Raw genomic sequence first — 113131 nt, 5'->3', positions numbered from 1 at the left:
CGGTCAGGTCAGGCTCGATCTGGCGGTGGGCATCTCCGAGGAGGACAAGCCGCTGCGGCTGCACTTCGCACTGGGGCCGGAACTATGACCCGGCAACCAGGCGCATATCCTCTTCTTTCTCTTTTCTGGCCGCTGCGGCTGCTTTCCTTGCAGGGGTCTGCATCGTGATCTGGGTAAAACGCATTTTCTTGTGGCTCATGGGCCTCTTCTTCCTGCTGCTCATCGGCGTCAGCCTGCTGGGCTTCACCCATCAGGGCAACAAGTGGCTGTGGCAACAGGCCAGAGCCGCGCTGCCCTCCCTCAAGGGGGAGCTGGTGGCGGGGCAACTCGGGTATGGCTGGACCTTCGAAGGGGTTGGCTGGCAGGACGAGCTGGTGGATGTCACCGTGGAGCGGGCCGTGCTGGACTGGGATCTGGGCAAGCTCCTGCAGGGCAAGCTCTGGATAAAGTCCCTGGCGGTGACTCGCCCCGTGGTCCGGGTGGCGGAGTCCGAGCCGGTGCCGGAAGAGCCGTCGGAGCCCTTCGTCTGGCATCCGTTGCCGCTCAAAATCCAGGTCGACAGCCTCAAGGTTGCCGATCTCGATGTGGCGGTGCCCGGCGTGACGATCACCCTCAAGGATCTGGACATTGGCGCCGCCCTGGATCGCGCCGGGCTCATCGTGCGCGGCCCCGTGCTCGATGGCCTGAACGTGGTGGTGGCACCGTCCCCGGCGGAGGCTGCCAGTGACAAGGGTGCCAAACCGGCGGATGAGAAAAGCGCCACCCTGGCGGCCGGCGAGCGCAAGGCTGTCCCCGGTGACAAGACGCAGGCCGCAAGCAAGCCCGAGCCCATGGTGCTGCCGGCGGTGCGACTGCCTTTCCCCATCCAGCTGGAGGGGCTGAAAGCCACGGCGTTCCGTTATCAGCAAGGTGAGCTGGTGGAGGGGCTTGACAACCTGTTGCTGTCGGCCACCGCCGAGGAGGAGCGCATCGACATCCGGGAGCTCTCCTTGCGCCATGCCATGGCGGATCTGGCCTTGAGTGGTCAGGTGCGCCTGCACGAGGATTACCCCCTCACCCTGACTCTGGATGCCAAGGCGCGTCAAGGGCTGCTGGACGGGGAGCTCAAGGGGGAGCAGGTCAATCTCGTCCTGGACGGTTCTGTGGGCAAGCTTGGGCTGGCACTCAAGGCCAAGGGGCCGGTGGGCGCCAATCTCAAAGGATCCCTCGCGGCCCTCGACCCGGATCTGCCCTTCGATCTGGCGCTGGACTGGAAGAGCCTCTCCTGGCCCCTGCACAAGCCTGCCAAGGATGAGCCCAGCTATCGGCTGGACAAGGGCACCCTGAGCGCCAAGGGCAAGCTCTCCGGTTACCAGTTTGCGCTCAACACCGCCGGCAAGGGGACCGATGTGCCCCCCTTCAAGGTGGCGCTCTCGGGCAAGGGGGATCTCAACCAGCTGAGCCGTATCGAGCTGCTGCTGGGGGCCCTCAAGGGGGAGCTCAAGCTCGATGGCAAGCTGGCCTGGAGCAAGGGGGTCCAGTGGCAGGGGACGACCGAATTCAAGGGGATCAACCCGGCGGAGCTGGTGCCCGAGATCAAGGGGGCACTGGCGGGCAAGATCACCAGTCGCTTCGATCTGGATGAGGCGGGCCACTGGCAGCTGGCCCTGCCCGAGCTCAAGGTGGATGGCAAGCTCAACCAGTATCCCCTGGCCTTGCAGGGCAGGCTCAGCGGCAACGACAAGATGGAGTGGACCATCCCGGCCCTGGCGCTGCAAAGCGGCCCAAACCGGCTGCAGGCCAAAGGCTCGCTCACGACCCAGGCCTGGAAGCTGGATGCGGATCTGGATGCGCCCAAGCTTGGGGGTATCTACCCGGGTCTGGGAGGGGACATCAAGGGCCAGGTGCGCGTCACCGGCAACCAGCAGGCGCCGCGCGTGAATGCCGATCTGGTGTCGGGCCGACTCGCCTACGCGGGCACCGTCCTCAAGGAGACCGTCATCAAGGCCAACGCCCTGGTCGGGGAGAAGCCCGCCGGTGAGGTGGCGGTGACGGTGGCGAGCCTGGCGCAGGGGGAGACCAAGCTCTCGCAAATCGCCCTGAACCTGAGCGGCGATCTCGAGCGCCACGGGCTCACCTTGACCATGAAGGGGGATCCCCTGGCGGCAGACCTCAGCCTGAATGGCAGCCTGCGCGGTGACCGCTGGCGTGGCGCCCTTGCCGAGCTGAAGCTCAAGACCCCCCTCAAGCGCTGGGCGCTGGCCGCCCCCTGGTCTCTGGACCTGGATCTGCCGAAACAGCAGCTGACCATGGGGGATCTCTGCCTCGCGTCCCAGAAGGCCAGTCTCTGCGTCAAGGGGAGCCGGATAGCCCAGTCCCAGGGCAATCTGGAATTTGCCCTGAACGAATTTGATCTCAAGCGGCTGCGCCCCTGGTTGCCGGACAATTTCCGCTGGCAGGCGGTGCTGTCGGCCGACGGGCGCGCCAGCTGGCGCGGCAACCAGCCGACCCTGCACGCCACCGTGCGCACCACGCCTGGGACCTTCGTCGCCGACGAACTCAAGACCGATTACCAGCGTCTCGAGCTCGGGATCGACTTCGAGCGCCAGCAGGCCGCCATCCGGGTCGATTTCGCCTCCGAGCAGATAGGCAACATCGACACCGATCTGCTGATCCGGGATCCCGCCGGCCGCGGCAACCTCGGCGGTCAACTCAGGTTTGACGATCTGAAGCTGGCGACCTTTGCGCCCCTCATTCCCGAAGTGCGCTCCCTGCAAGGGGTCATCTCGGCGGATGCCCGCTTCGACGGTACCCTGGCTGCCCCCCTGCTGTATGGCGAGCTGAACCTGAAGGAGGGGGAGGTTCAGACCCACTCCGACATGGTGACCCTCTCCAAGCTGGTAACCCGCCTCAAGATAGAAGGCAACCGGGCCGAACTCGACGGCTCCATGATGGTGGGCAAGGGCCCCCTGGTGCTGGGGGGCTGGCTGAGCTGGGCCCAGCAGCCGGTGACCGGCAGCCTCACCATTCAGGGCAAGGAGCTGGAAGCCCAGTACCCGGGCATGGGCCGGGTCAGGGTGACCCCTGACATCGCCATCTCTCTCGGGGAGGAGACCAGGGTGACCGGGCAGGTGGACATCCCCTGGTCGCGCATCCTGGTCAAGAGCCTGCCAGACAGCGCGGTAGCGGTCTCCGATGACGTCACCGTCATCTACGACGATCTGCCGCCGGTCCCCAAGGCGGCACCGCTGCCCATGGAGATCAGGCTCGCCATCCGGCTCGGGGACGACGTCCGCCTTGAAGCCATGGGACTCAAGACCAAGGTGGGAGGGGCCCTCAACATTCGCCAGGATCCCTCCAAGCCGCTCTCGGGCAACGGGCAACTGGAGCTCAGGGACGGGCGCTTCAAGGCCTATGGCCAGAACCTCATCCTCAAGGAGGGGCGGATCCTCTTCTCCGGCCCCATCGATCAGCCCTATCTCAACATCGAGACCTATCGGGATCCGGACACCATCGAGGACAACGTGACCGTCGGGGTGCGGGTGACGGGGCCGGCTGCCAAGCCGAAGATCACCGTCTATTCCGAGCCGCAGATGGCGCAGTCCGAACAGCTCTCCTATCTGTTGCGGGGCAAGGGATTGCAGACCAGCGGCGAGGATGGCGGCTTCAACGGCCTGCTGGTGGCGGGGGCCGTGAGCCAGGCGAGCGGCGTGGTCTCCAGCATCGGGGAGTCCCTCGGCATGAGCGACGTGGCCCTCGATACTGCTGGCAGTGGCGATGACACCCAGGTGACCCTGTCGGCCTACCTGCTGCCCGGCTTGCAGTTCCAGTACGGGGTCGGGGTGTTCAGCCCCATCGCCGAATTCAAGCTGCGCTACGAGCTGATGCCAAGGCTCTATCTGCAGGCCATGAGCGGGGTGGCCCAGGCGGTGGATATCTTCTATCGCTTCACCCTGTAAGGGGCGCGGATGACAAGACAGATGCCTGGGGAGACGTTTATCCCCCTCTGCCCGACCTGCTGATGACAGCTGTCTCCAGCAGGTTCGGGGTGAGAGCGTGCATATATTGACGGGAGGCCTGGCCTCCCGTTTTTTTGTAGAGAAGAAGGGGATTTGTGGAAGGCAGAAAAGCGAAAACCCGGCACAAGGCCGGGCTTTCTGAAAGATGGTGGAGGGAGAAGGATTCGAACCTTCGAAGGCAGAGCCGTCAGATTTACAGTCTGATCCCTTTGGCCGCTCGGGAACCCCTCCACGGGGCATGACCTGATTGTGCGCACTTGAATGGTGGAGGGAGAAGGATTCGAACCTTCGAAGGCAGAGCCGTCAGATTTACAGTCTGATCCCTTTGGCCGCTCGGGAACCCCTCCCCAAGTGCGAGGCGCATACTAACAGATCTGTCGCGCTTGTGAACCCCTCTGCCGGGATTTTTAATGCTTAAAGGATCGGGTTGATGGCCGATAAGCAATGAAACCTTCATTTCCAAGATTTATCTCATGCTGCCCAGTGCGATTCGTGACCGCTTGCTCGTGGATGAGGCCCAGTTGGGCCAACGGCTCAACCAGGATCTCCGTGCGGGGGACCGTGCCGACTTCAGGCTGCACCTGGCGCTGCTGACCGATGCGGTAGAAGAGCAGCCCTGGTTTGATGCCCCGCCCAAGCCTGCGTCGGATGAGCTGGATTGGCGCTCCCGTTTCGGTCTGATGCCCCGGGCGTCCCTGCAAGGCGGGGTGGAAGAGAGCGATGCCACCAGCCTCAACGAGCGTCTGCAACAGGGCGGGTGCATGACGGATGTGAGACTCTGGCTGGCGCTGCGCTCTCCGCCACTGGTGAGCCGAACGCCCGCGCTGGATCCCGCGGTGTACGACAACCTCTCGGCACTGGGTCGCGAGCGCTGGCAGGCCCGACCTATGGGCGCTGACCCCAGGGAGGAGGCTCCGCTGATGATGCTGCCGCTGCTCGATGAGCTTGCGCAAGGGGTGGATGCCAGGCTGCGCTGGCTGGGGTGACGGCACGGTAGAATGCAAAAAGGCGGGATGACCCGCCTTTTGCTTTATGAGTGGTGAACCTTGTCAGGCGTCTGCTTCGTCCGGTTGGGGCACTTCCTTGCCGGCGGCACGACGGGCGATGGGTTTTTCCGTGTGACGGTTGAGCTGGCGTTCCAGCTTCTGGCCCAGGTCCGTGATGGCAGCATAGAGATCCTCGTGCTCTGCCTGCGCAAACAGTTTGCCGTTGGGAATGCCGATAGTGGCTTCGACGATATACATCAAACGCTCTTTGGAGATGATCACATGGGGTGTGATAAGAGGCACCTGAAGACGCTCGAGCTTTTCAAAACGGGATTCAATGCGCTCGCGGATGGCTGGGGTGATGTCGATGATTTTACTGGTCATTTCGATTTTCATAATGGCCCCCTTCGGGTCGTCTTGCTTGTGTCTTCACCTCCAGATTACCCATGTCGCCAAATCAAAATGTGATCTGTGTCACGAAAAATCCCCTTGGGAATCCCGCTGTCCATAAATTGTGAGCTTTTCCCGTTTCATGCCAAAAACCGCTTGAGCTCAGTGAAACAGGCAGGCAGTATCAGCAAATAGGATCGTTTCTGTCCCCCCTCGGCAGCGCCTTGTGTCGACCCGATGTTTGGTTTTTGCCGCATAGTCTCGAATTTTCTCCACCCACATCGCCTCATCGCATCGCAAAATCATTGCCATGCGCCGGTGGAGATATGCGCGCAAACGGATATGCTTTTCTGCAGGAGTCGGGGTGGATAACGTGGTTGTAGTGGTTGGAGTCGTAGATGAAGCAGCAAGCCACCCAGATGATGTGGTTTTATGATCGGCAGCATGGGCAATGGAGCCTGTCTGATCATGTCTCTTGTGAACCCTGGGCAGGGGAGGGAACCCACCCCTGGGCCACCCAACTTGAGCGGGAAGATGAAGCGGGTTTCGCCGATTTTCTTGCAAGACTCCACGATTCCGGCCAGCCTGGCCAGTTCATCGGTCACCTGCGCGATGAGGACGGCAAGGTACACCATGCGCTCTGGTACGGTCAGTATGTGCCTGCACAGGGGCTCTGTTGTGGCTGGCTTGCCCCCCTCGAAATGATGCATCGCGAGATGGATCGCGCCGATTCCCCCGCAGGCGTGACACCGCCGCTTCCCATGTTGCAGGCCCCCTTGCTGGCCAAGCTGGCGCAGGCGCTCTCCGCCAAGACGGGGCTCGATTTTTGCCAGACCCTGGTCAACGAGCTGGCCCATATCCTGGGAGCCACTGCCGTCTGGCTGACGGAGCGGGTCGGTCTCGACAGGCTCAGGGTGCTGGCGAGCCACGGCATCGACGTCAAGGAGTATGCTCTCTGTGACATGCCCTGCCAGCAGCTCTATCGCCAGGGGCCCTCCAGCGCGGTCCCCGTGAGTGAACCCCTGACCGGGTATCCTGACCTGCCCCCGGGCCAGCACTATTACGCCCAGCCGCTGCTCGATCGCAACGGTCAGATCCTGGGTCATCTCGCCCTGCTGTTCCCGAGCCAGACCCGGACCACGGATCTGGACTCCGTCCTGACCATCTTCTCGGTGCGCATGGTGGCCGAGCTGGAGCGCCTGCAGAGCGATGCCCTGATGCGGCTGTCTGCTGTGGCCTTTGAAACTCACGAAGGGATCATCATCACGGATCCCGAGTTCAAGATCCTGCGGGTCAATTACGCCTTCATCCAGATCACCGGCTTTGACAACCAGGGGGTGATTGGTCTGCATCTTGGTAACGATCTCTGGTCGGGGTTGGGAGGGCTGGGTTACGAGCTCAACGCCCTGGATCGCTGGCAGGGGGAAACCCTGCGCCTGCACGCCGACGGTCACGCCTATCCCCAGTGGGAGATCGTCACGCCGGTGCAGGATGAGAAGGGGGGGATCAGCCACTATGTCATCTTCTTCGAGGATATTTCCGAGCGCAAGGCGGCGGAGCGCCGCATTCAGGATCTCGCCTTCTATGACGAGCTGACCGGCCTGCCCAATCGCCGTCAGCTGCACGAAACCCTGACCCAGGCGTTCACCGATGCAAATCGCAGTCACCTCATCGGGGCCCTGCTGTTCATCGATCTCGACCACTTCAAGACCATCAATGATTCCCTGGGTCACGCCACCGGCGACTGGCTGCTCAAGGAGGTGGCCAGCCGTCTCAAGCGGCTGGTGCGCCAGGGGGATTGTCTGGCCCGTCTCGGCGGCGACGAGTTCGTGTTGTTGCTGCCAGCGCTCTCCATCAGCCCGCCCCAGGCGGAGATGCAGGCCGATCTCATCGCGGAGCGGCTGATCGGGGAGATCGCCGCCCCCTATGATTTCAGAGGCCAGGTGCTGCACATCGGCGCCAGTGTCGGCATCACCCTCTTCCCCGGTCGGGAGCAGGAGGCGGGGGATCTGCTCAAGCAGGCTGACACCGCCATGTATCAGGCGAAATCGGCGGGCCGCAAGACCCGGCGCTTCTTTGATGCCTCCATGCAGTTGCAGGCCGACCGGCGTCTGCACATTCACAACGAGCTGCGCAGTGCCCTCGACAATGGGGAGCTGACTCTCCACTACCAGCCCCAGCACATGGTGGCGGAGGGAGAGATCATCGGTGTCGAGGCGCTGATCCGCTGGCAACCCCCCGGGCGTGCCCTGGTGTCGCCTGCCGAGTTCATCCCCATTGCCGAGGAGACGGATCTCATTGTCGACATCGGCAACTGGGTATTGCACGAAGCCTGTACCCAGTACGTCTCCTGGGAGGAGAACGGGATCCACGTCCCCCAGCTCTCGGTCAACGTGAGCGCCAAACAGTTCCATGCTCCCGACTTTGTCGATCGCATTCACGATGTGCTGGCGGCCACCGGCATGGATCCCGCCTGCCTCAACCTGGAGATCACCGAGTCGGTGGTGCTGGGTCATGCGGAAGACACCATCAGCAAGATGGCGGAACTCAAGACCCTGGGCATCAGCTTTGCCATCGACGACTTCGGGGCGGGGTACTCTTCCCTGAGCTACCTCAAGCGGCTGCCGGCTGACGAACTCAAGATCGACCGCTCTTTCATCCAGGACATTCCCAAGGATGGTGACAACATGGCTATCGTCGAGGCCGTGATCGCCATGGCCCGCCACATGGGGTTCAACGTGACGGCGGAGGGGGTGGAGTCCCGCCAGCAACTGGAGTTTCTGCAGGCGCAGGGCTGCCATTTCTTCCAGGGATACCTCGCCTCCAAGCCGCTCCCTGTTCCCTACCTTGAACGCTATGTCAGCCGCCAGGTACGCGGTGATCGCCCCGTCTGCACCGATAAAAATAGTGTGGCGTAGCCCCCGTGCTTAGCGGGTAGAATGAAGGTATGTCACCACCGCCCTTTGGCGGTGGTTATGCCTTCAAGGGGAGAATGCCATTCGTGAAAGTCGTGCAGGGAATCATCTTGTCTGCGCTCTGGATGCCGGGGCTGTTGGCTCCTACCTTCGCGCAGACCATGGAGCAGTCTCTCTATCGCCAGGCCCATGAGGCCGTGCGTGCCAATGATCAGGTCAAATTCAGCCAGCTTCGGGCACGCCTGATCCACTATCCACTGCTGCCCTATCTGGATTACTACCAGCTTGCGTTCCGTCCCGGAGCGGCAGACTACAACGATGTGACCCGCTTCATCCGCCAGCACGGGGACACCCCCCAGTCCAACCGGCTCGAGCGCAGCTATCTCACCTATCTTGCCCAGAGCCAGCAGTGGTCCCAGTTCCTGCGCTTCTATCCGGCCAAGCCAAGCTCCACCGATCTGCTCTGTCAGCACTATCAGGCCCGCTACTACACGGGGCACCAGAGTGAAGCCCTGCAGGAGGCAGGCAAGCTCTGGTTAAGCGGTCAATCCAGGCCTGATGCCTGCGATCCCCTGTTCCAGCTCTGGCAGCAGGCGGGTCTGCGCACTCAGGAGAAGATCTGGGAGCGCATGAACCTGGCTTTCGAGGCCCAGAACCCCAACCTCATTCGCCACCTCGGGGCCCAGCTCGGCAGCGGCATGAAGGGGTATGGCGATCAGATGATCGCCCTGTATGACCAACCCGTGCGGGCGATGAATCCGGCCAACTTCACGGCGGCGCCCCCGTCGCGGCATCTGCTCTCCCTGGGGCTGGCCCGCTACGCCAACCAGGAGCCCGACGCGGTTCTGCGCCAGCTGGGGGAGATGACCCGTCGCTTCGGCCTGAACCATGCCGAGGTGAGTCGGGTGGAGAAGGCGGCCGCCCGCCGCCTGTTACTGGACCGCTCTTCTGACCAGCGCGCCTGGCTGGATACGGCCCTGGTGCGGCTCAAGGATCCGGAGCTGGTGGAGCTGCGGGCCCGTCTTGCCATCTGGGAGCAGGATTGGCACGGTCTCGAAGGCTGGGTCAAGCGGATGCCCATGGGGCTGCAAAAAGAGGATCGCTGGCGTTACTGGATGGCGCGCTCGCTGGAGAAACAGGGGCGGCAGAAACCGGCGCGGGACCTCTATCTCGAGACTGCGAACCTGCGCGGCTTCTACGGCTTCATGGCGGCCCAGCGCACCGGTGTGCCCTATCGCATGAAGAACCAGAGCGTGGCGCACAAGGTGCCGGACTGGCAAAGTGCCAGCCGCCGCTGGCCCTTCCTGCTGCGGGTGCGTGAACTGCTGGCGATGAACGAGATCACGGCGGCCCGCTCTGAGTGGATCCACAACATGGATCGCAACAGCGTGGCCCAGCGCCTGGAGTTTGGCCACATCGCCCTCAACCAGGGCTGGCACGAGCTGGCGATCCTCTCCAGCATCCGTGCCGAGGCCTGGGATGCGCTGGACCTGCGCTTCCCACTGCCCCTCAAGCGCACCTTCTCCCAGATGGCACAAGAGCGCACCATGAACACCAGTCTGCTCTACGCCATCTCCCGTCAGGAGAGCGCACTCTATCCCCTGGCCCAGTCACCGGTCGGGGCGAGGGGGTTGATGCAGCTGATGCCTGCCACCGCGAAAGAGACGGCCGGCAAGCTTGGGGTGCCCTATCGCAACGAGCAGCAACTGTTCGACCCGGCCATGAACATTCGTCTTGGCAGCGCCTACCTCAAGCGCCTGCTGGATGTGTATGACGGCAACCGGATCCTTGCGGCGGCGGCTTACAATGCGGGTCCTGGCCGGGTCAAGCGCTGGCGCGAGCAGAGCGACAACAAGCCGATGGATGTCTGGGTGGAGAGCATCCCCTATCGGGAGACGCGCAACTATGTCCAGAACGTGCTCTCTTTCGATCTCATCTATCAACACAAGCTGCAGCAGCCTTTGCGTTTTATGTCGGAACGCGAGCTGAATCACGCCTATTGAGTTCGGGGGGCAGTCGTTGTGGCGGCGGCCTCCCATTCTTGCCCCAAAATGGTTATCATCCCTTAAGCTTTGTTACAAAAGGAAACCTGCCAGGTGATCGGGCGCCGCGTCTTGGTCTGTCAGGTTCGATACAATGCCCGATAATCACTGACAGGCTTTTCCAACAAAGGAATCGAGAGTGGCAACGATCAAAGATGTGTCTCAGCTGGCGAATGTCTCCATTTCGACAGTGTCTCGAGTGATCAACAACACGGCGCAGGTGGCGCCCGAGAAGCGCGAGGCTGTCCTCGCGGCCATGAAGGAGCTCAGCTTTCGTCCAAACAGCTTCGCCCAGGCCCTGGTGAGCAAGCGCTCCAACTGTATCGGTGTGCTGGTGGGGGATCTGTGTGGCGGCCCCTTCTTCGCCCAGATGATGCGCGGCATCGAAAGCATGGTCGACAAGGCGAACAAGTTCACCATCGTGGTGTCCGGCAACCACGACGCGACCCGTGAGCGGCACGCCATCCAGGCGCTGCTGCAGCGCCAGTGTGATGCCCTTATCCTTCACAGCAAGGCGCTGCCTGACGAAGAGCTCAGCGAGCTGGCGTCGGGCACGACCCCCATCGTCTTCATCAACCGTCAGGTGCCAGGCTGCGAGGATCGCTGCGTCTGGCTGGACAACCAGGCCGGCATCACCACGGCTTGCCAGCATCTGCTGGACGCGGGACATCGCAAGATTGCCTTCGTCACCTCCGATGACGAGGAGTTTGTGGATGGTCAGCAGCGGATGGCCGGCTATCGCTTCGCCCTGCAACGGGCAGGTATCGAGCTGGATCCTGCCCTCATCGGCCGTGCCTATGCCGACGAAAAAGGTGGCTATGTGGCCATGAGCGAGCTGCTGGCGCGCGGCGTCGAGTTCAGCGCTGTGCTGGGTTTCAACGATGCCATGGTGGCGGGGGCCATCTCCTGTCTGCTGGAGCGGGGTTACAAAATACCCCAGCAGGTCTCTGTGGTCGGTTTTGATGACATCCCCTATGCCCGATACATCTATCCCAAGCTCACCACGGTACGTTACCCCATCGAGGAGATGGGAGAGCGGGCCGCTGAGCTGGCCCTGAGGCTGCTGGATCACAAGCCGGTAGAGGGGCTGGCGCTCAAATTCGAAGCCGAACTGGTACGGCGGGAATCTGTGGCCTGAGTCATGAAGTTGGCCCCGTGCGGGTCGACTTTTTTGCAAAACAGTGAAAGCGCTTTCAGAAATCCTTTTCAACTGTGATCCGCTTCAAAGCTTTTTGACCGCGCTGCCACTAGGATAGGCCCACGAATTAGGAGCGTGCGCTCCCGATTTTCCCGCTGTGGGAGGTAACCGGTTAGTCCGGCTATTTCCTTCGTTACTTTCGACGGTCATCATTGGATGGCCGTTTTTTTTTTGTCAGGATCCGGGTATGACGAACGAATTTGAGTATCAGACGGGTATCGTGGGCGCCGGCTGGCTGGGGTTGCCCCTGGTCAGGGCATTGCAAGAGCAGGGGCAATCTATCGCGGTGACGGTCAGTACGGCCGAAAAGGCTGAACGGCTGCGGGGGGAGGGTATTGCCGCCTGGCCGCTGTTGCTCACCCCTGACATGGGGCCACTGCCTTTTCGTTGTCATGACCTAGTGATCTGCGTGCCCCCCAGCAAGACCGGTGATTACCCGGCGTCCGTGGCCAGCCTGTGTCGACAGGCGAGGGAGGCGGGTGTTCAGAGGGTTCTGTTTATCAGCGCGACTTCGGTCTGGGGGGCCGGACAGGGGGAGGATGATACGCCCGCTCCAGCCCATGACAGAGGCTTGCGGATGCGGGCGGCCGAGCTTGCCGTGCTGGAAGGGCATGTTGACTGCGCCATGATCTTGCGCCCGGCCGGACTCTATGGTCCTGACCGTCACCCCGGCCGTTTTCTGGCGGGCAAGACGCTGGCCGGGGGAGGCCAGGCTGTGAACCTGGTGCATCTGGACGACGTGGTGGCCGCCTGTGAGCTGATGCTGGCCCGGGGGCAGGATGGGGATGCCTACAATCTGAGTGCCCCCGTTCACCCACGCCGGGAGCAGCTCTACCCCTTCGCGAGCCGCCTGCTCGGGCTGGTGCCGCCGCAGTTCGTCGAGCCGGCGGGGGAGTTTGCTCCCATCGAAGGTCAGCGCATCTGCCAGCAGCTTGGTTTCGTCTATCGCTGGCCGGATCCGGCCCACTGGTTTGCGGACGGTGCGGCCTTGAAGGGCTGAACGGGTCGTCGCCATCCGGGCCCCGGAGTCGGTCATCTGGCGTGCAAACCAGATACGGCGCGCGCTCCGGGACAATTGAGGTTTGCCAAGGGGGGGATCGCCCCCTATCATGCCGCCATCCATGATAAAGAGAGCGGTAATGATGGAAGAGACCAAGCGCCACCCCGATGGGGAGCTGTTGCTGAGAACCCTGGCAATGCCAGCCGATACCAACCCCAATGGCGATATCTTCGGCGGGTGGATCATGTCCCAGATGGATATAGGTGGGGGCATCATGGCCAAGGAGCTGGCAAAAGGGCGCATCTGTACCGTCTCGGTGGAGGGGATGACCTTCCACAGCCCGGTCAAGGTGGGTGACGTGGTGTGCTGTTACGGTCGCTGCCTCAAGATTGGTCGCAGCTCCATGCGACTCAAACTGGAGGTCTGGGTCAAGCCGGTATTGCGGGAGAACGAAGCCCAGCGGTACTGCGTGACCGAGGGCGTCTTCACCTATGTGGCCATCGACGATCAGGGCAAATCTCGCCCCGTGCCGGTCTGAGTCTGCTCAGATGAGCCGGGCATTGATGATGGATATTTCCTGCTCAAGCCCGGTTTTTTGCCGTATCATGCGCTCCAGCATCTCTTCCGACCCCACGCACTGCCGGGTGTCGAACAGACAGAGATCACATTGGGGATCCCGCCTGATTTGATAGACGGTGGAAAGCTCCACTTGATGACAGGTTCCCTGTTGATCGTAAAATGTCACGCGGTACTGGTGCTGTCTCGCCATCGTTGAACTCCTTCTGGATGAGTCGGGCCGGACACGAATAATGAGACTAGTCGGCGACCGTGGCCTGTGTGAGGGCCATGTCGTCTTGCAGAGGCAGGTGATTGTTAGCCAATGAAAAATAGTTATCGGATTCTGGGAACGTCCCTGCTGACGTTGGGGCTGGTCGGTTGCTTCGAGGTACCGGATCAAGATCATCTGGTGACTGCGGCAGGTATCATACCTGGCGCAAGCTGTGACAGACCGCCTCTGGTGGCGCTCGCCTCCACGGCCTTGCCGAGGGAGTTTGGCATCACCGTCTGGAACCTCTACAAGGGACAACGCAAGAACTGGCGGGAAGGGCTGGATGAGTATGCCAAGTCCCAGGATCTGGTGCTGCTGCAAGAGTCGGCGACCCGGCCCGAGATGCTGGACTGGCTGAAGAGAGGCGATTTCCAGTGGCAGCAGTTGCAGGCCTTCACCCAGGGAGGTGTCTCCTTTGGCGTGATGACGGTGGCGAAAACGCCGCAGGCGTTTGTCTGTGGCATCCGTTCCCCCGAACCCTTGCTGCGCATCCCCAAGTCAGGTCTGGTCAGTCTCTATCCCTTGCAAGGGGATCCTGACGGCGTGCTGGTGGTGAATCTCCATGCGGTCAATTTCGAGCTGGGCATGGCGACCTTTCGCGAGCAGCTCAACGATCTGACTGCGTTGATCCATCGCCACCAGGGGCCGGTCATCCTGGGTGGCGATTTCAACACCTGGAGCGACAAGCGCGCGTTCTGGTTGAACAAGCTGGTGGGCGAGCTTGGCCTGCAGGAGGCCATACCTGTGCCTGATCTGCGTCGCACCGCTTTTGGCCGCCCGCTGGATCACCTCTACTATCGCAATCTGGATCTGGTGGAGGTGAGTTCACCGGCTACCGATGCCTCTGACCACAACCCCATTCTGGCGCGCTTTGCGGCCCAGGCTATCACTCCCTGAGTCATCCCTCAGGGGAGAGCGGAGTCGCCGCTGGTTCATGCAGACAAAAAAATACCCCGCATCAAGCGGGGTATTTTTTGGATTGCGACGAGCGATCAGCTGTTGTTCTTCACGAACAGGGTCAACTCCTGACCCGGCTTGAGATAGTCACTCTTGCCGAGCTGGTTCCAGCGCATCACATCGTTGACGGCGACCTGGAAGCGGGCTGCGATGGAGGAGAGGGAATCACCGCGGCGCACCTGATAGACCATGGACTTGTTGCTGCTCTTGCCCTGCTTGGGCCAGACCACCAGCTTCATGCCAGGCTTGAGGGCCGACTTGGCGTTCAGGCCGTTCCACTTGGCCAGGTCGGCGTGGGTGACCCCGTGTGCCTGGCTGATGCTCCACAGGTTGTCACCGGAGCGCACCTGATAGTTCACCTTGCCACCACTGCGGCTGGCGAGCTGCTGCGGCTTGCTCTGGGCAACCTGGGTTGCGCGCCCGCCATTGGGGATGATCAGGCTCTGGCCACGGCGCAGGTTGTTGCCGCGCATGTTGTTGGCCAGCTTGAGCTGTTGCACGGTCACCCCGTGATTCTGGGCGATCCGTGACAGCGTATCACCACTGGTGACCTGATAGGAGCGCACACCACGGGTACGTTCACGCTGGGGCAGATCGGCCAGGGCCAGCTCCAGGGTATCGGCGTACTCGACGGGGACCAGCAGGTTGTAAGGGCCCTGTGGCGAGGTCATGCCACGCTTGAGCGCAGGATTGAGCGCCTTGAGCTGGGAGGCGGAAACGCCAGCCAGCTGGGCGGCCACGTTCAAATCAATCTGACCACCGGTATTAATGGTTCTCAATTGCGGCTTGTTGGCCAGCACCGGCAGGGTGACATTGTATTTGTCCGCATTGCGGATCATGTCGGCCATGGCCAGGATCTTGGGCACATACATCCGGGTTTCGCGGGGCAGGTCCAGCGACCAGTAGTCGGTCGGACGACCAGCCCGTTCGTTGCGGGTGATGGCGTTGCGCACCCGACCTTCACCGGCATTGTAAGCGGCCAGGGTCTGCAGCCAGTCACCGTCGAAGAACCGGTTCAGGTACTCCAGGTAATCCAGTGCGGCATTGGTGGATGCCAGGACATCGCGTCGACCGTCGTACCAGTTGTCGTGGCGCAGGCCGAAATTCTTGCCGGTTGCAGGAACGAACTGCCAAAGACCGACCGCATTGCTGCGAGAGCGGGCATTGGGATCGAACATGCTCTCGATCATGGGGATGGTAATAAGCTCCATTGGCAGCTCACGCCGTTCGATTTCCTCTACCATCAGATACAGGTAGGGCTCAGCCCGGCTGGCAATGGTCGCCATATGCTTATCATTGCGCAACAACCAATCACGCTGTTGGCGAACCCGGGCATTATCGTGCGAGTCCAGCTGCATATCATCGCTGATACGCACCCACAGGTTATCAGTGTCATCCAGCTCTTCTATCTGTTCGTCGCCGAACAGCATCCGCGAAGAGTGTTTTTTGTACGTTTTCTTGCTGACTTGGGGGGATTTGATCGGCTCGATTGCCGTTACCGCCCGGTCATCCTGATGGCTCAGGTTTTGACAGCCGCTGAGAAACAGCGCTGCCAATAAGGCCGTTCGTAGCTTCATCTCGCTCAGGTCATCTGTGGAAAAACAGCTCGCATCATAAGGGGCAATGCCCCCCTGATCAAGGTTTGTTCAAAAAACGTCCTTCCAGGCCCGCAGAACAGCGAAGGTATCCTCTGGATTTTCCAAGCATTTAAGGGCGTATTTCTCAGCAGAAAATTTTACCGAGTCCTGCTCGCAGCGCAGAAAAACATTGAAATTCCGCTCATCTCCCAGCCGGGAGGGGAGACTCGGGAGGCCCTGCTGACGCAGTTTGCTGATCACGCCGATCTGCCGCTGGATCGCCAGGTTGTCGGGCTCGACCGCATGGGCGAAACGCAGGTTGGAGAGGGTGTATTCATGGGCACAATAAAGGAGGGTCTCATCGGGCAGTGCCGCGAGCCGTTGCAGGGAAGTGTGCATCTGTGCCGGGGTCCCTTCGAACAGACGGCCGCAACCGGCGCTGAAGAGGGTATCGCCACAAAACAGCATGCCCTGGCCGTAATAGGCGATATGCCCCAGGGTATGACCGGGCACATGGAGGACATCCAGACTCAGGCCATGCCAGTTGATCTGATCCCCGTCGTCGAGCCACTGGCCATGATGGTCCGGCATGGGGTCATGCTTGGGACCATAGAGGCGAGCGTGGGGGAAGTGTTGCAGCAGCTCGGATACGCCCCCGACGTGATCGCGGTGGTGATGGGTCAGGAGGATGGCATCCAGCACCAGATCCAGCGCAGCCAGCCGTTCCAGCACGGGATCGGCCTCGCCTGGATCGACGACCAGGCAGTGATTTTCGTGACGGATCAACCAGATGTAGTTGTCGCTGAAGGCGGGAACTGTGATGACGGTATACATGGGTCGAGGTCTCTTGTGTTCTCTTTAGGGAAGGGATCTTATATAACTGGATGGCATTCGCCCCCGAGTTGGTCCCATTATGCAACTGGCACGTACCGAACAACAGATCGCGCTTCCGACCAGTTGGTCCGCACTGCCCATGGGGGACTGGGTGGCCGCCGAGCTTCAGGAGCGCCTCGACAACTGGTGCCCCCACCTCTTTGGCTATCACTTGCTCAAGATAGGTGCCCTGAGCGCCGAACTCTCCTGCGGCTGTTCCACCATTCGTCATCAAATCGGTGTCGCCCCCGGCGGACGGCTGCTGGACATCCAGGGGGATCCGCTCGCCTTGCCGGTGCGATCGGGGAGCGTGGATGCCTGCCTGCTGGCTCACTGCCTCGATTTCTCGCCGGATCCTCATCAGGTGCTGCGGGAGGCAGAACGGGTGCTGACCGACGATGGCTGGCTCATTGTCAGCGGTTACAACCCACTCAGCCTGGTGGGGCTGGGCCACTATCTGCCCTTCATGCGGCGGCATCTGCCTTGGTCTGCCCGCATGTTCACGCCCGCACGGGTGACCGACTGGCTGCAACTGCTCGGCTGCGAGGTGATGTTCGACGAGCGGTTCGGTTTCTCCTTCATGGGCAGACAGAGCAAGATCGGCTGGTGGCGGGAGAGTCTGGGGCGGGACTATTGCCGCTCCCTGGCGTCTGTTTACGTGATTGCCGCCCGCAAGCGGCGTTTCCCCGTGACACCGGTACGTCGCCGCTGGCGGCTGCCGGAGTCGATGGCTGCGCCAGGAATGGCGCGCCAGGGCGGCTAGCGGGCATCAGGGCTGGTAGCCGCTGTCTTCGGCAAGCTGCTTGCCGCTGGCGGCCTCACGGGCAAGCTCGTCACAGCGTTCGTTTTCCGGGTGGCCCGAGTGTCCTTTCACCCAGAGCCATTCGATCTGGTGACGGGCCACTTCCGCATCAAGGGCCTGCCAGAGATCGACGTTCTTGACCGGCTGACGGTTGGCGGTCATCCAGCCCTTCTTCTTCCAGCCGATGATCCATTGGGTGATCCCCTGGCGCACATACTGGCTGTCGGTGGTGAGCCGCACCTGGCAGGGTTCGTTCAGGGTCCGCAGCCCCATGATGGCAGCCATCAGCTCCATCCGGTTATTGGTGGTCAATCGAAAACCGGCGGAGATCTCCTTGCGATGCTTGCCATAGACCATGACGGCACCATAGCCGCCGGGGCCCGGGTTGCCTAAGCAGGAGCCATCCGTGAATAAATCAATCTGTTTCAACATGAGCAATCAATCTGTTTTAGCGAGAGGCTTGGGGTAAACTAGCGAGTAAAACCGAAGTTTGACATGGATTTGATCATGAGCACACCCCAACTGAATCGCCAGATCATTCTGGATACCGAAACCACCGGCATGAACACCGCGGGCGGCCCTGTCTATCTTGGGCACCGCATCATCGAGATCGGCTGTGTGGAGGTGATCAACCGCAAACTCACCGGCAACCATTTCCACGTCTACATCAAGCCGGATCGGCTGGTGGACCCCGAGGCCATCGCCGTGCACGGCATTACGGATGCCTTCCTGGCGGACAAGCCCTCTTTTAGCCAGATAGCGGACGATTTCATCGAGTTCATTCGCGGCGCCGAGCTCATCGCCCACAACGCCCCCTTTGACGTGAGCTTCATGGACTATGAGTTCAGCAAGCTCGGTCTGAACTTCAAGACGGCGGATATCTGCGGCATCACGGATACCCTGGCGATGGCGCGGGATCTCTTCCCGGGCAAGCGCAACAACCTGGACGTGTTGTGCGATCGCTACGGCATCGACAACTCTCACCGTACCCTGCACGGCGCCTTGCTCGATGCGGAGATCCTGGCGGACGTCTACCTCCTGATGACGGGTGGCCAGACCAAACTCAATCTGGCGAGCGAAACCAGCGAGAGCGAGACCAGCCAGGATACCGGCATTCGTCGTCTGGAGAGCAATCGCCCGCCGCTCAGGGTGGTTCGCGCGAGCGACGAGGTGGCGGCTGTCCATGAAGCGAGGCTGGATCTGGTACAGAAAAAAGGAGGTGCCTGCCTGTGGCGGCAATGAGATCGCTTTGGGGGCTGCTGCTGCTGGCCTCCCTCCCGGCCGCGGCCAACGAGGTGTTTGCGCCTTCCGACATTCCTCTGCTCGACAACCGCTTTCGCATCGATTACGGCGTGAAGGAGATCACCTTCATCATCAAGCGCAAGCCGGGGACGCCCTCGGTGATCCTGGTGCGACCCGATGGCAGCAAGCTCTATGTGGGCAAGGTCAAGCCGCCCGACGTGGGCTGGTTGCCCCTCAAGGATCAGGATCTCATCACCATCCGCGACCCCATGCCCGGCCCCTGGCAGGCGATCGGAGAGGTGGACCCCGACAATCGGGTGCGCCTGCTCACCGACATCCAGGTCGAGAGCGAGCCGCTGCCGGCCCGCCTCTATCAGGGTGAGCGGGTCAAACTGCAATCCCGTCTGCTGATCGATGGCGCGGCGCCTGGGGCGGGTTACTACCTCACCGATCTGGGCATGACCGTCAAGCTGCAGCAGTTCAACGGTGCCAGCCAGAGCGGCGATCCCGTGTTCGAGGAGACCCTGGGACGCTACATGGATGATGGCAAGGGGGTGGACGAAGTGCCGGGGGACGGTATCTTGACCGCCGAGGCGGTACTGGACGTCCCTGCGGGAAAATACCGAGCCCTCTTCAGCACCGGCAATGAGGTCTTCTCACGAGCCCAGTCACAGCAGGTGCTGCTCTACCCCTGGCCGGTCAGCTATTCCCTGAATCCCCCCTCCGGGGAGGGGGGAGCCAAGCTCTCTCTGGTCATCGATGTGGATGAACTGGATCCCGCCTCCGTGGTCATCCAGGGCAAGGCCATCGACGGCGGCGGCAGTAGCATGACGTTCAACGAGGTGGCGACAGCGCCGCGTTTTGGCGTGGATCTCTCCGCCCTCAAGGCGGCAGGGCAGTACAAGGTGGAGGCCACCCTCTTTGGAACAACCCGGCTCGGTCGCGAGGTGCAACTGCAATTGCCGGCCAAGTCGTTCACCATAGCACCGCCTCCCCCCCCCTCTGCGGCCATGCCCGTATCCGCCGCCACCCCCGACCGGTTCGAGGAGCGGGAGAGTCCGGTCTGGCTGCCCTGGGCGCTGGGGGGAAGTGGCGTGTTGCTGCTCTTGCTGGGGGCTGGTGGTTTCATTCTGCTGCAAAAGCGCCGCACTCTGCACAAGGCGATGGCGGCGCAGAAGGCGCAACTTGAAGAGACGCCAGCAACCCCCAGACTGGATCTCAATCTGCCGGAGCAATAATTCTGCGCACATTGCAAAGAAGCCGCCCAATGGGCGGCTTCTTCATGGTGGCAAGTGGATGGGGTGAACCCGATATCAGTGGGCGCCGATATAGATGTCTTTGTACTGTTCGCGAATATCGAGGAACTTCTCCAGATTGGCCAGCATCAGGTCCACCAGGAGGGGGTCGAAGTGCTCTCCTTTCTCCTCCTTGATCAGCGCCAGCACCTGATCCAGCGGCCAGGCCTGCTTGTAGCAACGATCCGAGCCCAGAGCATCGAACACATCCGCCAGGGCGACGATGCGTCCTTCCAGCGGAATGTCCTCTCCCTTCAACCCGCGGGGATAGCCGCTGCCATTCCACTTCTCGTGATGGTTGCCCGCGATGGTGGCGCCTATCTGGAACAGGGCCAGGTCACTGCCGGAGAGCATGTCCTGCCCAAGCTGGGCGTGGGTTTTCATGATCTCCCACTCCTCGGGAGTGAGTTTGCCCGGTTTGTGCAAGATGGCGTCCGGGATCCCCACCTTGCCGATGTCGTGCAGGGGAGAGGCCCGCTTGATGAGCTCGCACCTGTCCTCATTCATGCCGAGCAGCTTGCAGAACAGTTCGGTGTAGAGGGCCACCCGCTTGACGTGCAAGCCGGACTCCTTCGAGCGGCTCTCCACCAGTTCGCCGATGCGATAGATGATCTCTCGCTGGTTGTCACCGATCACCTCGTTGAGCCGGATATTCTCCAGCGCCACTATGATGTTTTCGGTGAACAGGCTCAGCAGCCCGGTATCCATCTGGCTGAGCGGGCGAGTGGTCTCGATGTGGAACAGCAGGTGATGACGGGCATTCTGGCAATAGAGCACCATCTGGTTGCCATCGTAGACATTGGCTCCCTTGGCCATGGCACAGCGCAGTATTTCCGGCGCATCGACGAGGCGCAGCATGGGACCATCGCTGAGCAGAGGCTCGAGCACCTGATCCCGCACCTCATACGCCAGGTGCTTCACATCGTAAATCTGGGACTCTTCCAGATTGAGCAGGGCGCTGAGCTGGGTCTGGGCTCCTTCGACGAACTGGCGCAGGGCACGCTGCTCGAAGATCCCCTTGGACGCCTCGATGACCTTCTCCAGCCCCTGTCGATTGCTCTCAAGGGTTCGGATGTCCCGGTAAGAACGCAGGCTGGCGCGCAACAGGGTGCGCAGTTTCTGGGAGGTAAGTTCGGTCTTGTCCTTGTAGTCGTTGATGTCGTAGTTGGTCACCACGTCATCTTCCGGGGCCTGGCCGGGCTGACCGGTTCGCAGCACGATGCGTACCATCTTGTTTTGCAGCTCGTCACGCACGAACTTGACCACCTCGAGACCGGCATGATCGACCTCCATGACGACGTCGAGCAGCAGCAGGGCGACATCCGGGGTGAGGGCGAGCAAGGCTTTGGCTTCAGCCGCAGAGTAGGCGTGCAGAAAATCGATCGGCTTGCCGTCGAATTCAAACTTGTTCAGGGTGATTTTGGTGATGCGATGCACTTCGGGTTCATCGTCCACTATCATCACCTTCCAGCCGGCGGGACGCGGTGCTGATTGGGGAAGATCTTCATCATCAATAATCAGGATTTGATCATCCATTATGCAATCCTGTGTGTGATCCTGTGCTTACCTTAACCGCTTCATTCAATATAGGAAACGGATTGATATCCAAAATATGATCCAGTCGGTTTCTCTTTCTTCGTATCGGATGCCATCCACCAGCCCTTTCATGAAAAACGCCTCCACAAGGGAGGCGTTCTGGCATCAGAGGCATCAAGCTGCCCTGTGATATGCGGAGGCTTCAAACAGTGCCTTGTTGGCCACCAGGTCGACGGGATCGAAGTCATCGACGTTGATGGTGCGAAGGCGACTCTCCTCGGCGCGCCGCAGCAGGTCCGCTTCGGCCTGATTGATGACACCGAGGCTCAGGCCCGCCTCTGCCACCTTGTCGAGCTGGGTGAAGGGGCGTTTGCTCCCTTCGGCTTTGCACACCTTGTCAAACAGTGGCTCTGCGGTCAGCACATCGTCCAGCGCCTGTTCCAGCAGCCCGAAGGGGTTGCCCTCCTCGCGCGTCAGATATTGGCCCTCGGCCAGACGGCTGCGAGTGGCACTTGGCACCTGGAGCAGGCGGGCCACCTGGCTGTCGAGCTTGTCGGAGGGACGCTTCAGGTCGCGACCAAGGGGCAGCACGATGGCGCGCAGGGCCAGACCAATCCAGCGGTTCGGGAAGTTGCGCAGCAACTCGTCGATCGCTTCCTGAGCCTTGAACAGGGCGTCTTGCAGTGCCCAGTGCAGCAGCGGCAGGTCGGCCTGCTGGCGTCCTTCATCCTGATAGCGCTTGAGGGCGCTGGAGGCCAGATAGAGCTGGCTCAGCACATCGCCAAGGCGGGCAGAGACCCGCTCTTTGCGCTTGAGCTCGCCACCCAGGGTGCCCATCGCCATGTCTGACAGGAAGGCCAGGTTGGCGGAGAGGCGAGAGAGCTGCTGATAGTAGCCCTTGGTCTGATCCTTGTAGGGCGCGGCGGCGAAGCGGGCACCGGTCAGCCCCAGCCAGAAGCTGCGCACCAGGTTGCTGATGGCAAAGCCCACGTGGCTGAACATCGCCTTGTCGAAATCTTTCAGCGCCTGCTCTTTGTCGGGGTGGCTGGCGGCCAGCATCTCCGGCAACACGTAGGGGTGGCAACGGATGGCTCCCTGACCGTAAATGATCATGCTGCGGGTCAGGATATTGGCTCCTTCGACGGTCACGGCGATGGGCGCACCCTGATAACCACGGGCCAGATAGTTGTTCGGCCCCATGCAGATGGCCTTGCCGCCATGGATGTCCATGGCATCGATGATGCACTTCTGGGCGCGGTCGGTGAGGTGGTACTTGACGATGGCGGAGATGACCGAGGGTTTTTCACCGAGATCGATGCCGGTGACCGTCAGTTTGGCGGCGGCGCCCATGATGTAGGCGTTGCCACCCAGGCGTGCCAGCGGCTCTTCAATCCCTTCCATCTTGCCAATCGGCAGCTTGAACTGGCGACGGATGCGGCTGTAGGCACCGGTGGCCAGGGCCAGCATCTTGACGCCGCCCGTGCTGTTGGAAGGCAGGGTGATGCCGCGACCGACGGAGAGACACTCCACCAGCATACGCCAGCCCTGACCGGCCATGGCCGGACCGCCGATGATGAAGTCGAGCGGGACGAACACGTCCTTGCCGCGGGTCGGGCCGTTCTGGAACGGCACGTTGAGCGGGAAGTGGCGACGGCCGATGTCGACCCCCTTGATGTGGGTCGGAATGAGGGCGCAGGTGATGCCGAGCTCTTCTTCCTCACCCAGCAGGTGGTCAGGGTCACGCAGCTTGAAGGCGAGGCCGAGTACGGTGGCGATGGGAGCCAGGGTAATGTAGCGCTTGTTCCAGGTCAGGCGCATGCCGAGCACTTCTTCCCCTTCCCACTCGCCTTTGCAGATGATGCCGAAGTCGGGAATCGAGCCCGCATCAGAACCCGCTTCCGGGCTGGTCAGGGCGAAACAGGGGATCTCCTTGCCGACAGCCAGACGGGGCAGGTAGTAATCCTTCTGCTCCTCAGTACCGTAGTGTTGCAGCAATTCACCCGGCCCTAAGGAGTTGGGAACGCCGACGGTGGAGGCGAGCACGGCGCTGGCGCCGCACAGCTTTTGCAGCACGCAGGACTGGGCGTAGGCGGAGAACTCCAGCCCGCCATATTTCTTCTTGATGATCATGGCGAAGAACTTGTTGTCCTTCAGGTATTGCCACACCTCGGGAGAGAGATCGGCACGTTCGTGGGTCACTTCCCAGTCGTTGACCATGCGGCACACTTCTTCAACCGGACCGTCCATGAAGGCCTGCTCTTCGGCAGACAGCGTGCTGACCGGAATGGCGTGCAGCTTCTTCCAGTCCGGGTTGCCGGCAAACAGATCCGCTTCCCACCAGGTCGTCCCCGCTTCGATGGCTTCCTTCTCGGTTCGGGACATCTCCGGCATGATGGACTTGTAGATCTTGAACAGCGGCTTGGTCAGCTGGTTGCGGCGAAACTCCACCAGATTGAGGGGCAGGGCTATCACCGCGAACAGCGCCCACACCAGCAGGGGCACATGGCCATAGAAGGTGCCGGCGACCAGGGCGGCGGCCGTGGCAAGCGTGGCGGTGAACAGGGACGCACGGCGATAGGCCATGGCGCCGATCACCAGGATCACCCCGAGCAGAGTGAGGGTCGTCGTCATTGTTTGCTCCTTGCATGAATTGCCGAGGTTGGGAAATTGGCGTTAACTGATCCAGAGGTCTGACCTGTTGGATGTGGCCCCTGTTGTAATTCATACGCACAAACTTATCAAGCTGTTTACAAGCCTGTTACCTTGGCTCTGTGATCGGCATAACGCGCTGCCCGCCCCATCTTGGCGGGCGGGGGGCGACGATTGGACTGGCTTGTGCGACAATGCCGCCACCCTATGTTGGACGACGAGATTTCAAGAACCATGTACCAAGAACTGATCCGCAACGAGTTGACCGAGGCTGCCAGCGTGCTTCAGGCGTTCCTGGCAGATGAGCAAAATCTGAAAAACATCGAGGCTGCGGCCAGGCTGCTCGCCGACTCCTTCAAGCAGGAAGGCAAGGTACTCTCCTGCGGCAACGGCGGCTCCCACTGCGATGCCATGCACTTTGCCGAGGAGCTGACCGGTCGGTACCGCGAGAACCGCCCAGGCTATGCCGGCATCGCCATCTCCGACCCCAGCCACCTCTCCTGCGTCTCCAACGACTTTGGCTATGACTATGTCTTCTCCCGCTATGTGGAGGCCGTCGGCCGCCGTGGTGATGTGCTGCTCGGCATCTCCACCAGCGGCAACTCCGGCAACATCCTCAAAGCCATCGAGGCGGCCCGTGCCAAAGGGATGAAGGTGATTGCCCTGACTGGCAAGGACGGCGGCAAGATGGCTGGCTTGGCCGATGTGGAGATCCGTGTGCCGCACTTCGGTTATGCCGATCGCATCCAGGAAGTGCACATCAAGGTGATCCACATCCTGATCCAGCTGGTTGAAAAAGAGATGGCCAAGTAATCAACGATCCGGGATTGAGAGGGGGGGATGGGTGACCATGTCCGGCCCTCTCGACCAGCCGTGACGGTTGATTGACGAAACCAGAGTCAAGACATTCAGGGAGTGGATGGTATATGTGCGAACTGCTCGGCATGAGTGCCAATGTGCCGACCGACATCTGCTTCAGCTTTACCGGGCTGATGCTGCGGGGCGGCAAGACCGGTCCCCATAAGGATGGCTGGGGGATCACCTTCTATGAGGGGCGGGGTTTTCGCACCTTCAAGGATCCCGAACCCAGCGCCCAGTCTCCCATCGCCAAGCTGGTCCAGGCACTGCCCATCAAGAGCCGTGCCGTGGTCAGCCATATCCGGCAGGCGAACCGGGGGTGTGTCTCCCTGGAAAACACCCACCCATTTACCCGAGAACTGTGGGGCCGTTACTGGACCTTTGCCCACAATGGCCAGTTGACCGGTTACAAGAGGCTGCCCACGGGGCGGCACCGCCCGGTAGGCGACACCGACAGCGAGCACGCCTTCTGCTGGCTGCTCGACAGGCTGGAGAACAAGTACCCCAAACGGCCGGCAAATTTCCCCGCCATGTTCCGCTACCTCGCGACCCTGTGCGACGAGCTGCGCGGGCTCGGGGTGTTCAACATGCTGCTGTCGGATGGAGAGTTCGTGATGACCTATTGCAGCAACAACCTTTACTGGTTGACGCGCAGAGCTCCCTTTGGCGAAGCCCGTCTGCTGGATGAGGATGTGGCCATCGACTTTCAGAGTGAAACCACGCCGAACGATGTGGTGACCCTGATCGCCACCCGGCCGCTCACCGGCAACGAGAATTGGGTGAAGATGGTGCCCGGGGAGTTCTGCCTGTTCAGGCTGGGCGAGCTGGAATATGGCAATGCAGCCAACTTGTTGAACCAGAAATAAAAAATACCAGGGTAGATGTCTACCCTGGTTCTTCGCAGCAGCCATACAGGCAAAAAGGGATGAGAGAGGTGTTGCTGAGCCGCATCATTCTCATGGGTTGCATTGTTACTTTAATGTTAATTTTGTGACAACCTTTATCTCTCTCCATTCTGACTGACATACCGATAACTTGAAGCTGCTCACATTCTGGTGTCCCAAGAGCATCCGGAGCGATACGGGCATGCCCGAAGGGCGGGTGACAGCGGGGCTGTGGGTCCGCTATATTGTGGTCTGTTTGAATACCATCATAGGGAAGAGAAGATGGAGTGGCTGGATCAGAAAGTGCTGCGACAACTGGCAGATGACATCGGTCACGAGATGATGCCGGTCGTCATCTCGGTGTTTGTCGAAGAGGTAGGCGAGCAGTTGGCCCAATTAAGACCGCTTTTTGAACAGCGGGACTGGTCAGCCCTGGCGCGTCTTGCCCACAGCATGAAATCGTCCTGTGGCAGCTATGGCGCCAAACCCAGCTATCAGCAGGTGATGGATCTGGAGTCTGCCTGTCGCCGGGAAGATGAGCAAGAGGCCGGCAGACTGCTGGCTGAGCTGGAGCACTCCCTGCCCCAGGTCTTCACCCATCTGGCCCAGTTTCACTGATCCAGAAGGGCATCAGCCCGCCATGTCGCGCTCGCCAAGCCTGCTCAGGATCACGGTGTCGAGTGCCAGCCGCAGCTTGAGGCGGTCGTGGCGGTGGGGGAGGGCCGCTTCACCCAGCTCGGCCCGAACGAGGCAGTGCTGCAGCTCGGGTACCTGTGGGCCCTCGGGAGCCAGAATGGCATCGATCCGGCCGCTGCCTATCCGCTCTTCCAGCCAACGATGTTGACTGGACAGTGACAACTGGCCTGCCGGACCCTCTTCGTCCACCAGATTGCTGATGAACACGACGATGGCGCGGCTGCTGCGGATCGCCTCCGCAATCTCGCGCAGCAGCAGAGGAGGCATGATGGAGGTGAGGAAGCTGCCCGGCCCCAGGATGATCATGTCGGCCTGGCTCAGCGCCTCGACCGCTTCGCGCGTGGCGGGCACGACCGGTTTCAGGCTCAGGGCCCGTGGCGGTGTGGTGAGCTGATCGATGGAGACCTCTCCCAGGATCTGATCGCCACAGACGGTGTGGGCGCACAGATCGGTGGGATGCTCGGACATGGGCAGCAGATTGGGTTCAATTTCCAGCATGTCGCTGATGAGCCTGATGGCATCCAGGGGGCGCACGCAGAGGTTGTCGAGGGCCAGCAGCATCAGGTTGCCGAGGTTGTGGCCCGCCAGCTCGCCGCGGCCGGTAAAGCGGTGCTCGAACAGCTGGCTACCGATGCTGGGGGTGGTCACCAGCTGGTTGAGGCAGTTGCGCAGATCCCCCCAGGCGATGCACTCCTGGCTTTTGCGCAGGCGTCCGGTGGAGCCGCCATCATCCGTGGTGGTGACGATGCCCGTCAGCCGGGATCCCAAGAACGACAGGGAAGAGAGCACCCGGCCCATACCGTGCCCGCCGCCGATGGCGACGACCCGGTCGAAGTCATTGATATTTTTTTGCCACATGCAGTGATCCCGTGGGAGGCCAGTGAGCACCATTCTAGTCTCCATGGCCAGGTAATTGTTTGATAAGGGTATGATTTTTGCTTGATGCCAGCATCCCGTACCCCTAGGAGACGATGTTGAACTTCCTGACGGCTCACTCGCTTGCCGAGACGACCCCACTGGCCGCCCAACAAGTTACAGAGCGGTTGCATGCCCAGTCATCCCATGTTCCATCGCTGTTGCTGGTCTATTTTACCCAAGCACACGAGGCGGCGGAACTGCGCCGTGCGCTCAAGGCATGTTTTCCCGATACCCGGCTGATCGGTTGCAGCTCCTGCGGCGGTATCCTGACCCAGGATGGCCATCATGGTCGGCATGGCTGGAGCCTGTCGGTCGCCGCCCTTTATGATGACAAGGGGGCCTATGGCGTGGCTGGCCAGATGGGGGATCAACCGGATGTGCGGGCATTGCTGCGCCGCGCCATCGCCGATGGTGGCCGACCGGGAGAGCTGCCGCAGCTCGTGTTGCTGCACACCAGCCCGGGGCTGGAGGAGGTTGTGCTCGCGGGGATCGACGCCGAGTTTGGCGCGACCGTTCCCGTCGTCGGCGGGTCGGCGGCAGACGACGGCGTGGCCGGGCAGTGGCAGCTGTGCTGGGACGAAGGGGAGGGATCACAAGGGTGCGTGTTGGCGGTGCTTTACCCCGATTGCCAACTGGCGTTCCAGTTTCATTCAGGCTATGTACCCACCGAGTGTCGCGGCATCATTACCGGGATAGACGGGCGGGAGGTGCTGACCATCGATCACGAGCCGGCGGCCCGGGTCTATGGTCGCTGGACCGAGCGTGCGACGCCCTGGCCGGTGGGCCCCATCCTCAGGGAGACGACGCTCTCGCCACTGGCCCGTCAGGTCGGCATGCTCGATGACCTGCCCTACTACAAGCTCTCCCATCCCGAGGCGGTGACAGCGCGGGAGGGGCTGCGCCTCTTTACCGAAACCCGACTGGGAGAGCGGCTGCTGCTCATGTACAGCAGCCAGGAAGGGTTGTTGCAGCGCAGCCTGAATGCGGTGAATATCGAGCCTGAATATGGCATGGCGAGCAATATGCGCCCCTTTGGCGCCCTGGTGGTGTTTTGTGCCGGTTGTCGGCTGGCACTGGGGGACAGGCTGGGGGACATCGTCAGTCAATTCAGTCAGAGGCTGGGTGAGATCCCCTTCATCACGCCCTTTACCTTCGGTGAACAGGGACGATTACCCCATGGTGAGCTGGCACACGGCAACCTCATGGTGTCGAGCGTAATCTTCCTCGAGAGCTGACACTGTGCTGGATTCAAGATGATAGGCAATAGCGAACTCGAAACCCTGGGTGACAAACTGCAAACCACGCTGGTGGAGCTGATGCGTTGCCGGGAGCGGGAGGCCAGATATCGGGAGGAGTCCCAAGCCCTGCTGTGCGGGGTGGCGACCCTGGCACAGGCCCAGAGTCTGGAGCAGGTACTGGAGAGTCTCATTCTTGCTCTCAAGCCCTTTATCGGATTCGAACAGGCGGACGTGGTTGCCTGGGAGGCCGTGGGGGGCAGCACCCATCTGAGCACCCAGCCGGACGAGGTGGGCCGGACCTGGTCGCTGACACCGCTCTTCTCCAGGGCCATCGAGGGGGAGACCCTGGTTATCTATGATCCTGCCCAACTGCCTGAGCTGGCGCCGCTGGCGGGGGCGCCGGGCTGGGCCAGCGTCATGATGACAGGCTTGCAGGGACCGGGGTTTTCCGGGGTGCTCATCTGTCGGCACAGCGTGGCGGGCACCTTCGATCTCAAGAGCAAGGCGGCGATGCAGCGTTGTCGCCCGCTCATCTCCCAGGCCCTGGTCAACATCGCCTATCGGGCTCGCCTGCAAGAACAGGTTGACCTCAAGACCCTGGCCCTGCAGGCCAGCGAACAACGTTTTCGCAGTTTTGCCGCCATGGCCTCCGACTGGTTCTGGGAGACCGACCCCCAGCACAGGCTCAGCTATGTCTCTGCCCCTGGCTATCAGGGGGAGGTGCTGGCCCGCCAGACGGGGAGAAGCCTCTATGATTTTGCCCACGACAAGCAGGACCCGGCCTGGAGCCACTACCGGCACCTGATCGCCCACCATCTGCCGGTGCGGGGAATGCGGGCCCAGGTGATGCTGGCGGGCGGGCCTTGCTGGATGGAGATCAATGCGGAGCCTTGCCATGATGCCGGTGGCCGCTTCCTCGGCTATCGGGGCACGGCGCGGGAGATAGGCAGCCAGATCCGCCGCGAGCAGGAGCTGGCGCGGGCGCGGGATGATGCCGAGACGGCCAACCGTGCCAAATCCCAGTTCCTCGCCATGATGACCCACGAGATCCGCTCTCCCATGAACGCCGTGCTGGGGATGCTGGATCTGCTGCAGCACGGCCGGCTCGACACTCCGCAACAGACCCTCATCGGCCATGCCACCCACTCTGCGCATCTGTTGCAGACCATCATCGACGATGTGCTCGATTTCTCGAAAATAGAGTCACATACCCTGACGCTGCACTGTGAACCCTTTCAGCCAGCCGAGCTGTGCCGTGCCCTGGTGGAGCCCTTGCAGGCACAGGCCAGTGCCAAGGGCATCACTCTGCACTGGCATCTGGATGAGACGCTCCCCGAACGCCTTCAAGGGGATGCCGTCCGCCTCTCCCAGGTGATAGGCAACCTGCTTGGCAATGCCGTGAAGTTCACCTCCACTGGCAGCGTGCGTCTGGCGTTGACCTGGGAGGAGGAAAAGTTGGGGGTCATGGTCAGCGACACGGGGATCGGCATCTCCACCGAGGATCAGGCGTTGCTGTTCGAACCCTTTTATCAGGTCGACAGTTCGGCAACCCGCCGCTTCTCCGGCTCGGGGCTCGGACTGGCCATCTGCAGGCGGCTGGTGCAGCTGATGGGGGGAGACATTTGCGTGCAGAGCACGCCTGGGCTGGGAAGCTGCTTCTGGTTCGAGCTGCCCGGGATGGCCTCTCCCTGTGCTCCGGCCGCCGCCCCCGGCAGTGAAGAGTGCGCCAGACTGGAGCTGGATGTGTTGGTGGTGGAAGACAGTCCGGTCAATCAACTGGTGGTATCCCTGATGCTGCAGAAGCTGGTTTGCAGGGTGAGGCTGGCAGGCAATGGTCTGGAAGCCCTGGCACAGGTGGCGAAGCAGCAGCCGGACCTTGTCCTGATGGATATGCGGATGCCGCAGATGGATGGGCTGGAGGCGACCAGGCGCCTGCGGGACATGGGGTGTGAGGTGCCCATCGTCGCGTTGACGGCCAATGCTATGATGGAGGACAGGGCCCGCTGCCTTGCCCAGGGCATGAACGATTTTCTGGCCAAACCCATCAGTCTTGCCAGGCTGCGAAGCTGCCTGCTCCGCCATTGCAGGTGATGCCGGCCGATTTTGGGTAAAAAAAATGGTCAACCTGGTGGTTGACCAATTCTTCAGCAAATACTGAAGAGAGCACGGGATAAATCGGGTTGTATGGTTTTATATGAAAAAGTCGTGCCAACTTTTCAAAACCTGTTATTTGCGGCCTGTAGCTGAATTGTGTGTTATTTATCGCTACCGTGATTGCAAAATGCAATTCTCATTTTTTCATTATAAGAATGCAGTGCCGAGAATTCGCGTTTTGCAAACCAACCGTTGACTCACTTTTTGACTCACTGTGCGATCAGTCGGCGCAAGAACTGACGCGCCGCTTCACTGTTCTGCTTGGCAATCAACATCTGTTTTTCATAGATCGGCATGGGCAGGATCTCGAGCCAGCGTTGGCAGAGCCAGGCTGCATCGTCGAACTGCTTGTCCGGGTAGAGCTCATCCAGTTCCGGGTATTGTGCAAAGACCTCTCTCAATCGGCTGACCAGCTGGTTGTCGCTGACATCAGAATCCGCACTCGGCCAGTTGGGCAGTGGCTCGACCTGGGCGTGCCTGAGGCCTGCGTCATCCGTTTCCATCTCGTGGATGCAGAAGCGTTCAAGGCCGAGCACGGTGACCCCGAGCAAACCGTCGTTGAGGGTATAAAAATCAGTCACCTTGACGCGGGTTCCGACCGGGAGAATCCGTCCGCAGGTGCCCGTGCTGGTGGTCTCTTCCATCACGATGCCAAAGCCACGATCCTCGAGGAAGGACTCCTTGAGCATCTGCAGGTGGCGCGGCTCGAACAGGCGAAGGGGGAGCTTGCCACCGGGCAGAATGTGGGACGGCAAGGGGAACAGTGCCAGTTGTTGAAGTTTCATGTTCCATCCTCCTAATCACTCATTGCTGAATGTGACAATGCAGTGACCGTGCCAGAGAGAGGTGGCGTGGCGAAGGGGTGAGCCATTTCCCGTGGTTATTTTTAATATCCATTTAAAATCAATCTATTGTGATTTTGTATCACGAACGCAGGCAAGGTAGTGCGAAAGGGATTCAGGTGAGGTGTTAGGGCGCCGAACATACCCCGTGTGCAGAATGAGTCTATTTTCGCATATTGCAAATTTGATTCATGCAAAATGCCTGTTACAGACCCATTCAGCGATTGGAGACCAAGGCTAGGGGATCAGGTGGTGAATTCGGTGTGCTGTGTCATGCCGTCCAGCATCAGGGCGGCTATTTCGTCATACATCTGCGACCAAGCCTGTGCCAGTGCCGGGGTAAAACCACTGCCGAGACGCCGTGCCAGTACCTGGGTCAGCGCCTGTTTGAGCAGCGCATTGAACGTTGAATCGCTGGTGACGCCTGCCGAGATCGCGAATGATGAAACCCAGTGCATCCAGCTGGGAAAGGCTGGTGATGATGGTGTTCAGGGTGTCCGACACCTTGGCAACGGGCAGCTCCTGATGTGGGGGAAAGAGGATCCTGAGTTCGGGGGACAATCTGAACAGCTCTTCATACACCTCCTGGACATAGCTGTTGTTCAGGGCGCTCACCCTGCCCCAGGCTTTCTGGACCAGCTCTATCTGCTCAAAGGTCATGTCGATGTTTCCTTCCCGTGCGATGTCATGAAAATAATAATCCATCTACTCAATAGAGCACCGGGTTCCGCGCCATTTGGGGAAAAGAAGAGGGGGCCAGCAAGGAGGCACGGATGGTGACCCCTTGCTGGCAGGAGGCCGGGACCTCAGTTGCGCTGTTCCAGGTACATGACGGCTGCTTCGACGCGGCTTTGGGCCTCGAGCTTTTTCAGCAGGCTCTTGACGTGGACCTTGACGGTTCCCTCGGAGATATGGAGCACTGAGGCGACCTGCTTGTTGGACAACCCCTTGGCGATTTCACGCATGATCTGCATCTCGCGTCGGGTCAGGCTCTCCAGCTTCTGCTGCAGGTGGTCTAGCTCGTAGATGTTCTCGAGATAGGGACGTAGCGGCTCGCTCAGGATCTGCTTGCCGGTCATCACGTCAGCCAGCTGGGCCAGCAGCATGTCAGGCTCGGTGTCCTTGAGCAGATAGCCGTCCGCGCCTGCCTTGAGCAGGGCAACCACATCCTGGCGGGCGTCAGAGACGGTCAGGATCACCACGCGGGAAGTCACCTCTTCGGCCCGCAGCGCCTTGAGGGTATCGAGACCTGACAACCCCTTCATGTTGAGGTCGAGCAGGATAAGGTCCGGTTCGGACTCCTTGGCCATGGCCACGGCGTCGGTGCCGTTGGAGGCCTCGCCAACCACGTCGATGTTATCTTCCAACTCCAGCAGTTGCACAATTCCCTTGCGCATCAGGGGGTGGTCATCCACGACCAGAACACTGTATTTCATCTCGTCCATCAGGCGTCTCTTGTTAGGCTGGTGGGAAAGGTCAGGTGTATGCGGGTGCCCCCGGAGGGCGGTTCACTGATGGTCAACTGGCCGCGCAATTTGCTGGCGCGTTCATTCATGATGCTGAGACCGTAGTGATTCACCGCCGAGCTTGCGCCCCTTATTCCAACACCATCGTCTGCAATCTGAACCTGGATGTTACCATCAGCCAGGGTCTCACAGCTAACGTCAATGTGCCGCGCACTGGCATGCTTGATGGCATTGAGCACTGCCTCACGGATCAGCTGCAGGATGTGGATGTGCTGCCCCGCTTCAAGGTCGGTGTCCGTCAGTCCGTACTGGAGCCTGATGTCGGCGTGCGTCTGGGGTTTGAGCTGCTCGAGCATGACCGCGATGGCTTCACCCAGGTTGGCATCGCCGATGCTGAGGCGGAAGGTGCCGAGCAGTTCGCGCAACTGGGTATAAGCATTGCTGAGTCCCTCGTCGATCTGCTCCATGGCTGCCTCGGTCTTGGCCCTGTCCCCCTTGGCGAAGGAGCGCTTGAGCAGCGTGGCCTGGATCTTCAGGTAAGAGAGGGCCTGGGCGAGGGAGTCGTGCAGTTCACGGGCGATGACGGCGCGCTCTTCCATCAGCAGCAGGCGCTGGTGCTGCAGCAGGGTCTGATCCTTGTGCAGCACCTGGGCCAGCAACATGGAGAAGTTCTTCATCAGCCGCTCGTCGATGGGGTGGTCGCTTATCAAGTCGAGCCGGCCGTACTCCTCGTCATCCATCTGCAGGTAAAAGCTCACCACGGCGGCCAGATCCCCCGGCCACCCCTTGCGCCCAGTGATGTAGACCGGCATCGCATTGTGCTCGAAGCGGGTGAGGCGGATGTACTCGATGTGCTGGTGGGCGGCGGCCCGCTCCAGCAGCTTTTGCAGGGTGCGGCGGCTGAGGGGCGCCGCGTGCAGTTTCTGGGCGGTGGAATAGAGGAAGGAGAGGGTGTCGTTGGCCTGTTGCAGCTTGGCCGTTTTCTCCTCCACCTTGCTCTCCAGCTCCCGATAGAGCTTGCCGAGCTCGTCGGCCATGGTCGCGAACGCCCCCGACAGCTCTCCCAGCTCGTTTTCACAGTGGGGGGGCAGGGTGAGATCGAACTCCTGACGCTGGATCTGGCGTGCGCAATAGACCAGCTGGTTGAGGGGGGCCACCACCTGCTGGCGGGTGAAGCGCACCGTGCACCAGGCGATGGTGATGATGGCGAGCAGACCCAACCCCTCTGCCAGGGCCAGCATGCGAACCTTGAACTCCACGTGGTACTGCATCTGGTTGACGAAGTCATCGATGGCGGCGACGAACTGTTCCGTATTGTCGGTATAACGGCTGGGCGTGGCATTCTCGATGTGTTCGCGCATCACTTGCCATTGCAAGAGGACTTCACCATAGGTGCGGCGCAGGGAGGCGGGCGTGATCCAGCGCTGGGTCTCCTGCAGCTCGGGGGCATGAAGGGTCTGTTCAAACTGGGCGAGCCGACCGAGGACGACCTGATCCTTCTCGATTTCATAGGCCATGCGGTATGCCTGCATGCGCAGGGATCCCGACAGGTTGATGGCCTTGGCATCGGGAACCGAATAGAAGAGGGTGACCATGGCCACCACGGCGATCAGGCTGGCCATGAACAGGATCAGCACCATGGAGCGACCGATGGCGCTGCTGACCGACTGCACTCTGAACCATTTTCCCATGCCGACCGGCTCCCTTTTCACCCACAAAGACCCCACAAAGTAGCATGGGAGTGTACTCCAAGTTGTGCTAGCATCGAAAAACTAGATGAACTCCGAGCGATTTTGCCTAAGTCATTGAGATAGGGGGAGATCGCCGTCAGCCGATGTTCGAGCTGAAAGGGTCAGGAAAGAAATGCCCTGGCCTCCCGTATTTGGAAAGGTGTTTATGTTGCCACTTGAAGATGGTTTTTCCCGTCGCTTTTACTATTTGCGTCTGTCGGTCACCGACGTCTGCAATTTCCGCTGTACCTACTGTCTGCCGGACGGCTATCACCCGCCGAAAGGAGATGGTGAGGGGCGCCAGTCCTTCCTCTCCCTGGAGGAGATCCGTCGCGTCGTCTCCGGGTTTGCGGCCATGGGGACGCGCAAGGTGCGTCTGACTGGAGGCGAGCCCTCCCTGCGCCGCGACTTCACGGCCATCATCGAGACCGTGGCCAATACTCCCGGCATCGAGAAGGTGGCCATGACCACCAACGGGTATCGGCTCAAGGAGCGTGCCCGCGAGTGGTTCGATGCGGGGCTGACGGCCCTGAACGTCAGCGTCGACAGCCTGGATCCCCGTCAGTTCCACCAGATCACCGGCGAGAACAAGCTGGCGGAGGTGATGGCGGGGATAGACGCCGCCCTGAGTGCCGGTTTTCGGTCGGTCAAGATCAACGCCGTGCTGCTCAAGGGGCTCAATGATCATCAGCTCGAGACATTCCTCGCCTGGATCCGCGACAAACCCATCGAGCTGCGTTTCATCGAACTGATGCAGACCGGCGAGATGGACGCCCTGTTTCGCGATCACCATACCAGCGGTGAACTCATCAAGCAGCGCCTGCAAGAGAGCGGCTGGGTGCAGCAGCTGCGCGGCCTGGATGATGGCCCTGCCCAGGTGTTCACGCATCCGGACTCGAGGGGCGGGGTGGGGCTCATCATGCCCTACAGCAAGGATTTTTGCGCCGGTTGCAACCGGCTGCGGGTCTCCTCCAAGGGCAAGCTGCACCTGTGTCTCTTTGGCGACAACGGGGTGGAACTGCGGGATCTGCTCACCGATGACAGCCAGCAGGAGGCGCTGCAATGGCGTATTCGCCAGGCGCTGACCGGCAAGGCCGCCACCCATCGCCTCCATGAAGGCAATGCAGGCATGACCCCCCACCTGGCCTCCATCGGCGGCTGACAGCCGCCGTGCACCTCAAATAACCTTCGATTAATTATCAATCCTCACATAGGGGTAATTTACCTTCCCCTGCTGTGTCTAATTACGCCAAGGGTTTGATCCAGCGCAAGAATCCCCCCTGTTTATCTCCCTGGTGGTATATCCCCTGACTTGTCAGGGCCGCAATATACACCCACGCTTATAATTGGCATTGAAAATGCCAGTCACGGGATCCGCGCGGGGGCATTCGTCCCCGAAAAGAGGAGTCGATATGACCGACGGGGTCAACTTGTCACGCAGAGGCCTGTTTCGGGGACGCCTGAGCGCCCCCAAGGCTGGGATCCAGTTGCCCTGGTCCGTCTCCTGGGACGAGTTCGTGGCCGGCTGTACCCGCTGCGGCGACTGTCTGGCGGCCTGTCCCGAGCAGATCCTGATCAAGGGAGACGGGGGCTTCCCCACGGTGGATTTTCACCGCGGCGAGTGCACCTTCTGCACCGAGTGTGTCAGCGCCTGCCAGGCGCCGGTGTTCAGGCCGACAATCCAGACACCCTGGGAGTATGTGGCCCATATCGAGGCGGGCTGTCTGGCCACTGCCCAGGTGTTCTGCCAGCGCTGTCAGGACAGCTGCGAGCAGCAGGCCATCCGCTTTTCCCCCCGGCTGGGGCGCGTACCCCCCCCCGGCATCCATGCCGAGTCGTGCAACGGCTGCGGGGCCTGCGTAGCGGATTGCCCAGTGGGCAGTATCAGCATCGGTCTGTCTCGTGGCGAGGCTTCGCGATGACCCAAGAGACGAACAAGTTGGAAAACGGTGATATGACGCGAGAAGAGTTCCATGTATCCAGCCTGGTGGTGCTGACCCAGCCCGATCTGCGCCACGCCCTGGCAGAGCGGATTGCGACCCTGGACGGGGCCGAGATCCACGCCGTCAGCGAGGAGGGCAAACTGGTGGTGACCTTGGAGGGGCCGAGCCAGCGCCCCATCATGGCGGCCATCGACACCATTCAGGGGTTGCCCGGGGTGCTCTCTGCGGCCCTGATCTACCACCAGTTCGATGAAATGGACGCCGAAGATGGGGAATAAGGCGTCATGTGGCAGAAGCGCAAGAGTCGTTCGCTGACCGCCACGGGTAATACACGGGATGCCGGGTCTGTTGTCTGCGTTCGATGAACGAAAAGCCCAGAGCAAAGGAATAAAGCGCCATGGAGCTGAGCCAGCGCGGCTCGTCACAATGGCTGTCATTGATGTGATTAAGCAATGCGAGGATATGTCATGAAGCTGAGTCGACGCGACTTTATGAAGGCCAATGCGGTGGCGGCAGCCGCTGCCGTGGCCGGTGTCAGTGCCCCCACTCTGGCGGCGAACCTGATCACCAGTACCGACAAGACCGCCATCACCTGGGACAAGGCACCGTGCCGCTTCTGCGGGACCGGCTGTTCCGTGCTGGTGGGCTCCCAGGCTGGCCGCGTCGTGGCGACCCAGGGGGATCCCGATGCACCGGTCAACCGTGGCCTGAACTGCATCAAGGGCTACTTCCTCTCCAAGATCATGTACGGGGAGGATCGCCTGACCCAGCCCATGCTGCGCATGACGAACGGCAAGTTCGACAAGAACGGCAACTTCGCCCCCATCAGTTGGGATCAGGCCTTCGACATCATGGCCGAGAAGTTCAAGGCGACCCTGAAAGAGAAGGGCCCGACCGCCGTCGGCATGTTCGGCTCCGGCCAGTGGACCGTCTGGGAAGGCTATGCCGCCGCCAAGCTGATGAAGGCAGGCCTGCGCTCCAACAACCTGGATCCCAATGCCCGTCACTGCATGGCCTCCGCGGTAGTGGGCTTCATGCGTACCTTCGGCATGGATGAACCCATGGGCTGCTACGACGACATCGAGCAGGCCGACGCCTTCGTGCTGTGGGGCTCCAACATGGCCGAGATGCACCCCATCCTCTGGTCGCGCATCTCCGATCGCCGTCTGTCCCACCAGGATGTGCAGGTGCACGTGCTCTCCACCTTCGAGCACCGCAGCTTCGAGCTGGCGGACAACGGGCTGGTGTTCACCCCCCAGACCGATCTGGCGATCCTCAACTACATCGCCAACTACATCATCCAGAACGACAAGGTGAACTGGGAGTTCGTCAACAAGCACACCCAGTTCCGCAAAGGGGTGACCGACATCGGTTACGGCCTGCGTCCCACCAACCCGCTGCAGCAAAAGGCCAAGAACCCGGACAGCGGCGACTCCACCCCCATGAGCTTCGACGACTTCGCCAAGTTCGTGGCGGATTACGATCTGGAGTCCGTCTCCAAGCTCTCCGGCGTGCCCAAGGACAAGCTCGAGAAGCTGGCCCAGATCTATGCGGATCCGGACAAGAAGGTGGTCTCTTACTGGACCATGGGGTTCAACCAGCACACCCGTGGCGTCTGGGCCAACAACCTCTGCTACAACATCCACCTGCTGACCGGCAAGATCTCCCAGCCGGGCTCCGGCCCCTTCTCCCTGACCGGCCAGCCCTCCGCCTGTGGTACCGCCCGTGAAGTGGGTACCTTCGCCCACCGTCTGCCGGCGGACATGGTGGTCACGGATCCCAAACACCGCGCCATCGCCGAGAAGATCTGGAAGCTGCCGGAAGGCACCATCCCGGAGCAGGTGGGCTACCACGCCGTGCTGCAAAACCGCATGCTGAAAGACGGCAAGCTCAACGCCTACTGGGTGATGTGCAACAACAACATGCAGGCCGGCCCGAACATGAACGAAGAGGCGCTGCCCGGTTATCGCAACCCGGCCAACTTCATCGTGGTCTCCGACCCTTATCCGACCGTGACCGCCCAGGCGGCCGACCTCATCCTGCCCACCGCCATGTGGGTGGAGAAAGAGGGGGCCTATGGCAACGCCGAACGTCGCACCCAGTTCTGGCACCAGCAGGTGAAGGCACCGGAAGGGGCCAAGTCCGACCTGTGGCAGCTGATGGAGTTCTCCAAACGCTTCACCGTGGAAGAGGTGTGGCCGGCTGAGTTGATTGCCAAGATGCCGGAAGTGAAGGGCAAGACCCTGTTCGACGTGCTCTATGCCAACGGCCAGGTGAACCAGTTCCCGAAAGAGCAGAGCAAGGGGGCCCTGAACGACGAGGCCGAGCACTTTGGTTTCTACGTCCAGAAGGGGCTGTTCGAGGAGTACGCCTCCTTCGGTCGCGGCCATGGCCACGACCTGGCGCCGTTCGATCAGTATCACGAAGCCCGTGGCCTGCGCTGGCCGGTGGTGGACGGCAAGGAGACCCTGTGGCGCTATCGCGAAGGGTTCGACCCTTACGTGAAGGCGGGGGAGGGGGTGCGCTTCTACGGCAAGCCCGACGGCAAGGCGGTCATCTTCGCGCTGCCCTATGAGCCGGCTGCCGAAGCTCCGGACAAAGAGTACGACATGTGGCTCTCCACCGGTCGCGTGCTGGAGCACTGGCACACCGGCACCATGACCCGTCGCGTGCCCGAGCTCTATCGCGCCTTCCCGGATGCGGTGCTGTTCATGCACCCGGAAGATGCCAAGGCCCGTGGCGTGCGCCGTGGTGAAGAGGTGATCGTCTCCTCCCGCCGGGGCGAGGTGAAGACCCGGGTCGAGACCCGTGGCCGCAACCGTCCGCCCAAGGGACTGGTGTTCATGCCCTTCTTCGATGCGAGCCAGCTGGTCAACAAGCTGACCCTGGACGCCACCGATCCGCTCTCCAAGGAGACGGATTACAAGAAGTGCGCCGTCAAGGTCATGAAGGCCTGAGGCGGGGGAGCGCGAGATGAGTCGTAGTCGGCGCCAGTTTCTGGCCGACATGGCCAAGGGGGTCTGCGGTGTGGGCCTGCTTGGCGTGGGGCTCGGCGGCGTGGCGCGCCAGCAGGTGCAGGCTTTGCCTGCCCAGGCGCTGCGCCCGCCGGCCGCCCTCGACGAGGCCGAGTTTCTCGGCGCCTGCGTGCGCTGCGGGCTCTGCGTCGAGGCATGCCCCTACGACACCCTCAAGCTCGCCCGGCTGTTTGAACCCGTGACCACCGGCACCCCCTACTTCAAGGCGCGCGCCGTTCCGTGCGAGATGTGTGACGACATCCCCTGCGTGGCGGCCTGCCCGAGCGGGGCGCTGGATCGGGCCATGACCGATATCGATCAGGCGCGGATGGGGGTGGCGGTGCTCATCGATCACGAGACCTGCCTCAACTACCTGGGGCTGCGCTGCGACGTTTGCTACCGGGTCTGCCCCCTCATCGACAAGGCCATTACCTTGGAGCTGCAGCACAACCCGCGCACAGGCAAGCACGCCATGTTCCTGCCCACGGTGCACAGCGATCTCTGCACCGGCTGCGGCAAGTGCGAGCACGCCTGCGTGCTGGAGGAGGCGGCCATCAAGGTGGTGCCTCGCCAGCTTGCCAAGGGGGAGCTGGGTCACCACTACCGGCTCGGCTGGGAAGAGAAGGCGAAGGCGGGCAAATCGCTCATCGGCGACAGGCTCACCCTGCCGACCCGCAAACCGGAGGGTCTATGAGTCGGTATCCAGGGGCCGAGGCCACGGCCAGGCTGGGGTGGTGGCGTGCCCACCGCTTCCTGCTGCTGCGCCGGCTTTGCCAGTTCGGGGTGCTGGGGCTGTTCCTGCTGGGGCCGCTCGCGGGCATCTGGATCCTCAAGGGCAACCTCTCCAGCTCCCTGCTGCTGGAGACGGTGCCCCTCACGGATCCCCTGACCCTGTTGCAGTCGGTGGCGGCGGGCCAGTGGCCCATCCCCACCCTGTGGCTCGGGGCCGGGCTGGTGCTCGCGGGTTACTGGCTGGTCGGGGGGCGGGTGTTCTGCTCCTGGGTCTGTCCAGTCAACCTGGTCACCGATGTCGCCGCCTGGCTCAGGGGGCGGCTCGGGCTCAAGGGCAATGGTCAGTTCAACCGCGCTACCCGCTACTGGCTGCTGGCCATGGTGCTGGTGGCGCCGGCCATCACAGGCGTGCTGGTGTGGGAGCTGGTCAATCCGGTGTCGCTCACCCTGCGGGGCCTGCTGTTTGGCATGGGGGCGGGCTGGGGCCTGCTGGCGGTGCTGTTCCTGTTCGACCTTTTTGTGGTGGAGCGGGGCTGGTGCGGCCACCTCTGTCCGGTGGGGGCCTTCTATGCCCTGGTCAACCGGGTCGGGTTCATCAAGATTGCAGCCTCGGGGCGCGAGCGGTGCAGCAACTGCATGGATTGTTATGCGGTCTGCCCGGAGCGTCCCATCCTGCGCGGCCCCGTTCACGGTGCCAGGCGTGGTCACGGGCCCTTGATTGCGGCTCAGGAGTGTACCAACTGCGGCCGTTGCATCGATGTCTGCGCGGAGCAAGTTTTTGAAATCACTGTAGGTTTTGCCGTCAAGGCAGAGAAAACGTCGGAGAACACATAATGAAGAAGCTGATTGGAGCAATGCTGGCCTGCCTGATGGCGGGTTCCTTGATGGCGGCCGTCCCCGAGATCACCAACAGCACGGGGGGCATCAAGTCGGAGCGGGGAAGCACGGATCTGGTGACGGATGCCGACGCGGCCCCTCTGAAGAACTTTCGCAAGGATGGCGACCTCTACGATCGCCAGTACATGCACCAGCCCCCGCTGATCCCCCACGACACCCGCAACTATGAAGTGGACAACAAGGTCAACAAGTGCCTGGCCTGTCACAGCTTCAAGAACGCCAGTGCCATGAAGGCCCCCAAGATAAGCCCCACCCACTTCGAGACCCGCGACGGCATGACCCTGGGCGAAGTCTCTCCGCGCCGCTACTTCTGTCTGCAGTGCCACGTGCCGCAAGCGGACGCCAAGCCGCTGGTGAACAATACCTTCAAACCGGTTGAAGCGCTGAACTGAGGAGCCCATAGATGAAATTACCCGGCTTTGTGAAGCGTCTGTGGACCACCTTCAAGTCACCGTCGAAGGCGGCCCTCTGGGTCATCCTGCTGATGGGCTTCTTCGGTGGCGTCATCTTCTGGGGCGGGTTCAACACCGCCATGGAAGCGTCCAACACCGAGGCCTTCTGCACCGGTTGCCACGAGATGAAGGACAACGTGTTCGTGGAGTACCGCGACACCATCCACTACGCCAACCGCTCCGGCGTGCGGGCCAGCTGCCCGGATTGCCACGTACCCCACGAGTGGACCTACAAGATCATCCGCAAGGTGCAGGCCTCCAAGGAGCTGTGGGGCATGATCACCGGCAAGGTGGATACCCGCGAGAAGTTTGAATCCCACCGGCGGGAGATGGCCGAGCGGGAGTGGCAGCGGATGAAGGAGACGGATTCGCGCGAGTGCCGCAACTGCCACAACTTCGAGTACATGGACTTCTCCCTGCAAGGGCGTCGGGCCGCCCAGATGCACTCCACCAACCTGGCAAGCGGGGCCAACACCTGCATCGACTGCCACAAGGGGATTGCGCACCAACTGCCTGACATGAAAGGGGTGCCAGGCTTCTGATGGGAAGGCCGCCGGATCCTCGGGATCCGGCGGCCTTCGAGATTAATGGGCAATGACGCCCCCCAGCCAGACATCTTTTGATAGAATCCCTTCCCGGCAACGCGGCGCCCACCGGCTCCTTTCATGGCTGGCACCACGGTGCGGCGCGTTCACCTCATCCTCTCGTGGTCAATGATTGACAGGAATGGCCCCAATGGCACCCAAACACAGCGAATTCATCCCTCTCAAGATCGCCGTCCTGACGGTTTCCGACAGTCGCACCGCTGCCGATGACAGCTCGGGGGACTATCTGGTCGAGGCCCTGACCCAGACCGGCCACGTGCTGGCCGATCGGGCGCTCTGTCCAGACAACCTGTTTCGCATCCGCGCCCAGGTGAGCGACTGGATTGCCGACGAGGGAGTCCAGGTGGTGCTCATCAACGGCGGCACCGGCTTCAACGAGCAGAACCGGGTGCCCGAGGCGGTCGGCGTGCTGTTCGAGCGCACGGTGCAGGGTTTTGGCGAGATGTTCCGCCAGCTCTCGTTTGCCGAGATAAAAGGCTCCGCCATGCAGAGCCGTGCCCTGGCCGGGCTCGCCAATCGCACCCTGATCTGCTGCCTGCCCGGCTCCACCGGCGCCTGCCGCCTGGGCTGGGAACAGCTTATCCGGGATCAGCTCGACGCCCGTACCCGGCCGTGCAACTTCGTGACCCATCTGTGATCCCGGGAGTAAACCCGGATCATCCATCTTATTTTTCGATAGGGGCATAGATGAACCTGACCCATCTCAACCAGAGCGGCGAGGCCCACATGGTGGATGTCACCGACAAGCAGGTGACCGAACGCGAGGCCCGCGCCGAGGCTTTCGTGACCATGGCCCCCGAGACCCTGGCGTTGATCCTGAGTGGTCAGCACCACAAGGGGGACGTGTTCGCCACCGCCCGCATCGCCGGCATCATGGCGGCCAAGAAGACCGCCGACCTCATTCCCCTGTGCCATCCCCTGGCCCTGACCCGGGTGGAGGTAGAGATAGCCCCCCAGGCGGCGCACAATCGGGTCCATATCCGCACCCTGTGCAAGCTCTCGGGCAAGACCGGGGTGGAGATGGAGGCGCTCACCGCCGCCTCGGTGGCGGCCCTGACCATCTACGACATGTGCAAGGCGGTGCAAAAGGACATGGTGATCGAGCAGGTGCGTCTGGTGGAGAAAAAGGGCGGCAAGTCCGGTCATTTCCAGCTGGGTGCGACCAAAGGAGAGCAGGCATGATCAAGGTTCTGTTTTTTGCGCAGGTGCGTGAGCTGGTCGGCTGCGACGAGCTCAGCCTGCCTTGCGACTACGCCAGTGCCGATGCCCTTCGCGCCGCCTTGAGCGAGCGGGGTGACAAGTGGGCGCTGGCGCTCGAATCCGGCAAGCTCCTGGTGGCGGTCAACCAGACCCTGGTGCCGCTGGATACCCCCCTCCATGACGGGGATGAGGTCGCCTTCTTCCCGCCGGTGACCGGAGGTTAAGGATGAACGAGATAATGACCGTAGATCGCACCACTGAGCTGCGGGACTGTGGTGAGGCCGCCTTCTTCCCTCTCCTTCCAGTGACGACCGGAGGCTGACCATGACCGATCGCATTCTGGTGCAGCGGGATGACTTCTCGCTGGCCGACGAATATGCCCGCCTTGCTGCCCGGCAGGACACAGGCGCGATTGTCAGCTTTGTCGGCAAGGTGCGCGACTTCAATCAGGGAGAGCATGTGAAAGGGCTGGCCCTCGAGCACTACCCCGGCATGACCGAGAAGGCGCTGACGAACATAGTGGCCGAGGCCCGCAGCCGCTGGCCCCTGCAGGAGTGCACCCTCATTCACCGCATCGGCGAGCTGCTGCTCGGGGATCAGATCGTGCTGGTGGTGGTGAGCAGCGCCCACCGCGAGGCGGCTTTCGAGGCCTGCCACTTCATCATGGATTTCTTGAAGACCCGGGCGCCGTTCTGGAAAAAAGAGCTGACCGCCGACGGGGTGCAACGCTGGGTCGAGGCCAGGGCGAGCGATGACGCCGCCCTGGCCCGCTGGCAACAAGGGGAGTGAGCCTCGGGCTCGCGTCAATCGATCCGGCCGTGTCGGAACATAAGGAGCAAAGGAATGAAGAGATGGGTATCCCTGTTGGTGCTGGGCGCCAGCGCCATGTACAGCGGTGCTGTGCTGGCTGACGAGGTCAAGGTGGCGGTGGCGGCCAACTTCAAGGGCACCATAGAGCGCATCGGCAAGGAGTTCACCGCCAAGACCGGCCACAGCGTCGTCATCAGTTCGGCGGCCACCGGCGTGCTCTATACCCAGATCACCCACGGTGCACCCTTCGATCTCTTCCTCTCGGCCGACGTGGCGACCCCTCAAAAGCTGGAGTCGGAAGGCAAGGGGAGCGAACGCTTCACCTATGCCATCGGTCAGCTCGGCCTCTGGCAGAAGGGGGGGCCAGCTCCCGACGAGGCCACCTTGCGCCACTGGCAGGGGGAGCTGGCCATCGCCAACCCCAAGACAGCGCCCTATGGCGCTGCCGCCATGGCGACCCTGGCTCATCTCAAGATCGATCCCAAGCAGTATCGGGTGCTGACTGGCACCAACATCAGCCAGACCTGGCAGTTCGTCGATACCGGCAATGCGAAGCTGGGCTTCGTCGCCTGGGCCAACCTGGTGGAGGCGGGCAAGACCGGCGAAGCCTGGGCGGTACCGGCCAGCTTCTATCCCCCCATCGAGCAGCAGGCCCTGGTGCTGAAGAAAGGGGCGGCGGTGGATGCCCTGGTCGCCTGGCTCAAGGGGCCGGGACAGGCGCAGATCAAGGCGGCGGGTTACGCCCTGCCGCAGTAAGCGCCCGGCGTCTGCCGGCCAGCCCCGTGCTGGCCAGATCCGGTGCCTGATGTGTCCCAAGGCGGCGCCCGTCATGACGGCGCCCTGTTTTTTATCGACACCCGAGAGGGGACCCTATGAGTGAAGGGGATCTGCTGGCGGTCTGGCTGACCCTGAAACTGGCGGCCAGCACCACTGCCATCCTGCTGCTGCTGTCGCCGCCGCTCGCCTGGTGGCTGTCTCGCAGCCAGCACCGGCTGCGCCCCCTGGTGGAGGCCATGGTGGCCCTGCCGCTGGTGCTGCCGCCCACCGTGCTCGGTTTCTATCTGCTGCTGGCCTTCTCCCCGGAGTACGGCTTGGGTGGCTGGTGGCGGGAGACCTTCGGGGCCCCGCTCGCCTTCAGTTTCCTCGGCCTGCTCATCGCCTCCGTCATCTATTCGCTCCCCTTCGTGGTACAACCCCTCACCTCCGCCTTCGTCAACATGGGCAGCAAGGAGCTGGAGGCTGCTGCCACCCTGGGGATGGGCCCGTTTGAGCGCTTCTTTCGCATCATCCTGCCGATGACGCTGCCGAGCTTCGTGATGGCGGCGGCGCTGGGCTTTGCCCACACCCTGGGGGAGTTCGGGGTGGTGCTGATGATCGGCGGCAACATTCCCGGGGAGACCCAGGTGCTCTCCATCGCCCTGTTTGATCACGTGGAGGCGATGGACTACGACCACGCCCATATTCTGGCAGGCGGCCTGATGGGCTTCTCCCTGGTGATGCTGGTGCTGGTCTACGGCGTGCTGCAACGCCGGCAACGGAGGCTGTTCGGATGAACCTCTACCTCAAGGCCAGACGTGATTTCGGCCCCTTCACCCTGGCGTGTGATCTGGCGTTGCCCCCCAGCCGCATCCTCGGCCTGTTCGGTCCTTCGGGCTGTGGCAAGAGCACCCTGCTGCGCATCATCGCCGGGCTCGACAAGGCCCCGGGCGATGCCCTGCGCTGGCAGGGGCGCGAGCTTGCAGCCCTGCCCCCCGAGGCGCGGCGCATCGGGATGGTGTTTCAGGATGCCCGTCTCTTCCCCCACCTGAGCGTGCTCGGCAACCTGCAACTGGCGGCTCGCAAGGGGAGGGGGCGCTGGCAGCCAGAGGATCTGGCTGCGCGCCTCGGCTTTGCCGAGCTGCTGGGGCAACCGGCCCATGGCCTCTCCGGCGGTCAGCGTCAGCGGGTGGCATTGGCCAGGGCCTTGCTGGCCGAGCCCGACTTGCTGCTGCTGGATGAACCCTTCTCGGCGCTGGACAGGCGCAGCCGCATCCATCAGGCCCACGTGCTCAAGGGCTTGCAGCAGGAGAGCGGCATCCCCATGATCTTCGTCAGCCACGCCATGGAGGAGGTGAGCCTGCTCTGCGATGGACTGGTGCTGCTGGCAGAGGGACGGGTGGAGGCCCAGGGCACCCCAGAGGAGATCTTCGCCCGCACCGACCTGTCGCTGGCCAGTCGCGACGACGTCGGGGTCATGCTCTCTGCGACCCTGTCCCACTACGACGAGCACGAGCAGATGGCGACCCTGCGACTCGGGGAGCAGACCCTGATGGTGACCATGGAGCATGCCCCCGATGAAGCGGGCCCCTTGCAGATCAAGGTGGCGGCGCGGGATCTGGTGATCGCCACCGAGCCCATCGTGTACTCCAGCCTCTCCAACTGCCTCGAGACCCGGCTGCTGGAGGTGCGGGAGGTGCGACCCGGGCAGACCCTGTTGCAGTTGGCTCTCGGGCAGCAGATACTGCTGGCCCGGATCACCAGCCGCTCCGCGCAGCGGCTCGCCCTGATGCCGGCCATGCGCCTCTACGCCTACATCAAGGCGGTGAGCCTGGTGGGAGAGGGGTAGACAGGGGACCGGAGTGCGGATTGGCTGGCCATGAGTGGCCGGCATGGCGTCGAGAAAGGGGGGACGGGTGCGTCGCAATCAGGTAATGAAATCCCATGGCTTGGCCCTGCGCAGTGCGGGGGAGGGGCCCTTGCTGCTCTTGCTGCACGGGCTGGGCTCTTCCAGCCTCGACTGGCAGGCGCAGAACGAGCGTTTTTCCGAGCGTTACCGGGTGGTGGCCATCGACTTGCGCGGCCACGGCCAGAGCATGCAGGAGGGGCCCTTTGACGTGCCCACCCTGGCGGCGGATGTGGCCCGCTGGCTCGACGAACAGCCCGAGCCTGCCTGGGTAGTGGGGTTGTCGCTCGGTGCCATGGTGGCGCTGGAGCTGGCGCTGCAACTGCCCCACAAGGTGCAGGGGCTGGTGCTGGTCAACGGCTTCAGCGAATTTCTGCTGGAGACGCCAAAGGAGCAGGAGCGCTATGCCATGCGCCTCAAGTGGCTGCGCTGGTTCGGCATGCGGCCGCTGGCGTGGTGGCTCGGTCGCGAGCTCTTTCCCGGCCCCGATCTCGCCCAGGTGCGCCACACCTTCCGGGGGCGCTTCGTGCGCAACAAAAAGAAGACCTACAAGGCGCTGCTGGAGGCGCTGCCCGGCTGGTCGGTGCGGGCTCGTCTCGGCACCCTCTGGCAGCCGGTGGCCATCATCTCCACCAGTCACGACTATCTGCCCCTGGCGCGGCGGGTGGAGCAGTTCGCCTCCCTGCCCAATGCCACCATCCACACCCCGGATGGTCACCACGCCTGGCCGGCGGAAGATCCCGCCGGGTTCAATCATCTGTTGCAGCGGATCCTCTCAACCCATTGAGGGGAGCAGACAGCAGAGGTAGATAAAAAAGCCGAACCCCGGGGGTTCGGCTTTTTTGTGGGCGCTGCTCAGGGTCTTGAGCAGACCGGGCAGTCGGGGCGCTTGGGAAGCTTCAGCTCGCGAAAGCTGCCACCCAGACCGTCGATCATCAGCAGGCGGCCGCTGTAGCTTTTGCCCATGCCCGCCAGCAGCTTGATGGCTTCGAGCGCCTGCAGGCTGCCCACCAGTCCCACCACGGGGGCCAGTACCCCCGCCTCGACACAGGTGAGGGCCTGATCGCCAAAGAGGGTGCTGAGACAGGCGTAGCAGGGTTCATCCTCCTGCCAGGTGAAGCTGCAGAGCTGCCCTTCGAGCCGGATGGCGGCGCCGCTGACCAGGGGCACCTTGTGCTGGCGGGCACGCTGGTTGAGGAGGTTGCGGATGGCGACGTTGTCGGTGCAGTCGAGCACCAGCTGATGGCCTGGCAGCAGGGCATCGAGCAGCGCCTCGTCGGCGAGGGCGGCGTGGGTCTCCACCTCGAGCCAGGGGGTGAGGGCGCGCAGGGACGTCGCCGCAGACTCCACCTTGAGCTGGCCGATGCGCTCGTCGCTGTGCAGCACCTGGCGCTGCAAATTGGAGAGCTCCACCCGATCGAAATCCACCAGGGTGAGGTGGCCGACCCCGGCCACCGCCAGATACTGGCTGGCGGCGCAGCCCAGGCCCCCGGCGCCGATGACCAGCACGCGTGACTGCTTGAGCGCCTCCTGCCCCTCGAAGTCGAAGGATTTGAGCACGATCTGGCGGTTGTAGCGAAGGAGTTCTGCGTCGCTCAGGATCTCGCTCACAGCAGCAGCCCCGAGAAGGGCTCGACGGTGACCGTCTCACCGGCGGCCACCTTGCCGCGCTCCTGCTCGAGCACGATGTAGCAGTTGGCCCGGGACAGGGAGCTGAACACCCCGGAGTCCTGGGAGCCGGTGCTGCGTACCTCGAGGCCATTCGGGCCCACGCTCAGGATGCCGCGCTGAAAGTCCAGGCGCCCCGGGCTCTTCTTGAGCGGCTCTGTCGCCAGGGCCTGGAGGGGGTGCGGGCGTGCAAACTGCTGACCGGCCAGTCTGGCCAGGGCCGGTTGCACCAGCTGATCGAAGGTGACCATGGCGGAGACCGGGTTGCCCGGCAGACCGAAGAACCAGGCGTTTGGCAACCGGCCAAAGGCGAAGGGTTTGCCCGGCTTGATGGCGAGCTTCCAGAAGCCAATTTCCCCGAGCTCTTCGAGCAGTTGCTTGGTGAAGTCCGCTTCTCCCACCGAGACGCCCCCGGTGGTGATCAGGGCATCGGCCTCGCGGTCGGCCTGCAAGAAGGCGGCGCGCAGGGCCTCCGGATCATCGGGAATGATGCCAAGGTCCAGGCACTCACAGCCCATGCGGCTCAGCATCGCCTTGACCCCGTAGCGGTTGGAGTCGTAGATGTCCCCGTGCTGGAGCGGGGTGCCCAGAGGCTTGAGCTCGTCCCCTGTGCTGAAGATGGCGACCCTGAGGGGACGGCGCACCGTGACGTTCGCGATGCCAAGGGAGGCGAGCAGCGGCAGCTCCCTGGGGCTCAGGCGCAGGCCGCTTTCGAGCACCCGGGCGCCCTGCGCCAGATCCTCGCCGCGGCGACGGATGTTCTGGCCAGGCGTGGGCGCGGTCAGGAAAGTGATCCCGTTGTCGCCGGCTTGCGTTTCTTCCTGCATCACCACAGCGTCTGCACCCGGGGGCACAGGGGCCCCGGTCATGATGCGGATGCAGTGGCCGGCGGGCCACTCCCCCTCATAGGGCTGGCCCGCAAAGGCCTTGCCCGCCACGGGGAGCGGCACCCCGGCGGCGAGATCCGCCAGGCGCACGGCATAGCCGTCCATGGCGGCGTTGTCGAAGGGGGGGACGAAGAGGGGGGAGCTTATCTCCTCGGCCAGGATCCGATCCAGCGCCTGGGGCAGGGGCAACCGCTCCGTCTCGCAGCAGCAGGTGAGTTGTTCCAGCATCCCTTGCAGGGCCTTGTCCAAGGGGAGGAGTGCACCGGTATCGAATCCCATCATCATGACCTCTCTGGTGTGTAGGGGGCAGATTATCCCAAAAATCCGCTCCGATGGGCAGGCCGAAGGTGCGGTAATGGGGGGCAGATGCCCCGGTGTGATCGGATTCTGGGGCGCTATTCCGTTGAATTACCTCCTGATGGGTAACCAGAGCGAGGCTTGTGCGAGATGGTGGCTGGGGAAGAGGCGGCACGGCCGTGCGCCTTGCCCCCGAATGGGCAGGCCGGTGCGGACAAAACGGGGTGGTTTGGCATAAAGTCGGGCACCGGGCTTGAGTTAGACAGAATTATGACAATAATCGCCCTGTAAGATTGCGCCGCGGCACCATGCCGCAGGCCAGCACAGTCCCTGAGCGTGGGAGAGATACACGATGACGAGCTTAAGCCAGGAAGCCCTGTTGGTCAGGGCGGCGCTCGAGGCCGAGGGCCTTGAGACACCTCTGGTGGCCAATGAATTGAGCGGCCAGCAGAAAAAGGAAAAAATCGAAGGTCATATGCGCGCCATCATGGAGACGCTGGGACTGGATCTGGCCGACGACAGTCTGGCAGAGACCCCGCACCGCATTGCCAAGATGTACGTGAACGAGATCTTCTCCGGCCTCGACTATGCCACCTTCCCCAAGGTGACGGTGATCGAGAACAAGATGAAGGTGGACGAGATGATCATGGTGCGGGACATCAGCCTCACCAGCACCTGCGAGCACCACTTCGTCACCATAGACGGCTTTGCCCACGTGGCCTACATTCCCCGCGGCAAGGTGATTGGCCTGTCGAAGATCAACCGCATCGTGCAGTTCTTCGCCCGCCGTCCCCAGGTACAGGAGCGGCTGACCCAGCAGATCCTGCTGGCGTTGCAGACCCTGCTTGGCACCAGGGACGTGGCCATCAGCATCAAGGCGACCCACTTCTGCGTGAAGGCCCGTGGCGTGATGGACTCCACCTCCTACACCACCACCACCTCCCTGGGCGGCGTCTTCAAGACCCAGCCCGACACCCGCGCCGAATTTCTCGGTGGTCTGAAAGGGTAGTGCTCCCGGGGCCTGTCGCCGACAGGTCCCGTCTCCTTTCCCTCACTTTTTTTGAAAAATACCTAAAGTTGTGACCGTGCCGGTCGCTATGGCTCTCCGTGTTGTCGGACGGTCTGGTTGACGCCGACACCCCCGAGCCCGCCCTTGTGCGCGCCGACAGGGACGAGATGTGCTGCCAAGGAGGGTAGTGAAGGCGCAGGCCAGGCTGCGCCCAGCAATGCCACTTGTTTTCCCCATGCAGGACATGCCATGAACACCATGACGATAGGCAAAAAACTTACCGCCGGCTTTGCCGTACTCGGCCTGATGATGGCCTTTATCGGCGGCTTCTCGCTGTTTGAATTCAGCAAGATGAACCGCGCCGCCATCGGCTTTACCGACAGTATCCTGCCCGCCGTCGTGCGGACCAGCACCCTCGGCGAGACCATCAATGCCCTGCGCCGCTACGAACTGGATGTCTTCCTGGTGGCGGACGATGCCCAGCAGAGGGCCCGCTATCGCAACGAGAGCGAGAAGAGCCTGCAAGAGGCTGCGCGCCAGATAGTGGCCCACGATGGCACCATCTGGGCGGAGGATCGGGAAGAGCGCCGCGCCTTTGACATCGTCAAGGCGGACTGGGAGCGATATGTCGCCCTGCACCAGCGCATCCGGCAGATGCAGGACTCGGGACAGATGGCCGAAGCCCGGCACCTCTTCATGGGGGAGGGGGTCACCCTCTATACCAATCTGACCAAGTCGGTGGGTGAGCTTATCCGCATCAACCACGGCTACTCCGTGGGCTCCCGTGCCGAGGTGATCGCCGCCTTTGACAGCGCCAAGCTGAGCGTGACCCTGGCCCTGGTGATGGGCCTGGCCCTGGTTGTCGCCCTCTCCGTGGTGCTGACCCGCCAGATCCGCGACCCGCTCATCATGCTGGCCCGTCAGGCCCAGCGCATAGCGAGCGGGGATCTCGGTCGGGGCGAGCTGCAGGAGTGGGTCCGCGGCAACCGCTTCAACCGCGACGAGCTGGGTCAGCTGGGGTCGGCCATCGACCGGATGCAGGGGGCACTGGCAGAGCTGGTGAGCGAAATCTCCGGCTCGGTGAGCCAGCTCAGCAGCGCGGTAGAGGAGGTGAGCGCCATCTCCGAGCAGTCCGCCAAAGGCATGGCAAGCCAGCAGGGAGAGGTCTCTCAGGTCGCCACCGCCATGAACGAGATGCAGTCCACGGTCAATGAGGTGGCTCGCAACACCACGGACGCCATGGGGGCGGCCAAGCAGGCTTCCCGCACCTCCACCCAGGGCAACCAGGTGGTACGCAGCGCCATCGGCAGCATAGAGCAGGTCTCCCGTCAGATAGAGCAGGCCGGGAGCGTGGTGCAGCAACTGGAGACCGACAGCGCCAGCATGGTGCTGGACGTGATTCGCGGCATCGCCGAGCAGACCAACCTGCTGGCCCTCAACGCGGCCATCGAAGCGGCCCGTGCCGGCGAGCAGGGTCGTGGCTTTGCGGTGGTGGCGGACGAGGTGCGCAGTCTGGCCCAGCGCACCCAGGCATCCACCGCCGAGATCAGCAAGATGATCGAGGTGCTTCAGGAGCGCACCGCCGAGGCGGGCAGCGCCATGCAGCTGAGCCGTCAGCAGATGCAGGAGAGCGTGGAGCTGGCGCGGGAGGCGGGGAGCAGCATCGACAGCATCAACGGTGCCGTCACCCAGATCACCGACATGAACACCCTGATCGCCACCGCCACCGAGCAGCAGAACGCGGTCACCGAGGAGCTCAATCGCAGCATCGTCAAGATCCACACCGCCGCCGACGAGAATGCCCAGGGGGCGCAGCAGACCGCCCAGGCCTGTGTCGAGCTGAGCAGGCTGGCCACCTCGCTGCACCATATGACCCAGCGCTTCACCCTCTGAGTCTTGCTGCCACCCGGCACAGCGCAGAAGGCCCCGCCAATCGGCGGGGCCTTGTTGTTTGTCATCGCCCTCCCTGTGCCCGTTTCAACCGGCCCGCCTGCCCCTTCACCTACCGGATGGGGGATGACAGGCCGGATGTTCGACTTCGCTCACAAATCGGCGATTAATTTCATGCAGGGCCGTTTGCGACCTGTTTGCGAGCCCGTATAATGCCCCTGTTTTGGCTCAAGAGACCCACCATCCGTCATGTTCCGTTCCATCAAGTATCAAGTCATGTTCTTTGCGGGTTGCATCCTGCTGACCACCGTCCTCAGCGTGGTGGGTTACAGCTATGTTTCCCTGGCCAGCATGCAGGAGAAGATCCAGCAGGAGAGCCACGACGCGGCCCGCCAGCAGGCCAGGCAGTGGCTGCTGACCCTGGCGGATGGTCAGGCGAGCGAGGTGGCACGCTCCTTCGAACTGGCGCTGGATGCGGCCGAAACCCTGGCGGCACTGCTGGCGGGCAATGTCCATCAGCCCGAGCCTCTCGATCGGGACGAGGTCACGGCCCTGCTCAAGGACATAGGGGATCGCAACCCGGATTTCCTCAGCATCTACAGTGGCTGGGAGGCGGATCGTTTCGACGGTCAGGATGCGCTCCATACCGGTGATGGCCGGCATAGCCAGGCATCGGGCAACTTCGCCCCCTACTGGAGCCGCGGCCCGGCCGGTTTTGACCTCAAACCCCTGGGGGATTTCTACAGCAAGACGCCGAGCGCGACCGGGATCCGGGCCTCCGAGTGGTATCTCTGCCCGCAGGAGAGCAAGGCAAGCTGCGCCGTCGACCCCTCCGTCTACCAGGTCAACGGTCAGCCCACCCTGCTCACCTCCTTCGTGGTGCCTGTGCTGAACGGGGATCAATACCTCGGCATGGTGGGCATCGACTACTCCCTCAACTACCTGCAACGGCTGGCCGCTGACATCAGCCGACGGGTATTCGACGGGCAGGGCAGGGTGCGCATTATCAGCCCCATGGGCATCATCGCCGCCGACTCCCGCGATGGCGACGGGGTAGGGCAGCGCTTGCAGGATCCATCCTTGCTGGCCCAGTTGCAACGTGGCGAGAGGGGCAGCGACGAGCACGCCGATGGCTTGAGGGTCTTCGCACCCATCAGCCTCAACAAGGTCACACAGGCCTGGGGGATCGCCATCGAGGTGCCGGGCAGCGCCCTCTATGCCGAGTACGAGCGGATGGCGCAGGCCCGTGCCGAGGCCTTTGGCAAGGGGGTCTGGACCCAGCTGATGGTGGGCATCCTGGTGGCGGGTATCGGTCTGGTCGGGCTCGCTTTCGCGGCAGGGTCCATCTCCCGGCCGGTGCAGGAGACGGCTCGCATGGTGGCGCGTCTCTCCAGCGCCGGAGGGGATTTGACTCAGCGGCTGACCCAGCACCGGCGCGATGAAACCGGGGTGCTGGCGGAGGGGATAAACCAGTTCGTCGCGACCGTGCAGGGCATAGTGACCGACACCGCCACCAGCGTGCACGAGTTGCAGCAGGCGGCGGTGAACTCGGCCAGGCAGGCCCAGCAGGGGCTGGCGAACAGCCATCACCAGCTGGAGCAGGTCGAGCTGGTGGCCACGGCCATCCATGAAATGTCATCGACCGCAGACTCCGTCTCCAGCAGCGCCCAGATCACGGCCCAGGCGGTGGATGAGACCCGTCATGCGGTGCACAAGGGTCAGCAGGTGGTGAGCGCCTCTGCCAACGGCATCCGCCAGTTGAGTGCCCAGGTCAGCGAGGTGTCGGACAGGATCACCGCCTTGCAGCAGCAGGGGGTGCAGATTGGCAGCATCCTGGATGTGATCCGGACCATCTCTGAGCAGACCAACCTGCTGGCGCTGAACGCAGCCATCGAGGCGGCACGGGCCGGTGAACATGGTCGCGGTTTCGCCGTGGTGGCCGACGAGGTGCGTACCCTTGCCTCCAAGACCCGGGTCTCGACCCAGGAGATCCAACAGATGATAGACAGGCTGCGGGATACCACGCGCGCCGCGGTCGACACCATGACAGAGGGGCGCCAGTTGAGCAGCCTGGCGCTGCGTGATGCCGAGCAGGCGGTAAGCGAGCTGGCGACCATAGTGCAGGCCGCCGACCGTATCCAGGACATGGCGACCCAGATTGCGAGCGCCGCCGAGCAGCAATCCAAGGTGAGCGAGGAGATTAACCAGAACGTCAGCAACATACACGAGCTGGCGAGCGCCTCCACCCGGGTGGCCCGGGAGCAGGATGCCCAGAGCCGGCAGATGCACGGGTTGACCGAGACGGTCATGAGCAAGCTGGGACGCTTCCACTACTGATGGCGTTCTGATATGCACAACAAGGCCCCGCCAATCGGCGGGGCCTTGTTGTTGATGGCGGGTCTGTTGATGTCAGAGTCGATTAGCGCCGCGTAATCGGTCGGCGCCAGACTGCTTGTCCGATCATGTGGCGCAATCGGGCTATCTCGCCGTCAGGCGCTCAGGGAGGGCAGGCTGCCAGCCTGCACGTCAGCTCAGGCCGACAATCTCCCCGTCATCGTCGATGTCCATATGGCGTTCAGGGAGGGCAGGCTGCCAGCCTGCGCGTCAGCTCAGGCCGACAATGTCGCCGTCATCGTTGATGTCGATATGGCGATAGGCCGGCAGGCTGCCCAGGCCCGGCATGGTCATGATGGGGCCCGCCAGGGCATAGACGAAGCCTGCCCCCGCGCAGAGTTTCACCTCCTCGATGGGCACCTCGAAGTCCGTCGGCACGCCCTTCCTGGCGGGGTCATGGCTGATGGAGAGCGGCGTCTTGGCCATGCAGACGGGCAGGTGATCCTGGCCCTCTGCCGAGAGTCTGGCCAGTTGCTGGCGCGCCTTGTCCGAGAGGGTGACGCCCCGGCCACCATAGCCGCACTCCACCAGGGTGGCGAGCTTGGCGGCAAGGCTCATCTCATCGGGGTAGAGCAGCCTGACCTCACTGGGCTGCTTGCAGGCCGCCACCACGGCGTGAGCCAGATCCGCCGCACCCGCGCCACCGTCAGTGAAGGCCCGGGAGAGGGCGACGCCACAGGCACCGGCCTGGCGCGCCGCCGCCTCCAGCAGGGCCAGCTCGGCATCGCTGTCGGTGGGGAAGCGGTTGATGGCGACCACCACGGGCACCCCGTAACGGCGGGCGTTGTGAATATGCCAGGCGAGGTTGGCGCACCCCGCTGTCAGGGTGGGGAGATCTTCCCCTTGCAGGCTGGCCGGCAGCGGCTGGCCCGGCCGGATGTCAAGCAGGCCGCTGTTGGCCTTGAGGCCGCGCAACGTGGCCACCAGCACCACGCAGGCGGGGGCGAGGCCGGATTGGCGATACTTGATGTTGAAGAACTTCTCCAGCCCCATGTCGGAGCCAAAACCCGCCTCGGTCACCACATAGTCGGCAAGACCCAGCGCCATGCGATCGGCGATGACGGAAGAGTTGCCGTGGGCGATGTTGGCAAAGGGGCCGGCGTGGACCAGCACAGGGGTCTGCTCCGTGGTCTGCATCAGGGTGGGCTTGAGGGCGTCTTTGAGCAGCACCGTCATGGCCCCCGCCACTTCCAGCTGCTCGGCGGTGATGGGCTTGCCGCGCAGGTCGAGGGCGAGCTGGATGCGGCCGATACGCGCGCGCAAGTCCTTGAGATCCCTGGCCAGGGCCAGAATGGCCATCAGCTCGGAGGCGGCGGTGATGACGAAGCGATCGGGGCGCTCGACACCATCGGCAGCGCCGCCCTGGCCGAGGGTGAGGTGGCGAAGCGCCCGGTCGTTCATGTCCAGGGTGCGGGGCCAGAGGATGTTGGCCGGGTCGATATCGAGCCGCGCCAGACCGGTTCTGGCGCTGAACTGGTCACCGAGTTTGCGTTCATGGAACAGGCGGGCATCGAGGGCGGCAGAGGCCAGGTTGTGGGCGGCGGTGAGGGCGTGAAAATCCCCGGTGAGGTGCAGGTTCATCTCCTCCATCGGCACCACCTGGGCCATGCCGCCCCCGGCGGCGCCCCCCTTGACCCCGAAGACGGGGCCGAGGCTCGGTTGGCGAATGGTGGCGATGCTGGGCTGGCCGATGTGGTTGAGCCCCATGGAGAGGCCGATCGTGGTGACCGTCTTGCCCTCCCCAAGGGGGGTCGGCGTGATGGCGCTCACCAGCACCAGCTTGCCGGGCTCGCGGGTGGGGGCGTGATGGAGCAGCGCGAGGTCGAGTTTGCCCTTGTAATGGCCGTGGGGGTGGAGATGGGCGGCCGCTATGCCGAGCTGAGCTGCCACCTCGGCGATGGGTAGGCGGGGGGACTGGCGGGAGATCTCGATATCGCTTAGCATCAGCACCTCGTTGGCATGTCAGGTCAAATATGCGGCGAAGTCTAGAGGAATCAACAGGGTAATCCAATGAGCAATACTATTTTATCCGGCAGTCGTGAGCCCCATCAAAGCCCCATCCTGCTGGATCTCAACGCCCTCTATCACCCGCCCAAACGGCCCCTCACCGCCCTTGGCATCGTCAGCGCCTTCATCCCGCTCTTTGGCTACGGCTGGCAGGCGATGACCCAGGATCCCGAGACCCACTTTCGCCACGAGCTCGGCAAGCGCATCAACAAGCACAAGAGCGACGAGGCGAACCTCGCCCTGATGATGCAGTTGGCGGCCATGCTGGATTGCCACTGCCTGCACGTCACCCTGCCCTATGCGCTGGGGGAGACCGAGCTCGCCGCCTTGCGCCAGCGTCTGCCACGCTGGCAGATGAGCCAGCAGGATCACCTGCTGGTGGCCGAGCTGATGCCCACCCCCTGAGCCCGGGCTCAGGTCTCCCTGTCCCAGTAGTGGGGCGCCAGATAGCGCTCCTGCACGAATTCGATGAAGCAGCGCACTTTGGCCGACACGAAACGGCGGTGCGGATAGAGGGCATAGAGCCCCACCTGCCCCTTCTCCCACTCCAGCAACAAGGGGACCAGCGCCCCCGAGCGCAGCGCATCCCCCACGATGAAGGTGGGCTGCAAGATGATGCCCTGGTGGTCGCAGGCGGCCCGGGTCAGGGCCACCCCGTTGTTGGCGCGAAGGGGCCCCTGGGGGCGGATGCTGTGCTCCTCCCCATCCCGTTTGAAGACCCAGTCCGGCTGGGTCAGGGTGTAGATGAGGCAGTCGTGCTGCTTGAGATCCTCCGGGGTCTTCGGCCTGCCCCGGCGGGCCAGGTAGTCGGGGCTGGCGCACACCACCATCTTCATCATGGCGAGCGGCTTGGCCACCAGGGAGGAGTCCGGCAGGTTGCCGATGCGCAGGGCCAGATCGAACCCCTCCTCCACCAGGGCCACCCGCCGGTCGCTGTACTCAATCTCGAGCTTCAAGTCCGGGTAGCGCTCGCGAAACAGGGGCAGGGCGGGGGAGAGGTGCAGGTAGCCGAAATCCATGGGCACCGAGAGCTTGAGGGTGCCCTGGGGCTGCTGGTTGTTGTGGGTGAGCTGGCTGTGGGTCTCTTCCAGCTCCGCCAGCAGGGCCAGGGAGCGCTGGTAGTAGAACTGGCCCGCCTCGGTGGGATTGACCTGGCGGGTGGTGCGCGACAGCAGCCGGGTGGAGAGGGACTCCTCGAGCTGCTGCATCAGCTTGGAGGTCATGGCGACCGAGATCCCGAGCTGATGGGCGGCCTTGGTGAAGCTCTGGCACTCTACCACCTTGATGAAGGTGCGCATGGCGGCTATCTGATCCATATTCCACTCTCGGTTGATAATTATTTTAATACATCGATGATTATCTATTCTCGATAGGAGGTTAGCATTTTGGACACCGTTGTGAACCCCCAATGAAGGAACGATCGGAATGAAAATGACCAAGGCCCTGCTGGCCTCTTGCCTGTTTATGGCGGCTCCCCTGATGGCTGCCGATTACGATGTCGATGCAGCGCACACCACAGTCCAGTTCAAGGTGGGCCACCTCGGCTTCTCCGAACTGGTCGGCCGGTTCAACACCTTCAGTGGCACCTTCAGCATGGACGACGCCAACCCGGCGGCGGCCAAGGCGAGCTTCGAAATCGATGCCGCCAGCGTGGATTCCAACCACGAGGCCCGCGACAAGCACCTGCGCAGCCCCGACTTCCTGGACGTGAAGCAGTACCCCAAGATGACCTTCGTCAGCACCGGCTATGAAGGCACCAAGGACAAAGGCGTACTCAAGGGCACCCTGACCCTGCACGGTGTGTCCAAGGACGTGGCCTTCGACCTGGTCCACATCGGCGAAGGCAAGGATCCCTGGGGCGGCTACCGCAGCGGCTTCAACGCCACCACCACCATCAAGCGCAGCGAGTTCGGCGTGAACTACATGGTGCCGAACATCCCTGACGAGATGACCATCAACCTGTTCGTTGAAGGCGTGCGCAAGTAATGGGCGCAGCACTCCTGCTTCAAACCCTGGCGGCTCCTTTAGGGGCCGCTTTGCTGTCGTGGCGCTGGCCGCGGCTGGGCTATCTGTGGGGCGCCCTGGGGATCTGGCTGGTAGGCTGCTTGCTGGGCGGTGCCTATGGCCTGCCGGTCAAGGCGTGGCAGTGGCTGCCGCTGACCCTGCTGGTGCCCGCCCTGACCCAGGGTACCAGCAAGGGGATCGCCCTCGCGCTGTTCGGGGTGCTGGGCGCCCTGGTGTGGTGGCAGGGGCTGGCCTCCGTGCTGGCGAGCGAGCCCGGGATCTGGCTGGCCCTGCTGCCCGCCATCCTCTGGTCTGGCTGGACGAGCTGGCGTGGTGACAGCGAGGAGGGGCTCGGCTTCGCCCTGGCCTTCATCTGGCTGGCGCTGGTCATCGGCATCGATGGCAGCCTGCTCATCGCCCAGCTGACGGGGGCCCTGGCCGCGTTTGCCGGATTCCGTGCCCTGCTCGGCGCCTTTGCAGGGGTCAAGGTGATCCCGGCTGCCCTGGGGCTTTCACTCGCCTTCGTGCAGATGCTCGCCTGGCAGTACGTGGAAGTGCCCCTGCTGGTGCTGCTGCCGGTCTGGCTGTTGCCGCTGCTGGAACGTGCCCTGCACGGGCGCCCGGGACTCTCTCGCTGGGGGGTCTTGATCCTGGTGGCGGCCGTCGGTGCCGGAGTGAGTCTGTGGTGGGTATGGCCAGAGGCGTCACTTTACTGATTTCTGCATGAAAAACAGGCTATTACCTTAGAAATTGATGGGCTTGTCAAAGTCTGGACAGATAAAGATTGAGACCCATGGTGCTTTCGGATAAAAAGGATTTTCAATTATCTGGATACACACAGAACCCGGCTATGCCGGGTTCTGTTTGCCTGCTTTCCCGCGGCACGCTAAGGAGGCCACAGTTGCGCAGTCAGGGATCTGAGCATCTGTTTTTTCGCCATTTCACCGAACAGGGATGTCTTGGGGATCTCTGCATCCTGCTGGTGACCCACCTGCTTCCCGACAGACCCGACTTCATCCAGGTGCTCGATCGGGTGGGCCGGGTCGGTGCCATCCTGCCCAAACCCAAGTCCGTGCATGGACCGACGCTGGCCTGGGCTCAGCAGCACTACCCCGTGCTGCCCCTCAATCGCCACTGGACCTCGGATCCCGGTGAGGTGATCGCCCAGATTGCCCCCCTGGTGATGTCCCACGAGCGGCTCATCATCCTCGACATCGGCGGCTACTTCGCCAAGAGCCAGGCGGTACTGGCCGAGCACTTTGGCGCCCGCTTCATCGGGGTGGTGGAGATGACCGAGAACGGCCATCAGCGCTACGAACAGGAGTCCCTGGCGGCCCCCGTCATCTCGGTGGCCCGCAGCCCCCTCAAGCAGGCGGAAGATATCCAGATCGGCCTGAGCGTGGTCTACTCCGCGGAGTCCCTCGCGCGTACCCTGAGGCGTACCTTCAATGTCTGCCAGGCCGCCCTGTTCGGCTATGGCAAGGTGGGGCGCAGCATCGCCCGGGAACTGCGCTGTCGCAACCTGCATCTGGAGCTGGTGGAGACGGATGCCCTGCGCCAGGTGGAGGCGCTCTCCCACGGCTTCAAGCTGGTGAACAAGGCCGAGGCCCTGGGCCGCGCCGAGCTGGTGATCTGCTCCACCGGCAACGGCTCCCTCGATATATCCGATCTGCAGGCCCTGCGCCCCGGCGCCATGCTGGCCTCGGTCACCTCCGCCGACGACGAATTCGCCTTCAGCCTCGCCCAGCTGCCCTGGCCGAGCGAGGAGGTGTGTCCCCATGTGCTGGCCTTGACCCGGCCGGACGGCAGCACCATCTTTTTGCTCAACCGGGGGGAGGCGGTCAACTTCGTCCACGGCGCCGTCATCGGCGAATATGTCTACCTGGTGCTGGCGGAGATCATCGAAGGGGTGCACCAACTGGCCCATCAGGCATCCACCCCGGGCCTTCACGAACTGCCCCAGGCCACCATGCAGCGCATCGCTCGCCACTGGTTGACCGATTTTCACGGAGTCACCCCATGACAGACACCCATTTGCCCCTCGCGAAACCGCGCATCGAAATCCGTTACTGCACCCTCTGCCGCTGGATGCTGCGGGCCGCCTGGCTCGCCCAGGAGCTGCTCTCCACCTTCGACGGCGAACTGGGAGAGGTGGCCCTGGTGCCTGCCAGCAAGGGGGAGTTTCGCATCCTGGTGGACGGGGTGCTGGTGTGGGACAGGGTGGCCGACGAGGGCTTCCCCGAGGCCAAGGAGATCAAGCAGCGGGTACGGGATGTCATCGCCCCGGAGCGGGATCTCGGCCATGCGGATCGTAAACCCGCAGCCGAGTAGGCGGCATCACCCATGATGTGAAAGAGGGAGGCGCAGGCCTCCCTCTTTCGTTGCGGTCCCCGGTCAACGGTCGCCAGATGTGGCCAGCGCTTCCCCGGGGGGGAGGCCGATATAGCGGGCCCGCTTGTGGGGCTTGATGCGGCTCACGTCCACCCACACCAGGCCGTCGATGCAGTGGTTGAAGTCCGGGTCGATGCCAAAGTCCATGAACTGCACGCCCCCCGGCTCGCACAGCTCGGCGTACTGCTTGTAGAGGGTGGGAATGGCGCAGCCCAGGTTGTCGAGCCCGGCCTTGAGCACCTTGAGGTCGTCCCCGTAATCGCGCCCCTCGAACAGCGTCGGCGTGGCGGGATAGGGGCGGCGGGAAGGGGCGAGGGCAAGGGCGGGGGCGAAGTGCTGGCGATAGAAGCTCACCAGCAGATCCTTGGCCGCCGGCGGCAGGCTGCCGGAGAGGGTGACGGGCCCGAACAGGTAGCGGTATTGGGGATAGCGGGCCAGATAGGCCCCGATGCCGAACCAGAGGTAATCGAGCCCCCGCTTGCCCCAGTAGGCGGGCTGGATGAAGCTGCGGCCAAGCTCGATGGCCTGTTCCAGCCGGGGCAGCAGCTTCTCTTCGAAGCCGAACAGGGTGTGGCTGTAGAGGCCATCCAGCCCCTTGCTGGCCAGCCGTTCGGCCACCGGGGCGAAACGGTAGGCGCCGATGATGTCGAGGCGGGCGGGATCCCAGAGGATGAGGTGGTGATAGTCATCGTCGAAGGCATCGAGATCCCGCCGCTTGCCCGAGCCTTCCCCCACCGCCCGAAAGGCGATCTCCCGCAGGCGCCCCAGCTCACGCAGGATCACCGAGTGGCTCTGCTCGTGGCGGCGATAGAGCAGGATGCGCTGGCCGTCCGGGGTCTGGCCGAGCAGCTCGCACCCGTCGATGGCCTGTTTCAGCAGGCGGCGATCCTCCGGCAGGGCGATGGGGGCCTCGGTCTGCAACCGTCCCGCCTTGCCCCGAGCGATTCGGTAGAGGTGGCCGCGCACCAGCCTGGTCGCCGTCTTGGCCGGCAGCTCCTGAAAACTGGCGAGGGGAATGCGCGCCCCTATGGTCACCGGCAGCGTCTGCCCCTGCTGGCGAAACAGCTGGCGTACCAGCAGCAGGGCGGAGGCGGGCTTGTTGAGCCAGGAGGCGAGATAGAACCAGAGGCTGTTGCGCCCTCCCAGGTGAATGGGCACCAGGGGCGTTCGGCTGCGCTGGGCCAGCTTGATGAAGCCGGCCTGCCAGGGGCCATCCTTCACCCCCTTGGGGCCGAGGCGGGAGACCTCGCCTGCGGGGAAGATAACCAGGGCCCCGTCGGCGGCGAGGTGTTCGTTCATGGCGAGGATGGCCTGCCTGTTGGTCTTGCCCCCCAGGTTGTCCACCGGCAATAGCAATGGGCGCAGCGGCGCGAGCTGGGCCAGCACCTGGTTGGCCACTATCTTGACGTCGGGGCGGATGCGCCCGATGAGGCGCAGCAGGGCCAGCCCGTCCAGGGAGCCGATGGGGTGGTTGGCGACAAGAATAACCCGGCCGCTGGCGGGAATGTGCTCGAGCTCGGCCTCGCTCACCCGGTAGTCGAAGTGGAGCTCGGTGAGGGCTTGCTCGACGAAGTCCAGACCGCGCAGGTGGGGATGGCGCGCGGCAAAGCGAGTGAAGGCCTCCTCGTGCAGCAACCAGCGCAGCCCCTGCCTCATCAGGGGACGGAGGAGGGGCTGGCTGGCGAGGCGGGGCAGGTGCTGCCCCAACAGGGTATCGACGTCGAACATGGGCAAGGCTCCGCTGAACTTTGCCCCAGCTTGACGTCCCTGCGTGCCTTTCGTGTGTCGGTTGGGTGACGGTTTGATGACGGGGCGAACCCCGTCCTTGCCCCCTTACTCAGCCCGCCAGGCAGAGGTGAGGCGCACCAGCGCCACCAGGGTGGCGACCGCTTTTTCCATGGATTGCAGGGGGATGAACTCGTGCTTGCCGTGGAAGTTGTGGCCGCCGGTGAACAGGTTCGGGCAGGGCAGCCCCATGAAGGAGAGCCGGGCGCCGTCGGTGCCGCCGCGAATGGGTTTGATCTTGGGCACCACGTCGGCGGCCTCCATGGCGGCTTTGGCCAGCTCGACGATGTGGGGATGGGGCGCTATCTGGCTGCGCATGTTGCGGTAGTTGTCCACTATTTCCAGGGTGATGCGCGCCTTGGGGGCGTCCAGCTGCAGGGAGGCGACCCGCTCCTTTAGCTGGGCCTTGCGGGCGGCGAAGCAGTCATCGTCGAAGTCGCGGATGAGGTAGTGCAGGGTGGTCTCCTCCACCGTGCCCTCCATCCGGGCCAGGTGGAAGAAGCCCTCATACCCCTGGGTGCACTCCGGGGTCTGCTCGGCGGGCATGGCGGCATGGAAGCGTGCGGCCAGGGTCTGGCTGTTGATCATGCTGCCCTTGGCGGTGCCGGGGTGGACGTTGTTGCCTGTGATGCGCACCGTGGCGCTGGCGGCGTTGAAGTTCTCGCATTCGAGCTCGCCGAGCTCGCCGCCATCCACCGTGTAGGCCCACTTGGCCGGGAAGCGGTCCAGCGGGAAGCGGTCGGCACCGCGCCCTATCTCCTCGTCCGGGGTAAAGCCGACCCAGACATCGCCACGGGGGATCTCGGGGTGAGCCTGCAGGTATTCCACGGCGGTGAGGATCTCGGCGATGCCCGCCTTGTCGTCGGCCCCCAGCAGTGTGGTGCCGTCGGTGGTGATGAGATCCTGCCCCAGGTAGTTTTTCAGGAAGCGGTACTGGCGGATGGCCAGCACCTCGTCCCCCTTGCCAAGGCAGATATCGCCCCCCTGATAGTTCTCGACTATCTGGGGGACGACGCATTCGGCCTCGTAATCGGCGGTGTCCATGTGGGCGATGAGCCCGATGGCGGGGGCATCCGGCTGGTTACCCGGCAGGCAGGCGGTGAGGTAGCCATGCTCGTCCAGGGTGACCTGGCTCAGCCCCATCTGCGTCATTTCATCGCGCAGGGCCCGGGCGAAGAGGCGCTGTCCCTCGCTGCTGGGGCAGGCAGGATTGGTCGCATCGGAACGGGTATGAAAGGTGAGGTAGTGGAGAAAGCGCGAAAGCAGGGTGTTCATGGGCAAGCCTCGGGTCACGAAAGAGGAGTCATTGTGGCCAAGACGGCGGCGCCGCTTATTGCGTCAGCGCAGTTTTTGATGACTTTGTGGGGGAGAGAAGGGCCATCGAGGGGGAGGGGCAGGGATCATCGCTCGGCACCTTGCATAAAAATTCCAAAATAAAAACTGGTTAAGCAATTGCGAAAAAGCTGAATTTCCCCTCGGCCCAGCGCTGGCAAGGGGTGACCCAAAAAGCGTGACGTGTTGGTTATTTTCATCGCCTCGCCCACGCACTCCCATCCCCCGCCATCCCAGAGCCCGCCTTGCTGGCAGCGAGATTTTGCCCCCCGATGAAAACCCGTTTTTTAACACGATTTTTTATTGTCACTGGCTGCGGTAAGTGTGTACACTCCGCGCCGATCCAAGGGCAACCCTGCGCAGGCCGTGTCCGCCAGACCCGCAGGATCATGACGCCTATAGGGCGAGGCACGCAGAAACGACAGACACTGCTGGGGAATGGTTTCTTTAATACCGGTTAGGCTCCGGTATCAGGGAGAACAACGGACTCTCATCTTTCAGCTGACCGAGTGGGCTTCGGGCTCATCATCTCCCTTGTCATGGGCGGTCACTGGCGTTGAGCGGGTCGTAGTGGTTGTCGTCCATCAACACGATGCGTGCTGACGTCTTCCCTTCTCTTCCTTGAAACCCTCTCCTGTCCGTCGGGATGGCTGCCGAATGATGAACAAACGGCGTGGCTGATGCCGATTGTCATCAAAGTACCGCGGTACGCCGGCAAGGTGTTACCGCATACCGTTGAGCTTGATGTAAAGCCACCAGCCCCACATCAAGACTCGTTACTTCCCAAGATCCACCAGGCAGCCTTGGCTTGCCGCGATGTGCAATGAACAGGATGTGGCGGAGCATGCTCCGTTGCGGGTCCAACGTCAGCAGGCCGCTCTGGCTTGCCGCATTTTGCAATCAATGGTCTGGATGTGATTGAGGGTAACGAAGGCGGCCTACGGCCGCTCATTTGCGAGGCATAGCCCATGACTAACTGGTCCAGCAAGGACTCCTTGAAGGTCTACAACGTTCCCTACTGGGGTGCGGGTTTTTTCAATATCAATGACGCCGGTCATGTGACCGTCTCTCCCGACAAGTCTCGCCCCGAGGCTCAGATCGTGCTGTCCGAGGCCATCGAGCAACTGCGCCAGTCCGGGCTGACCACGCCGGTGTTGCTGCGTTTCCCCGACATCCTCAAGAGCCGGGTCGATGCGCTGTTCAACGCCTTCGGTCAGGCCATCGAAAAGTCAGGCTATGAAGGGGATTACCTGTGTGTTTACCCGATCAAGGTAAACCAGCAGCGCCGCGTCATCGAGACCATCAGTCAGTCCTACAGCGACAAGCCCCGGCTTGGGCTGGAAGCGGGCTCCAAGCCCGAGTTGCTGGCCGTGCTGTCCCATCATCATGAGCAAGGGTCCGTGATCGTCTGCAACGGTTACAAGGACCGCGAATACATCCGCCACGCCCTCCTGGGCAACCTGATGGGCCACAAGGTCTACATCGTGGTGGAGAAGCCCTCCGAGCTGGAAATGGTGCTCGACGAGTCTGCTCGTCTCAACATCAAGCCCAACATCGGGGTGCGCGCCCGTCTGGCGTCCACCGGCTCCGGCATGTGGGAATCGAGCGGCGGTTCCATGTCCAAGTTCGGCCTCTCTGCCTCCCAGATCCTGTCGCTGGTGGAGCGTCTGCGCAGCCTCGGCAAGCTGGACTGCCTGCAACTGCTGCACTTCCACCTGGGCTCCCAGATCGCCAACATCCGCGACATCCAGGGCGGCATCCGCGAGTGCGGCCGCTTCTACGCCGAGCTGTGCCGTCTTGGCGCCAAGGTCGAGGTGGTGGACGTGGGCGGCGGCCTCGGGGTGGACTATGAGGGCACCCGCTCCCAGAGCCACTGCTCCGCGAACTACAGCCTCTCCGAGTACGCCAACAACGTGGTCTGGGGCATCGGCGATGTGTGCCGCGAGTTCGACCTGCCGCACCCGACCATCATCAGCGAGTCCGGCCGTGCCCTGACTGCACACCACGCCGTGCTGGTCACCAACATCATTGGTGCCGAAGGGGTGGAGGTGAACGACATCAGCGCCCCGGACGAAGACGCGCCCACCATTATGCAGAACATGTGGAAAGGTTGGCTGGACCTGCGCGGTGAAGATCCCTCCCTGCTGGAGATCTTCCACGACTCCGTGGCGGATCTCGGTGACGTCAACGCCCAGTACACCATGGGCCTCTTGAACCTGGAGCAACGTGCCTGGGCCGAGATGCTGCACCAGAACACCTGTCTGGCGCTCAAGGAGCTGCTGAACCCAGTCAACCGCAACCACCGCGCCCTGGCCGACGAGCTCTCCGAGAAGCTGGCGGACAAGTGCTTTGCCAACTTCTCCCTGTTCCAGTCCCTGCCGGATGCCTGGGGTATCGGTCAGGTGTTCCCGGTGATGCCGCTGGCCGGCCTCGAGCGTCCGCTCACCCGCCGCGGCATCCTGATGGACATCACCTGTGACTCCGACGGTCAGGTGGAGCACTACGTCGACGGTCTGGGGGTGGAAAGCACCCTGCCGATGCCGGTCTACGGTGAAGACGAAGAGTGCCACGTCGGCTTCTTCCTGGTGGGTGCCTATCAGGAGATCCTGGGGGATCTGCACAACCTGTTTGGTGACACCCACTGCGCGGAAGTGTGGCTGGATGAAGAAGGCAAGATGGACATCCGCAACGTGGTGCGTGGCGACACCGTGGACCAGCTGCTGCGTTACGTCAACATCGACCCGTCCGTGATCCGCGAGAACTACCAGCGCATCGTCTCCCACCCGGCGCTGGACGACGAGACCCGCAAGGCCCTGCTCGACGAGCTGGAGCTGGGTCTGCAAGGCTACGCCTACCTGGAAGACGAATAAGCCATCGGCTTGTTCCTCGTCGGTCAAATGACGGACATGAAAAACGGCGCCTTCGGGCGCCGTTTTTGTTGCGCTGTTGCCTGGCTGGGTCCGGTTGGCGGGCTCGGTCACCCGGGCTGGCGGCATCCCGCCCCGGCCACTGCCCGCTTCTGCCCGTCACCACCCTTGATCCAGGTCAAGGGGGACTTAGGTCCCTTATTTTACGGTCAAGAGTGATGTTGGTGAATGACACATAAGGATGTGCGTATGGAACTCAAGAGGGACCCGAGATGCTATACCGACGTCTGTATCGACGGTAAGTGGTATCACTACGATCACTGCAGCACTCACGTTTATATGCTGATGGGGGGCGCCGCCCCCAGCCTGCAGCTTGCCCATGAACCCGGCAGTGAAGAGGAGCTGGTGGAGATGCTCCGCCAGCACCCCCAACGCTGACTGCCTGCGGGCCATCGGGGGTATCGCCCCGGCGGCCCGCCTTGCTCAGCCCGCCTTGCGGCCCAGGATCTTCTTGCCCATCTCCAGCAAGGCCGTTGCCGCCGCATAGGCCTCGTCTGACTTGCCTATCTCGTCCGCTACGTAGAGAAAACCGGATCTGTACTTCTCCACCGCCTCGCGGGGAGTGGCCGCGTCGATGAAATCCTCTTCCACCTCGAACCCTTGCGTCAGCAGCGCCTCCTTCTCCGTGAGGAAGGTGGGGGAGGCCATGTCGACATAGGTATATTGCTGACGGCGGGAGGCGGGGACGCTGAAGAACTGGTATCTGGCCATGGATGTGGCTCCTCTGAACGGGTGATCTGCCATGGGGGCGCTCGATGCGCCCGGCAAGATAAAGGAGCATTCGAGTCTTGCAGCAGACTACCTTGAGTCGTGAAGGGACGCAATCGGGCTGGTGATGGCCCTGGCGACACGGGCGCAGCGCCCCACCTGCTTGTCAGGCAAGCACACCTTCCAGCACCCGTTGGGGAGTCTCGGGAGCGCAGTGGACAAGCAGTTGCTCCCCGGTCATGGGGCGTCCGAGCAGGTAGCCCTGCAAGGTGTCGCAGCCCAGCTCGGTCAGCAGGTCGCGCTGCTCCGGGGTTTCCACCCCCTCTGCCACGATGCGCATCTCCAGGGCCTGACCCAGGGCGATGATGGCGGCGATGATGGTGGCATCATCGCCTCCCCGCTCCAGGGTGGTGACAAAGCCCCGGTCAATCTTGAGCTCGTTGGCGGGGAAGCGCTTGAGGTAGAGCAGGCTGGAGTAGCCGGTGCCGAAGTCGTCGATGGAGATGCCAAGGCCGAGCTCGGCCAGGCGGTTGAGGATGGCGAGGCTCTCCTCGGCCTTCTGCATGGCGGTGGATTCGGTGATCTCCAGGGTCAGGTGACGGGCCTCGAGCCGATGGCGGGCGAGGGCGCCCTGCACCTCCTCCAGCAGCCCGGGGCTGGCGAGCTGGATGGTGGAGAGATTGACCGCCACGCTCCAGTCGTGATGACCCGCCGCCCGCCAGGCGCTCATCTGGCGGCACGCCTCGTCGATGACCCAGTTGCCGATGGGGATGATGAGCCTGCTCTTCTCCGCCAGCGGCAGGAAGCTGGCCGGCGAGACGGCACCATGCTCCGGGTGCTGCCAGCGCAGCAGGGCCTCGGCTCCGACCACCTGGCCGCTGCGGGCACAGTATTTGGGCTGGTAGTGCAGGGCCAGCTCCCCCCGCTCCAGGGCGTGTTGCAGCTCCTTGTGCAGCAGGAACTGCTGGTGGGCGTTGGCGTTCATGGCGCTGTCGAAGTAGTAGTAGTCGTTGCGCCCCTGCTCCTTGGCGTAATACATGGCGGCATCGGCGTTGAGGGTCAGCTCGTGCAGGCTGGTGCCATCCTGGGGATAGACGGCAATGCCGATGCTGGCGGTGATGTGCAGGCTGTGGTGCTCCCACTCATAGGGCCGGGCCAGGGTGGCCAGCAGCCGCTCGGCAAAGGCCGTGGTCTGGCTCACATCCCCCGGCGCCAGTGCCAGCACGAACTCGTCCCCGCCAAAGCGCGAGGCGGTGTCGCTGGCTCCGAGCAGGCCGGTGATGCGCTGGGCCACCTCGGCCAGCAGCAGATCCCCGGTGTGGTGGCCGTGGGCATCGTTGATGATCTTGAAGCCGTCGAGATCGAGAAACAGCAGGGAGAAGCTGCGCTGGCTGTGCTGGCACTCCTGGATGCGCTGCTCCAGCCGGTCGGCAAACAGCAGCCGGTTGGGCAGCCGGGTCAGGCTGTCATGGAGCGCCAGCTTGAGCAGCTCGTCGTGGGCCTGATGCAGGGAGGTGGAGAGCCTGGCGGCGTGGGCATCCAGCATGGAGAGCACGAAGGCGATGGCGAACACCGCCAGGGTCACTATGATGACCACGGTTGCCAGCCACTGGGTATTGAGACCGGTGTAGAGGGCCCCGCACAGGCTCTCTGCGGGGAACTGGGCCGCCGCCATGCCGGTGTAGTGCATGCCGATGATGGCGCCCCCCATGACGAGGGAGGCGAGAGCCTTGCTGAAGAAGGCGCGGGGCGAGCTGTTGCGCAGGCGAAACGCTATCCAGAGCGCGGCACCCGAGGCGAATACCGCGATGAGGATGGAGAGGATGAAAAGCCCAGGCAGGTAGTGGATGCCGGGCGTTATCTTCATGGCCGCCATGCCGATGTAGTGCATGGTGGCGATGCCGGCCCCCATCAGCACGGCCCCGAACAGGATCTGGTGCCAGGGGAGCTGGGGACGACTCACCAGCCAGAGCGCAAAGGCCGAGGAGCCGATAGCCGCCACCAGGGAGAGACCGGTGAGGGTCAGATCGTATCCCAGCGCGATGGGCAGGTTGAAGGCGAGCATGCCGATAAAATGCATGGACCAGATGCCGAGCCCCATGGCGAAGGCTCCCCCCGCTAGCCAGAGCACGGCGGCCCGTCCCCGGCTCTGGCTCACCCGGCTGGTCATGGTCAGCGCCGTGTAGGAGGCGAGCACCGCCACCAGGATGGAGAAGAACACCAGATCCTGGCTGTAATAACTGTCGAGCATGGGGTGGGTTGGGGTCACGTTCATTTACTCTGGGGTACATCAGGGCCTGAGCCTGGGCCGGGTCAGGGGAAATCGGGTGGCAGATTGTACACCAGGCGTCCCTGTCATGAGCCAGAGATACGTACCAAAATGGCCCCCGGATCAGAGCAAAAACTCTGTCTTTTCTGGCATTGGCCGCCATCCTGTGACCGATAAACCGGCACATCCCCATTTTATCCCGTCTGAACAACAAGATAGGGGGGCATGGGGCGCTTGCCACGGCGCTGGCGGGCCCGTGGCGAAGGCGTGTGGTATGCGCACAAGGCGCCTGTGCGATAAAGGCGCGCACCCCCTGTCGTCCTTTCACGATAGCCGCAGGCCATGCGCTCAAGGAGTCAGCACAAGCCTGCATCCTCCGGGTCTTGGTTGACCCGGTACATCTGTTATCATCTTCCCCCTGTTTTCTTATCTCGTTGACTCTGCTGGAGAAACCATGTCTCGAACCCTCTATTTGCTGCGCCATGGCCAGACCCGTTACAACGCCGAATTGCGGTTGCAGGGGCGTTGCAACTCCGAGCTGACCCCCAGGGGCGAAGCCCAGGCCCTCGCCATGGGGGCCCGTCTGGCCAAGCTCCTGGCCGAGCCCACCGACTGGACGATCTACGCCAGCCCCCTCGGCCGGGCACGGCAGACGGCGGAGCGGGTGTGTCAGCAGCTTGGCTTGGACCAGGAGCGCATCATCTGGGACGAGCGGCTGGTGGAGCTGGGGATGGGGGAGTGGGAGGGTTGCCGGGTGCCCGAGTTGCTGGCGGCCCACCCCGAGCTGGATCTGGAGGAGCCGGACTGGTATCTGCGGGCTCCCCATGGTGAGAGTTTTGAGAGCATTCAGCGCCGGGCCCGGCAATGGCTTGAGGACGAGCACATTGCCGAGCAGGCCATCGTGGTTTCTCACGGTCTCTTTGGCGCCATGCTGCGCGGCGCCTATGCGGATCTGGACTACACCACCACCTGGCTGCAGGAGCTGCCGCAAGATGCCTTCTTCAAACTCAGTGGCGGTCGCATAGAGCGGATTGCCTGCTGACCACACGAAGGCGGCCCGCAATGGGGGCCGCTTTGAGGGCTGGGGATTATTCTCTCTTCAGCCTGGGTAGCTTTCGATAGAGTGCATCGCGTTTCTCTACCTGATTGGCGCCATAGTGAAGCTCGCGATGGCAGTTAGGGCAGAGCGCCACCGTATTGTTGATGGTATCCGAGCCTCCGTCAGCCAAGGTGCGCAGGTGATGCACCTCGAGAAAAGGTTCTCCGGTTGCCGTGGTAAAGGGGGCTTGTGCATCACAACCCTCACATTTCGCGGCTGCGGCCACCAGCACCCAGGCTTTGACCTGGGGATCCCTCACATAACTTGTTGTGGTCAGGTAGCGCAGGGATGGCTCTTCTATACCTGGGGGATGAGGAGAGATGGGTTTCTCCTTGTATTGGATGACCTGATGTTCGAATTCTGCTTGTCCGCTAAACGGTTGTCCGTCTAACTCACAGATCAGGCGTTCAATAATAGACGCATTCTGCGCCCCTACATTCTTGGCCGGTTTTAGCCCAGAGACCCAGGCTCTGCCCATCAAGACGCAGACGTAAGAGATATTTTGCATCCGATATTCAAACGACTTATCGGACCGTTGGAATCGAGCCGCTAACTCTGCGTAATAGTGCTTTTTGACAAAGGTAGTGCCTTCCAACTCCTTCTTGTACATCTCCAGATAGGCGGTCACCGTCGCCCTTAACTCTTCTTCTGTCCATATGTTGCGCAAAGCCGACTCGTCCGAGTTGTATTTCATTGCAAGAAGGTTAACTCAATCGAAGCCGAAGTTCAGTAGAAAGGTTAATAAACCCTCATATTATCAATACATTGATGATGCCAAGCAGTAGTTGGGTCTTCTTGGCTTCTTTCAGTTGGGCAATCAGGACGAAAGGCTTTGCGGGCCAAGGCACAGTCTCTGCCAAGGGAACTGGGTATGATGGTGCGGCAATCAACATGACAGGGAGCAAGCATGATAAGTCATATCGACCATCTGGTATTGACGGTCAGCGACATTGAGCGGGCGGTGGCGTTTTACAGCGGCGCCTTCAAGATGGAGCCCATCACCTTCGGGGCGGGGCGCCGGGCGCTGCGCTTTGGCAACCAGAAGATCAATCTGCAACTGCTGGGGGAGGAGGCGCGCAACCGGGCGCAGGTGGGGTCGGGGGATCTCTGCCTCATCACCCGCTGGCCCCTGGATCAGGTGATGGCCCAGCTGGCGAGCCAGGGGGTCGAAATAGTGGAGGGGCCAGTGATGAAAAGCGGTGCCTGTGGTCCCATCGAATCGGTCTATTGCCTGGACCCGGATCGGAACCTCATCGAGATCAGCCGCTATTGCTGAGCTCTTGGCACCTTGCGATTTGTGTCATTGCTCCCTGGTGCGCCCCTTGCGCAGCAGAGGGATCACGGTGAGCACCATGCCGGTGAAGAGCAGCAGATAGCCCAGGGGCAGCAGGGCGAAGGGCTCGTGCAGGAATCCCTGTGCATCCACTGTGGAGCCCAGCAGGTTGAAGGCCACAAAGCAGCCGAGCCCGGCCAGGATCAGCAGGGCACCTATTTTCATCGTCATCTTGTCATCCTCGTCAGCGAGATGGAACGGATGGGAGACTTTCATGCCTGGGTGAAGCGAGTGTGAAGTCGCGCCAGGCACCAAACACAACGGCAGCCCGAGGGCTGCCGTTGTGTTGAGGGGGAAGCCCCGGGCCAAGGCGTTCAGCAGACCCCTTGCGCCAGCATGGCGTCGGCGACCTTGACGAAGCCGGCAATATTGGCGCCGCTTTCGTAGTTCACATGGTCATCATCCTGACCGTAACGGACACAGGTGGCATGGATGCTGGTCATGATCCCCTTGAGGCGGGCGTCCACCTCCTCCCGGGTCCAGGAGAGGCGCTGGGCATTCTGGCTCATCTCGAGGCCCGAGGTGGCAACCCCGCCGGCGTTGGCCGCCTTGCCCGGGGCAAACAACACCTTTGCTTCGTGGAAGAGACGGATGGCGGCGGCGCTGGAGGGCATGTTGGCCCCCTCGGCCACCAACTGCACGCCGTTGGCAATAAGCTGCACCGCATCTTCGGCATCCAGCTCGTTCTGGGTGGCGCAGGGGAGGGCGACGTCGGTCGCCAGGTGCCAGGGGGTGCGGCCGCTGAAGAACTCGAGCCCGAGCTCATGGGCGTAATCCGCCACCCGCTTGCGCTGCTCGTTTTTAAGCACCATCAGGCGGGCCAGCTTCTCGGGGGTGAAGCCGTCCGGATCATAGACGGTGCCGCCGGAGTCGGAGGCGGTGATAACGCGGGCGCCGAGGGCCATCGCCTTCTCGATGGCGTACTGGGCCACGTTGCCCGAGCCCGACACCGAGACCCGCAGGCCATCGAGGGACTGGCCGCGATGGGCCAGCATGGCGTCGACAAAGTAGAGCAGGCCGTAGCCGGTGGCTTCCGGACGAATGAGGCTGCCGCCAAAGGAGAGTCCCTTGCCGGTGAAGACGCACTCGGCGCTGTTGGTGAGCTTCTTCATCATGCCCGCCATGTAGCTCACCTCGCGCCCGCCCACCCCGATGTCGCCCGCCGGCACGTCGGTGTTGGCCCCCAGGTGGCGATAGAGCTCCAGCATCAGGGCCTGGCAGAAGCGCATCACTTCTCCTTCGCTCTTGCCCTTGGGATCGAAATCGCTACCCCCCTTGCCACCGCCCATGGGCAGGGTGGTGAGGGCGTTCTTGAAGGTCTGCTCGAAGGCGAGGAATTTCAGCACCGAGAGATCCACCGAGGGGTGGAAGCGCATGCCGCCCTTGAAGGGGCCGATGGCGGAGCTGTGCTGCACCCGGTAGCCGCGATTCACCTGCACCTGGCCCTGGTCATCCACCCAGCTCACCCGAAACTGCACCAGGCGCTCGGGTTCCACCAGTCGCTCCAGCAGGCCGTGTTGCAGGTAGCGGGGGTGGCGCTCCACATAGGGCCAGATGGAGGCGATCACTTCGCTCACGGCCTGGATGAACTCGGGCTGGTGGGGGTTGCGGCTGGCGACCTGGGCCAGAAAGGCCTCCTGGGAGAGGGAATGACTCATCTTTAACTCCTGTCATGAATGATGAAAGTGGCGTCCTGCCAGAGAGGGGATCATGCCCGTCTTCAGGGTTCGCGGGGCTCAAGGGGCCCGTAGTTGCGCCCCGATGGGGGTGTCATTTCCCGTCGTCGGCGGGTCAGAGCAGATAATTCGCGATGACCAAAATCTTTTTATGCATTTTTGCTGGATAAATATCAAGCGTTAGATCATCTGGCTATCTGCCAAAGGCCGCACCCTATCTTCGGCGGTGGGGGCCCGGCCCATGAAGTGAGCACCATGAAGTGAAAAGAGGCGGGGAGTGTGCGGTGCAGCCCAATCAGGGCCGCGGCGTCACCGCACGCTGGATAATGGGGGCCTGCTGCTGCATCAAGGGCAGCACCCCCTGTGAGCCAGCGGCCAGGGTGCGACGGGGCCGGGCGCGGGCGCGTGCAATGTGCTACTGTAGCGGCGTTTTTTGCCGAACATGCAGGGCGCAGGCCCTTATTTCATGGAGTTGTATGCAGACGAACCCGACCACAGCGCGGCTGATCCAGCCAGCCATTCTCAAGGCCCATCCGACCCGGGAGGTGACCCATGCTGGCCGATGAATCCATGCGCCTGAACAAATACATCAGCGAGAGCGGCATCTGCTCCCGTCGTGAGGCCGATCGTTTCATCGAGCAGGGCAACGTCTTCATCAACGGCAAGCGGGCCGGAGTGGGGGATCAGGTGTTTGCCGGGGATCTGGTCAAGGTCAACGGTCAGGTGATCGAGCCGCGCGAAGCCGACAGCCTGGTCTTCATCGCCCTCAACAAGCCGGTGGGCATCGTCAGCACCACGGAGGCGGGGGAGAAGGACAACATCGTCGACTTCGTCAACCACAGTACCCGCATCTTCCCCATAGGGCGACTCGACAAGGACTCCCAGGGGCTCATCTTCCTCACCAACCACGGGGATCTGGTGAACAAGATCCTGCGGGCGGGCAACGATCACGAGAAAGAGTACCTGGTGACCGTGGACAAGCCGGTGACCGACGAGTTCGTCCGGGGCATGGCGGCCGGGGTGCCCATCCTCGGCACCGTCACCAAGAAGTGCAAGGTGAAGCGAGAGGCCCCCTTCGTGTTTCGCATCACCCTGGTGCAGGGGCTCAACCGCCAGATCCGCCGCATGTGCGAGCACTTCGGCTTCGAGGTGACCAAGCTCGAGCGCATCCGCATCATGAACGTCAGCCTCAAGGGGCTGCCGGTGGGGGAGTGGCGCGATCTCACCGACGACGAGCTGATCGAGCTGTTCAAGCTGATTGAGGACTCCTCCTCCGAGGCCAAACCGGCCAAGGGGGCTCAGGTTGCCAAGCCCAAGGCGGCTGCGGCCGGCACCCCGGCCCAGGGCAAGAAGCCGCGGCGCAGCGACGATCACGAGATTGGCGGGCGGCCCAATGTGCCGGGTCCCGAGGCGTTCGAGAAGAAGAGTCCCGTAGGCAAGGGCGGGGCGGGTAAAGGGGCTGCCAGCAAAGGGGGGGCAGGTAAAAGCGCGCCCGGCAAGGGGGGCAAACCCGCCCCGGGCAAACCGCGGCCAGGGCAGGGCGGGCGCCAGAAGAAGGGGCGCTGAGCGCCAGGCCTTCCCGCACCCTGATGAACAACACCGGCCAAGGCCGGTGTTGTGCTTTCTGGCCCCCAAGGCCGGTGCTCGCCGGATCAGGCAGGCTTGTGGCCTGCCGTCTGCACAGCCATGGCCTGCTCCGGGGGCAGGCCCATGGCCCCTGGGTAGTGGCGCGGGTTGAGACGCACCACCAGCAGGCTCATCAGGACCAGGGCACCGAGCTGCCACTGCCAGGCGGCGGCGAAGTCACCGCTTGCATGGTGCAGGCGGGCCGCCACCCAGGGGCCGGTAGCCGCCACCATGAAGCCGACCCCCTGCATCAGGGCGCAGAGGGCGCCCGCCCGGCGTGGGTCGGGCAGGTGATCCAGCGCAATCACCATGATGAGGGAGAAGCTCCCCCCAAGCCCGGCGCCGCACAGCAAGCACCAGAGCAGGGGGGCGGTCTGGGGAGCGAGCCAGAGGCCGCCAAAGCCCGCCAGCTGCATGGCGATGGCCAGCGCCATCCAGGGGCGGCGGTCCAGCCGACCGGCTGCCAGCAGGGGCAGGCCAAGGCCGCTCGCGGTCTGGGCCAGGGCGAGCCAGGCCACCAGCTCGCCCCCTTGCTGGGCGCTCCAGCCCGCCGCCATGTAGGCCGGGGCCAGCCAGGCTACGACGATGCCGTAGCCGCTGTTGATGATGCCAAAGCAGGCGATGAGCAGCCAGGTGCGGGGCAGGGGGAGCAGCCGCTGCTCCCCGGTGGGGGCGGGCGTGCTGGCCGGGGCAGGCAGGGGCACCCGCCAGGCCAGCCAGCCGAGGGCCAGCAGCACCGGCAGGCCCCAGAGCGCCAGCGCCCGAGACCAGTCCAGATACTCGGCAAGGCGCGGGGTGAGCACGGCCCCGAGCGCCCCGCCCCCCATCATGCAGGCGGAGACGATCCCCATCACCAGGGGCACCTTTTGGGCGAACCCCTCCTTGATGAGGCCGGGCAGCACCCCCTGCACCAGGGCCGAGCCCAGCCCGCACAGGGCGGCGCTGGCGATGAGCAGGGCGCCGCTCGCCAGGTCGAGGCGCAGGGCGCTGCCAAGGGCGAGCAGCAGCAGGGCCGCCCCGAGCAGGGGGCGCGGGCCCGTGTGACCCAGGAGCGCCGGGGTGAGCAGCACGCCGACCCCGATAAGCCAGAGGGGCAGCAGGGTGACCCAGGCCAGGGTATCCACCCCGAGGGCCAGCCTCGCGTCGATGCGAGGGGCCAGGGGGCCGATGGCGGTGAGGAAGGGGCGCAGGTTGAGGGCGATGAGGATCACCAGCACCAGCAAGGCGCCGCTGCCCGGGGGGAGGAGGCGCTTATGCATGGGGCAGGGGACCGTAGAGGGTTTCGGCCGCGATGGGGCTCGCCAGCTTGATGAGGGGCAGGGGCGGCGGGCACAGGGGCAGTCGCAGGGCCGCGTAGGCCGCGCGGCTGTCATAGCCGAAGGGGGCGGCATCGTCGTTGTCAAAGGCGTAGTAGACCGCCTGGATGCCGTTCATCACCAGGGCCGACAGGCACATGGGGCAGGGGTGCCCGCTGGCATAGACGATGGCCCCGGCCAGCGGCCCCTGGCGACTCCCTTCCCGCAGCGCTTCCAGCTCCGCGTGACGGGTGGGGTCCCCCGCCTCCAGCATGCGGTTGACGGCGCTCGCCACCAGCCGGTTCTCCCTCACCAGCAGGGCGGCGAAGGGTCGCCCCCCTTGCTGGCGATGGGTCAGGGCCAGGTGCAGGGCCTGCTCCAGCCACTCCTGATGACTGGGGGCCGAGGCAGCGGTGAGGGAGTTGAGGAGGCGGGCACCGGACTGGGAAGGGGGTGGCATGGTCATATCCTGGCAAAAAAGGGGGAGGACAGCAGCCTAGAGGGTCGCCGCATCATTTGGAAATTAAATGATAAAATGACTTCCAGTGGTTTTATAAATGGAGATTGCCCATGGAGCGCCCCCTGCTGGACCCCCAATTGCTGCAGAGCTTCGTCGCCATCGTCGAAACCGGCAGCTTTACCCGCGCCGCCGAGCGTATCCACCTCACCCAGTCCACCCTGAGCCAGCAGATGCGCCGCCTGGAGCAGCAGCTGGGCTGCACCCTGCTCGACCGATCCGGCCGCCAGGTGGTGACCACGGCCCAGGGGGAGACCCTGCTCGGGCTGGCGCGCCGCATCCTGGGGTTGCTGGCCCGGGCGGGGGAGCGGGTGAGCGAGGCGAGCCACCCCCTGCGCCTCGGGGTGCCGGAGGATTTTGCCGCGGGGGCCATGACCCCGGTGCTGGCCGCCTTCGCCCGCGCGCACCCGCAGGTGCGGCTGGAGGTACAAAGCGATCTCAGCCATGCCCTGTGGCAGGCGTTCGAAGGGGGAGAGCTGGATCTGGCCCTCATCAAGCAGGGGCGCGGCCAGGGGGAGCCCATCGCCCGCTGGCGCGAGCCCCTGGCCTGGGTTGACAGCCGGGAGTGGCCCGCCGCCGGGCGCGACCCCCTGCCTCTGGTGGTGTTTCCAAGCGAGGGGCTCTACCGGCGCCAGATGACCGACGCCCTGGATGCCGAGGGGATCCCCTGGCGCATCGCCTACGTGAGCGGCAGTCTCGCCAGCCTGCAAGGGGCGGTGAGCGCGGGGATCGGGGTCAGCCTGCTGCCGGCGCGCCTGTTGCAACCGGATCAGGTGGTGCTGGCCCATTGGCCTGCAGTGCGCTCGGTGGAGCTGGCCCTGCACCAGGGGCCGGGCACGAGCGAGCCCCTCGCCCGGCTGGGGGAGGCGCTGATCGCGCTCTGTGACGAGGTGATGGGGCCGAGGTAGCCCGGGCGGCCAGGGGTCAGGCCAGGGCCTGTTTTGGTACCACGGCGAGCCAGATTTCCACTTCGCCGCTGCCGGTGGCGGCGTCAAAGCGGGCGCCGTAGCGCTCGAAATCCGGCTGCTGGGCAGATTGATAGTCCGATTGCGCGAGCCACGCCAGGGCCTGGCGCCAGGTGTGCGGCAGGGGCGCGACATGCCCCTGATGCAAGAAGATGGCGTAGGTCTGGGGGGCGATGCGCATGCGGCCAAGCCCGGGAGGCAGCACCTCCAGGGCGGCGACCTCCACCCCGCAGAGGTATTCGCAGTGGGTGTCGGTGGCGGCGCAGATGACGCCATAGGCGTGCTCCCCGAGCTGGCCCGGCAGGGGAAGCAGGGCGCTGAGGTCGCGCCACTGGCCGGCGAAGTCCCCCTGCTCGAAGGGGTGGTGACGGCGCACCCCCCCGAGGAGCATGGCGCGGCCTTGTTCGATGCGAATGGGGGCTGACATGGTGCCTCCTGCGGGGGCGCTCAGGCCTCCCGACCTTCCTCGAGCTTGCGCTCATAATCCCGGCGAACGATGGCGAGTGCCGCCAGGGCCAGCGCGGGGGCGATGTGGTTGGTTTCCAGCAGTTCAATCAGATCCACCGCGAGCTGGACCTCGGGGGGGGCATTTTCCAGAGACATCTTGGGTTCTCAAGGGCAAGGGTAGTCGCCATTATAGCGCCCGGCGGCGCGAAGACACGCCCCGGCAGCCCGGGGCGGGACAGGTCACATGTGCTGGCGCATCTCCTTGTCCAGCTCCTCGCGCAGGGCCATCAGCTTTTTGGCGTACTGCTGCAACTGCAGATCGCTCTCGCTCACCGGCTGCCACTGGGGCACCGGAGTGGGTTTGCCATGCTCGTCCATGGCCACGAAGATGATGATGCAGTGGGTGGTCTTGCGCCGCTCCGGGTCGGTGGGGTGGCGGCTGTAGACATCCACCGCCAGGTGCATGCTGGTGGTGCCGGTGTGGATCACCTTGGCGTGTACCTCCACCAGCTGGCCTATCTGGATGGGTCGCAAGAAGCGGATGCCCCCCACATAGACGGTGACGGCATAGCCGCCACACCAGCCGGCGGCGCAGGCGTAGCCGGCCTGGTCAATCCACTTCATCACCATGCCGCCATGGACTTTGCCGCCAAAGTTGACGTCGGCGGGTTCGGCGAGAAATTGCAGGGTCAGTTCACGGGCGCTCATGGTACTTCCTTATGTCGAGGCAAGGGGGGACTCCTTGGCTGTCCCCCGGGGACAATAGCAGCGGGCGGGGCCGACACTGATCCAACCAGCGCCTCTTCTTGTCTGCGCCGTCATTCACCTTGAGTTCAGCGCAGGCGGCCCAGCATGACTCATCACGCGAGGGAGGAGGCCCCATGAAACAGATGCTGGAGCAATTGATGGGAGCTGGCAAGGGCTGGCTCAACGACGGTGGTGACACGCGCAAGGCCCAGATGAAGGGCATGGCGCAGGGGGGATTGGCCGCCGGGGCCATGGCGCTGCTGCTTGGCAACAAGAAGATGCGCAAATATGGCACCAAGGTGGCGGCGGTGGGGGGGGCGGCGGCTCTCGGGGGGCTGGCCTACAAGCTCTATCAGGACTGGCAGACCCAGCAGTCCACCCCGGCCCAGCCGACCCAGCCCCTGGACACCCTGGAGGGCAAGGCCCTGGATGCCCGCGCCAACCTGCTGGTGCGCGCCATGGTGGCGGCAGCCCGGGCCGACGGCCACATCGATGCCGCCGAGCGCCAGAAGATCCAGGAGTACCTGACCGAACAGGGGGAGCGGGATGCGGCCCGCTGGATTGACGCCGAGCTCTCCCGCCCCCTCGACCCCCATGTCCTGGCGCGAGAAGTGACCGACATGGAGCTGGCGACCGAGGTCTACCTCGCCTCCCTGCTCACCATCGAGGTGGATCACTTCATGGAGCGCGGCTATCTGGACGAGCTGGCGCGCGCCTTGAAGCTGGATGACAACCTCAAGGGGAGCATAGAGCGCCAGGTGGCCCAGCTGGGGGCGCCGGGCTGAGCCCGCATTGCCATCAGGATTGTCCACAAGGCCCCGTCATGGGGCCTTGTCGTTGCCGGGGGCTGTTGATTGCCGTGACGAGCCGATAAGATGCGGGTTCCAAAGGGTGACCGCCGAGCCTCTTTCCTCGCTGGCGACCCTCACTGCAAGGAGCATCAGGTGGACATTCGCAAGGCAACTGAACAGGATATCGACGCCATTCTGGCCCTGAACCGGCAGATAGGTCAGCTCCACTTCGAGCAGGTGCCCGAGGTGTTCTGCCCCCCGTCCCCGGAGGACAGGGCCTTCTTGCTCGGCGCCATTGCCGACGAGGCGCGTCTTTTCTGCGTGGCGGTGGTGGCGGGGGAGGTGGCGGGTTTTCTCACCGCCCGCATCGACCTCAACGAGAGCGTCCCCTTTCTCAGCAAGCTGCCCGTCTGCCGCATCACGACCGTGGTGGTGGATGAGGGGCAGCGCTCCCGGGGCATCGGCCGGGCGCTGATCGCCCACGGGGACCAGTGGGGCAAGGCTCGGGGCGCAAGCCAGCTACGCCTGGAGGTGATGGCTTTCAACGAGCGGGCCAGGGCCCTCTACGAGCAACTGGGCTTCAAGGCCCAGTCACAGACCATGGCCAGATAAGGCGCACTCGCTTGCAAAAGGGCCCGTTACGGGCCCTTGTCGTGTGAGGCGTCAGGGGGGTTCTGCCAGGTTTCCCGTTGCCGGGCGATGAGGTCCGCAAGCCGGTTGAGCGCCGCGTCCAGCTGCGGGCTCCAGGGATGGGAGCTGTTGAGGCGCAGGCAGTGGTTGTGCTGGCCCTGGCTGGAGAAGAGGGCCCCGGGGGCGATGGAGACCCCCTGCTCGATGGCGCTGGCATAGAGCGCCCGGCCATCGAGGCGGGCGTCAAATTCGAGCCAGAGAAAGTAGCCCCCGTCGGGGGAGGAGATACGCGCCTCGGGGAAGAGGCGCATCAGGGCTGCCCGCATCTGCTGCTGACGCTGGGCCAGGGTGTGGCGCAGGCGGCGAAAGTGGGCGTCCACCCCGCCCTGGCGCAGCATGTCGGCCAGCGCCAGCTGACTGGGCACATTGGTCGACAGGGTCGACATCAGTTGCAGCCGCTGGATGCGCTCTGCGTGGCGTTTCGCCACCACCCAGCCGACCCGAAAGCCCGGTGCCAGACACTTGGTCCAGGAGCCGCACAGCAGGCTCTCTCCCCGCGCATCCCAATGGGTGATGGGCCTTGGCCGCTCGCGCCCGACATAGAGCTCCGCATAGACGTCATCCTCCACCAGGGGGACCTGATGGCGGTTGAGCAGCCCCATCAGCGCCTGCTTGTGCTCATCCGGCATGGTGTGGCCGAGGGGGTGCTGCACATTGCCCATCAGCCAGCACGCCTTGACGGGGCGCTGGGCGAGGGCCTCCTCCAGCAGGGCGAGATCGATGCCCACCCCGGGGATCACCGGGATCTCCACCACCTTGAGCTTGAGCCGCTCGATGGCCTGCAGGGCGCCGTAGAAGGTGGGGGACTCCACCACCACCCAGTCGCCGGGCTCGGTCAGCACCTGAAGACTGAGGGAGAGCGCCTCCATGGCCCCCGTGGTGATGATGATCTGCTGGGGATCCACCGCCATCCCCTCGCCGGCGTAGCGCCGGGCGATGGCGCGGCGCAGTGCCTCGTTGCCGGGGGGCAGATCTGCCACCGTGCTGAAGGGATCGAGGCGGCGCATGCAACTGCCGAGGGCCCGACCGAGCTGGGGGTGGGGGAAGAGGGTCGGGTCCGCCACCGCCATGCCAAGGGGCACCAGCTCCCGTGACTTGCTCGCCTGCAGCACCTCGAACACCAGATCGTTGATGTCCACCGAGCCGCTGTAGCGGGCCTGCTGGGGCTGGCTCTCCCGCCGGGCCGTGCTCGCGGCCTTGACATAGTAGCCGGACTGGGGCCGCGCCAGGATGAGGCCGCGGCTTTCGAGCAGCTGATAGGCCTGGAGCACCGTCATGGGGCTGAGGCCGTGGGTCTTGCAGCTCTGGCGGATGGAGGGGATGCGCTCCCCCGGCTGCCAGAGGCCGCTCGTGATCTGCTGTTGCAGCTGGTCTGCCAACTGGCCGTAGCGGGACATGGTGGGCCCAAACTGTTATAGGTGTTTTTCACTATAACTGCATCTGTTATAGGTGTCATGGACCATGGTGTACTTGGCGGGCGAAAACCTGTCCGTTAAATGCAACATAGAGAGTCATGCATGATAAGCCTGGATGATGTGGTCAGCCTCTCCCGAATACAGTTCGGGGCGACGGCGATGTTCCACTTTCTGTTTGTGCCCCTCACCCTGGGGCTGTCCTGGATCCTGGTGATCGCCGAGTCGGCCTACGTGATGACCGGCAAGGTGATCTACAAGGACATCACCCGCTTCTGGGGCAAGCTGTTTGGCATCAACTTCGTGATGGGGGTGACCACCGGGATCACCCTGGAGTTCCAGTTCGGGACCAACTGGGCCTATTACTCCCACTATGTCGGCGATATCTTCGGCACGCCGCTGGCGGTGGAGGGGCTGATGGCCTTCTTCCTCGAATCCACATTGGTGGGCCTTTTCTTCTTCGGCTGGGACAAACTCTCCCGCGGTCAGCACCTGCTGGTGACCATGCTGGTGGCGCTCGGCTCCAACCTCTCCGCCCTCTGGATCCTCATCGCCAACGGCTGGATGCAAAACCCGGTCGGCGCCGAGTTCAACCCCATGACCATGCGCATGGAGCTGGTGGATGTGGCCGCGGTCATCTTCAACCCGGTGGCCCAGGTCAAGTTCGTCCATACGGTGGCGGCGGGCTATGTAGCGGCCTCCCTGTTCGTGATGGGGGTGAGCAGCTGGTATCTGCTGCGCGGCATGGAGGTGCGCTTCTCCCTGCGATCCTTTGCCATCGCCTCGGGTTTTGGCCTCGCGGCCATCCTCTCTGTCATCGTGCTCGGGGACGAGTCGGGCTATCGCTCGGGGGAGGTGCAGAAGGTCAAGCTCGCCGCCATCGAGGCGGAGTGGGAGACGGAGTCCGCCCCGGCTTCTTTCACCCTGTTCGGCCTGCCGGATCAGCGTGCCGAGACCACCCACGCGGCCATCAAGATACCCTATCTGATGGGCATCATCGCCACCCGCTCCCTGGATGAGCAGGTGACGGGCCTCAAAGATCTGAAAGCGCAGCACGAGGCGCGCATTCGCAGCGGCATGCTGGCCCACGAGGCGCTCGAAGCGATGCGGGCAGATGGCAGCAACCAGGCGGCCCGCGCCACCTTCGAGCGCCACCGCAGCGATCTGGGCTACGGCCTCTTGCTCACCCCCTATGCCAAGGAGATTGGCAAGGCGGACGAGGGGGCCATCGCCAAGGCGGTGGAGGACTCCATCCCCCAGGTGGCGCCACTGTTCTGGAGCTTTCGCCTGATGGTGGGCATCGGCGTGGCGCTGCTGGCACTCTTTGCCGCCGCCTTCCTGCAGCTGTGCCGGGGCAGGCTGGTGCAATCCCCGCGGCTGCTCAGGGCCCTGCTCTGGTCTATTCCGCTGCCCTGGATTGCCATCGAGGCGGGCTGGTTCGTGGCGGAGTTCGGTCGCCAGCCCTGGACCATCAGCGACGTGCTGCCGGTGTCGGCCTCCGTCTCCCTGCTGCAACCGGGGCAGCTCTGGTTCAGCCTCATCGCCATCTTCTTCATTTACAGCAGCCTGCTGGTGGTGGAGCTGTTCTTGTTGCGTCATGTGATCCGCAAAGGGCCTGCCAGCCTGCAGACGGGTCGTTATCAAGGTGAAGTGTTGCAAAACGGGAGTCCTGCCTGATGGATTACGAAACCCTGAAAGTGATCTGGTGGGGGCTGGTGCTCTTCCTGCTGGTCGGCTTCGTGGTGATGGATGGCTTCGATCTCGGGGTCGGCATGCTGCTGCCCGTGGTCGGCAAGACGGATGACGAGCGGCGGGTGCTGCTCAACAGCGTAGGGCCGGTGTGGGAGGGCAACCAGGTGTGGCTCATCGCCGGTGCCGGCACCCTGTTTGCCGCCTGGCCCCTGGTCTATGCCGCCGCCTTCTCGGCGCTTTACGTGCCCTTCATGTTCCTGCTGTTCGGTCTCTTTTTGCGCCCGGTGGGCTTTGACTATCGCAGCAAGCTGCCGGACCCGGTCTGGCGCCGCTGGTGGGACCGCGCCCTGGTGGTGGGTGGTCTGTTGCCGACCCTGGTGTTTGGTGCCACCCTTGGCCTGGTGCTGCAAGGGCTGCCGTTTCGCTTCGATGCGGCCCTTCGCATCCACTATGGCGCCTTTGCGTTCCACTGGCCGCTGCTGTTGACCGCCATGGGGACGGCGCTGGCGCTGCTCTTGCTGCACGGTGCCAGCTTCCTGCAGTGCAAGACCCAGGGAGCCATAGCGGCGCGCAGCGCCCGCCTCGCCCTCTGGCTCGGCCCCCTGGCGAGCGCCCTCTTTGCCCTTGGCGGCGTCTGGCTTGGAGAGATGGCGGGGTATCGCATCACGGCCATCGGCGATCTCAACGGCGCCCTCACTCCGCTGATGAAAGAGGTGGTGGCGGTGCCGGCGGGCTGGCTTGGCAACTTTGTCGCCCATCCGGTGCTCTGGGCCGTGCCTGTGCTCGGGCTCCTGCTGCCCCTGGTGTGCGCGCTGGCAAGCCGCTTCGGCAAGTCCGGGCTGGCGCTCGTTGCCAGCGGCGGTGCCTGCGCCGCCATGATGCTGACCATGGCCATCGCGCTCTTCCCCTTCGTGCTGCCCTCGTCCCTGGATCCGGCCAGCAGCCTGACCCTGTGGGACAGCACCTCCAGCGAGCGCACCCTGCTTATCATGCTGGGGATCGTCGGAGTACTGATGCCGGTCAACATCGGCTACACCCTCTGGGTATACCGGGTGGTGCGCGGCAGGGTCAGCGCCGAGCAGGTGCGCCAGCACGGCCACAGCCTCTACTAATCCGCTTCAACACAAGGATCAACGCGATATGTGGTATTTCACCTGGTTGCTGGGGCTGGGGTTCGCCTTGCTCTGCGGGCTGGTCAACCTGCTCTGGCTGGAGGCGCGCTGGGCTGCCGATGAGGATCTCAAGGAGCCCTGAGCTTTGCATCTTGCCCATGAAAAAAGGCCGACACAGGATGTCGGCCTTTTGCTTGCCCGGGGGTCAGGCAAGGGCGGCGCGGCGCTCGCCCGCTTCGCTGACATGGGTGAGGCCGTAGGCCAGCAGCACGATGAGGGCGCCAATCCAGGGGGTGTGCATCAGGCCGAGGTGCTCCACCACGAAACCGCCGACCACGGAGCCCAGCGCAATGCCGACGTTGAAGGCGGCGATGTTGAGGCCGGAGGCCACATCCACGGCATTGGGGGTGTGGCGCTCGGCCTGTTTCACCACCAGTACCTGAAGACCCGGCACGTTGCCAAAGGCGAAGGCGCCCCACACCAGCACGGTCAGTACCGCCAGCACCGGGTGCGGCGCGGTGAAGGTGAGCACTAGCAGCACCACGGCGAGCCCGGCGAACAGCAGCTTCAGCGCAGGCAATGGGCCCATCCGGTCGGCGAGCTTGCCGCCCCAGATATTGCCGACGGCGACCGATACCCCGTACACCAGCAGAATGAGGCTCACCGCGCCGGCGCTAAAGCCGCTCACCTGTTGCAGGATGGGGGCGAGGAAGGTAAACGCCGTGAAGGCACCGCCATAGCCGAGCGCCGTCTTGGCATAGACCAGCAGCAAGGGCTTCCTGGTGAGCACCGAGAGCTGCTCGCGAACGCTGGAGGCGGCCCCCTTCGGCAGGTTCCCCGGTACCAGCAGCATGCTGCCCACCATGGCGACGAGGCCGAGCAGGCTCACCACCAGGAAGGTCTCGCGCCAGCCAAAGACCTGACCAATCCAGGTGCCAAGCGGGACGCCGGTCACCAGGGCGACCGTGAGGCCGCTGAACATGATGGCGATGGCGCTGGCCGCCTTCTCTTTGGCCACGAGACCCGTGGCGATGGTGCTGCCTACCGAGAAGAAGACCCCGTGGGCCAGCCCGGTAAGGATGCGGGCCACAATCAGGCTCTCGTACCCGGGGGCCTGCCAGGCCAGCAGGTTGCCGACGGTGAAGAGGGCCATCAGCCCCACCAGCAGCCACTTGCGCGGCAGCTTGCCGGTGAGCGCCGTTAGCACGGGGGCGCCGATGGCGACGCCAAGGGCATAGAGGCTGACCAGAAGGCCCGCCGAGGGGAGCGAGACATTGAGCTGCTCGGCAATGGTAGGGATGAGCCCCACGATCACGAATTCGGTGGTGCCTATGGCAAAGGCACTTAAGGTGAGGGCAAATAACGCCAGTGGCATAACAACTCCTTGGATTGGGACTCCCGACGGGAGAATGGCGCCAGTATGCCGAGGGTGTTTGTTGGTAAAAATGACGGCAACGTCAAATTACTTTTGCCAAATCAGCAGCAATGGGGCCGTGAAATGGGGTTCCGGGAGTGGGCGAGGCCGCGAGACACACACGGCCATGCAGCACAAGTGAATGCAGAGGCAAAGCCTGTAGAGGCAAGGCGTATAGAGGCAAGGCGTATAGAGGAAGCTGGGGACAAAAAGGCAGGGGCACAAAGAGGAAAGGGCAAGGGAAGGTGGCAGTCGCGCCCGGTATTGAGACAAAAAAACGGGAGGCACAGTGCCTCCCGCTCAGGTTCTCGTCGATGGTGTCGGGTTTTCTTTGCTCCCTTCTCCCCTTGCGGGAGAAGGGCTGGGGATGAGGGGGCTATCTGGTTGAAGGCCTGATGACCTGAATAGAAGAGCCTGCCCTCACCCTCTCCCATAGGGAGAGGGGATAGCCCGTGGTTGCAGTCTGTTCGTGAGGGTCGCCGCTATCCACCGCCAAATCGAGAGGCCATGGTTTAATCCCAATTCGGCGCAAAGTCCGGGTTGGCGCAGCGCTCACCCCGATCCAGGGTGGCGATGGCGGCCATCTCATCGCGACTGAGTTGCACCTTCAGCGCAGCCAGGTTGGCGGCCAGATTCTCCCGTTTGGTAGAGCTCGGGATCACCGTCATGCACTGGGCCAGCAGCCAGGCCAGGGACACCTGGGCTGCCGAGACGCCGTGGCGCTTGCCGATCTCCATCAAGAGCGGCTCGGTGAGCACCTTGCCATAGGCGAGTGGCATATAGGCGGTGATGGCGATGCCGTGGGCCTGGCAGAACTCCACCACCTTGCGGTTTTGCAGCAGGGGGTGGATCTCCACCTGCTGGTGGGCGATGGCGCCCGGCCCCAAAATCTTGATGGCTTCTTTAAGCTGGGCCACGGTGAAGTTGGAGACCCCGATCTCCCGGGTCAGGCCCCGGGCTTTGGCCTCGGCGAGCTGCTCCAGATAGACCGCCATCGGCACCTCATCCTGGGGGGAGGGCCAGTGAATGAGCGCCAGATCCAGATAGTCGGTGCCGAGTTTTTCCAGGCTCACTTCCAGGCTCGGGATCACCTTGCCCGGACCGAACTCGCTGGTCCACACCTTGGTGGTCAGGTAAATATCCTGGCGGGGCGCGCCACTCTCGCTCATCAACTGGCCGACTTCGGCCTCGTTGTCATAGATCTGGGCGGTGTCGATATGGCGGTAGCCAAGTTCCAGCCCCTGGAGCAGGGAGTCGCGAAGTGGCTGATCTTTCAGGCGGAAGGTTCCAAGACCCAGGTTGGGCATCTTCATCATCAAATTCCTCAGGTTAGTGTTTCTACGCTCAAATGATGGGCTTTGCCTGCGCCGAGGGCGGAGGCAGTCAGGCGCGCCGGTAGCGGCTCACGACCCGGTTGGCAAACCAGGGGGAGGCGAGGCTGGCAAAGGCGATGTAGTGGGGCTGCTGCTGGTGGGCGAGCAGGGCGGCTTCACTCTCCCACTCCTCGTACAGCATCCAGCTATGGGGGCTCTCCAGGCTCTGATGCAACTGGTAGCGAAGGCACCCTGGCTCTTGCAGGGTCGCGGCGATCAGCGGCTCGAGGGCGGCTCGAAACTGGGCGGCGAATTCGGGTTTGGCGTCAAGCTGGGCAATCACAATCAGGGGGGATGGCATCTGAACCTCCTCGTTAAGACGGGAGTCAGTATGCCCGCCCCAGACTGGGGGATACAGGGCAGCAGTCGCAAAACACTATTGAGGTGAGTGCAGCAATGTGGCCTCCCCATGGCTGGTCGTGGTGCAGGTGGGCCAGGGGGAGGGCGGAGTATTATCAGGCGCTGGCCGGTTCGGACCAGACCGCAAATTCATTGCCGCTGGGCTCGACAAAGTGGAAACGGCGGCCACCGGGAAAATCGAACAGGGGGCGCACTATGGTGCCCCCTGCGCCGGCTACCTTGCTCTGGGTCGCCTCGATATCGGCGCTGTAGAACACCAGGAGCGCCCCGCCCTGAGCACTCTGGCTGCACAGTTCGGAGCGGTAGAAGCCGCCATCCAGCCCTTCTCCCTCGAAGGCGCAATAATCGGGGCCGTAGTCGGCAAACTGCCAGCCAAAGGCGGCGGTGAAGAAGGCCTTGGTGGCGGCAAGATCCCTGGCGGCAAACTCCACATAGTTCAGTTTTTCATGGGCCTTGGTCATGGGCTCTCCTTGTCGGTGATTATTCCGGTTGTCAGCGTTTTTGCGGGCGGATCGTGGAGTGCGGCAAGGCGTCCCAGGGGGTCAGCTTGAGCTGCTTGCGCCTAAACCAGAACCAGGTCCCCATCAGCAGACCGAGCCCGATGCCAAACAGCAGGCTCTGGCGCAGGGCAAACCCCGAGCTCACCTCATCCTGCCAGCCGAGGCACCACATCAACACCCCCCAGATAGCGCCGATGGGGAGTCCCAGGGCAAGAACGTTGATCAGAAAGCGTTCGTAGTGGGGCGGCCTGATGGTGAACCCCGCCTTTCGCAGCAGCCAGATGATCGGCGGGTTGTAGTTGAGCGTTTGCACGCCCTTCTCGGCCAGCTCCCGATGGGCGGCGGCCAGCCTGTTGTCGAATGTCATGGATCGTCCCTGTCATAGTGTGGCGCCATACGGTGCCGGTTGGCGGCATTGTACTGGCAAGGGCGCAGATAAAACAGGTGGTGCGTCACGATACGAAGCGACGCCTGTCTTGCCAACTCCCGGCCATTGCACCTATAAAGACCCATTACTCTTGCCAGGATGACAACAATGAAGACCCATTCCGATGAATTGACCCTGTTTGTGGCGGTGGTGGAGGCGGGCAGCTTTCGCCAGGCGGCGGAGAATCTCGGCATGGATAATTCCGTGGTGAGCCGCGGCATCAAGCGTCTCGAAGAGAAGCTCGCCACCGTGCTCCTCAACCGCACCACCCGCCGGGTCAGCCTGACCGAGGAGGGGAGCTGGTTCTATCAGCGGGCGGTGAAGATCCTGACCGAGATGAGCGAGGCGGAAGGGTTGCTGCTGATGCGCCGGGAGCAGCCGGAGGGCATATTGCGGGTGGACGCCGCCACCCCCTTCATCCTGCATAGATTGGTGCCCATCATCGGCGAGTTTCGCCGCCGCTACCCCGCCATCGAGCTGCAACTGCACAGCTCCGAGGGCTTCATCAACCTGATGGAGCGGCGGGTGGACATGGCCATTCGCATCGGCGAGCTGACGGACTCCTCCCTGCGGGCCCTGCCGCTGGGCCGCTCGCGGCTGCGGCTGCTGGCCTCCCCCGACTATCTGAAGGCACGCGGTACCCCGCGCCAGCCGGCTGACTTGCTGGCTGGCCACGAGCTGCTCGGTTTTTTGCACCCCGATCACCTCAATCATTGGCCCCTATTGAGCGAGGAGCAGGGGGACAGGTTCGCCATCACCCCGACCCTGCGGGCCAGCAGCGGGGAAACCTTGCGTCAGCTGGCGCTGGCGGGGCAGGGGATCGTCTGCCTGTCGGACTTCATGACGGGGGATGACAGGGCGAGCGGCGCCCTGGTGGAGGTGCTGGCCCGCAGCAACAGCGGTGCCTCGCGCCCCATCCATGCGGTCTTCTACTCCGATGCCCAGCGGGACATCCGGCTGCGGGTCTGGCTCGATTTCCTGAAAGAGCAGCTCGGCAACCACGCGCTCTAGGTGTGTTCCGACAGGGCCAATCCCCTCCCGCCCTTCCCCTCCACGAGAGGGAGGGGCCATCTTTTCCCACTCCTCAAGGGGAGGGGGCCGAGGGGCTTGCGAGCGCCAATAAAAGAGGCCGACATCGCTGTCGGCCTCTTTGCTTTTTTCATCTCAAGGATGCGTCGGTTACCCCATCACTCCTCTTCGGCCCAGCGGCGTGAACGTTCCACCGCCTTCTTCCAGCCGCTGTAGCGCTTGGCGCGATCGTCGCGGTCCATCTGCGGAATGAACTCGCGGTCCACGCTGAACTTGTCTTCCAGCTCTTCGGAGCTCTTCCAGAAGCCCACGGCGAGGCCGGCCAGGAAGGCGGCGCCCATGGCGGTGGTCTCGATACGGGTCGGACGCACCACAGGGGTGTGCATCATGTCAGCCTGGAACTGCATCAGGAAGTCGTTGGCCACGGCGCCGCCGTCCACCTTCAGGGCTGCCAGCTTGATGCCGGAGTCCTGCTGCATGGCATCCAGTACGTCGCGGCTCTGGTAGGCGATGGATTCGAGCGCCGCACGGATGATGTGGTTGCGGTTGGCGCCACGGGTCAGGCCGACCATGGTGCCGCGAGCATACGGATCCCAGTAGGGTGCGCCCAGACCGACGAAGGCCGGCACCAGGTAGACGCCGTTGGTGTCGCCCACCTTGGAGGCGAAGTAGTCGGTATCGCGGGCATCATGGATGATCTTGAGCTCATCGCGCAGCCACTGGATGGTGGCGCCACCCATGAAGACCGCCCCTTCCAGTGCGTAGTTCACTTCCCCTTTCGGGCCGATGGCGACCGTGGTCAGCAGGCCGTTGCTGGAGCGAACCGGCTCGGTGCCGGTGTTCATCAGCATGAAGCAGCCGGTACCGTAGGTGTTCTTGGCCATCCCTTTTTCGAAGCAGAGCTGGCCGAACAGGGCGGACTGCTGGTCACCGGCGATACCGGCGATGGGGATGCGGGCGCCGCCGCCACGGGTGGTGTAGCCATAGACCTCGGAGGAGGGTTTGACTTGCGGCAGCATGGAGGCGGGGATGCCCAGCTCGTCCAGCATGCGCTCATCCCACTTCAGGTCGCGGATGTTGTAGAGCATGGTGCGCGAGGCGTTGGTCGGGTCGGTGACGTGCACCTCGCCGTTGGTCATCTTCCACACCAGCCAGGTGTCGATGGTGCCGAACAGCAGCTCGCCGTTCATTGCCTTCTCCCGGGCCCCTTCCACGTTGTCCAGGATCCACTTCACCTTGGTACCGGAGAAGTAGGCATCCAGCACCAGGCCGGTGTTCTCGCGCACATACTCTTCCAGGCCCCGTGCCTTGAGTTCTTCACAGATGGCCGCGGTGCGGCGGCACTGCCAGACGATGGCGTTGTAGATGGGCTTGCCGGTGGCCTTTTCCCAGACGACGGTGGTTTCACGCTGGTTGGTGATGCCGATGGCGGCGATCTGCTCGCTGTGCAGGCCGCTCTTGGCCAGCACTTCGGTGAAGACGGAGGACTGGGTCGCCCAGATCTCCATGGGGTCGTGCTCGACCCAGCCCGCTTTCGGGTAGTGCTGGGTGAATTCGCGCTGGGAGGTCGCGACGATGTTGGCGTCCTGATCGAAGACAATGGCACGGGAAGAGGTGGTGCCCTGGTCCAGCGCAACGACAAATTTCTTTTCAGCAGACATGATGTTCTCCACGTTTTTATTTTCCACGTTGTTACACGTTGGGGAGGGCCGCTCTCAGGCGGCGGCCTCTTCTTTGTTAGACAGCTTGGAGGCTTCTTCGGTGGCGACGCGGTTGCCCGGGACGCAGGGAGCCAGCACTTTCACATACAGGGCGGTACCGATCTGGGCGCCGACGATGGGGCCAAGGATGGGGACCCAGAAGTAGGGGTTGTCACGACCACCGGTCAGGGCCACGTCACCCCAGCCAGCCACGAAGGCGAACAGTTTGGGGCCGAAATCACGGGCCGGGTTCATGGCAAAGCCGGTCAAGGGGCCGAGGGAGGCGCCGATCACCGCGATCAGGATGCCGATGAGCAGGGCGGCGGCGAAGCCTTTGGGGGCGCCGTTGTTGTTGTCACCCAGTGCCATGATGCCCAGCATCAGGACGGCGGTGATCACCATCTCGACCGCGAAAGCCTGCATGTTGGAGAGCAGGGCATTGGGGTAGGTGGAGAAGATGCCTGCGGTGCCGAGGCTCTCGATGCTGCCGCGCACCACGTTGTGGGTCAGCTCCCACTGGGTGAACAGGTTGCTGTAGAGGGCGTAGACCAAGGCGGCGGAGGCGAATGCCCCGGCTATCTGGGCGATGATGAAGGGCACCACCTTGCGCTTGTCAAAGCCGCAGAAGGTCATCAGTGCCAGGGTCACGGCAGGGTTGAGGTGGGCACCGGAGATGCCACCGGTGACATAGATGGCGATGGCGACACCCAGGCCCCAGGTAATGGAGATTTCCCATTGCCCGAAGTTGGCGCCAGCCAGCACCAGGGCGGCCACGCAGCCGACGCCGAAGAAGATCAGCAGGCCGGTGCCGATAAACTCGGCGAGGCACTCGCCAAGCAGGGTATTGGGTCTTTGTATGCTCATAGTTGTTATTCCTTATATCCACCCACAGTAGGTTTGATGTTCCGTTTTGTTATCTTTCATTCCCATTCATTGCGCCCGAAAACGTTTCTTCTTGTTTTTTGAGCTTGCGCAAACGTTATGCTCGTTTGCGCTCGTTCTTGGACGAGAGAGAAAATAAACCTTCTGCGTCAATTCACCATCCCCCCGCCACCGGAAATGTGGGCAAGATCCCATTCATTGCTAAGAAAATGTGACGAAAAGCAACAGTTGTCGGCCATATTACTCCTTAGTGAGTAGCCAAAAGCCACGCCATGCGTGGGCTGACCCTGGATGCGCGTTCACTCACAGCGTCACAATTTTTGTAATAAAACTGCAATAATTTAGCGCTCATCACAGATTAAATGTTCACAAATGAGCACAATAGGCTCGCTTGCGAATCAAGACGCGTCTGATCGCTGGCATGAGCGGGGCGTCCTCAACCGCCCAGAACAACAATAAAAGGAAGCAGAACATGCTTAGTCTCTTCAGGCCTGCACCCCATATCGACCGGCTGCCGGCCGACAAGGTGGATCCCTTCTATAAACGCATGCGTTGGCAGGTGTTCTTCGGGATCTTCTTCGGGTATGCGGGTTACTACCTGGTACGGAAAAACTTCAGTCTGGCGATGCCCTACCTCATCGAGCAGGGCTTCTCCCGCGGGGATCTGGGTCTGGCCCTCTCCGGCGTCTCCATCGCCTACGGTCTCTCCAAATTCCTGATGGGGAACGTGTCGGACAGATCCAACGCGCGCTACTTCCTCTCCGCCGGTCTGCTGCTCTCGGCAGGCATCATGTTCATGATGGGGACCATGCACTGGGCTACCTCCAGCATTGGCATCATGTTCGTGCTCCTGTTCCTGAACGGCTGGGCACAGGGCATGGGCTGGCCTCCCTGCGGCCGCACCATGGTGCACTGGTGGTCACAGAAGGAGCGGGGTGAGATCGTCTCGGTCTGGAACGTGGCCCACAACGTGGGCGGCGGCATGATAGGCCCCCTGTTCATCCTCGGCATGGGCTGGTTCAACGACTGGCGCAGCGCCTTCTATGTGCCTGCGGCGGCGGCGGCGGCCATCGCGGTGATTGCCTTCTTCGTGATGCGCGATACCCCGCAATCGGTCGGTCTGCCCCCCATCGAGGAGTACAAGAACGACTACCCGAAGGATTACAACGAAAGCCACGAGCAGGAGTTCTCCGCCAAGGAGATCTTCATGAAGTACGTGCTGCACAACAAGCTGCTCTGGTATATCGCCATCGCCAACGCCTTCGTCTACCTCATCCGTTACGGCGTGCTGGACTGGGCGCCCACCTATCTGAAAGAGGCCAAGGACTTCAGCGTGGATCACTCCTCCTGGGCCTACTTCCTCTATGAGTGGGCGGGGATCCCGGGCACCCTGCTGTGCGGCTGGATCTCCGACAAGATGTTCAAGGGCCGCCGTGCCCCGGCAGGCATCCTGTTCATGGTGCTGGTGACCCTCTCCGTGCTGGTCTACTGGTTCAACCCGGCGGGGAACCCGACCATCGACATGATGGCCCTGGTCGCCATCGGCTTCCTCATCTATGGCCCCGTCATGCTGATCGGTCTCTACGCCCTGGAGCTGGCGCCGAAGAAGGCGGCCGGTACCGCGGCGGGCTTCACCGGCCTGTTCGGTTATCTGGGTGGCGCGGTCGCGGCCAACGCCATGCTGGGCTACACCGTTGACCACTTCGGCTGGGACGGCGGCTTTATGGTGCTCACCGTCTCCTGCGTGCTCTCCATCATCCTGCTGGCCATGACCCTCAAGCACGAGAACGAGTCGATTGCCGCCAAGGCGGCTGCCCATAAGGCATAAAACGTGATCCTGCCCTTATCGATTGGAAAAGGGATCAGGTACACTGCCAAAGGCCCCGCACCTGCCGGGGCCTTTTTTCGTCTCATCTGCGGAGTGCAAGCGTGAAGCAAACCCAACGACATCTGGAGATCCTGGACGTCCTGACCCGGCAGGGTTTCGTCTCGACCGACGATCTGGTGACCCATTTTGACGTCAGCCCCCAGACCATTCGCCGGGATCTGAACGATCTCGCCGAACAGAACAAGATCCGGCGCCATCACGGCGGGGCCTCACTGCATTCGAGCACCGTCAACACCGCCTACAGCGCCCGCAAGGTGATGCAGCTCAAGGAGAAGGAGCGCATCGCCCGGGAAGTGGCCGCCAACATCCCCGACGGCTCGTCGCTCTTTATCGACATCGGCACCACCACCGAGGCCATCGCCCGGGCTCTGCTCGACCACCGGGAGCTGCGCGTGGTCACCAACAACCTGAACGTCGCCAGCATCCTGACCGCCAAGGATGACTTCACCGTCATCATCGCCGGCGGCGAAATTCGCAACCGGGATGGCGGCATTGTCGGGGAGGCGACCCGCGACTTCATCGGCCAGTTTCGCATGGACTACGGCGTCATCGGCATCTCGGGCATCGACAGCGACGGCTCCCTGCTCGATTTCGACTATCACGAGGTGAAGATCGCCCAGGCCATCATCGCCCACTCCCGCCAGGTGTTCCTGGCCGCCGACCACACCAAGTTTGGCCGCAACGCCATGGTCAACCTCGGCAACCTCAACCAGATCCACGCCCTGTTCACGGATCAGGAGCCGCCGGAGAAGCTGATGCGACTGATGTCCCAGCATCAGATCGCCTGCCATATCTGCTGAGCTTCCCCGCACAGGCATCAGGCCGCCTCGGGGCGGCCGCTTTTTTCCTGCCCCCTCCCGGCCTGCGGCGTCTCCCTAGCGGCGCCTAAGCGGCCAGTTCCTGGCGCTGACACACCTTCTTTGACCCCCTGATGTTGCCCCCGTACTCTGGCGCCAGGTTTGCACCGACGCCAGGCGCCTGCGAGGGATTCACGCCATCGCGCTCATCACCTTGCTTCATGGGCGCCCCCATCCGGGACTCTTTGTTCTCCTCCCTGCCCGAAATGGCTGTTTCCGGCAGACCTTAGCCTTGCCAGGCCGTCACCGACTGGCAGCATTTTTAGCATTGTGAAAACAATCGCGATCACATTTCTCTCACGAAATGTTCGTTTATTGGTTTTTCATGTTCTAATATGAGCGAAATCAAACATTGCTGTCATGGCAAACACAAAATAAGAAAGTAGGTGAACATGAGCGAACATTATGATCTGGTCGTCGTCGGCGGCGGCATCAACGGGGTCGGCATCGCGGCAGATGCGGCGGGGCGGGGGCTGAAGGTGGCGCTGTTCGAGGCGAGCGATCTCGCCTCTGCCACCTCGTCCAACTCCAGCAAGCTGATCCACGGCGGCCTGCGCTACCTCGAACATTACGAATTCCGGCTGGTGAAAGAGGCGCTGGCGGAGCGGGAGGTGCTGCTTGGCATGGCTCCCCACATCGCCCGTCCCATGCGTTTTCGTCTGCCCCATCGCCCGCACCTGCGTCCGACCTGGATGATCCGCGCCGGTCTCTTCCTTTATGACAACCTGGCCAAGCGGGACAAGCTCAAGGGGAGCTGCGGCCTGCGCTTCCTGCCGCAGGACGGTCTCAAGAGCGGCATCAACAAGGGCTTTGAATACTCGGACGCCTGGGTCGACGACGCCCGGCTGGTGGTGCTCAATGCCATGCTGGCGCGGGACAAGGGCGCTGACGTGCAGACCCGCACCCGCTGCGTTAAGGCGGTGCGCGGATCCAAGCACTGGACCCTGACGCTGGAGCGGGAAGGGGGCGAGCAGTTCACCGTCAGCTGCCGTGGTCTGGTCAATGCGGCGGGCCCCTGGGTCAAGACCTTCTATGACGAGAGCCTGAGCGAGAAATCCCCCCGCGGCATTCGCCTCATCAAGGGGAGCCACATGATAGTGCCGCGCATCCATGAGCGCGAAGAGGCTTACATCCTGCAAAACGAGGACAACCGCATCGTCTTCGTCATCCCCTACCAGCAGGACTATTCCCTCATCGGCACCACGGACGTGGAGCACAAGGGCAGCCCGCGGGAAGCCAAGATCAGCGATGCCGAGATCAACTACCTGTGCAAGGTGGTCAATGCCCACTTCACCAGGCAGATAAGCCCGGCAGACGTGGTGTGGACCTATGCCGGGGTGCGCCCCCTGTGTGACGACGAGTCCGATTCACCCCAGGCGGTGACCCGGGACTACACGCTCGAGCTCAGTGGTGAATCCGACGGCGCGCCGCTCTTGTCGGTGTTTGGCGGCAAGCTCACCACCTACCGCAAGCTGGCCCAGGCCGCCTGCAACAAGCTCAAGCCCTGGTTCAGCCAGATGGGAGAGGACTGGACCGCCAACAGCCGGTTGCCCGGTGGCGAGTTCGACTGCTCGGTGCGTGAACTGGCGCGTGCCTTTGCGCTGGAATTCGACTGGCTCGACGATCGCAGCGCCCTGCGCATCGCCGAAGCCTATGGCGCTCATGCCCGCCTCTGGCTGAAGGAGGAGCGCGGCCAGCACTTTGGCGCCGGGCTGTATGAATCCGAAGTGCGCTATCTCATCGCGCGCGAATGGGCTCACTCTCTGGAGGACATCCTGTGGCGCCGCAGCAAGCTGGGGCTGCGCCTGTCGGAATCCGAACAGCAGCAGCTCGGTGCCTGGCTGCTCGAGCACCACCACGCCCTGCCCGAAGCCTGCTGATGACCCATGGCGGGCGGCCTTTGCCGCCCGCCGTCAAACTGCAATAAACCCCTGCTATAACAATTACCTGCATCCTACACACCATAACAACGAGATCTCTTGATGAAGCAACCTCACCGTACCCTGATAGCCCTTGGCCTCGGGGCTGCCCTGGCGCTGCCCGCACTGGCGGCCGACGAAGGCAAAATCGTGATCGCCCACCGTGGCGCCTCCGGTTACCTGCCGGAACACACCCTGGAGTCCAAGGCCCTGGCCTATGGCATGGGGGCCGACTATCTGGAGCAGGACCTGGTGATGACCAAGGATGATCAGCTGGTGGTGATGCACGATCACTTCCTCGATGGCATCACGGACGTGGCCGAGCGCTTCCCCGGCCGGGCCCGCCCGGACGGACGCTACTATGTGGTGGATTTCACCCTGGACGAGGTGCGCTCCCTGCGCATGACCGAGCCGTTCCAGCTGGTGGACGGCAAGCAGGTGCCGGTCTATCCGGCGCGCTTCCCGTTGTGGAAGTCGAGCTTCAGGATCCACACCTTCCAGGAAGAGATCGAGATGATCCAGGGGCTCAACAAGAGCACCGGCAAGCACATCGGTATCTACCCGGAGATCAAGGCTCCCTGGCTGTTCCGCCACGAGGGCAAGGACATCTCCAGGGCGGTGCTCAAGGTACTGAAGGAGTACGGCTACACCAGCAAGAACGACAAGGTCTATCTGCAGTGTTTCGATGCCAACGAGCTCAAGCGCATCAACGGCGAACTGATGCCCGCCATGGGTATGGACTTGAAGTTGGTGCAGCTGATGGCCGAGACCGACTGGAACGAGACCATGGTCTACGACGCCAAGGGCAAGGCGACCCCCTATGACTACGACTGGATGTTCAAGCCGGGGGCCATGAAGACCATCGCCACCTATGCCGAGGGAATCGGTCCCTGGAAACCCATGGTGGTGACCGAGCCGGGCACTCCCGGCAAGCCGGTCTTCACCGGCATGGTGAAAGAGGCCCACGCGGCCGGTCTCAAGGTGCATCCTTATACCTTCCGTCAGGATGAGGGGCAGATCCCGGCCTATGCGAAAGACTTCACCGACCTGCTCAACATCTTCCTATACCAGGCCGATGTGGATGGGGTATTCAGCGACTTCCCCGACAAGGCGGTCGAGGCTATCAAGGCCCACGGCAAAGAATAAAAGAAGAGCAACACGGGAATGCAAGCGGGGCCAGGTGCCCCGCTTTTTTGTGCCCGGCGTCATCGCCGGGATGAGGGGCCGGATAAGGGGTCATGAGAGGGGGCAGAGAGATGATATTGAAATGGATTGGTGTAATTAAATGTTTACGATTTGATGCTGGTTTGGCCCCGCGAGTCGCTACTTTTGAGTTGTCTTACCCTGCATTATTGGTCATTTATCCATCTATCAGCGCGCAAAGACGCTAGTTTCACTTGATTGTTTGTTTTTCCTTGGTAAGGTGGGGGCGGTTGCGTAACAAAGTGCTGACTTGTGTAAATATAAGTGAACGGTCAGCGCCCTTGGCTTGAAACAGTAGAGAGAATGAGAAAATGCAAAGAGATCCCCTGAACAACATCCATATCCAGTCCGAACAAGTGATGATCACGCCTGCCCAGCTCAAGGAGAAACTGCCCATCTCCGATCGCGCGCTGGCATTCGTGCAAGGGGCCCGCAATACCATCGCCGACATCATCCACCGTCGCGATCACCGCCTGCTGGTGATCTGTGGTCCCTGCTCCATCCACGACATGGACGCTGCCAAAGAGTACGCAACCAGACTCAAAGCGCTGCATGACGCCTATCAGGACTCTCTCTACATTGTCATGCGGGTCTACTTTGAGAAGCCGCGCACCACGGTCGGCTGGAAGGGCTTTATCAACGATCCGAACCTGGACGGCACCTTTGACGTGGAGCTGGGTCTGCACCGCGCCCGCGAGCTGCTCTGCTGGCTGGCCGAGCTGGAGTTGCCCCTGGCCACCGAGGCGCTCGACCCCATCAGCCCGCAATACCTGGCGGAGCTCTTCTCCTGGTCGGCCATCGGTGCCCGCACCACCGAATCCCAGACCCACAGGGAGATGGCCTCCGGCCTCTCCATGCCGGTCGGCTTCAAGAACGGCACCGACGGCAACCTGGGCACCGCCATCAATGCGCTGCAGGCGGCCTCCAGCCCCCACGCTTTCATGGGGATCAACCAGCAGGGTCAGGTCGCGCTGCTGCAGACCCAGGGCAACCCGGATGGTCACGTGATCCTGCGTGGCGGCAAGCACCCGAACTACGACTCGGTCAATGTGTCGCTGGCGGAAGAGGCGCTGGAGAAGGCGGGCCTGCTGCCCGGTCTGGTGGTGGATTGCAGCCACGGCAACTCCAGCAAGGATCACCGGCTGCAGCCCAAGGTGGCCGACAACGTCATTCACCAGATCCAGGAAGGCAACCGCTCCATCATCGGGGTGATGCTCGAATCCAACCTGTTCGAAGGCAACCAGTCCAGCGAGCAGCCCAAGTGCGAGATGCGCTACGGCGTCTCCATCACCGATGCCTGCATCGACTGGGAGACCACGGATGCGCTGCTGGCCCGCTGCCACAGCCAGCTGGCGGCACCACTTTTGGCCAGAACATCGGCATAAGCCGTGGTATCTTGTTGTAACTGATTGAACCATCGAGGTATCACTGCCCACGCAGTGATACCTTGTTGCCTCTTGAATGACAGGGCGTCGCTGCGGGCGGCGCCAGCAGGGACTGGACATGGCGGAAGAGTTGAATGCCCTCAGGGACAAGATAGATGCGGTGGACAAGCAGCTGATTGATCTGCTGGCTGCCCGTCTCGCCCTGGTGGGGGAAGTGGGGGAAGTGAAGAGCCGGCACGGCCTGCCCATCTATGCACCGGATCGGGAGGCGAGCATGCTGGCCCGCCGCCGCGCCGAGGCCGAGGTACTGGGGGTGCCAGGGGACCTTATCGAGGACGTGCTGCGCCGGGTGATGCGCGAGTCCTATATTCTGGAGTCCGCCAGCGACAAGGAGCACCACTTCAAGTGCATGAAGCCTGAGCTCGGCAAGGTGGTGATCATCGGTGGCCAGGGGCAGCTTGGCCGCCTGTTCGGCAACCTGTTCAGCCTCTCGGGCTACCGGGTCGAAACCCTGGGTCAGGCCGATTGGCCGCGCGCCGACGAGATCCTGCACGGCGCCGGGCTGGTGATGGTGGCGGTGCCCATCGACGTCACCTGCCAGGTGATCGACCGGCTCGGCAACCTGCCGGCGGACTGCCTGCTGGTGGACGTGACCAGCGTCAAGAGTGAACCGCTTGCCCATATGCTGGCGGTACACCAGGGGCCGGTGCTGGGGCTGCACCCCATGTTCGGGCCGGACGTGGCGAGCCTCGCCAAGCAGGTGATCGTCTGCTGTCAGGGGCGTGAGCCCGCCGCCAGCCAGTGGCTGCTGGAGCAGATGACCATCTGGGGGGCGCGTTTGCAGCAGGTGGAGGCCAGGGCCCACGACGAGGCGATGACCTTTATTCAGGCGCTGCGCCACTTTGCCACCTTCGCCTACGGCTGGCACCTCTCCCGCGAGCAGGCCAACATCGACCGCCTGCTTGCCTTAAGCTCTCCCATCTACCGGCTGGAGCTGGCCATGGTGGGACGGCTGTTTGCCCAGGATCCCCATCTCTACGCCGACATCATATTGTCGTCGCCCCAGAACCTCGCGATGATCCGCCGCTACTACCAGAACTTCGGCGAGGCGCTTGGGTTGCTAGAGCGGGGAGACAGGGAGGGCTTCATCGAGGCCTTCAGCCAGGTTTCCGGCTTCTTCGGCGAGCGGGCGGAGGAGTTCCTGCGCGAGAGCCGCACCCTGCTGGCGCAGGCCAACGATCGTCGTCATCACGGCTGATGCACAAAGACATCCATACAAAAGGGGCCTGATGGCCCCTTTTTCATGTTGTTTGTGCTGCACCGATAACTACGGTAGATGAAAACACAGGTCTGGGCGTTAAATCGCCCTGTTTCATTCGGCAGGCGGTTGACGCAAGTCGGCGTCATGCCAGCCCAGCGGCAGGGTGAGCAGCTGATCGATCAGCTCCCGGCGGTCGGATTTCTCCAGATAGGCGAGGTAGAGCGGGCGGCTCAGGGATTGGCCCCCTTCCACCAGATGAAGCTGCCCCTGCTCCAGGAAGGGGCTCACCATGCGCCTTGGCAGGTAGGCGGCGCCGCCGTTGGCCAGTACGAATTGCAGGGCCATGCTGGCGGAGCTCGAATGCAGCACCGGGGTCTTCTGCAGGCTCTGCAATCGGCTCGATGGCGGTTCGAAGCTGGTGCCCCAGTCGAGATGAATGTGGGGCATCTGCATCAGGCTGTCGGCGTTTGCGGCCGGCTCCCGGCTCACCAGTTCGAACACCAGCTCGCCGATGGGGTGCAGGGCAATCTCGTCGATCTTGGTCGGCTCGGAGAGCAGGGCGAGATCGAGGGAGCGCTCCAGCAACTGGCGACAGAGGTGCTCGCGGGAGGCCGTTTCGAGGCGCACCGCGAGGCCGGGGGCCAGGGCATAGACATGGTTCAGCCAGTCGTTGAAGTCGAGCTCCCAGAAGACGGCGGGGGCGCCGATGGCAAGCTGCTGGCTGAAACCGGGGGAGAGGGCCACGTCCTGCTTGGCGCGCCCCAAAGTATGCAGAATGGCGTCTGCGTAGGGCAGCAGACGCTCACCGGAGGCAGTCAGGCGGATGTTGTTGCGATGACGGGCAAACAGGCTGACCCCGAGTTGCTGCTCGAGCTGGCGGATCCGGAAGCTCACCGCCGACTGGGTCAGGTAGAGATTTTCAGCCGCCCGGCCAAAGTGCCGGGTCTTGCTGACCTCGATGAAGGTCCGAAGCAGCTCGGTATCCATTAATCGAGGGACTCGTCGCTGCCGCCACCGCCGCCTTCAAAGCTGCCACCCGCATCTTCATTGGCGCCGCCTGCGACGGTGCACAGACGGTGCACGCGCTTGGGACCAATCACCTTCAGGTATTTGAACCACACCTTGGCGTGGGGGTTGTTGCCGGCTGCGCCGGATTTGACCTGTTCGATAAAGGCACTTTCTACGTCATCGCGCGGGGCCAGGTTGCCCTGATAGAGCGCCAGCATCACGGTGCCATATTTTTCCAGACTGTCCGCTTCGGCCACGGTGAATTCGCCACTGCGACGCAGGCCACGGGGAAAATGTTTGAAGTCGTTGAAACGCTTGTCTGATTCGAAGCTCATAGTGCTCTTGTTCTGGTTAGTTTGACCTTTGCGGGCAAGTATCATCAGGCCGTCGCAGAGTGCAAAATCAATTTTCTTACTATGTTAATAAATATCTTTTATCGAACAGGGTTTGTTGCATCCCGAGGGGGCATTTTGCGGTGCGCTGCACAAAAAAGCCTGAAAAATAGTGGAGTTATGTCAGATTTTGTACAGGAAAAACCGCTCAAAAACGGGCTCGGAAGCTAAAAATAAGGCGCCGTATGGCGCCTTTTTGTCATCATGACTGAGCTGAACCCGAGTGCGCGGCACTCACTCAATCATGGCTGGCTGTGCCAGGTTGTCGGCACGCCACAGACGATAGCGCACCTCGTACTCCTGGGGCACATAGATGACGAAGGGCAGCTTGGAGTTGTAGTTCACGAAGAAGCCCTGACCGTAGATCTGGACGAAACTCTCCTTCTTCTGGCCGTCCGGGCAGGCCATCAGGGTGCTGACGGGGCCGGTGACCTGGCCCAGAGTCAGGTAGTTGTAACCCCAGCCCTTGACGCTGTGCTGTTCCAGATTGCCCGCGAAGCGGGGCAGGTTGCAGTCGACCAGCATCTTCTTGCCGACTTGCAGCTCGACCATCATGTCGGCTTCGTTCTCGACTTCCGGCAGACGGATCACGACACGTTCCTGGTTCACTTCGGCGGCGGGGAACATGCTGATATCAAATTTTTTCGGTTCGGCGGCGAAGGCATGGCCACCCAATAACAAGGCGCCCAGCAGGCTAAAACGCAACACGGTTTTCATCTGTACCTCTTGGGATTGGTTCAACGCCGCTAGACTAACCGCTCTGCCGGTTTCATGCCAGCGCTGCGGCGTGCAAAACCGCCCTGAACAGGCATCACATGACGCAATTTGATGCTTTTTTGACGGCCAGGGTCACCCTGGCGCTTCTTGCCTCGTGTCAAACAGGGGGCCGGGTGGCCCCCATGGCCAGGCTGTCACCTCACCAGCAGAACCTGTTTCGCCCAAGAGCGGGGGGCGCGTTGGGCGACGGAGCCGCTGGTGATGTCCAGGTAAGCGACGCCCTGAAGGGCCGGCACCGGGGTAGAAGACCAGAGATAGACATAGCCGTCGTTCACCTCCTTGCCATCCCCAGCCATGGCGCGGGGGAAGATGGTTTCGTTCAATGCCGGTTTGTAACAGGCGGACTCCAGAATGCTGGCGAGCTCCTTGATGGTGGGCAGGCGCCAGTCGTGATGACCACCAAAGCCATACAGGGCATGGCTAGGTTCGGTGCGGATCCGTTCCGCCGTCTGCAGTGCCTGTTGCCAGTAGAGGTGGGTGGGTTCCCCCTCGCAGCTCTGGTTGCGCCAGGTCTGGCCGAGCTGGCAGCGCATCCAGGTCAGACCGGTGCCCCTGTCGGTGACGGTGCCGTTGCCGTGATCCTGGAAACGGGCGGTGGGGCTGGTACGGGGCAGGGCGTCGTCGCAGATGGCGATGGCCAGTGCCAGGGGGCTGCACAGGGTGAGCAGCAGGGTCAGAAGATACTTGTTCATCGGGTTACCTCGGCCACCAGGCGCAGTTGCAGACCGTTGGCGTCATTGCTGTTTTGAACTGGGGTGGGATAGTCGGCACCGGCGTCCTCGCCGAGGAAGATGTGGGCGATGGCGCTCAGAGGCGCGCTCTCCAGCCGGCGGGACGGGGTCAGGGTCTGGCTCCAGTAGTAGCCGCTGAAGTCTGTGGTGGTGGTACCGACATCGGGGAAGTAGCGCACATCCAGGGTGACGAGCTGGCCATCCTGGCGGGCGAGGGATCCGTAGTGCTGCAAACTCATCAGCTCACGGGCGTGGGGCAGGCGCCAGTGGGTGATGCCGCACAGTTGCTGTGCATTGAGCCACTGACGGTACTGCTCCGTGGTGCAGATGGCCTCCCCTTCGGGGCAGGCGTAATCCCGCTCCTCCTGGGTCGGGTGATAGTTGTCGAACTCCCAGGCGAAGGTGCGGTGCAGATCCCGCGGACTGTCCGGATCCGCCAGCTTCTTCTCCCAGACGAGGCCGGTATTGAGATCCTCCACGCACTCCCACTCGACTGCATTGTCCGCCAGGGGCTGCCCCTTGCCGTCCAGCTTGCGATAGCGCAGGGGCGCCTGGCCCAGGCCCGCCTCCTGGCCCGGGTGATCGGCAGGCTCCTGGGTGAGCAGGTAATCCACCCCGTCCGTGTAGGTGGTGACGCCACCTGCGGTCACCAACGCCCGGGGTTGCTGCTGCATCAGCACGGCGGTGAGTCTGGCCTGCTGGCTCAGTAGCTCGGGGCTGGCGGCAAAGTGCCGGGCGAGCTCGGGCAGAAAGGTGACAAGGCCTTGCCAGATCTGCTGGCGGCGTTCGCTGGCGGCTAAGGCGGGCAGGGTGGCCTCGTCATCGAAGGCGGCGAGGGCCAGCTCGGCGAGGGCGCGGTTGAAGTCGCCCAGCTGCGCCAGTGCCGCCAGATCTGGGCCGGGGTGAAGGGGGGCCAGGGCGAGCAGTACGTCCGTCAGGGCCTGAGCCGGTGGCAGCCCGTCCGAGATACGCGTCTGCAGCAGGGTGCTGAGGGGGCTGGGGGTGAGGTGCTGGTTGTCCTGGCGCGCCGCCGGGTGGGCCAGGGGCAGGGCGGCGGGATCCGCCGGAATGAACAGCAGGGGAGTGGTGAGCAGATCAGGGTGGCGCCGGGTCAGGGAGTGGGCACCGGCCTTGCCGCTGACGGCGGGCTCATTGGCTTCGCAGCCGTCGTTCTGGTTCAGGTTGATGCACAGGGTGCCCGCAGCGGGCAGGCTGACCGTCAGGCGGTAGTCCGGCGCGGTCAGGGGGGCCTCGTCCGAACCGCCGCCACAGGCGCTGAGCAGGGGGGCCAGCAGGTAGACGATCGGGGTTATTCTCATGGTCATGGTGTGTCCTTGGAGGGGCCTTGGCCCCTCTCTGCTTTATATAGGGAGAGTCAGAGGCGACGCAGACGGCGCCACAGGGCCAGCGGCAGCAGCCAGAGCAGAGGGAAGGCCCCCCCGCCACTGCTGTCCGAGGTATCGAAGCGGATGATGCCGTCATCCGGCACGGGCACGGTGTTGCCGCACTGGGCGCCGGTACGCTGACTGATGCTCCACCCGTTCAGGAAACCCTGATTGCCCGGTTTGCTGTCCACCACCTCCAGGGTCCAGCGACCGGCCAGGGGTTCTCCTTCGAAGGCGCTGAAGGGTTGCAGGGACTGCAACTCGGTCGGGAAGACCCCTTTCAGGCTCGGCAGGGGGCTGTAACCCTTGTCCCAGATCTGGACCCGGGTGCCGGCGGGGGAGCTGAGCCAGATCTCCAGCTCATCCAGCGCCTCGTGCTGCAGATCCAGGCTCAGTTGCAGCCTGTCGCTCACACGGGCATCGCTCTTCTCCAGCAGCAGGCTGGTTTCGCTCAGGCCGCGCACCTCCTCGCTCTGGGCATCGTTCAGTCGCTGTGACCGACCACTGGCCCGGCTGATGACGGGGGTGCCGATGGGCAGGGTCAGGGATTGCTGCCACTGGCGCTCGGTGGGGCTGGTACCGCTCATGGCGAGATTCACCGAGAGGCTCGCCTCGTCGCCGCAGGCGAGCGGGCTCTGGGCCAGCATGCGCAGGGTGGTGGTCATGATGGCACCGGCGGCCAGGGTTGCTGGTTGCCAGCTGTCAGGATCGGCCTGCAACCCGGTTGGCAGGGTGAGGGCCAGCTCATTGAGGGTCACTTCCCCTTTGCCCGGGTTGCTGAGGGTCAGCTGCACCGACTGGCGCTGCCCCAGTGGGATGGCGCTCCCCTCGGCGAGGGCGATATTGACGGGAGCTTGCAGCAGCCCGTGCTGGCGAAATGCCTGCTCCAGCAGACGGGCATAGGCTCGCGTCGGATAGAGACGGGCGGCAGTATCCACGGTGATCCGGGCCAGTTGCGGCATGCGAATGGCCGGCCCCAGGCCGAAGTGGGATTCGATGATGACGCGATCAAACTCGTCCCTGGCCGCCTCGCCGTGCTCGGCCACCGCCGTCAGCAGGGCCTGGAACAGCGGGGTGCCCCAGAGCTGATCCCCGTTGCTGCCGTTGATGGTGCGGTGGGCCGGGTAACGGTAGTCCGGATGGTAGCGGGCGCGCAGATCGTCGAGCTGACGCGGGGTGCGGTCGGTGAAGCGGGCATCCCAGTTGAACACCATGGCGGGTTCGAACCGGCGACCGGCTTCGCTGCGCTGGCGATGACTGGCGGCCAGGTAGTCGCCAAAGCCCTCGCCGATGGCTCCCCAGTCTCCCTCTTCCCCGAGATCCGGCAGGATGTGGTGCTGCACCCCGTGGCCGAACTCGTGCCAGATGACCATGGGATCCTCGGCATCGGGCACGCCGCTGCGACCCAGCTCCAGCCTGCGTTCGAACGGATCGTAGAGGGAGTTGTCCTGATAGCCCGCGTCGGTGTCGATGTCGAGCGCCCCGGGGATGAGATCGGTGAAGCCGAGCGCCTTGAGGTGGCGCTGGGCGAGATCCAGATGGTAGTAGGCGTTGATGTCCGCAAAGCCGCGATCGTCCCGGGTCAGGCGAAAACCCTGCACGTCACTGCTGCTGTAGGGGGCCGATTCGGGGGCCATGACATCCACCACCCTGGCATGGGGGCCGCTCAGGCGATACTGCCCGGCTTGCAGGCTCACCGGCAGGGGAACCGGATCCTGGTAGGCGGCCTGTGCCAGCACCAGCGTGTCGTGCCAGACCAGGCTGGCGTCCTGCAGGCGGGTGCGGGGATCGGGGTCGAACACCCGGGCCTGAACCTGCTGATCGCCTGCGTCGGCGACATGCAGAGGGCGGGTAGTTGCCTGATCCCCGAGACGGCCAAGCTCCTGCTCCCCGTCGCAACGGGCAAACAGCTGCACCTGGCTGGCCTTGGCATTGCCTGCCTTGTGCTCGCGCACCCGCTGGCGCAGGGCAGGCACCAGGGTATCGCCGTCTCGCCAGTACCAGGCTTCGACCGGCCCCAGCGTCTCTATCTGGTTGCCGTCGGTGCGCAGGGTGGCGAGCAGGGGATCCAGGGTGCCGCTGGCATCGCAGCCGGGCGCTGTGCTCTGCAAGGGGCGCAGGTTGTGATAGAGGCGCCAGGGGCGTCCGTCCCCGTCGACACTGACGGCGGCCTGGGTGGCGGCCACCGGCAGGCCGTTCACCAGCTGGCGAAAGCTGTAATGGTGGCCGAGCAGGCTGGCCCTGTCGTAGTCGGGGGCCAGCGTCACGCCGAGGCGGCTCTCGAGCCAGGCCTGGGGCGTGATGCTCAGGGGGTGTTCATCGACAAACTGCAGCTCGGCCGCCAGCAGCGGCGATGAGATCAGGGTTGCCGCCAGCCAGAGGGCCAGGGAAGAGGGTTTCATGGTTCACTCCAGAAAAAGAGGGCAAGGGGTCAGTGGTTGACGCCCGCCAGGGTGAGCAGGAAGGCAAACTCCTGCGCCGCACGCAGCGCCGCCGTTCGGGGGGCGCCCAGGTGGCCGCCGTCGAGTTCGGTGCGCAGCAGATAGGGGCCTGTTCCCGTGCTATGGGATCGCAGGCGGGCTATCCACTTGAGGGGTTCCCAGTAGGGCACCTGACTGTCGTGCAGGCCGCCCGTCACATAGACGGGGGGATAAGGGGCCTTGTGCAGGTTGTCGTAGGGGCTCAGGCTGCGCATCGCGGCATAGTCACCCGGGATGGCCCGATTGCCCCACTCGGCGTACTCCTGCCGGGTGAGGGGCAGCTCGGGATCCTGCATGGTGCCCAGCAGGTCGACGAAGGGAACTTGCAGCACGGCCCCGGCGAAACGGGTGGGCGCCTGGTTGAGTGCCGCTGCCACCAGCAGGCCGCTGGCGCTGCCGCCCATGGCAAACAGCCGGGCGGGATCGATGGCGGGATCCCGTGCCAGGGCATCGGCCACGGCGAGAAAATCATCCACGCTGTGCTGTTTGTCCCGGCCACGACCCTCCCGGTACCAGGATTCGCCGAGCAGACCGCCCCCGCGCACATGGGCGATGGCGTAGACAAAGCCGCGATCCAGCAGGCTCAGCACCCGGGGCTGGTAGTAGGGACGCATGGGGGTGCCGTAGGCCCCATAGCCGTAGAGCAGCAGTGCCCTGGGGTGGGTAATGCCCTTGCGCCAGACCAGGGAGACAGGCACCTTGACCCCATCCTTGCCCGCGATCCAGCGTCGCTCGCTCTGATAGGGAGAAGTGTCCCTGCTCTCGGGTGTCCCCTCCCAGGCGCCGGAGGCGAGATCCAGCCAGCGCTGGTGAGGTGGCTCGGCCATACCCTGGCGGCGAATGAGCACCTTGTCGCTGGCCGGTTCCTGGCTGCCCTGGATCCAGGCCGTGCCTGCGCCATCGGTGAGCGGCAGGCTGTGGATCAACGCACCTTTGGCATCCAGCACATCGAGCCAGGCATCCCCTTCCTTGCGGTATTGCAGCACGGTGTGCCGGGCAAAGAGGCGCCACTTCTCGAGTTCCCGGCCCTCGCCGGACCAGAGCCGTTGCCACTCTCCCTTCGCCACCAGGCTCAGGTCGGCCACCTGATAGAGGCCGAGGGTGCCGTCCCGGTTGCTCTTGAGCAGCACCCTGTCCCCCTGGGTATCCAGGTAGTATTCGAGGCCGCGCTCGCGCCCCTTGAGCAGGTCGGCCCGACCCGCGTCCAGCAGGTATTGCTCCGAGCTGTCGTGGTTGTTGCTTTGCAGCACCAGGTGGCGGCGATCCGTGGTGCGATAGAGGCCGAGCAGCCAGGCGGGATCGCGCTCCTCATACACCAGGGTCTCCTTGCCATCCTGCCAGGCCAGCAGTTGCCAGGGGCGCAGGGTCTGGCGCTCGTTGGCGAGGGTGTAGAGGGTCTTGCCATCCAGACTCCAGAGCAGATCGCCGGCGCGGTGAGGCAAAGAGGCCAGTGTCTCGCCACTCGCCAGATCCAGCAGGGTGATGCGGTAGTCCCGATCTCCCCTACGGTCTTCGGCCAGGGCAAGCACGTGCCCGTCCGGGTGAAGGGCCCAGGCGGCGAGCTCGTAATACCCCTTCGCAGGTTGGCGGGGAGCCAGCCGCTTTCGAGGGGCGGCATTGGCGTCGCTGCGTTGCCACAGGCTGCCGTCCGCCTCCATGCGCCACTGGCTGCCAGCCTGGCTCAACCAGTCGTCCGGCACGGGATCGCCCCGCTCCCGGCCCTGCCACTCCGTCTGCAGGCGCTGCACCAGTGGCATCTGGTCGGCGAGCTGCCGCTCGGTCCAGCGGTTCTGCTCGCGCAGCAGCGTCAGGAGGGCGGGATCCTGGCGGCTGTCGTCACGCCAGCCACCATAGGGATCGAGGCGGGCTATCTCCCCCTTCATCAGTTGCGGGCGCTCGGGGATGAGGGGCTCGGCCTCCAGGGTTGCCTCAGGCAGGGGAGAGGCGGGGACCGGCGTGGCCAGCAGGCTGGCCAGGATCAGTAAGCTGTGCATCAGATCCCCACGAAGGTGTAGCGCAGGCTGGCACTCAGGGTGCGGCCGCTCTGGGTGAAGAGGGAAGCATCGGTCCCGGCTTCCAGCCCGGCCATATCCTGATAGCGGGTGTAGCGGGTGTCGAACAGGTTGTCGAGCTTGAGGTTGACCTTGAGGGCGTCGGTGACCAGCCAGTCGGCCGTCAGGGCGAAACTGAGCCAACCGGCACTTTCGAGGCAGTCCCCCTGGCGGCCGGTCAGGCTGTTGCCGCAGGTGGGCACCCGGCTCATGGCGGCGGCATAGTCCGCCTGAATGCCCAGACTCCACTCATTGGCCTGATAGCTCAGACGGGTGTTGCCCTCGAGGGGCGTCAGGGTGCGCAGCGCTTCACCTTTGTTGTCCTCGCCATCGACCCAGCCGAGTTTGGTGGCGAGCTCCCACTCCTGGGTCAGCCAGTAGCTGGCGGCGAGTTCGGCCCCCCAGGTTTCGGCCTTGGCGACGTTGCGATATTGGCGCAGGATGACGCCATCGCTCAGGCGCAGCCCCACCTCGCGCCAGTCGATGAAGTTGTAGTAGCGGTTGTAGAAGAGCGCTGGCTTGATGCTCCAGTTGTCCCCCTCGCCACTCAGCCCCCACTCGATGCTGTGGCTGGTTTCTTCCTTGAGCCCGGTGTTGGCGATGATCTCGAAGGGTGGCAGAGCGAAGTAGTGGGGGATGTTGCCGTACACCTTGTCGTAGGAAGGCGCCCGGAACCCGTTGGCGTAGCTGAGCCAGCTGCGCCACTGGTCGTTGAAGCGGTAGCTGGTGGCCAGGCTCGGGGAGAGGTGCCAGCTGTGGTTGCTGTCGTTGCTGCCGTCCAGCGGCGTGAGCCACTGGTGATCCATGCGCAGGGTGGGGGTGAACTGCCACTGGCCCAGGCTGGCCACGTCGCCGAGCCAGACTCCGGCCCTGTCGGTACGGGCGCGGCTGAAGGGGGCGGACTGGCCGGGTTGGGGAATGCCGGCCTCCAGACTCAGCTTCTCCACCGGCCGCTCGTGGGTGGTGCGCTCCAGCTCGATGCCGTAACTGAGTTGATGGGCGAGATGGCCGGTGGCGAGATCCCGGCGCACATCCAGCTCGGTACCGATCCTGTCTTCGGTGAAGGTGGCGAGCTCCCGTTCGCTGCGATAGCGCGGATAACCGCTCAGCAGATCGTTTTGCAGCAGGCTGCGCTTGTTGGCGGTGTTTTTCGAGTGATTGCCGTAGGCACTCCAGGTGAGGCTGTCGGCCAGTATTGTGTCGAGGTTGCTCGCCTCCCAGGCCAGCTTTCCCCCCTGCGTGCGTTGGCTGCCCTGCTCGTGGTACTGGCGCACCTGCCACTTGCCATCGGGCTGGGGCACTTCGCGCGGCCCCTGATCCCGTTCGGCGTTGTCCTCGAAGTAGTCGAGTTCGAGGCGCAGCAGATGATGTTCGTTCAGCTGGATGCGAGAGCTGGTGGAGGCGCTGAGGCCATCCAGATCCGCCGGGATGCGGCTCTCGTCGTAGTTGGCGGTCTCATGTCCCTGCCAGCCGGAGAGGCGCAGCAGGTGTTCGGTATCCCGTATCCGGGCGGCGCCGGTGGCGCTCAGCTTCTGCTTGTCACTGCTGCCATCGTGCAGCACCTTGCTGCCGAGATAGGCATCCTGGCCCTGAAGGTAATCTTCCGGCTGCTTGGTGCTGATGACGATGGTGCCGCCGATGGCATCGGAGCCATGGAGGGAGGAACCGGCTCCCTTGGCTACCTCTATCTGTTTGACATCGTCGAGATCGAAGCTGAAGCGGCCCACCTTGTCGTTGAGGTCGTCGGCG

104 protein-coding genes, 2 tRNA genes and 1 riboswitch (2 of these 107 cut by a window edge) are annotated in these 113131 nt (G+C 63.2%); of the genes, 60 read left to right on the top strand and 46 right to left on the bottom strand.

Annotated elements, in window-relative coordinates; all coding sequences use genetic code 11:
* Positions 1 to 88: the end of an autotransporter assembly complex family protein gene (locus I6L36_RS05735; RefSeq protein WP_042017328.1), read on the top strand. The gene continues 1688 nt to the left of window position 1, outside the view; the window shows 88 of its 1776 coding nt (coding positions 1689-1776); the start codon falls outside the window, past its left edge; the stop codon is at positions 86 to 88.
* A gap of 76 nt (positions 89 to 164) precedes the next feature.
* Positions 165 to 3938: a translocation/assembly module TamB domain-containing protein gene (locus I6L36_RS05730; protein ID WP_109112935.1), complete on the top strand. Its 3774-nt coding sequence runs from the start codon at positions 165 to 167 to the stop codon at positions 3936 to 3938.
* Positions 3939 to 4144: 206 nt separating this feature from the next.
* Here I6L36_RS05730 and I6L36_RS05725 read toward each other — a convergent pair.
* Positions 4145 to 4229 (bottom strand) — tRNA-Tyr (locus I6L36_RS05725).
* Positions 4230 to 4260: 31 nt separating this feature from the next.
* Positions 4261 to 4345, bottom strand: a tRNA-Tyr gene (locus I6L36_RS05720).
* Positions 4346 to 4471: 126 nt separating this feature from the next.
* Between I6L36_RS05720 and I6L36_RS05715 the strand changes: the two genes are divergently transcribed.
* Positions 4472 to 4984 carry a VC2046/SO_2500 family protein gene (locus I6L36_RS05715; protein ID WP_103259821.1) on the top strand — a complete coding sequence of 171 codons (513 nt, stop codon included), beginning with the start codon at positions 4472 to 4474 and terminating at the stop codon, positions 4982 to 4984.
* 63 nt (positions 4985 to 5047) lie between these two features.
* Here the strand turns inward: I6L36_RS05715 and raiA are convergent, their stop codons facing one another.
* Positions 5048 to 5380, bottom strand: a complete 333-nt coding sequence (gene raiA, locus I6L36_RS05710) for a ribosome-associated translation inhibitor RaiA (protein ID WP_010674126.1) — start codon at positions 5378 to 5380, stop codon at positions 5048 to 5050.
* Between the two features lie 392 nt (positions 5381 to 5772).
* On the opposite strand from raiA, the gene I6L36_RS05705 reads away from it, so the two are divergent.
* From I6L36_RS05705 to yciA, 5 genes are all read left to right on the top strand, one after another.
* Entirely contained in the window at positions 5773 to 8292 is a 2520-nt protein-coding gene (locus tag I6L36_RS05705; RefSeq protein WP_216987048.1) for a bifunctional diguanylate cyclase/phosphodiesterase, read from the top strand.
* A gap of 83 nt (positions 8293 to 8375) precedes the next feature.
* Positions 8376 to 10292 carry a transglycosylase SLT domain-containing protein gene (locus I6L36_RS05700; RefSeq protein ID WP_109112292.1) on the top strand — a complete coding sequence of 639 codons (1917 nt, stop codon included), beginning with the start codon at positions 8376 to 8378 and terminating at the stop codon, positions 10290 to 10292.
* 178 nt (positions 10293 to 10470) lie between these two features.
* Complete coding sequence (locus I6L36_RS05695; RefSeq protein WP_039038828.1) at positions 10471 to 11469, top strand: LacI family DNA-binding transcriptional regulator; 999 nt, start codon at positions 10471 to 10473, stop codon at positions 11467 to 11469.
* 247 nt (positions 11470 to 11716) lie between these two features.
* On the top strand, positions 11717 to 12529 hold the full coding sequence (locus I6L36_RS05690; protein WP_041212723.1) for an NAD-dependent epimerase/dehydratase family protein: 813 nt from the start codon (positions 11717 to 11719) through the stop codon (positions 12527 to 12529).
* 139 nt (positions 12530 to 12668) lie between these two features.
* Positions 12669 to 13067, top strand: a complete 399-nt coding sequence (yciA, locus tag I6L36_RS05685) for an acyl-CoA thioester hydrolase YciA (RefSeq protein ID WP_029314261.1) — start codon at positions 12669 to 12671, stop codon at positions 13065 to 13067.
* A gap of 6 nt (positions 13068 to 13073) precedes the next feature.
* Here yciA and I6L36_RS05680 read toward each other — a convergent pair whose 3' ends face one another.
* Complete coding sequence (locus I6L36_RS05680) at positions 13074 to 13298, bottom strand: hypothetical protein (protein ID WP_010674132.1); 225 nt, start codon at positions 13296 to 13298, stop codon at positions 13074 to 13076.
* A gap of 111 nt (positions 13299 to 13409) precedes the next feature.
* On the opposite strand from I6L36_RS05680, the gene I6L36_RS05675 reads away from it, so the two are divergent.
* Complete coding sequence (locus tag I6L36_RS05675; RefSeq protein WP_109112290.1) at positions 13410 to 14255, top strand: endonuclease/exonuclease/phosphatase family protein; 846 nt, start codon at positions 13410 to 13412, stop codon at positions 14253 to 14255.
* A 95-nt stretch (positions 14256 to 14350) separates the two neighbouring features.
* Here the strand turns inward: I6L36_RS05675 and I6L36_RS05670 are convergent, their stop codons facing one another.
* Positions 14351 to 15673 (bottom strand): LysM peptidoglycan-binding domain-containing protein, encoded by a 1323-nt coding sequence (locus I6L36_RS05670; RefSeq protein WP_223302529.1) that lies wholly within the window; start codon positions 15671 to 15673, stop codon positions 14351 to 14353.
* Between I6L36_RS05670 and I6L36_RS21920 the strand changes: the two genes are divergently transcribed.
* On the top strand, positions 15602 to 15874 hold the full coding sequence (locus I6L36_RS21920) for a hypothetical protein (RefSeq protein ID WP_010674135.1): 273 nt from the start codon (positions 15602 to 15604) through the stop codon (positions 15872 to 15874). The genes I6L36_RS05670 and I6L36_RS21920 overlap by 72 nt on opposite strands.
* An 87-nt stretch (positions 15875 to 15961) precedes the next feature.
* On the opposite strand, the gene gloB is transcribed toward I6L36_RS21920, so the two are convergent.
* Positions 15962 to 16726, bottom strand: coding sequence for a hydroxyacylglutathione hydrolase (gene gloB, locus I6L36_RS05665; protein WP_109112289.1), 765 nt, complete (start codon positions 16724 to 16726; stop codon positions 15962 to 15964).
* Between the two features lie 79 nt (positions 16727 to 16805).
* On the opposite strand from gloB, the gene I6L36_RS05660 reads away from it, so the two are divergent.
* Entirely contained in the window at positions 16806 to 17528 is a 723-nt protein-coding gene (locus I6L36_RS05660) for a class I SAM-dependent methyltransferase (protein WP_010674137.1), read from the top strand.
* A 6-nt stretch (positions 17529 to 17534) separates the two neighbouring features.
* On the opposite strand, the gene rnhA is transcribed toward I6L36_RS05660, so the two are convergent.
* On the bottom strand, positions 17535 to 17999 hold the full coding sequence (rnhA, locus tag I6L36_RS05655; RefSeq protein ID WP_010674138.1) for a ribonuclease HI: 465 nt from the start codon (positions 17997 to 17999) through the stop codon (positions 17535 to 17537).
* Positions 18000 to 18074: 75 nt separating this feature from the next.
* Here rnhA and dnaQ point away from each other — a divergent pair, with 75 nt between their 5' ends.
* Complete coding sequence (gene dnaQ / locus I6L36_RS05650) at positions 18075 to 18809, top strand: DNA polymerase III subunit epsilon (protein WP_041212726.1); 735 nt, start codon at positions 18075 to 18077, stop codon at positions 18807 to 18809.
* On the top strand, positions 18806 to 20047 hold the full coding sequence (locus I6L36_RS05645) for a TIGR03503 family protein (protein WP_109112288.1): 1242 nt from the start codon (positions 18806 to 18808) through the stop codon (positions 20045 to 20047). Before dnaQ ends, I6L36_RS05645 begins: the two co-directional genes overlap by 4 nt.
* 75 nt (positions 20048 to 20122) lie before the next feature.
* Here I6L36_RS05645 and I6L36_RS05640 read toward each other — a convergent pair whose 3' ends face one another.
* Together I6L36_RS05640 and fadE are read right to left on the bottom strand one after the other, a co-directional pair.
* Entirely contained in the window at positions 20123 to 21640 is a 1518-nt protein-coding gene (locus I6L36_RS05640) for an HD domain-containing phosphohydrolase (RefSeq protein ID WP_039038835.1), read from the bottom strand.
* A 174-nt stretch (positions 21641 to 21814) separates the two neighbouring features.
* A complete protein-coding gene (gene fadE / locus I6L36_RS05635; RefSeq protein ID WP_109112287.1) occupies positions 21815 to 24271 on the bottom strand; it encodes an acyl-CoA dehydrogenase FadE in 2457 nt (818 codons plus the stop codon).
* Between the two features lie 252 nt (positions 24272 to 24523).
* On the opposite strand from fadE, the gene lpcA reads away from it, so the two are divergent.
* From lpcA to I6L36_RS05620, 3 genes are all read left to right on the top strand, one after another.
* On the top strand, positions 24524 to 25102 hold the full coding sequence (gene lpcA, locus I6L36_RS05630) for a D-sedoheptulose 7-phosphate isomerase (RefSeq protein WP_010674142.1): 579 nt from the start codon (positions 24524 to 24526) through the stop codon (positions 25100 to 25102).
* A 113-nt stretch (positions 25103 to 25215) separates the two neighbouring features.
* Positions 25216 to 26013, top strand: a complete 798-nt coding sequence (locus I6L36_RS05625) for a class II glutamine amidotransferase (protein ID WP_109112286.1) — start codon at positions 25216 to 25218, stop codon at positions 26011 to 26013.
* Positions 26014 to 26313: 300 nt separating this feature from the next.
* Positions 26314 to 26649, top strand: coding sequence for an Hpt domain-containing protein (locus I6L36_RS05620; RefSeq protein ID WP_010674144.1), 336 nt, complete (start codon positions 26314 to 26316; stop codon positions 26647 to 26649).
* Between the two features lie 12 nt (positions 26650 to 26661).
* On the opposite strand, the gene yvcK is transcribed toward I6L36_RS05620, so the two are convergent.
* Entirely contained in the window at positions 26662 to 27585 is a 924-nt protein-coding gene (gene yvcK, locus I6L36_RS05615; protein ID WP_029314269.1) for a uridine diphosphate-N-acetylglucosamine-binding protein YvcK, read from the bottom strand.
* A 113-nt stretch (positions 27586 to 27698) separates the two neighbouring features.
* Here yvcK and I6L36_RS05610 point away from each other — a divergent pair, with 113 nt between their 5' ends.
* Both I6L36_RS05610 and I6L36_RS05605 read left to right on the top strand, forming a co-directional pair.
* Positions 27699 to 28880 carry an FIST signal transduction protein gene (locus tag I6L36_RS05610; protein ID WP_109112285.1) on the top strand — a complete coding sequence of 394 codons (1182 nt, stop codon included), beginning with the start codon at positions 27699 to 27701 and terminating at the stop codon, positions 28878 to 28880.
* Positions 28881 to 28898: 18 nt separating this feature from the next.
* On the top strand, positions 28899 to 30974 hold the full coding sequence (locus tag I6L36_RS05605; RefSeq protein ID WP_069784861.1) for an ATP-binding protein: 2076 nt from the start codon (positions 28899 to 28901) through the stop codon (positions 30972 to 30974).
* 272 nt (positions 30975 to 31246) lie between these two features.
* Here the strand turns inward: I6L36_RS05605 and I6L36_RS05600 are convergent, their stop codons facing one another.
* The 4 genes from I6L36_RS05600 to narQ all read right to left on the bottom strand — a co-directional run bounded on the left by I6L36_RS05600 (position 31247) and on the right by narQ (position 35036).
* Positions 31247 to 31822, bottom strand: coding sequence for an LON peptidase substrate-binding domain-containing protein (locus I6L36_RS05600; protein WP_041212730.1), 576 nt, complete (start codon positions 31820 to 31822; stop codon positions 31247 to 31249).
* A gap of 360 nt (positions 31823 to 32182) precedes the next feature.
* Positions 32183 to 32584: a globin domain-containing protein gene (locus I6L36_RS05595; protein WP_254052385.1), complete on the bottom strand. Its 402-nt coding sequence runs from the start codon at positions 32582 to 32584 to the stop codon at positions 32183 to 32185.
* 101 nt (positions 32585 to 32685) lie between these two features.
* The gene (narL, locus tag I6L36_RS05590; RefSeq protein WP_039038841.1) at positions 32686 to 33324 is read right to left on the bottom strand and encodes a two-component system response regulator NarL; all 639 of its coding nucleotides are present in this window, start codon (positions 33322 to 33324) and stop codon (positions 32686 to 32688) included.
* Positions 33324 to 35036, bottom strand: coding sequence for a nitrate/nitrite two-component system sensor histidine kinase NarQ (gene narQ, locus I6L36_RS05585; RefSeq protein ID WP_069784862.1), 1713 nt, complete (start codon positions 35034 to 35036; stop codon positions 33324 to 33326). Before narQ ends, narL begins: the two co-directional genes overlap by 1 nt.
* Before the next feature lie 78 nt (positions 35037 to 35114).
* Positions 35115 to 35254: riboswitch (molybdenum cofactor riboswitch) on the top strand.
* On the opposite strand from narQ, the gene moaA reads away from it, so the two are divergent.
* The 16 genes from moaA to I6L36_RS05505 all read left to right on the top strand — a co-directional run bounded on the left by moaA (position 35242) and on the right by I6L36_RS05505 (position 48177).
* Positions 35242 to 36237, top strand: coding sequence for a GTP 3',8-cyclase MoaA (gene moaA / locus I6L36_RS05580; protein ID WP_010674152.1), 996 nt, complete (start codon positions 35242 to 35244; stop codon positions 36235 to 36237). It overlaps the preceding riboswitch by 13 nt.
* 250 nt (positions 36238 to 36487) lie before the next feature.
* Positions 36488 to 36997 (top strand): ferredoxin-type protein NapF, encoded by a 510-nt coding sequence (gene napF, locus I6L36_RS05575; RefSeq protein WP_109112513.1) that lies wholly within the window; start codon positions 36488 to 36490, stop codon positions 36995 to 36997.
* The gene (locus I6L36_RS05570; protein ID WP_010674154.1) at positions 36994 to 37296 is read left to right on the top strand and encodes a chaperone NapD; all 303 of its coding nucleotides are present in this window, start codon (positions 36994 to 36996) and stop codon (positions 37294 to 37296) included. Before napF ends, I6L36_RS05570 begins: the two co-directional genes overlap by 4 nt.
* A 189-nt stretch (positions 37297 to 37485) precedes the next feature.
* A complete protein-coding gene (napA, locus tag I6L36_RS05565) occupies positions 37486 to 39975 on the top strand; it encodes a nitrate reductase catalytic subunit NapA (RefSeq protein WP_041212735.1) in 2490 nt (829 codons plus the stop codon).
* Positions 39976 to 39991: 16 nt separating this feature from the next.
* Positions 39992 to 40726: a ferredoxin-type protein NapG gene (gene napG, locus I6L36_RS05560; RefSeq protein ID WP_049636342.1), complete on the top strand. Its 735-nt coding sequence runs from the start codon at positions 39992 to 39994 to the stop codon at positions 40724 to 40726.
* Positions 40723 to 41598 (top strand): quinol dehydrogenase ferredoxin subunit NapH, encoded by an 876-nt coding sequence (gene napH, locus I6L36_RS05555; protein WP_049636341.1) that lies wholly within the window; start codon positions 40723 to 40725, stop codon positions 41596 to 41598. Before napG ends, napH begins: the two co-directional genes overlap by 4 nt.
* The gene (locus I6L36_RS05550; RefSeq protein ID WP_041212738.1) at positions 41598 to 42053 is read left to right on the top strand and encodes a nitrate reductase cytochrome c-type subunit; all 456 of its coding nucleotides are present in this window, start codon (positions 41598 to 41600) and stop codon (positions 42051 to 42053) included. The genes napH and I6L36_RS05550 overlap by 1 nt, the downstream gene beginning before the upstream one ends.
* A gap of 11 nt (positions 42054 to 42064) precedes the next feature.
* Positions 42065 to 42655, top strand: coding sequence for a cytochrome c3 family protein (locus tag I6L36_RS05545; RefSeq protein WP_010674159.1), 591 nt, complete (start codon positions 42065 to 42067; stop codon positions 42653 to 42655).
* A 193-nt stretch (positions 42656 to 42848) separates the two neighbouring features.
* Positions 42849 to 43355 (top strand): molybdenum cofactor biosynthesis protein B, encoded by a 507-nt coding sequence (moaB, locus tag I6L36_RS05540; protein WP_039038846.1) that lies wholly within the window; start codon positions 42849 to 42851, stop codon positions 43353 to 43355.
* A gap of 50 nt (positions 43356 to 43405) precedes the next feature.
* Positions 43406 to 43900 carry a cyclic pyranopterin monophosphate synthase MoaC gene (moaC, locus tag I6L36_RS05535; protein ID WP_039038847.1) on the top strand — a complete coding sequence of 165 codons (495 nt, stop codon included), beginning with the start codon at positions 43406 to 43408 and terminating at the stop codon, positions 43898 to 43900.
* On the top strand, positions 43897 to 44142 hold the full coding sequence (gene moaD / locus I6L36_RS05530) for a molybdopterin synthase sulfur carrier subunit (protein WP_010674162.1): 246 nt from the start codon (positions 43897 to 43899) through the stop codon (positions 44140 to 44142). The genes moaC and moaD overlap by 4 nt, the downstream gene beginning before the upstream one ends.
* A gap of 100 nt (positions 44143 to 44242) precedes the next feature.
* A complete protein-coding gene (gene moaE / locus I6L36_RS05525; protein WP_109112512.1) occupies positions 44243 to 44707 on the top strand; it encodes a molybdopterin synthase catalytic subunit MoaE in 465 nt (154 codons plus the stop codon).
* Positions 44708 to 44761: 54 nt separating this feature from the next.
* Positions 44762 to 45484 (top strand): molybdate ABC transporter substrate-binding protein, encoded by a 723-nt coding sequence (gene modA, locus I6L36_RS05520; RefSeq protein WP_109112511.1) that lies wholly within the window; start codon positions 44762 to 44764, stop codon positions 45482 to 45484.
* 116 nt (positions 45485 to 45600) lie between these two features.
* On the top strand, positions 45601 to 46281 hold the full coding sequence (modB, locus tag I6L36_RS05515; RefSeq protein ID WP_109112510.1) for a molybdate ABC transporter permease subunit: 681 nt from the start codon (positions 45601 to 45603) through the stop codon (positions 46279 to 46281).
* Positions 46278 to 47333, top strand: a complete 1056-nt coding sequence (modC, locus tag I6L36_RS05510) for a molybdenum ABC transporter ATP-binding protein (RefSeq protein WP_109112509.1) — start codon at positions 46278 to 46280, stop codon at positions 47331 to 47333. Before modB ends, modC begins: the two co-directional genes overlap by 4 nt.
* A gap of 67 nt (positions 47334 to 47400) precedes the next feature.
* Positions 47401 to 48177 (top strand): alpha/beta fold hydrolase, encoded by a 777-nt coding sequence (locus I6L36_RS05505; protein WP_160838058.1) that lies wholly within the window; start codon positions 47401 to 47403, stop codon positions 48175 to 48177.
* 68 nt (positions 48178 to 48245) lie between these two features.
* On the opposite strand, the gene moeB is transcribed toward I6L36_RS05505, so the two are convergent.
* Together moeB and moeA are read right to left on the bottom strand one after the other, a co-directional pair.
* Positions 48246 to 49001, bottom strand: coding sequence for a molybdopterin-synthase adenylyltransferase MoeB (gene moeB, locus I6L36_RS05500; RefSeq protein WP_109112507.1), 756 nt, complete (start codon positions 48999 to 49001; stop codon positions 48246 to 48248).
* Positions 48998 to 50224, bottom strand: coding sequence for a molybdopterin molybdotransferase MoeA (gene moeA / locus I6L36_RS05495; protein ID WP_160838056.1), 1227 nt, complete (start codon positions 50222 to 50224; stop codon positions 48998 to 49000). Before moeA ends, moeB begins: the two co-directional genes overlap by 4 nt.
* A 370-nt stretch (positions 50225 to 50594) precedes the next feature.
* Here moeA and folE point away from each other — a divergent pair, with 370 nt between their 5' ends.
* The 3 genes from folE to I6L36_RS05480 all read left to right on the top strand — a co-directional run bounded on the left by folE (position 50595) and on the right by I6L36_RS05480 (position 55478).
* Positions 50595 to 51251, top strand: a complete 657-nt coding sequence (gene folE / locus I6L36_RS05490) for a GTP cyclohydrolase I FolE (protein WP_010674171.1) — start codon at positions 50595 to 50597, stop codon at positions 51249 to 51251.
* A gap of 249 nt (positions 51252 to 51500) precedes the next feature.
* Positions 51501 to 53144, top strand: a complete 1644-nt coding sequence (locus I6L36_RS05485; RefSeq protein ID WP_109112722.1) for a methyl-accepting chemotaxis protein — start codon at positions 51501 to 51503, stop codon at positions 53142 to 53144.
* Positions 53145 to 53390: 246 nt separating this feature from the next.
* Positions 53391 to 55478 carry a methyl-accepting chemotaxis protein gene (locus I6L36_RS05480; protein WP_109112721.1) on the top strand — a complete coding sequence of 696 codons (2088 nt, stop codon included), beginning with the start codon at positions 53391 to 53393 and terminating at the stop codon, positions 55476 to 55478.
* A 267-nt stretch (positions 55479 to 55745) separates the two neighbouring features.
* Here I6L36_RS05480 and I6L36_RS05475 read toward each other — a convergent pair whose 3' ends face one another.
* The gene (locus I6L36_RS05475; RefSeq protein WP_109112720.1) at positions 55746 to 57479 is read right to left on the bottom strand and encodes a formate--tetrahydrofolate ligase; all 1734 of its coding nucleotides are present in this window, start codon (positions 57477 to 57479) and stop codon (positions 55746 to 55748) included.
* A gap of 66 nt (positions 57480 to 57545) precedes the next feature.
* Here I6L36_RS05475 and I6L36_RS05470 point away from each other — a divergent pair, with 66 nt between their 5' ends.
* Positions 57546 to 57947, top strand: a complete 402-nt coding sequence (locus I6L36_RS05470; RefSeq protein WP_041215500.1) for a hypothetical protein — start codon at positions 57546 to 57548, stop codon at positions 57945 to 57947.
* An 8-nt stretch (positions 57948 to 57955) separates the two neighbouring features.
* Here the strand turns inward: I6L36_RS05470 and I6L36_RS05465 are convergent, their stop codons facing one another.
* Positions 57956 to 58858 (bottom strand): LysR family transcriptional regulator, encoded by a 903-nt coding sequence (locus I6L36_RS05465; RefSeq protein ID WP_039038856.1) that lies wholly within the window; start codon positions 58856 to 58858, stop codon positions 57956 to 57958.
* A gap of 109 nt (positions 58859 to 58967) precedes the next feature.
* Between I6L36_RS05465 and I6L36_RS05460 the strand changes: the two genes are divergently transcribed.
* The 4 genes from I6L36_RS05460 to I6L36_RS05445 all read left to right on the top strand — a co-directional run bounded on the left by I6L36_RS05460 (position 58968) and on the right by I6L36_RS05445 (position 61877).
* Positions 58968 to 59528, top strand: a complete 561-nt coding sequence (locus I6L36_RS05460) for a YceI family protein (RefSeq protein WP_010674176.1) — start codon at positions 58968 to 58970, stop codon at positions 59526 to 59528.
* Positions 59528 to 60262: a hypothetical protein gene (locus I6L36_RS05455; protein ID WP_109112719.1), complete on the top strand. Its 735-nt coding sequence runs from the start codon at positions 59528 to 59530 to the stop codon at positions 60260 to 60262. The genes I6L36_RS05460 and I6L36_RS05455 overlap by 1 nt, the downstream gene beginning before the upstream one ends.
* Before the next feature lie 185 nt (positions 60263 to 60447).
* Positions 60448 to 61569 carry an adenosylhomocysteinase gene (locus I6L36_RS05450; protein ID WP_010674178.1) on the top strand — a complete coding sequence of 374 codons (1122 nt, stop codon included), beginning with the start codon at positions 60448 to 60450 and terminating at the stop codon, positions 61567 to 61569.
* Positions 61566 to 61877 carry a SelT/SelW/SelH family protein gene (locus I6L36_RS05445; protein ID WP_010674179.1) on the top strand — a complete coding sequence of 104 codons (312 nt, stop codon included), beginning with the start codon at positions 61566 to 61568 and terminating at the stop codon, positions 61875 to 61877. Before I6L36_RS05450 ends, I6L36_RS05445 begins: the two co-directional genes overlap by 4 nt.
* Positions 61878 to 61940: 63 nt before the next feature.
* Here the strand turns inward: I6L36_RS05445 and I6L36_RS05440 are convergent, their stop codons facing one another.
* Positions 61941 to 63665, bottom strand: coding sequence for a lysophospholipid acyltransferase family protein (locus I6L36_RS05440; protein ID WP_201920321.1), 1725 nt, complete (start codon positions 63663 to 63665; stop codon positions 61941 to 61943).
* Positions 63666 to 63770: 105 nt separating this feature from the next.
* Entirely contained in the window at positions 63771 to 64997 is a 1227-nt protein-coding gene (gene pepT, locus I6L36_RS05435) for a peptidase T (RefSeq protein ID WP_109112904.1), read from the bottom strand.
* 1025 nt (positions 64998 to 66022) lie between these two features.
* Here pepT and speA point away from each other — a divergent pair.
* On the top strand, positions 66023 to 67924 hold the full coding sequence (speA, locus tag I6L36_RS05430; protein WP_109112905.1) for a biosynthetic arginine decarboxylase: 1902 nt from the start codon (positions 66023 to 66025) through the stop codon (positions 67922 to 67924).
* Between the two features lie 246 nt (positions 67925 to 68170).
* A complete protein-coding gene (locus I6L36_RS05425) occupies positions 68171 to 68359 on the top strand; it encodes a hypothetical protein (protein ID WP_010674183.1) in 189 nt (62 codons plus the stop codon).
* A 45-nt stretch (positions 68360 to 68404) separates the two neighbouring features.
* Here the strand turns inward: I6L36_RS05425 and I6L36_RS05420 are convergent, their stop codons facing one another.
* Positions 68405 to 68692, bottom strand: coding sequence for a hypothetical protein (locus I6L36_RS05420; RefSeq protein WP_041212754.1), 288 nt, complete (start codon positions 68690 to 68692; stop codon positions 68405 to 68407).
* A 163-nt stretch (positions 68693 to 68855) separates the two neighbouring features.
* Positions 68856 to 70964, bottom strand: coding sequence for a bifunctional diguanylate cyclase/phosphodiesterase (locus I6L36_RS05415; protein ID WP_254052422.1), 2109 nt, complete (start codon positions 70962 to 70964; stop codon positions 68856 to 68858).
* A gap of 448 nt (positions 70965 to 71412) precedes the next feature.
* Between I6L36_RS05415 and I6L36_RS05410 the strand changes: the two genes are divergently transcribed.
* Entirely contained in the window at positions 71413 to 72000 is a 588-nt protein-coding gene (locus tag I6L36_RS05410) for a histidine phosphatase family protein (protein WP_216987047.1), read from the top strand.
* A gap of 46 nt (positions 72001 to 72046) precedes the next feature.
* Here I6L36_RS05410 and I6L36_RS05405 read toward each other — a convergent pair whose 3' ends face one another.
* Positions 72047 to 72751 carry an HNH endonuclease gene (locus tag I6L36_RS05405; protein ID WP_109113302.1) on the bottom strand — a complete coding sequence of 235 codons (705 nt, stop codon included), beginning with the start codon at positions 72749 to 72751 and terminating at the stop codon, positions 72047 to 72049.
* Between the two features lie 213 nt (positions 72752 to 72964).
* Between I6L36_RS05405 and I6L36_RS05400 the strand changes: the two genes are divergently transcribed.
* Positions 72965 to 73333 carry a VOC family protein gene (locus I6L36_RS05400; RefSeq protein ID WP_042017439.1) on the top strand — a complete coding sequence of 123 codons (369 nt, stop codon included), beginning with the start codon at positions 72965 to 72967 and terminating at the stop codon, positions 73331 to 73333.
* A gap of 24 nt (positions 73334 to 73357) precedes the next feature.
* On the opposite strand, the gene I6L36_RS05395 is transcribed toward I6L36_RS05400, so the two are convergent.
* Both I6L36_RS05395 and gdhA read right to left on the bottom strand, forming a co-directional pair.
* The gene (locus tag I6L36_RS05395; protein ID WP_109113306.1) at positions 73358 to 73561 is read right to left on the bottom strand and encodes a DUF3955 domain-containing protein; all 204 of its coding nucleotides are present in this window, start codon (positions 73559 to 73561) and stop codon (positions 73358 to 73360) included.
* A gap of 143 nt (positions 73562 to 73704) precedes the next feature.
* Complete coding sequence (gene gdhA / locus I6L36_RS05390; protein ID WP_216987046.1) at positions 73705 to 75048, bottom strand: NADP-specific glutamate dehydrogenase; 1344 nt, start codon at positions 75046 to 75048, stop codon at positions 73705 to 73707.
* Positions 75049 to 75618: 570 nt separating this feature from the next.
* Here gdhA and rluF point away from each other — a divergent pair.
* Positions 75619 to 76632: a 23S rRNA pseudouridine(2604) synthase RluF gene (gene rluF, locus I6L36_RS05385; RefSeq protein ID WP_041212765.1), complete on the top strand. Its 1014-nt coding sequence runs from the start codon at positions 75619 to 75621 to the stop codon at positions 76630 to 76632.
* An 86-nt stretch (positions 76633 to 76718) separates the two neighbouring features.
* Here rluF and I6L36_RS05380 read toward each other — a convergent pair whose 3' ends face one another.
* Positions 76719 to 77951 (bottom strand): MFS transporter, encoded by a 1233-nt coding sequence (locus tag I6L36_RS05380; RefSeq protein ID WP_201920316.1) that lies wholly within the window; start codon positions 77949 to 77951, stop codon positions 76719 to 76721.
* Positions 77944 to 78453: a nucleoside deaminase gene (locus tag I6L36_RS05375; RefSeq protein ID WP_041212766.1), complete on the bottom strand. Its 510-nt coding sequence runs from the start codon at positions 78451 to 78453 to the stop codon at positions 77944 to 77946. Before I6L36_RS05375 ends, I6L36_RS05380 begins: the two co-directional genes overlap by 8 nt.
* Positions 78454 to 78569: 116 nt before the next feature.
* Between I6L36_RS05375 and I6L36_RS05370 the strand changes: the two genes are divergently transcribed.
* A complete protein-coding gene (locus I6L36_RS05370) occupies positions 78570 to 79412 on the top strand; it encodes a LysR family transcriptional regulator (protein WP_029314296.1) in 843 nt (280 codons plus the stop codon).
* 16 nt (positions 79413 to 79428) lie between these two features.
* Here I6L36_RS05370 and I6L36_RS05365 read toward each other — a convergent pair whose 3' ends face one another.
* The 3 genes from I6L36_RS05365 to I6L36_RS05355 form a co-directional block, all read right to left on the bottom strand.
* Positions 79429 to 79896: a GyrI-like domain-containing protein gene (locus I6L36_RS05365; protein WP_109113241.1), complete on the bottom strand. Its 468-nt coding sequence runs from the start codon at positions 79894 to 79896 to the stop codon at positions 79429 to 79431.
* Positions 79897 to 79916: 20 nt separating this feature from the next.
* Positions 79917 to 80072 (bottom strand): pleiotropic regulatory protein RsmS, encoded by a 156-nt coding sequence (rsmS, locus tag I6L36_RS05360; RefSeq protein ID WP_010674200.1) that lies wholly within the window; start codon positions 80070 to 80072, stop codon positions 79917 to 79919.
* Positions 80073 to 80156: 84 nt separating this feature from the next.
* Positions 80157 to 80624: an acyl-CoA thioesterase gene (locus tag I6L36_RS05355; protein WP_010674201.1), complete on the bottom strand. Its 468-nt coding sequence runs from the start codon at positions 80622 to 80624 to the stop codon at positions 80157 to 80159.
* Between the two features lie 173 nt (positions 80625 to 80797).
* Between I6L36_RS05355 and I6L36_RS05350 the strand changes: the two genes are divergently transcribed.
* Positions 80798 to 81448, top strand: coding sequence for a tellurite resistance TerB family protein (locus I6L36_RS05350; protein ID WP_042015902.1), 651 nt, complete (start codon positions 80798 to 80800; stop codon positions 81446 to 81448).
* Positions 81449 to 81607: 159 nt separating this feature from the next.
* Positions 81608 to 82066 (top strand): GNAT family N-acetyltransferase, encoded by a 459-nt coding sequence (locus I6L36_RS05345; RefSeq protein WP_042865227.1) that lies wholly within the window; start codon positions 81608 to 81610, stop codon positions 82064 to 82066.
* A gap of 26 nt (positions 82067 to 82092) precedes the next feature.
* Here I6L36_RS05345 and I6L36_RS05340 read toward each other — a convergent pair whose 3' ends face one another.
* Complete coding sequence (locus I6L36_RS05340; RefSeq protein ID WP_045525377.1) at positions 82093 to 83541, bottom strand: PLP-dependent aminotransferase family protein; 1449 nt, start codon at positions 83539 to 83541, stop codon at positions 82093 to 82095.
* Positions 83542 to 83661: 120 nt separating this feature from the next.
* Here I6L36_RS05340 and I6L36_RS05335 point away from each other — a divergent pair, with 120 nt between their 5' ends.
* From I6L36_RS05335 to I6L36_RS05325, 3 genes are read left to right on the top strand one after another with little or no spacing between them, the layout of a single operon-like run.
* Positions 83662 to 85233, top strand: coding sequence for a cytochrome ubiquinol oxidase subunit I (locus I6L36_RS05335; protein ID WP_109112902.1), 1572 nt, complete (start codon positions 83662 to 83664; stop codon positions 85231 to 85233).
* Complete coding sequence (gene cydB, locus I6L36_RS05330) at positions 85233 to 86360, top strand: cytochrome d ubiquinol oxidase subunit II (RefSeq protein ID WP_109112901.1); 1128 nt, start codon at positions 85233 to 85235, stop codon at positions 86358 to 86360. Before I6L36_RS05335 ends, cydB begins: the two co-directional genes overlap by 1 nt.
* A 28-nt stretch (positions 86361 to 86388) precedes the next feature.
* Positions 86389 to 86502 carry a CydX/CbdX family cytochrome bd oxidase small subunit gene (locus I6L36_RS05325; RefSeq protein WP_010674207.1) on the top strand — a complete coding sequence of 38 codons (114 nt, stop codon included), beginning with the start codon at positions 86389 to 86391 and terminating at the stop codon, positions 86500 to 86502.
* 63 nt (positions 86503 to 86565) lie between these two features.
* Here I6L36_RS05325 and I6L36_RS05320 read toward each other — a convergent pair whose 3' ends face one another.
* The 5 genes from I6L36_RS05320 to I6L36_RS05300 all read right to left on the bottom strand — a co-directional run bounded on the left by I6L36_RS05320 (position 86566) and on the right by I6L36_RS05300 (position 90374).
* Positions 86566 to 87735: an MFS transporter gene (locus I6L36_RS05320; RefSeq protein ID WP_042865230.1), complete on the bottom strand. Its 1170-nt coding sequence runs from the start codon at positions 87733 to 87735 to the stop codon at positions 86566 to 86568.
* 551 nt (positions 87736 to 88286) lie between these two features.
* Positions 88287 to 89090, bottom strand: a complete 804-nt coding sequence (gene dkgB, locus I6L36_RS05315) for a 2,5-didehydrogluconate reductase DkgB (RefSeq protein ID WP_109112900.1) — start codon at positions 89088 to 89090, stop codon at positions 88287 to 88289.
* Positions 89091 to 89157: 67 nt separating this feature from the next.
* The gene (locus I6L36_RS05310) at positions 89158 to 89448 is read right to left on the bottom strand and encodes a putative quinol monooxygenase (protein WP_041212774.1); all 291 of its coding nucleotides are present in this window, start codon (positions 89446 to 89448) and stop codon (positions 89158 to 89160) included.
* A 154-nt stretch (positions 89449 to 89602) separates the two neighbouring features.
* On the bottom strand, positions 89603 to 89968 hold the full coding sequence (locus I6L36_RS05305) for a VOC family protein (protein ID WP_109112899.1): 366 nt from the start codon (positions 89966 to 89968) through the stop codon (positions 89603 to 89605).
* Between the two features lie 31 nt (positions 89969 to 89999).
* Positions 90000 to 90374 (bottom strand): DUF6404 family protein, encoded by a 375-nt coding sequence (locus I6L36_RS05300; RefSeq protein WP_109112898.1) that lies wholly within the window; start codon positions 90372 to 90374, stop codon positions 90000 to 90002.
* Between the two features lie 168 nt (positions 90375 to 90542).
* Between I6L36_RS05300 and I6L36_RS05295 the strand changes: the two genes are divergently transcribed.
* Positions 90543 to 91445: a LysR family transcriptional regulator gene (locus I6L36_RS05295; protein ID WP_069652739.1), complete on the top strand. Its 903-nt coding sequence runs from the start codon at positions 90543 to 90545 to the stop codon at positions 91443 to 91445.
* Between the two features lie 176 nt (positions 91446 to 91621).
* Here I6L36_RS05295 and glpK read toward each other — a convergent pair whose 3' ends face one another.
* Both glpK and I6L36_RS05285 read right to left on the bottom strand, forming a co-directional pair.
* Positions 91622 to 93124 (bottom strand): glycerol kinase GlpK, encoded by a 1503-nt coding sequence (gene glpK / locus I6L36_RS05290; RefSeq protein ID WP_010674229.1) that lies wholly within the window; start codon positions 93122 to 93124, stop codon positions 91622 to 91624.
* Positions 93125 to 93178: 54 nt separating this feature from the next.
* Positions 93179 to 94027: an MIP/aquaporin family protein gene (locus I6L36_RS05285; protein ID WP_109112658.1), complete on the bottom strand. Its 849-nt coding sequence runs from the start codon at positions 94025 to 94027 to the stop codon at positions 93179 to 93181.
* Positions 94028 to 94517: 490 nt separating this feature from the next.
* On the opposite strand from I6L36_RS05285, the gene glpT reads away from it, so the two are divergent.
* The 6 genes from glpT to tyrA all read left to right on the top strand — a co-directional run bounded on the left by glpT (position 94518) and on the right by tyrA (position 102555).
* On the top strand, positions 94518 to 95873 hold the full coding sequence (gene glpT, locus I6L36_RS05280; protein WP_041212777.1) for a glycerol-3-phosphate transporter: 1356 nt from the start codon (positions 94518 to 94520) through the stop codon (positions 95871 to 95873).
* Between the two features lie 101 nt (positions 95874 to 95974).
* Positions 95975 to 96733 (top strand): DeoR/GlpR family transcriptional regulator, encoded by a 759-nt coding sequence (locus tag I6L36_RS05275; protein ID WP_010674233.1) that lies wholly within the window; start codon positions 95975 to 95977, stop codon positions 96731 to 96733.
* A 449-nt stretch (positions 96734 to 97182) separates the two neighbouring features.
* Positions 97183 to 98670, top strand: a complete 1488-nt coding sequence (gene glpD, locus I6L36_RS05270) for a glycerol-3-phosphate dehydrogenase (RefSeq protein ID WP_109112657.1) — start codon at positions 97183 to 97185, stop codon at positions 98668 to 98670.
* Between the two features lie 102 nt (positions 98671 to 98772).
* A complete protein-coding gene (gene glpQ, locus I6L36_RS05265; RefSeq protein ID WP_109112656.1) occupies positions 98773 to 99855 on the top strand; it encodes a glycerophosphodiester phosphodiesterase in 1083 nt (360 codons plus the stop codon).
* Positions 99856 to 100223: 368 nt separating this feature from the next.
* Entirely contained in the window at positions 100224 to 101297 is a 1074-nt protein-coding gene (locus I6L36_RS05260; protein ID WP_010674236.1) for a 3-deoxy-7-phosphoheptulonate synthase, read from the top strand.
* A gap of 118 nt (positions 101298 to 101415) precedes the next feature.
* Complete coding sequence (gene tyrA, locus I6L36_RS05255; protein ID WP_039038619.1) at positions 101416 to 102555, top strand: bifunctional chorismate mutase/prephenate dehydrogenase; 1140 nt, start codon at positions 101416 to 101418, stop codon at positions 102553 to 102555.
* Between the two features lie 114 nt (positions 102556 to 102669).
* Here tyrA and hdfR read toward each other — a convergent pair whose 3' ends face one another.
* The 8 genes from hdfR to I6L36_RS05215 form a co-directional block, all read right to left on the bottom strand.
* A complete protein-coding gene (gene hdfR, locus I6L36_RS05250) occupies positions 102670 to 103545 on the bottom strand; it encodes an HTH-type transcriptional regulator HdfR (RefSeq protein ID WP_039038620.1) in 876 nt (291 codons plus the stop codon).
* On the bottom strand, positions 103545 to 103901 hold the full coding sequence (locus I6L36_RS05245; protein ID WP_010674239.1) for a DUF413 domain-containing protein: 357 nt from the start codon (positions 103899 to 103901) through the stop codon (positions 103545 to 103547). The genes hdfR and I6L36_RS05245 overlap by 1 nt, the downstream gene beginning before the upstream one ends.
* Positions 103902 to 104192: 291 nt before the next feature.
* Positions 104193 to 104675, bottom strand: coding sequence for a serine protease inhibitor ecotin (eco, locus tag I6L36_RS05240; protein ID WP_010674240.1), 483 nt, complete (start codon positions 104673 to 104675; stop codon positions 104193 to 104195).
* A gap of 194 nt (positions 104676 to 104869) precedes the next feature.
* A complete protein-coding gene (locus tag I6L36_RS05235; RefSeq protein ID WP_109112655.1) occupies positions 104870 to 105427 on the bottom strand; it encodes a DUF1566 domain-containing protein in 558 nt (185 codons plus the stop codon).
* Positions 105424 to 106791: a DUF1566 domain-containing protein gene (locus tag I6L36_RS05230; RefSeq protein WP_201920313.1), complete on the bottom strand. Its 1368-nt coding sequence runs from the start codon at positions 106789 to 106791 to the stop codon at positions 105424 to 105426. The genes I6L36_RS05235 and I6L36_RS05230 overlap by 4 nt, the downstream gene beginning before the upstream one ends.
* Positions 106792 to 106841: 50 nt before the next feature.
* Entirely contained in the window at positions 106842 to 109253 is a 2412-nt protein-coding gene (locus tag I6L36_RS05225) for a proprotein convertase P-domain-containing protein (RefSeq protein ID WP_109113018.1), read from the bottom strand.
* A 29-nt stretch (positions 109254 to 109282) separates the two neighbouring features.
* Positions 109283 to 111325 carry a prolyl oligopeptidase family serine peptidase gene (locus tag I6L36_RS05220; RefSeq protein ID WP_109113017.1) on the bottom strand — a complete coding sequence of 681 codons (2043 nt, stop codon included), beginning with the start codon at positions 111323 to 111325 and terminating at the stop codon, positions 109283 to 109285.
* Positions 111325 to 113131 carry the 3' portion of a TonB-dependent hemoglobin/transferrin/lactoferrin family receptor gene (locus tag I6L36_RS05215; RefSeq protein WP_109113016.1) on the bottom strand. The gene runs 362 nt beyond the window's last position, so only the last 1807 of its 2169 coding nucleotides appear in the window; its start codon lies off the right edge, out of view; it ends in the stop codon at positions 111325 to 111327. The genes I6L36_RS05220 and I6L36_RS05215 overlap by 1 nt, the downstream gene beginning before the upstream one ends.

The organism is Aeromonas sp. FDAARGOS 1406 (assembly GCF_019048565.1).
In the GTDB taxonomy this organism is placed as follows: Bacteria; Pseudomonadota; Gammaproteobacteria; order Enterobacterales; family Aeromonadaceae; genus Aeromonas; species Aeromonas caviae.
Note: the sequence above shows the minus strand (reverse complement) of the source record. Positions and strands in the feature narration are given on the sequence as shown.

Coding starts and splice junctions, on each gene's coding strand:
- I6L36_RS05715 (WP_103259821.1), top strand. CDS start 4,472: ATGCTGCCCAGTGCGATTCGTGACCGCTTGCTCGTGGATGAGGCCCAG.
- hdfR (WP_039038620.1), bottom strand. CDS start 103,545: ATGGATACCGAGCTGCTTCGGACCTTCATCGAGGTCAGCAAGACCCGG.
- I6L36_RS05465 (WP_039038856.1), bottom strand. CDS start 58,858: ATGGATCAGATAGCCGCCATGCGCACCTTCATCAAGGTGGTAGAGTGC.
- glpT (WP_041212777.1), top strand. CDS start 94,518: ATGCTTAGTCTCTTCAGGCCTGCACCCCATATCGACCGGCTGCCGGCC.
- I6L36_RS05595 (WP_254052385.1), bottom strand. CDS start 32,584: ATGGATTATTATTTTCATGACATCGCACGGGAAGGAAACATCGACATG.
- I6L36_RS05425 (WP_010674183.1), top strand. CDS start 68,171: ATGGAACTCAAGAGGGACCCGAGATGCTATACCGACGTCTGTATCGAC.
- moaD (WP_010674162.1), top strand. CDS start 43,897: ATGATCAAGGTTCTGTTTTTTGCGCAGGTGCGTGAGCTGGTCGGCTGC.
- I6L36_RS05660 (WP_010674137.1), top strand. CDS start 16,806: ATGCAACTGGCACGTACCGAACAACAGATCGCGCTTCCGACCAGTTGG.
- gloB (WP_109112289.1), bottom strand. CDS start 16,726: ATGTATACCGTCATCACAGTTCCCGCCTTCAGCGACAACTACATCTGG.
- glpQ (WP_109112656.1), top strand. CDS start 98,773: ATGAAGCAACCTCACCGTACCCTGATAGCCCTTGGCCTCGGGGCTGCC.
- moeA (WP_160838056.1), bottom strand. CDS start 50,224: ATGGGATTCGATACCGGTGCACTCCTCCCCTTGGACAAGGCCCTGCAA.
- I6L36_RS05470 (WP_041215500.1), top strand. CDS start 57,546: ATGAGCAATACTATTTTATCCGGCAGTCGTGAGCCCCATCAAAGCCCC.
- I6L36_RS05550 (WP_041212738.1), top strand. CDS start 41,598: ATGAAGAAGCTGATTGGAGCAATGCTGGCCTGCCTGATGGCGGGTTCC.
- I6L36_RS05690 (WP_041212723.1), top strand. CDS start 11,717: ATGACGAACGAATTTGAGTATCAGACGGGTATCGTGGGCGCCGGCTGG.
- I6L36_RS05480 (WP_109112721.1), top strand. CDS start 53,391: ATGTTCCGTTCCATCAAGTATCAAGTCATGTTCTTTGCGGGTTGCATC.
- I6L36_RS05300 (WP_109112898.1), bottom strand. CDS start 90,374: ATGACATTCGACAACAGGCTGGCCGCCGCCCATCGGGAGCTGGCCGAG.
- I6L36_RS05410 (WP_216987047.1), top strand. CDS start 71,413: ATGTCTCGAACCCTCTATTTGCTGCGCCATGGCCAGACCCGTTACAAC.
- I6L36_RS05545 (WP_010674159.1), top strand. CDS start 42,065: ATGAAATTACCCGGCTTTGTGAAGCGTCTGTGGACCACCTTCAAGTCA.
- I6L36_RS05245 (WP_010674239.1), bottom strand. CDS start 103,901: ATGAGCTTCGAATCAGACAAGCGTTTCAACGACTTCAAACATTTTCCC.
- I6L36_RS05705 (WP_216987048.1), top strand. CDS start 5,773: ATGAAGCAGCAAGCCACCCAGATGATGTGGTTTTATGATCGGCAGCAT.
- dnaQ (WP_041212726.1), top strand. CDS start 18,075: ATGAGCACACCCCAACTGAATCGCCAGATCATTCTGGATACCGAAACC.
- I6L36_RS05365 (WP_109113241.1), bottom strand. CDS start 79,896: ATGTCAGCCCCCATTCGCATCGAACAAGGCCGCGCCATGCTCCTCGGG.
- I6L36_RS05350 (WP_042015902.1), top strand. CDS start 80,798: ATGAAACAGATGCTGGAGCAATTGATGGGAGCTGGCAAGGGCTGGCTC.
- I6L36_RS05325 (WP_010674207.1), top strand. CDS start 86,389: ATGTGGTATTTCACCTGGTTGCTGGGGCTGGGGTTCGCCTTGCTCTGC.
- dkgB (WP_109112900.1), bottom strand. CDS start 89,090: ATGATGAAGATGCCCAACCTGGGTCTTGGAACCTTCCGCCTGAAAGAT.
- I6L36_RS05235 (WP_109112655.1), bottom strand. CDS start 105,427: ATGAACAAGTATCTTCTGACCCTGCTGCTCACCCTGTGCAGCCCCCTG.
- I6L36_RS05335 (WP_109112902.1), top strand. CDS start 83,662: ATGATAAGCCTGGATGATGTGGTCAGCCTCTCCCGAATACAGTTCGGG.
- I6L36_RS05395 (WP_109113306.1), bottom strand. CDS start 73,561: ATGACGATGAAAATAGGTGCCCTGCTGATCCTGGCCGGGCTCGGCTGC.
- I6L36_RS05645 (WP_109112288.1), top strand. CDS start 18,806: ATGAGATCGCTTTGGGGGCTGCTGCTGCTGGCCTCCCTCCCGGCCGCG.
- I6L36_RS05455 (WP_109112719.1), top strand. CDS start 59,528: ATGGGCGCAGCACTCCTGCTTCAAACCCTGGCGGCTCCTTTAGGGGCC.
- yvcK (WP_029314269.1), bottom strand. CDS start 27,585: ATGTGGCAAAAAAATATCAATGACTTCGACCGGGTCGTCGCCATCGGC.
- glpK (WP_010674229.1), bottom strand. CDS start 93,124: ATGTCTGCTGAAAAGAAATTTGTCGTTGCGCTGGACCAGGGCACCACC.
- rluF (WP_041212765.1), top strand. CDS start 75,619: ATGCTGGCCGATGAATCCATGCGCCTGAACAAATACATCAGCGAGAGC.
- I6L36_RS05405 (WP_109113302.1), bottom strand. CDS start 72,751: ATGAAATACAACTCGGACGAGTCGGCTTTGCGCAACATATGGACAGAA.
- I6L36_RS05570 (WP_010674154.1), top strand. CDS start 36,994: ATGACCCAAGAGACGAACAAGTTGGAAAACGGTGATATGACGCGAGAA.
- I6L36_RS05415 (WP_254052422.1), bottom strand. CDS start 70,964: ATGAACGTGACCCCAACCCACCCCATGCTCGACAGTTATTACAGCCAG.
- napG (WP_049636342.1), top strand. CDS start 39,992: ATGAGTCGTAGTCGGCGCCAGTTTCTGGCCGACATGGCCAAGGGGGTC.
- moaC (WP_039038847.1), top strand. CDS start 43,406: ATGAACCTGACCCATCTCAACCAGAGCGGCGAGGCCCACATGGTGGAT.
- eco (WP_010674240.1), bottom strand. CDS start 104,675: ATGAAAACCGTGTTGCGTTTTAGCCTGCTGGGCGCCTTGTTATTGGGT.
- tyrA (WP_039038619.1), top strand. CDS start 101,416: ATGGCGGAAGAGTTGAATGCCCTCAGGGACAAGATAGATGCGGTGGAC.
- moaE (WP_109112512.1), top strand. CDS start 44,243: ATGACCGATCGCATTCTGGTGCAGCGGGATGACTTCTCGCTGGCCGAC.
- gdhA (WP_216987046.1), bottom strand. CDS start 75,048: ATGAGTCATTCCCTCTCCCAGGAGGCCTTTCTGGCCCAGGTCGCCAGC.
- moaA (WP_010674152.1), top strand. CDS start 35,242: ATGTTGCCACTTGAAGATGGTTTTTCCCGTCGCTTTTACTATTTGCGT.
- I6L36_RS05640 (WP_039038835.1), bottom strand. CDS start 21,640: ATGGATGATCAAATCCTGATTATTGATGATGAAGATCTTCCCCAATCA.
- I6L36_RS05610 (WP_109112285.1), top strand. CDS start 27,699: ATGTTGAACTTCCTGACGGCTCACTCGCTTGCCGAGACGACCCCACTG.
- glpD (WP_109112657.1), top strand. CDS start 97,183: ATGAGCGAACATTATGATCTGGTCGTCGTCGGCGGCGGCATCAACGGG.
- I6L36_RS05605 (WP_069784861.1), top strand. CDS start 28,899: ATGATAGGCAATAGCGAACTCGAAACCCTGGGTGACAAACTGCAAACC.
- I6L36_RS05305 (WP_109112899.1), bottom strand. CDS start 89,968: ATGACCAAGGCCCATGAAAAACTGAACTATGTGGAGTTTGCCGCCAGG.
- I6L36_RS05230 (WP_201920313.1), bottom strand. CDS start 106,791: ATGACCATGAGAATAACCCCGATCGTCTACCTGCTGGCCCCCCTGCTC.
- I6L36_RS05220 (WP_109113017.1), bottom strand. CDS start 111,325: ATGCACAGCTTACTGATCCTGGCCAGCCTGCTGGCCACGCCGGTCCCC.
- modB (WP_109112510.1), top strand. CDS start 45,601: ATGAGTGAAGGGGATCTGCTGGCGGTCTGGCTGACCCTGAAACTGGCG.
- I6L36_RS05355 (WP_010674201.1), bottom strand. CDS start 80,624: ATGAGCGCCCGTGAACTGACCCTGCAATTTCTCGCCGAACCCGCCGAC.
- I6L36_RS05460 (WP_010674176.1), top strand. CDS start 58,968: ATGAAAATGACCAAGGCCCTGCTGGCCTCTTGCCTGTTTATGGCGGCT.
- lpcA (WP_010674142.1), top strand. CDS start 24,524: ATGTACCAAGAACTGATCCGCAACGAGTTGACCGAGGCTGCCAGCGTG.
- modC (WP_109112509.1), top strand. CDS start 46,278: ATGAACCTCTACCTCAAGGCCAGACGTGATTTCGGCCCCTTCACCCTG.
- napF (WP_109112513.1), top strand. CDS start 36,488: ATGACCGACGGGGTCAACTTGTCACGCAGAGGCCTGTTTCGGGGACGC.
- I6L36_RS05625 (WP_109112286.1), top strand. CDS start 25,216: ATGTGCGAACTGCTCGGCATGAGTGCCAATGTGCCGACCGACATCTGC.
- I6L36_RS05225 (WP_109113018.1), bottom strand. CDS start 109,253: ATGAAACCCTCTTCCCTGGCCCTCTGGCTGGCGGCAACCCTGATCTCA.
- I6L36_RS05340 (WP_045525377.1), bottom strand. CDS start 83,541: ATGTCCCGCTACGGCCAGTTGGCAGACCAGCTGCAACAGCAGATCACG.
- I6L36_RS05600 (WP_041212730.1), bottom strand. CDS start 31,822: ATGAAACTTCAACAACTGGCACTGTTCCCCTTGCCGTCCCACATTCTG.
- I6L36_RS05680 (WP_010674132.1), bottom strand. CDS start 13,298: ATGGCGAGACAGCACCAGTACCGCGTGACATTTTACGATCAACAGGGA.
- fadE (WP_109112287.1), bottom strand. CDS start 24,271: ATGACGACGACCCTCACTCTGCTCGGGGTGATCCTGGTGATCGGCGCC.
- I6L36_RS05295 (WP_069652739.1), top strand. CDS start 90,543: ATGAAGACCCATTCCGATGAATTGACCCTGTTTGTGGCGGTGGTGGAG.
- I6L36_RS05310 (WP_041212774.1), bottom strand. CDS start 89,448: ATGCCATCCCCCCTGATTGTGATTGCCCAGCTTGACGCCAAACCCGAA.
- moaB (WP_039038846.1), top strand. CDS start 42,849: ATGGCACCCAAACACAGCGAATTCATCCCTCTCAAGATCGCCGTCCTG.
- yciA (WP_029314261.1), top strand. CDS start 12,669: ATGATGGAAGAGACCAAGCGCCACCCCGATGGGGAGCTGTTGCTGAGA.
- narQ (WP_069784862.1), bottom strand. CDS start 35,036: ATGGGAAAATGGTTCAGAGTGCAGTCGGTCAGCAGCGCCATCGGTCGC.
- modA (WP_109112511.1), top strand. CDS start 44,762: ATGAAGAGATGGGTATCCCTGTTGGTGCTGGGCGCCAGCGCCATGTAC.
- I6L36_RS05485 (WP_109112722.1), top strand. CDS start 51,501: ATGAACACCATGACGATAGGCAAAAAACTTACCGCCGGCTTTGCCGTA.
- cydB (WP_109112901.1), top strand. CDS start 85,233: ATGGATTACGAAACCCTGAAAGTGATCTGGTGGGGGCTGGTGCTCTTC.
- I6L36_RS05400 (WP_042017439.1), top strand. CDS start 72,965: ATGATAAGTCATATCGACCATCTGGTATTGACGGTCAGCGACATTGAG.
- I6L36_RS05285 (WP_109112658.1), bottom strand. CDS start 94,027: ATGAGCATACAAAGACCCAATACCCTGCTTGGCGAGTGCCTCGCCGAG.
- napH (WP_049636341.1), top strand. CDS start 40,723: ATGAGTCGGTATCCAGGGGCCGAGGCCACGGCCAGGCTGGGGTGGTGG.
- I6L36_RS05670 (WP_223302529.1), bottom strand. CDS start 15,673: ATGCAGCTGGACTCGCACGATAATGCCCGGGTTCGCCAACAGCGTGAT.
- pepT (WP_109112904.1), bottom strand. CDS start 64,997: ATGAACACCCTGCTTTCGCGCTTTCTCCACTACCTCACCTTTCATACC.
- rsmS (WP_010674200.1), bottom strand. CDS start 80,072: ATGTCTCTGGAAAATGCCCCCCCCGAGGTCCAGCTCGCGGTGGATCTG.
- I6L36_RS05380 (WP_201920316.1), bottom strand. CDS start 77,951: ATGCATAAGCGCCTCCTCCCCCCGGGCAGCGGCGCCTTGCTGGTGCTG.
- napA (WP_041212735.1), top strand. CDS start 37,486: ATGAAGCTGAGTCGACGCGACTTTATGAAGGCCAATGCGGTGGCGGCA.
- narL (WP_039038841.1), bottom strand. CDS start 33,324: ATGGACGAGATGAAATACAGTGTTCTGGTCGTGGATGACCACCCCCTG.
- I6L36_RS05420 (WP_041212754.1), bottom strand. CDS start 68,692: ATGGCCAGATACCAGTTCTTCAGCGTCCCCGCCTCCCGCCGTCAGCAA.
- I6L36_RS05260 (WP_010674236.1), top strand. CDS start 100,224: ATGCAAAGAGATCCCCTGAACAACATCCATATCCAGTCCGAACAAGTG.
- rnhA (WP_010674138.1), bottom strand. CDS start 17,999: ATGTTGAAACAGATTGATTTATTCACGGATGGCTCCTGCTTAGGCAAC.
- folE (WP_010674171.1), top strand. CDS start 50,595: ATGACGAGCTTAAGCCAGGAAGCCCTGTTGGTCAGGGCGGCGCTCGAG.
- I6L36_RS05675 (WP_109112290.1), top strand. CDS start 13,410: ATGAAAAATAGTTATCGGATTCTGGGAACGTCCCTGCTGACGTTGGGG.
- I6L36_RS05375 (WP_041212766.1), bottom strand. CDS start 78,453: ATGACCATGCCACCCCCTTCCCAGTCCGGTGCCCGCCTCCTCAACTCC.
- I6L36_RS05475 (WP_109112720.1), bottom strand. CDS start 57,479: ATGCTAAGCGATATCGAGATCTCCCGCCAGTCCCCCCGCCTACCCATC.
- I6L36_RS05620 (WP_010674144.1), top strand. CDS start 26,314: ATGGAGTGGCTGGATCAGAAAGTGCTGCGACAACTGGCAGATGACATC.
- I6L36_RS21920 (WP_010674135.1), top strand. CDS start 15,602: ATGCTTATCATTGCGCAACAACCAATCACGCTGTTGGCGAACCCGGGC.
- I6L36_RS05445 (WP_010674179.1), top strand. CDS start 61,566: ATGACAGACACCCATTTGCCCCTCGCGAAACCGCGCATCGAAATCCGT.
- raiA (WP_010674126.1), bottom strand. CDS start 5,380: ATGAAAATCGAAATGACCAGTAAAATCATCGACATCACCCCAGCCATC.
- I6L36_RS05440 (WP_201920321.1), bottom strand. CDS start 63,665: ATGTTCGACGTCGATACCCTGTTGGGGCAGCACCTGCCCCGCCTCGCC.
- speA (WP_109112905.1), top strand. CDS start 66,023: ATGACTAACTGGTCCAGCAAGGACTCCTTGAAGGTCTACAACGTTCCC.
- I6L36_RS05320 (WP_042865230.1), bottom strand. CDS start 87,735: ATGCCACTGGCGTTATTTGCCCTCACCTTAAGTGCCTTTGCCATAGGC.